We start from the raw sequence: 113,661 nt of genomic DNA, 5'->3' as shown, positions 1-113,661 counted from the left end.
CTTCCTGACAAAGTAGAACGCTCTTGACCGTATCCCTCACCATCGATTCCATCTCCGCCCACTACGGCAGCACGCAGGTGCTCAAGGACCTGTCGATCTCAATCATGGCCGGGGAACTGGTCTCCTTGCTCGGCTCCAGCGGCTGCGGCAAGACGACGACATTGCGGCTCGTGGCCGGTTTTCTGCAACCGAGCAGCGGCAGCATCAAGCTCGGCGAGCGCGACCTGACCGGCCTTCCCGCACATGCGCGCGACATCGGCCTGGTCTTTCAGAACTACGCGCTTTTTCCTCACCTGAGCGTACAGGACAATGTCGCCTTCGGCCTGAGGCAGCGTCGTATTCCTCAGCCGGAACTGACGAAAAGAACGATGGCCATGCTGGAGCGTGTCGGCCTTTCCGCCCTCGCCGACCGCCTGCCGTCGGCTCTGTCAGGCGGTCAGAAACAGCGCGTGGCCCTCGCCCGGGCCTTGGTCATCGAGCCACCGCTTCTGATGTTCGACGAGCCGCTTTCCAATCTGGATGCAAAGCTCAGGATCGACATGCGCGTCGAGATCAGGCAGCTCCAGCGCGCCAATGGCACGACATCACTTTACGTCACCCACGACCAGGAGGAGGCATTCTCGATCTCCGACAGAGTGGCGATCATGAATGCCGGGCGCATCATGCAGCTCGACGCGCCGGAGGTGCTGTATCGTCAGCCGGCCAACGCCTTCGTCGCCCGTTTCGTCGGCTTCGAGAACCTGATCCGTATGAAGGTGACCGCGCGCAACGGCGCGCTTGTGACCACCGAAACGACGGGCGGAGCCAGCCTGCAGCTGTCACAGGACACATTCGGGCCGATCAAGGATGACTTCGTGCTGGCCTGCCGCGCAGACGGTCTTGCCGTCAGCCGTGACGGCGATGGCATCGCGGCCGTGCTCGGCACGCGCACCTATCTCGGCCGAGCCTATCAGTACAAATGCATGACATCAGCGGGAGAGATCACCGCCAATGGGGCGTTGTCCGATCCGATGGAACCAGGGGCGTCCGCGGTGCTGACGCCTCTAGCAGAGCAATGCTGCATTCTCGATCCGGAAGATTGAAACGCTGAGGAGAGACGATGAATAGTGCCATGGACCAAGATATCGATGCCGTTCTTGCCTATGTCGACAAAAGCCTCGATGGCAGCTTGGCGCGGCTTTTCGAGCTGATCCGCATTCCGAGCATCTCGACCGACCCGGCCTATCGCGATCACTGCCGCGCCGCTGCCGAGTGGCTGAGCCGGGATCTGGCTGCCATCGGCTTCGAAGCATCGGTGCGCAAAACGACCGGCCATCCAATGGTCGTCGCCCATGAAAAGGCGGCATCCGGACCGCATCTGCTGTTTTACGGCCATTACGATGTCCAGCCGGTCGATCCGCTGGCGCTGTGGACGAGCGATCCGTTCGAGCCGCGCATGGAAGCCTTGCCGAACGGCGATACCGCGATCGTGGCGCGCGGCGCGTCCGACGACAAGGGACAGTTGATGACTTTCGTCGAAGCCTGCCGCGCCTGGAAGAGGGGCACCGGAAAACTGCCGGTGCAGGTAAGCGTGCTGTTCGAAGGCGAGGAAGAGGCCGGCAGCCCGAGCCTTGCACCCTTTCTGGATGCCACGGCAGACGAGTTGAAGGCCGATGCGGTTTTCGTCTGCGACACGGATATGTGGGATCGCGAAACGCCTGCCGTCACGACGATGCTGCGCGGTATCTTTAGTACGGAAATCGAGGTCACCTGCGCCGATCAAGACCTGCATTCCGGCATGTTCGGCAATGCCGCGCGCAATCCGCTGCAGGTGCTGTCAGACGTGGTTTCGAGCCTGCGGCGCGCCGATGGCGGCGTCGCGGTCGAGGGTTTTTATGATGGCGTCAAAGAGCTCCCGGACGCCATCAAGGCGCTGTGGAAAAGGCTGCCCTTCGATGAGGCGGCCTTTCTCGGCGATATCGGCCTCAGAGATCCGGCCGGCGAGGCAGGCCGTTCCGTCCTCGAACAGATCTGGGCGCGGCCGAGCTGCGAGATCAACGGCATGAGCGGCGGCTATACGGGCGAAGGCTTCAAGACGGTCATTCCGGCCAAGGCGAGCGCCAAGATTTCGTTTCGCCTGGTGAAAGGACAGGATCCCCAGGCGATCCGCGATGCCTTCCAGCGGCACGTGCGCGCACGTATCCCCAGGGATTGTTCGGTCAGCTTCAGGGATTACGGGCTTTCGCCGGCAACGGTCATGCCGATCGACAGTCCGTTTCTCACCAGAACGCTTCAGGCGCTTTCGACGGAATGGCAATGCGAAGCGGCCCTTGCCGGCACGGGAGGCTCGATCCCCATCATCGGCGAATTCAGACGGCGGCTCGGATGCGATGCCCTGCTGGTCGGCTTCGCCCGCTTCGACAACCGCGTCCATAGCCCGAACGAGAAATACGATCTCTCCAGCTTTCATAAAGGCATACGATCCTGGGTCCGCATCCTGGCGGCCCTCGCCGACTGATGCGAGTGTACCGCGCCGCGCAGCTTTTCGGGAGCCGCAAAGGGCGCTGTAACACTTTGAATTGCTGCATTATGCACTAGGCAATGGTGCAGCAAGCGCCCTACATTACCATCGATCCCGAGGCAGTAGAGACCACCGATGACGATAACCGCTCCCCGCGATTTCCTGAAAGGCCTGTTTGACGCGGCGGTTCGCGCCGCCGATCCGCTGACCGGTATCAAGGCGCATCTGCCTGAAAGGCCGAAGGGAAGGACCGTGGTGATCGGCGCCGGCAAGGGCGCGGCGCAGATGGCGCGGGCACTCGAAAGCGTCTGGGACGGACCGCTCGAAGGTGTGGTGGTCACCCGTTACGGTTATGGCTGCGAGACACGCGGCATCGAGATCCTCGAGGCAGCGCATCCGGTGCCGGATGCGGCTGGCCTTGCCGCCGCAAAGCGGCTGATGGCGACGGTGAACGGGCTGACAGAAGACGATCTGGTGATCGCGCTGATCTGCGGCGGCGGCTCGGCGCTGCTGCCCGCCCCACCGGACGGGCTGACCCTTGAAGACGAGATCGCACTCAACGAAATGCTGCTTGCCTCGGGCGCGCCGATTTCGGCGATGAACGTCGTGCGCAAGCATCTCTCCACCATCAAGGGCGGAAGACTTGCGGCAGCGACCGAAGCGAGGGTCGTCAGTCTGATCGTCTCCGATATTCCCGGCGACAACCCGGCCCATGTCGCCTCAGGGCCGACAGTCCCTGACGGTTCGACACGACACGATGCGCTCGAGATCATCAGGCAATACGGATTACAGCTGCCGCAGGCAGCACTCGACCATCTGAACTCGCCGAAGGCCGATGCACCGCGGCCGGATGATCCGGTCTTCTTGCGCCACGCGCATCACATCATCGCCTCCGCCGGCGTTTCGCTGGCGGCGGCCGCTGCCCTGGCGACGTCGCAGGGGATCGAGCCGGCGATCCTTTCCGATGCGATCGAGGGAGAATCGCGCGACGTGGCGCTGGTGCATGCAGCCATCGCCCGCGAAGTGTCGGGCCGGAACAGGCCGTTTCCGAAGCCGGTCGTCATCCTTTCCGGCGGCGAGACGACGGTGACGCTGAGAACCAAGGGTGGCAAGGGCGGACGCAACGGCGAATTCGCGCTCGCCATGGCGCTTGCGATCGACGGACAGGAGGGCATTCATGTCCTCGCTGCCGACACCGACGGCATCGACGGCTCGCAGGATAATGCCGGCGCCTTTGCCGATGGCGGCACGGTGAGGCGCTTGCGCGCCGCCGGGCTCGATCCGCGCCGGCTGCTCGACGGCAATGACAGCTATTCGGGCTTTGCGGCCACCGGCGATCTCTTCGAAACCGGCCCGACCGGAACCAATGTCAATGATTTCAGGGCTATCCTGATCCGTTAGAGCAATTTCAGGAAAAGTGCGAAGCGGTTTTCCGTCCGGAATTGCGTAAAACAAAAACAGCCGACCGCTACGCGCGGCGCTGGCGGATCAGGTCTCGATCCGCCCCTGCCCGACCAGCCAACCTACGGATTCCTGCACCGCCTGCAGGGAGGTGTATCTCGGAGTGTAACCGAGCAGGCGTTTGGCTTTGGCGATCGAGCAATTCGGGCTGCGGGCAATATGTTCCCAGGTCGCCTTTGCATCCTCAGCCGTCTGACTTTCGGCCCAGGCGTCGAATGGGGCGAAGCTGAGCTTCGGCTCGTGCCCGAACCAGCGAGACATGGATTCGGCATAACCGCGAAGGGTCAATGCCTGCTCCGAAACCGCGTGGAAACTTTCGCCGGTCGACGCATTCCAGTTGGCGATCGCATCCATGAACATCGCCGCCACGTCGTCGGCATGGACGTGATGAACGGTCTCCAAGCCGAAATGGGGCAGCGCCAGGGTCTCTCCGCGGGCAAGGGTTGAAAAGGCCTGCAGGTTGAAATTGCCGGCCGGATTGAGCGGCGCCCAACCGGGACCGACAATGTGCCCGGGATGGATGATGGTTGCCGGAAATCCGCGAAGCCTTGCCTGCTGCAGCAGATAGGTTTCGATTGCCGCCTTCTGCGTCCCATAGTCGCCGAAGGGAAATTTCGGCGTCTCCTCCAGCGTGGGTACGACCGTCGAATGGCCATGCGTCCAGATCGTGCCGGTATGCAGGAAGTGACCGACATGCCCCGACAGCGCCGTCACCAGATGCTCGGCACTTTCCAGCGTGAAGCAAATCATGTCGATGACGATGTTGGCTTCCAATGTACGCACGGCCGGGCCGAAATCACCCGTCCGCTCCATGGCTGTCCAATCCATCTGACGCTGATCGACGGCAGCCCAGGCGTGGTTTGCCGTATAAGGCTTTGCCGTACCGCGGCTGATCGTGACAACGTCGTGACCGGCTTCCACCAGACGGGGAACGAGATAGGTTCCGACATGGCCCGTTGCTCCGATTACCAAAACCCGCATCATCGTTCCTCCCTTGGCATTTCCGTGTTGAATATGCTGCGCTTAGATGATCCTGCAAGCAGACTTTTCGTGATCAAGAGGCTGGACAGGCCCGCTATCGATTCTTGAAAACCAGACAGGTGCCGCCATGCTTGCGGATCTGGTTGCAGAGGTCGTTGGCTTCCATGCGCGTCTGCCGGCCGATGCGGACAGCATAACGCGGCCGAAAACCGAAGCCGCGATCGCGCTGGCGCAGGATCAGCGGCTGCTCCGCATTCAGAGGCGCAGGCAGATCCTGCACGGCATCGAGAAACATGCGCCGGGCTACCGCGACATTTGCATTCGCCGCAAGCTGGACGCCCCAGGGCGCCCATTCACCTTCCTGACGCCAGGGCGTGTCCTTCAACGTCCGTCTCTCCGCAAGCGCCACGCAGCCATCGAGGAAGGACTTGTCCTTGTCGAGCGGGGCGGCCGCATCTTCCGGTGGGTTATCCTTCCATTCCTCGACCGTATGCGCGGTGATTGCCATCACATAGCTGCGCGTCTCGTAAGGTAATCTGCCTGACGCAAGGTAAGTGGCAAGGCCGTTTTCCCCGGCATTATAGGCGGCGGCGGCAAGGCCGAGATTGCCGAAACGATTGCGCAATTCTTCGAGATACTGCGCCGATTTCCGCAGGGCTTCCAACACCTGGTAGCTGTCTTCGAGACCGCGCAGTTTGGCCGTTCCGGGCATGAACTGCGCAATCCCCTGGGCTCCCTTGAAGCTGACTGCATCGGGGCGAAAGGTGCTTTCTCGCCAGATGAGACGGGCGAAATAATCCGCCGGCAATTGGTTGGCGCTGGCGAAATGCTCGATCGCGACGCAAAGGTCGTAGTTGAAACTGTCTTTCCGGATGCAGAGCGTCTCACCCGATCCCGCCGCCGAAGGTCCCGAATACAAGCAGGCCGGCGACCCGGCGCTCCCTTCAGGCTGGGCCTTTATTGTGTCCACGGCGGGAAACAGAAGACAGAGCGAAAGCATGGCCTTCGTCGATCTCCTCGCAATGTCGGACTGACGCTTTCGACGTATCATCGGATCTCGGCGGGTTCGAACTTCCATCGCGACGCTGGATTCTAGATACCATTGATGAAGGCGCGACGCCTCCCCCATTTCCATACCTGCACCCGAATTGGTGCCGGGGACGGTCACAGGTTTCTAATTTCGCTACCGATTTTGGAACAAACATATTCGACCTGCCATGGTCGTAGCGTCGTCCTGTTTGCCAGGAAATCCCGAGCGAACGAGGATAAGCAGATGATTGATCCCCACTACTGGCCGACGCCGAACGGCAAGAAGGTTTCGATCTTCCTGGAGGAAACGGGCACGCCCTACCGGCTGGTGCCGGTTAATATCGGCCGTGGCGACCAGTTCAAGCCTGATTATCTCAAACTCAACCCCAATCACCGCATGCCTGCCATCGTCGATCACGCGCCTGCCGACGGCGGCGGTCCGTTGAGCGTCTTCGAATCCGGCGCGATCCTCTTCTACCTCGCCGAGAAGACCGGAAAATTCTGGCCGCAGGATCTGCGTGGCAAATACGAGGTCACGCAATGGGTGATCTGGCAGATGGCGAACCAAGGGCCGAAACTCGGCGAGGCCGGTCATTTCCGTCGCCTTGGCGATCGCGAAGGCGATCAGTCCTATGCGGTGCGGCGTTTCACCGACGAAGCCAACCGCCTCTACGGCGTTCTCAACATGCGGCTTCGCGACCGGCGCTACCTTGCCGGTGACGAATTCACCATCGCCGACATCGCCAGCTATCCCTGGACCGTCAGCTGGCAGGCACAGGGTCAGGACATCGACGAGTTCAAGCATTTCAAGCGATGGTTCGAGGAAGTCGGCGCAAGGCCCGGCGTCCAGCGCGGCCTTGCGGTCGGCGCCGATCTCGGCACCGACAACAGCAAGCTCTCCGAAGAGGAACAGGCGCGCATCCGCAAGATCCTCTACAACCAGCGCGCCCTTCCCGTTCCGGATTGAGCACCGGCCCAGATGCCTTGGCGGTCGCAAAAGCTCTTGCACCTGCATCGCGACCAAGGATAACCATATGGTGACAACCGAGCCGGCAGTCAGCCCGAGGCCGGTTCCGGTTTCGCGGCGTTGCAAATCACCTGCCCGAGGGCCAGGCGGCTTGGGCAGTAGCTGGCGTTGCGACTTGGGGTGTGACAAGCAATGGCAAGACCTGTAATCGGCATCATCGGGAACGCCCGCATCGTCGAAAGCCGCTTCTCGACCCAGCTTGTCGGAGAAAACAATTTGCGAGCCGTGGCCGATGTCGCCGAAGCGTTGCCGCTGATGTTTGCCGGCAATCCTAAACTGGCCGATATCGCGGATCTGCTGGCTGTCGTCGACGGCATTCTGCTGACGGGTGCCAGAGCCAATGTCCATCCCAGCCGATTCAACATGGTGCCGGATCCCAAGCATGAGCCATATGATGAGGATCGTGACGGGCTGGCGCTGCCATTGATCGAAGCCTGTGTTGCGCAAGGCGTTCCTGTTTTCGGCATATGCCGCGGTTTTCAGGAAATGAATGTCGCCGCCGGCGGCTCGCTGCATCCCGAAATCCGGGAATTGCCCGGACGCATGAACCACCGAATGCCGCGCCTGGAAACAGGTGAGATCCATCCCGACCCAGCCATCGTTTTCGGCGATCGACACGACGTTCAGCTCGTTGCGGATGGGATGTTTGCGCGTATCCTCGGCCGGGAGACGATCCGGGTGAATTCCCTGCATGGACAGGGCATCCTCGAACTCGGCGAGAGGGTCGTTGCCGAAGGCATTGCCGAGGACGGGACGATCGAGGCGATACGGTTCAAGGACGCGCCGGGATTTGCTCTGGGTGTGCAATGGCATGCCGAATACGATCCGCAAACCAACCCTGTTAATCGTGCGCTGTTTCAAGCATTCGGCGATGCGGTGAGAGCCCATCAAGCCATCGCCTAGTCTGATCAAGTCATGACCTCCACCAAAGGTGGAGGTTTGAAACGCTGCGCTTGAACCGCTAGAAACGGTTTTGCTATATGTTAGTAGCTGGCATTAAAGAGGTCGGCAAAGTCGGAAGCTTTGTCGACCTTTTCCTGATTACGAATATAACGTCTGACGACCTGATCATCATAGCCAGCCGTAGACACGAAGTACCCACGCGCCCAAAAGTGATAACCCTTGTAGCGTCGTTTGCGGGCATACTTGTTGGCAACGTAAATTGCCGTCTTGCCCTTCAAGAACCCAACAATGTGAGAAACTGAGTATTTTGGTGGGATCGATATCAGCATGTGCACATGGTCGGGCATCAAGTGCCCTTCCTTGATTTCGCACCCCTTTTGTCGAGCAAGAGTATGCAAAAGATCCCCCAACTCACGCCGTACGTCCCCGTAAAGGCGTTTCGTTCGGTACTTACTCGCGAAGACCACATGATATTTGCCGTCCCACGTCGCGTGTGATTGCGATCGTTCGTCCATAAAACCTCCGTTCTATGTCTCGGCCAATCTAACGGTCCAAGCTCGGAGGTCTCTCAACTATGATGTAGAACACGTCCAGTCCTCCACCGAAGGTGGAGGTTTATTTATTCCATAGTAAAAAGCCGCCGCGAAGTGCTTTCGCGGCGGTTTGGGGATGGCTTGAAAGCAGTCGTCAGGCCGTCGGCTGCTTCGTCTTTCTGAGATAGGGCAGAACCGTATCGAAGGAACCGAAACGCGTGATCGCGTCTTCGTTGGAAACCGCGGCAGTGATGATGACGTCCTCGCCCTGGTTCCAGTTCGCCGGTGTCGCCACCTGGTGCTTGGCCGTCAGCTGGATGGAATCGATGGCGCGCAGGATCTCATTGAAATTGCGGCCCGTCGTCATCGGATAGGTCAGGATCAGCTTGATCTTCTTATCGGGACCGATGATGAAGACCGAACGCACCGTCGCGTTGTCGGCAGGCGTGCGGCCTTCCGAGCTCTCGCCGGCACCGGCCGGCAGCATGTCGTAGAGCTTGGCGACCTTGAGGTCCTTGTCGCCGATCAAAGGATATTCGACGTCGAAGCCGGTGGCGGTCTTGATGTCGTTCTTCCACTTGGCATGGCTTTCCACAGGATCGACGGAGATGCCGATGATCTTGGCGCCGCGCTTGGAAAACTCCCCTGCAAGGCCGGCCATGGCGCCGAGTTCGGTCGTGCAAACTGGCGTGAAATTCTTTGGATGCGAGAACAATACGGCCCAGCCGTTGCCGATCCAATCATGGAAGCTGATCGGTCCCTGTGTGGTGTCGGCAGTGAAATCGGGGGCAATGTCGTTGATACGTAAACTCATGGTCGGCCCTCCAAAGCCTGATGTTGAATGTCATTAATGCAGATCGTCGTCATGGGAGCCGCCTACCGGATCATTCAAAAGTCCGGGTCGTGACGGCTGAGAACAGAAAGCCTCCCATCCCAAGATTTTCGTCGCATTTCTTTAAGCCATATACCACGAGAACCGAAGGCATGCTCTTTCGATTTTGCCTCCTGCTCCGGCATTATTTTTCCGGAAGGCCGGCGCGGTGAAAAGACCGATTTTTTGCCATCGGTTCCCGTCAACCTGCTGAAGTAACCGCCTGCCCTTGGCTCAGGCTGCCTGAACGGATTTGATCTTGTCGATGCCGCCGACGATTGGCGCGAAGTCGGCCCATACGCCCTGCGCGCCCTTCTGCCATTCGTCGAAGGCCTCCGGCTGCAAGAGCTTTCCGCCATGGCCAAGGGCCGTCTCGACGGATTTGGATTCGTCGTCGACGATCAACTGGTTGAAATAGGCAGCCCCTTCGCTGGAAGCCTGCTGGAATACCGCCTTCTGCTCGTCGTTAAGGCCGGCCCAGAAGGTCGAGGCATAATAGATGACGCCTGACGCCCAGATGTGGCCGGTCTCGGTCATGTCTGGCACGACCTCGTAGAGCTTGAAGCCGGCATAGGCCGATTTGGTCAGATCCATCGCGTCGGCGACACCGGTTGCGAGCGCATTATAAGTCTCGGTGATCGGAATGCCGATCGGAGTCGTGCCGAACGCGCTCCAGAGCTTGGTGTGCAGCGGGCTCTGGATGACACGGATGCGCTTGCCCTTGAGCTGCTCTGGCCGCGTCACCGGTTCCTTGGTCAGGAGATGGCGGGCGCCGTAATTGATGAAATCGCCGACGACGAAATTCTGCGCCTGCAGTTTTTGCTTGAGATCGGCGCCGACATCGCCGGCGACGGTTTTGCGGACATGGTTGGCATCGCGGAAGAGAAAGGGCAGATCGAGGATCTGCAGCTCGGGCGCCCAGCCGGAGAGCGACGAGACCGTGGAAAGGCTGGCCTGGATGGAACCGAGACGCACGCCTTCGGCCACCTCCTTCTCGCCGCCGAGCGCACCGTTCCTGACAATATTGAACTTGAACTGGCCGGGAAGCTTCGCTTCGACCAATTCGCCGATCTTCACCCAGATTTTCGTTTCCGGCTTGTCGTCGCCGAGCAGCGAAGCGATCGTGATCGTCGTCGTGCGGGCGGCAGCCGTGCGGACGAAGACGGGTGCCGTAAGCGCCGTTCCGGCGAGAGCTGTGGTCTTCAGGAAATTGCGTCGGGTGAGATTGTCCATGGGATTGTCCTGTTTACGAGAAGATAATGGCCCAGACGCAGAGGATTGCGAGCGAGACCAGGAGAGCGAGCAGATAGGGAATCACCGCCCGAAAGAGCTCCGAGGCGGGAACGCGCGTGACGCCGCTGACGACGAAGATCAGCATGCCAAGCGGCGGCGTCAGTCCGTGGATCATCAGGTTGACGACGATGATCACCCCGAACTGAATGGGATCGATGCCGGCGGCAACCGCTGCCGGCAGCAGGATCGGACCGAAGAGCAGGATCGCGGCGCCGATGTCGAGAATCAGGCCAGCGACCAGCAGGATGACGTTCGACAGCAGGATGACCGCTAGCGCGCTTCCGCCGAGCGCCGTCGTCAGATGCGAGATCAGCCCCGACACGTCGTCGACCGCCAGCAGGAAGGCAAAGGGGCCGGCTGTGCCGATGAGGAGACCGATCGCCGCCGCTTCAACGGCCGCCTGGCGAAAGGCGGCATAGAGCGAGAGAATGCCGAGCCGCGCACCGATGCCGAGCAGCAACGTGTAGAAAGCAGCAACAGCGGCGGCTTCGGTGGTGGTGACGATACCGATGCGGATGCCAACGACAACGATGACGCCGAGCCCGAAAGCCGGAATCGCCTGGACCGCCGATTGCCAGCGCTGTTTCGCATTTGCGCGCGGCAAAGGCACCCGCTCACGCACGGTCAGATGGATAGCGACCGCCAGGCATATGGCCATCAGGCCGCCGGCAAAGAAGCCGCCGACGAGCAGCGAGCCGACCGAAAGATTGGTGGCCGTCGCAAGAATGAGAAAGGCGATCGACGGCGGGATGACATTGTCGAGAACCGATGTCGAGGCAATGATCGCCGCTGCCTGCGCCTTGGGATAGCCGTGCTTGACCAGCTCGGGCTGGAAGGTCGATGCGCCGAAAGCGGCATTTGCAACCGACGAGCCGGAGGCGCCGGAAAAGAGAACGCTGGTCAAAAGTGTCGTCTGCGCCAGTCCGGCCCGGCGATGGCCGACCATGGCGGCGGCGAAGCGCACGAGCTGGTTGGCGACTCCGGAGGCCGTCAGCAGGCCGCCGGCGAGCAGGAAGAAGGGAATGGCAAGCAGCAGGAATTTCGAGATGCCGGTGACGGTCGCGGAAACGATCGCCGGCTCCGGCAGGCTGCTGCCGAAGGCGATGACGACATAGGCTGCGGCAAGAAAGGCGTGCGGCAGCGGCGCAGCAAGCACGAGGCCGACCGCGGCGATCAGTCCGAGAAAAATGCTCGGCGGCCAGTCGAGATCGAGCGCGACATGCGGAATGCCGGCATAGAGCGCGACGCCGACGGCAAGCGAGAGCAAAACCGCCAGGATCTTGCCTTCCGCGATGCGCTGCAGAAGCAGCACGACGAGGATCAGCGCGCCGCCGACGCCGAGGAAACCGAAGCGGATCCATTCCGGTACGCCGAGCGTCGGCGAGACGCCGCCAAGCATCGTCATGATCTCGCTGCCGCCGAAGCTCAGGATCAGCGCCGAAAGCACGGTGAACACATCGGCGCCGATCGGCGTGACCTTCTGCAGGCTCTCCGGCAGCATCTTGACGAAGACGTCGAGGCGCATGGCAAGCGCGCTGTTGAGGCTAAGCGGCGCGCCGAGCGCGATCAGGCCCACCTGCAGCCAGATGCCGAGATCCTCGGCGCCGATGAAGCCGGCGCTGAAGAAATAACGCAGGCAGACGGTGACCAGCACCATGAAGAGCAGCACCGCGAGAACGAGTGCCGCCGCAATGCCGAGAACCGCTTCGACCAGCCTCAGCGCGCGCGCCGCGATGCGGTCATCCGGAGTAGTCTGTTCAATCGGATGAACTTCGCCGGTAGCCACTCAACTTACCTTCCGCCCTGAGGATCAGGCGTCCTGACAATCAAAAGATCACGATCGACGAGTATCGACCGGGTGTCATTGCGAGCCTTCGAGACTCCCTGCCGAGACCAAACCGCGGCTGCACCTTTTCGCTGAAACAAAAGACTTCCTCAAGCAGCCGCATGCAGGAAAAGACAAAAGATCGACGTCAGCCATTGATCGGACTAGAATGCAGGCGGGACTACAACTGCGCCTAAAAGCGGCAGTTTGATTATTTTTTGTGCGCAGGCATTTATGCACACTTTTAAGGCGGGCGCGCTTGCCAAAATTGCTGCAGTGCGTCATGAATAGAACAATGACGCATCTCGATCTGACAATTCTGGTGATCGACGAAAATGCCATACGCGCCTCCATCATCGAAGAAGGACTGCGCGAGGCAGGGCATGTGCGCGTCACCGTGGTCCACGAGGTCAACGGCATCGCGCGAATCATCGAAACGCTGATGCCAGACGTGATCATCATCGATATCGAGAATCCCAACCGCGACATGATGGAGCATCTGTTCCAGCTGACGCGCACGGTCAGCCGCCCGATCGCCATGTTCGTCGATCGCTCCGACACAGCCTCGATCGAGGCAGCTGTCGATGCCGGCGTCTCGGCCTATATCGTCGACGGATTGAAGAAGGAACGCGTCAAACCGATCCTCGACATGGCCGTCAGCCGCTTCAATGCCTTCAACCGGCTACGGCGGGAGCTTGCCGATGCCCGCTCCGCGCTCGAGGAACGCAAGCTCATCGAGCGCGCCAAGGGCATATTGATGAAGATGCGCGGCCTGTCGGAGGAAGAGGCTTTCGCCCTGCTGCGCCAGACAGCGATGAACGAAAAGAAGAAGATGTCGGAAATCGCCCAGAGCGTCGTCACCGCCGCGGGGCTGTTGATGTAATGGCCGACCTGATGAATTTCCGGAGGAAACCGGAGTGGATATGATGACAACGACCTCCAACTCCGGCGGCGACATGCCCTCGCCCGTGCGGGTGAACAACGAAGGGCCGAAAGTACTGCGGGTCGGTTTCATTCCGCTCGTCGATGCATCGGTGCTGATTGCGGCGGCGGAATTCGGCTTCGCGCGGAAGGAAGGCCTGACGCTCGATCTCGTCAAGGACGTCTCCTGGGCGAATGTGCGCGACCGCCTGGCATTCCGCCAGTTCGACATTGCCCACATGCTGTCGCCGATGCCGGTGGCCTCTATGCTCGGTCTCGGCTCCAATCCCTCGCCGACGATCACGCCGTTTTCGCTGGGGCGCGGCGGCAATGCGATTACGCTGTCGACGCGGCTCTTCGACAGGATGCGCGATGACGCGGAATTGCAGGAAACGGCAAGCGCGCTGGACAATGCCCGCGCCCTGGCAAAAACATTGGCGGCAATGAGGGCGCGCGGCGAGCCGCTGCCGACTTTCGGGGTCACCTATCCCTTCTCCTCGCACAATTACGAATTCCGCTACTGGCTGGCAGCCGGCGGCATCGATCCCGACAAGGACGTCAAGCTCGTGGTCGTCCCGCCGCCCATGACTTCGGATGCACTGGCAGCCGGTGCGATCGACGGTTTCTGCGTCGGCGCGCCGTGGAACATGGTCGCTTCGGAGCGCGGCGTCGGCCGCATCGTCGCCGCCAAGCAGGACATCTGGCCGTCGGCGCCGGAAAAGGTAATCGGCATGCGGCCGGATTGGGCGGAAAGCCATCCGGAAACCGTTTCCAGGCTGATCGTGGCGCTCGACGCGGCAGCCCGCTGGTGCGACCGGCCGGAAAATCATGACGCGCTGGCGGCAGCTCTTGCCGACCCGCGCTATATCGCTGCCCCCGTCGAGATCATTCGGCGTGTACTCGCCGGCGAATTCAGCCTCGACGCAAAAGGTAACCGCCGCATCATCACCGATTATTTCATGTTCCATTCCGGCTTCGCCAATTATCCCCGACCAAGCCATGCGCTGTGGATTTACAGCCAGATGATCCGCTGGGGACAGGCCGAGGTCAGCCTTAACATGGCCAGGGCCGCAGCATCCGCCTACCGCCCGGATCTCTATCGCACGGCTCTCGGCGACGGCAACGCACCGCAAGATGCCGATATCCGCATCGAAGGCAGTGACGAGGGCGACCGTTTCATGGACGGCCACGTCTTCGACCCCGCGAGGCTGCCGGACTATGTCGCAGGTTTTGCCGTCAAAAGCGCCCTCCCCTTCGATTGTAGCGACGAGGTATAACCGATGCCGGCCTGCACAAAACGCCAGCACGCATCTGCCCGCCTCACGACAAGCGCACAAAATATTTGCATGATTGGGTGGCGGCCTGAAAAACAAGCAGCCGACACATTTCAGAAAACGTCATTTATATTCAGCAACTTGCATGAGGGACACCAAACTGGCACGCAGTTTGCATTGCCTCTATTGCACCGGTCAATGGCGATCAGCGCAGAATGAGCGTGCGATAGACGCTCACGGAAGACACAGAGATTACTCTTCAGATGAAGAGGTAGGTTTTAGCCTGAGCAATCTGGCGTAAGGATTGCGTCCAGGCAAATGGGCCAGAAGGCCACATATTCGGCGTCCAACGGCGGGCGCCACCAGCAAAGCCGCTGATCAGGATATTTCGCGCACCTCGTGTATGCGCGTCCTGACCAGCGGCTTTTTGTTTTAACCCTCAGCGATGGATCGGCACGACCTTGTCGGGCCCCGGAGAAGTTATGTCTGTCATCGAGAAAGCACAACCCATGTCGGCCGGCGAACCAGCCAAGGCATTGTGGATCTCCACTGTAGCCTTCACCCTCTGTTTTGCCGTGTGGACGATCTTCGCGATCATCGGCATTCGCATCAAGCAGGATCTCGGGCTGAACGAGGCCGAGTTCGGGTTGCTGGTCGGCACCCCCGTCCTTACCGGTTCGCTCGTGCGCATCGTTCTTGGCATCTGGACCGGGCGCTACGGCGGCCGTCTCGTTTACACGCTCACCATGCTGGCCGCCGCATTGGCGACCTTCCTGCTCTCCTACGCCCAGACCTATACGCAAATGTTGATCGCCGGGCTCGGCGTCGGCCTCGCCGGCGGCTCCTTTGCGGTCGGTGTCGCCTATGTCTCGCCTTTCTTCCCCGCGGAAAAGCAGGGAACCGCGCTCGGCATCTTCGGTGCCGGCAATGTCGGCGCGGCTGTGACCAAATTCGCCGCCCCCTTCGTGTTGCTCGCATGGGGCTGGCAGGCGGTTGCCGAGATCTGGGCCGTCTGTCTGGCACTGATGGCAATCGTCTTCTGGTTCACCACGACCGATGATCCGGCCTACCGTCTCCGCCGCGAACGCCGCGCCGCCAGCAAGAGTTTTGCCGAGGAATTCGCGCCGCTGCAGAACGTTCAGGTCTGGCGCTTTTCGCTCTACTATTTCTTCGCCTTCGGAGGCTTCGTCGCCCTATCGCTGTGGCTGCCGCGCTACCTGGTCGGCGTCTATGGCTTCAACCTGGAAACTGCCGGCATGATCGCGGCCGCCTACTCCATCCCGGGCAGCATCTTCCGCGCCTTCGGCGGCGTACTGTCGGACAAGAAAGGCGCCCGCAGCGTGATGTACACGATGCTTGCCGTGTCGGCCGTCGCCACCCTCATTCTTTCGCTGCCGGCTGCCTCTGGGACCGGGACGGGTCCCGCGTTCGGCATCACCCCCGTCATCTTCATCGTCGTCATCTTCGTGCTCGGATTCTTCATGAGCCTCGGCAAGGCTGCCGTCTACAAGCACATTCCGGCCTACTACTCCGAAAACGTCGGCGCCGTCGGCGGCATCGTCGGGATGATGGGCGGCCTTGGCGGCTTCATCCTTCCGATCGCCTTTGGCCTCCTCAAGGACATGACCGGCCTTTGGTCCAGCTGTTTCCTGCTGCTCTTTGCAATCGTTGTGATCTCTCTCATCTGGATGCACCTGTCCGTCAAGCAACTGTCGCGCCAAGGGCACTCGGCGCCCGTGGCTGCAACCTGATCCAAGGACCTGGAAATATGACCGAAAAACTTGTCATCATCGGCAATGGCATGGCGCCCGGGCGCATGCTGGAGCACCTCTTCGAGCAGGCGCCGGGTCGCTATGAAGTTACGATCTTCAATGCCGAGCCGCGCGTCAATTACGACCGCATCATGCTGTCGCCGGTTCTCTCAGGAGAAAAGGACTACGAGCAGATCATCATTCACGGCGACGGCTGGTACATCAAGCATGGCATCATGCTCTACAAGGGCCACAAGATCGTCAACATCGATCGCGCCGCAAAGACCGTGACCTCCGACCACGGCGTCACCGAAAGCTACGACAAGCTGGTGATCGCAACCGGTTCCGTGCCCTTCATCATTCCTGTTCCCGGCAAGGATCTGCCCGGCGTCATCACCTACCGCGATCTCGACGACGTGCAAGCGATGCTGCTTGCCGCTCAGTCGCGCGAAAAGGCTGTCGTCATCGGCGGCGGCCTGCTTGGCCTCGAAGCAGCGGCCGGCCTTGCCCAGCGCGGCATGGACGTCACCGTGCTGCATGTCATGCCGACACTGATGGAGCGCCAGCTCGACCCCGCCGCCGGCTATCTGCTGCAGAAGGCCGTCGAGGAGCGCGGCATCAAGGTCATCTGCAAGGCCAATACCAAGGCGATCGTCGGGAATGGCAAGGTCGAAGGCATCGAACTTGACGACGGCCGCATCATCCCGGCAACGCTGGTCGTGATGGCCGTCGGCATTCGCCCCAGCGTCGGTCTGGCGAAAGACGCCGGCCTTGCCGTCAACCGCGGCATCGTCGTCGATTCCGGCATGCAGACCTCGGATGGCGATATTCTTGCACTCGGCGAGTGCGCCGAAGTCGGCGGCATGGTCTATGGCCTCGTTGCGCCGCTCTATGAAATGGCCCGTATCGCCGCCTCGCATCTCTCCGGCGATCGCTCGCCTGCCTTCGTTCATGCGGATACGCCGACCAAGCTCAAGGTCACCGGCATCGAGCTTTATTCACTCGGCGATTTCGCCGACGGCGACGACCGCGAGGAGATCGTGCTGCGCGATGCCAGCGCCGGCGTCTACAAGCGCTTGGTGCTGAAAGACAACAAGATCATCGGCACCGTGCTTTACGGCGAGACCGCCGACGGCGCCTGGTTCAATGACCTGAAAAAGAAGGCAACCGATATTTCGGAGATGCGCGAGACGCTGATCTTCGGACAGGCCTATCAGGGAGGGTCGCCGCTGGACCCTATGGCGGCCGTTGCAGCCTTGCCGGATGACGCGGAGATCTGTGGCTGCAACGGCGTATGCAAGGGCAAAATTACCTCGACGATATCAGGCAAGGGGCTAACGTCGCTCGACGACGTGCGCGCCCACACGAAGGCGTCCGCCTCGTGCGGCTCCTGCACCGGCCTCGTCGAACAACTCATGGCGCTGACGCTCGGCGACAGCTACAATCCGGCTGCGGTCCAGCCGATGTGCACCTGCACCGAACTCGGCCATGACGATGTTCGCCGGCTGATCAAAGCCAAGGGGCTGAAGAGCATTCCTGCCGTCATGCAGGAGCTCGAATGGAAGACCTCCTGCGGCTGCGCCAAATGTCGGCCGGCGCTCAACTATTACCTCGTTTGCGACTGGCCGGATGAATATGCCGATGACTACCAGTCGCGGTTCATCAATGAGCGCGTGCACGCCAACATCCAGAAGGACGGCACCTACTCCGTCGTTCCGCGCATGTGGGGCGGCGTCACCAATTCGAACGAGCTGCGCGCCATCGCCGATGTCGTCGACAAGTTCGAGATCCCAATGGTGAAGGTCACCGGCGGCCAGCGCATCGACCTGCTCGGCATCGAAAAGGAAGACCTACCCGCCGTCTGGGCCGACCTCGGCAAAGCCGGCTTCGTCTCCGGCCAGGCCTATGCCAAGGGTCTGCGCACCGTGAAGACCTGTGTCGGCTCGGACTGGTGTCGCTTCGGCACGCAGGATTCCACCGGCCTCGGTATCCGGATCGAAAGGTTCATGTGGGGCTCCTGGACGCCGGCCAAGCTGAAAATGGCCGTCTCCGGCTGCCCGCGCAACTGCGCGGAAGCAACCTGCAAGGACATCGGCGTGATCTGCGTGGATTCCGGCTTCGAGATCCATTTCGCCGGTGCGGCCGGCCTCGACATCAAGGGCACGGAGGTCCTTGGGCTTGTCCGAACCGAGGACGAGGCACTGGAGCATATCGTGGCCCTGACGCAGATGTATCGCGAGCAGGCCCGTTATCTCGAGCGCATCTACAAATGGGCAAAGCGCATCGGCCTGGAGGAAATTCGCCGCCAGATCATGGGCGATGCCGAAAAGCGCAAAGCCTATTACGACCGCTTCGTCTTCTCCCAGAAATTTGCCCAGGTCGATCCCTGGTCGGAGCGTGTTTCCGGTAAGGACAAGCATGAGTTCAAGCCGATGGCGACAATCGGCTATCCCCAGGCTGCAGAATAAGGAGATGGACATGAACTGGCCCAATGAAAACTGGCATCCAATCGGTGACATCTCCGACATCCCGCTGCGCGGGGCGCGCTGCGTGAAGACGCCGCAGGGCAAGATCGCCGTCTTCCGCACGGCCGAAAACGAGGTCTTCGCCATCGAGGATCATTGCCCGCACAAGGGCGGCCCGCTCTCCCAGGGCATCGTCCATGCCAAGTCAGTTACCTGCCCGCTGCACAACTGGGTGATCTCACTGGAAACCGGCAAAGCGCTCGGCGCCGACGAAGGCGAAGTCCGGACGATACCGGTGCTGAACGAAGACGGCAGGCTGTTCATCGCCGTGGAAAGCCTGATGATGGCGGCGGAATAGATGGCGGTTGAGGTCAAGACCACCTGTCCCTATTGCGGTGTCGGCTGCGGCGTTCTCGCCTCGGTCGACGAGGCAGGCGCAGTCAGCGTCAAAGGAGATCCGGAGCATCCGTCGAATTTCGGCCGACTCTGCTCGAAGGGTTCAGCCCTTGCCGAAACCATCGATCTCGACGGCCGGCTTCTCCATCCCGAAATCGAAGGCGAACGGAGCGGCTGGGACGAGGCGCTTGATCTGGTCGCCCGCCGTTTTTCTGAAACGATCGCCGAACACGGGCCTGACGCCGTTGCCTTCTACGTCTCCGGCCAGTTGCTGACCGAGGATTACTATGTCGCCAACAAGCTGATGAAGGGCTACATCGGCTCCGGCAATATCGACACCAATTCAAGGCTCTGCATGTCGTCTTCCGTGGCGGGGCATCGCCGCGCCTTTGGCGCCGATACGGTGCCCGGGACCTATGAGGATGTCGAACTTGCGGATCTGGTGGTCCTGACCGGCTCCAATCTCGCCTGGTGTCATCCCGTCATCTATCAGCGGCTTGCCGCCGCAAAGACAGCGCGCCCAAACATGCGGATCGTCGTCATCGATCCGCGCCGGACGATGACCTGCGACATCGCCGACCTGCACCTCGCCATCCGTCCTGATGGCGACGTCGCGCTGTTCATGGGACTGCTTGCCCATCTCGCGACCAGTCCGGCAATCGACCAGAATTATATCGGCGCCCACACCGAAGGTTTCGGCGACGCTTTTGCGGCCGCCGCCGCGCTTGATATCAACGATCTTCTGGAACGGACCGGCCTGCCGGCCATGCAGATCAGGGAGTTCTTCCGCCTGTTCGAGACGACGCCGAAGGTCGTGACCTGCTACAGCCAGGGCGTCAACCAATCCTCCTCCGGCACAGACAAGGTCAATGCCATCCTCAACTGCCACCTGGCGACCGGCCGCATCGGCCGCCCCGGCATGGGACCGTTTTCGCTGACCGGCCAGCCGAACGCCATGGGCGGGCGCGAGGTCGGCGGTCTTGCCAATATGCTTGCCGCCCATATGGCGATCGAGAATGCCGAAGACCGGGATCGCGTGCAGCGCTTCTGGAACTCGCCCGTCATCGCCGCGAAGCCCGGCCTGAAGGCGGTCGACATGTTCCAAGCCGTGGCCGACGGACGCATCAAGGCGCTCTGGATCATGGCGACCAATCCCGTCGTCTCGATGCCGGATGCCGACAGCGTCGAAAGCGCGATCGCCACCTGTCCCTTCGTCGTCGTCTCCGACATCCTGAAAGAGACGGATACGACCCGGCACGCAGATGTGCGTCTGCCCTCACTCGGCTGGGGCGAGAAGGACGGCACCGTCACCAATTCCGAACGGCGCATTTCAAGGCAACGACCGTTTCTCGACATCCCCGGCGATGCAAGGGCCGACTGGTGGCAGCTTGCGGAAGTCGGACGCCGCATGGGATTTGCCGAGGCCTTCGATTTTGATGCGCCGGCCGCAATCTTCGACGAACACGCCGCGCTTTCCGCCTTCGAAAATAACGGCAACCGCGATTTCGACATCGGCGCGCGCGCCGGCATGAGCGGCGGCGCCTATGACGAACTGTCGCCCTTTCAGTGGCCACAGGCGGCAGGGACAGAACCAAGCATCACCCGCTTCTTCGCCGAAGGTGGTTTCTTCCACCCCGATCGCAAGGCGCGCTTCGTCGCGGTCAAACCGCCCGCAACGGATCGCACCAATGCCGAGTACCCCTTTACGCTGAATACCGGGCGCATCCGCGACCAGTGGCACACGATGACGCGAACCGGAAAGAGCGCGCGGCTTTCCGCCCATATCGCCGAACCCTTTGCCGAGATCCATCCGCGCGACGCGATCGAGACCGGTATATCAAGTGCGGGCCTCGTCGAAATCGACAGCCCGCACGGCAAGGTAATCGTCAGGGCGCTGGTCACCGATCGCCAGGCCCGTGGCGGCATCTTTGCGCCGATGCACTGGAACGACCAGTTCGCCGCAAGAGCACGGATCGACGCCGTGGTCGCGCCGGTAACGGACCCCATTTCCGGTCAACCGGCGTCGAAGAACGTTGCTGTCGCCGTCCGGCCGTTTCGCGCCACCCACTACGGTTTCGCCGTCTCCGCCACAAAACCTGCCACACCTGACGCCGCCTACTGGGCGCTGGCAAAAGCCGCCGGCGGCTGGCGGCTGGAGCTTGCCTTCGGCGAAAACGTCGAAGACTGGACGGCCTGGTGCCGCGCGGTTTTCGCCATTCCGGCCGAGATCGAACCGCTTGGTTATGCCGACCGGCAATCCGGCGACCTCAGGCTCGCCTTCTTCGATGGCGAGGTCCTGCTTGCGGCGCTATTTCTGGCACGCCAGCCCGTCGCCGTCGCGCGCAACTGGGCGATCTCGCAGCTCTCCGCCTCGCATGGCGACCTCAGGAAGCGCTTTGCGCTCGTTGCGGGTCGCCCCGGCGCAGGCAGGCCGGATCCAGGCGCCACCGTCTGCTCCTGCTTCAGTGTCGGGGTCAACCAGATCGCTGCTGCCGTGCGCGGCGGATGTCACAGCGTCGAGGCGGTCGGCAAGGAAACCAGCGCTGGAACCAATTGCGGCTCCTGCCGCAGCGAAATCGGCAGCATCATCGATCGCTGTCTTGCCGCAGCCGCGGAGTGAACCGCGCAAAAGCAAGCAGGACGCGATCGGGGCACCTTCAGGCCGCGTTCGGGACGATCAGCATCCTGTGATCGGAGGAGATGCGGACCGAGATCTCGTCATAGGATGAGAGGGTCGGGTGCGGCGTCTCCATTTTTTGGTGATGTGTTGCCGTGATGATCATGACATCGGCACCTGCCGCCTCGCCGGCGGTGATGCCGGCTGCGACATCCTCGAACACCAGGCAATCCTGCGTGCTGACGCCGAGGCGTTCGGCGCCGAGAATATAACATTGCGGGTCGGGTTTTCCGACCTTCACGTCCTCCGCCGTTACCATGAATCTCGGCACCGGCAGGCCTGCCGCCTCCAGCCGCCGGCGAGCAAGGCGCAACGGCGAGGAGGTGACGATCGCCCAGCGATCCGGGGGCAGCGAGCTCAGGAACGTCGCGGCGCCGGGAATGGCCACGACGTCGCTGACATCGGCGATTTCGGCCTCGGTCACCAGCTTCGATTCATGTTCGGGATCAACTCCCGGCAGGTTCAGCCGGGCGATCGTGTCAATGCCGCGCGATCCATGCATCTTCGGCAAAAAGGTGGCGACGTCGAGCCCATGACGCCTTGCCCAGTCGCTCCAAACGCGCTCGGCTGCAAGGATCGAATTGAGGATAGTGCCGTCCATATCGAACAGGAAGGCGGCATAGGGCTTCTCGAAGCCGCGGGGCATCGGCATAGACAAAAGGCTGAATCCTTCAGGGAAAGGGTCGGGCGGTGGTCGCTATCGCGATCAGACGGCAAATCATTGGGTTTTGCAAGCTTTCGGGAATGGCGATGACGCCTCCCGATCGCCTTTGCCTAGAAAGCCGCAGTACCGGAGGTGACGATCAAGTCGCAGGAAAGCCGGAGGCCGATCGGGTCGTTGCACAGGTCATCAGCACCATCGGCGAGTTCCAGTGCGGCCGAAGCATCGGAGCGCACGTAGGCCTGCGTAGCCGGATCGACGTGCATCGGAGCCGCGGTCCAGAGCGAGGGACGGCTGACGTCGAGCGCTGAAATTTTAGCCTTGTCATTCCTGACGGCGTAGGAGGAGACCACAATGCCACTCATCGTCAAGGTGAGTGCAAGTACGATCTGGAAACCGAGATCTGCGGCTTCGCGAAAGGAGATGAACATAGCGGCCTCATGCCACGGTTTTTTAGTATCTCCGCATGCAAGTAAGACATGCGCTGGCGCCGATCCAGCGACATCGCCCGTTAAGGTTTACGCATAACCATGCTGGTATGCCGCGAGGCTTGAATGCAGTTTTTTTCGGAACAATGATTCCATCAGGCAGTTACCCCTGGGTCATCCAAGATGAAAATCCAAGGAGGATATCCCATGTCTAAGTCCCTTATCGCCGCTTCGCTGCTTGCGATCGGCATGGCGTCGTCAGCCTTTGCCCAGTCGAACCCCGATCCAATCGGGCCGACGAATGGCGGCTCGACCGATCCGAGATCGGGTACCTATTCATCCGACTACACCAACGATGACAACGGCTTTCGTCCGGTACCTGTCTCGCCGGTCGATCCAACGACGACACAGAGCATTGGACGACCGCAGACGATGGAATGCCCCGGCATGCCGCAACAGATGTCCGGTGTCGACACGCGCGGCGGCCAGAGCGGCGCATCGATCAGCGAAGCCTGCCGCGAATACGACAACTAAGCGACAGACTGCTGCTCTCAGAAAAGGCCGGTTCACGCCGGCCTTTTTCATGTCGCCGACACCCGCCGGAGGAAACGAGGCCGGCCTCCGTGCCCGCAATGTCGATATGCGCCAGGTCGTATTCTCGCGCCGATCATTCCGCCGCATGCGGTGTCACCGGATGGCGACCCGCCAATGGCGGCCGCTCCCGCCAGCCGGTCACGCGGTTCACCAGCGTGAAATAAGCGCCATAGGGGAGCAGGCGCGCCAGCTTGAGCATGGTGGTGAAGCGCTTCGGAAACGTGATCTCGAAGGCCTGAGATTTCAACCCGGCGGCAATCTCCCGGGCGGCCTCCTCTACCGATATCAGAGCCGGCATCGGAAATGCATTCTTCCGCGTCGCCGGCGTGTCGACGAAGCCCGGACTGACGAGCTGGATGCGGATGCCCATCTTGTCGAGATCGAATTTCAGGCTTTCGGCCATATTGATCAGCGCCGCCTTGGTCGCGCCATAGGCGGCCCCCGTCGGCAAGCCGCCATAGCCGGTGACGGAGGAAACGATGGCGATCTGTCCCTGCCCTTTCGCCTTCATATGGCGGATCGCCGGCAGCAGGCAGTTGACGACGCCGGAGAGGTTGACGGCAAAGCTCTTCTCGAAATCGGCGCGGTTCAGATCCTCGGCATGAACAGGCAGGTAGACGTCGGCATTGAGGATCGCCATGGCGAGCGTGCCGTGCTCGTATTCGATCGAGGCCATGACATGTTCCATGTCCTCGGCATCGGTGACGTCGCCGTCGAGCACAATGATACTGCCCGAAAGGCCATTGGCCTCGGCTTGCAGTTCGACCAGCTTTTCGTGGCTTCTGGCGGTGACGGCGACTTTGTATCCTTCGCCGGCGAGCTTTAACGCAAGCGCCCTGCCGATGCCTGAACTTGCGCCCGAAAGCCAGACGATTCCATGTTCGGGATGGGCAATGAAATCACGCATGACATGTTCCTCCGGGCTGCCTGATCAATGCGAAAACAGGTCCGGAAGTTCCTCAACCCCTCCGGATTTACGGCTCTATCACATCATTGTGGCTGCTTTCAGCCGATCAGGTCGCCGATCATCTGACGAAAGGATCCGGTGAGCTTGACCGGTCCGTCCGAGACCGCAAAGGCGATGCACGGCCTGTCCTTTTCGGCAATCGGCCGGTGGTCGACCATCTCGTCGGCGATGGAGATGTCGCCGGGACCGAAATGGCCGCGTTCATCGTTGAAGGCGCCGTCGAGAATGAGGATCAGTTCCATGCCTTTATGGGTGTGCGCCGGCAAGGCGCGGCCAGGCCGGATCCACATCAGGCTGACCTCGCAGCCGTCCATGTAGAGCGAATATTCCTTAAAACCGGGCAACCGCCGGCGCCAGGGCACATCCTCGGCCTCGAAACCCAAGAGGGCGCGCAACGCTTGCGGAAACAGCGCGTTTTCCGGTCGCGCGGCCGTCCGTGGCGCCGGGATGGAAGACGCAGAGGAAAAGATCGCCGCAAGCCGCCCGTCGCGATCGGCAATGGCGGCTTCGGGCGCGTTTTCCAGAGCTTCGCCTGTCAGCAGCTCGAGGCTGTTCACCAGGCTGCGATTGTCCGGTTTCATTTCGAGATGAGCCTGGACCAGCACACGCGCCGGCTCGGGCAAGGAGCCGGCAACATAATGCGCCATCAATGCATCAATCGTGTCGATTTGCTCGTGAACCATGTCGGTTTCGGTCACGCCCTATTGCCGCGCTCCGTTTTCGCTTTGTCGTCATCCGTACGGGGAAAGTCAATCTTCGGATCACCCCTCACACGACGGGATTGCGGGCTGTGCGTCATTTCGGGGGAGGAAAGCAAATTTTATCGTGTCCGCCAGAGGCGTGGAATAGCATTTCTTGCCAACTCAGCCTTGTGAAGGGAAAAGACCGTTCCTAAAGTAAGAGTTCGAATAGAGGCAGATTCCATGACCTTCCACCCTTCCGTCCTCGAAGCCATCGGCAACACGCCCCTGATCAAACTCAAGGGCGCCTCAGAGATGACCGGCTGCACCATTCTCGGCAAGGCGGAGTTCCTGAACCCCGGCCAGTCGGTAAAGGATCGCGCCGCGCTCTACATCATTCGGGACGCAGAGCGGAAGGGATTGCTTCGCCCGGGCGGCGTCATCGTCGAGGGTACGGCCGGCAATACCGGCATCGGGCTGACGCTGGTCGCCAAGGCGCTCGGTTATCGCACCGTCATCGTCATCCCGGAAACGCAGAGCCAGGAAAAGAAAGACGCCCTGAAGCTGCTCGGCGCCGAACTCGTCGAGGTGCCCGCCGTTCCCTACAAGAACCCGAACAACTACGTGAAGGTATCCGGGCGGTTGGCAGAGCAGCTGGCGAAGACCGAGCCGAACGGGGCGATCTGGGCAAACCAGTTCGACAACGTCGCCAACCGTCAGGCGCATGTCGAAACGACCGCCAAGGAAATCTGGAAAGACACCGACGGCAAGGTCGACGGCTTCATCTGCTCCGTCGGCTCCGGCGGCACGCTGGCAGGAGTGGCTGCCGGCCTCAAGGCTTTCAAGGCAGACGTCAAAATCGGCATCGCCGATCCCGACGGCGCCGCACTCTACGAATTCTATCAGAACGGCGCGCTGAAATCCGAGGGATCCTCGATCACCGAGGGCATCGGCCAGGGTCGCATCACCGCCAATCTCGAGGGTTTCACGCCTGACTATGCCTACCGGATCCCGGATGCCGAAGCGCTTCCCTATCTCTTCGACCTCGTCGAGAACGAGGGCCTCTGCCTCGGCGGCTCGACAGCGATCAACATTGCCGGTGCGGTCAATCTCGCCCGGGATCTCGGACCTGGTCACACGGTGGTGACGATCCTCTGCGATTACGGCAACCGCTATCAGTCAAAACTCTTTAACCCGGATTTCCTGAGGTCTAAGGGACTGCCCGTTCCGGGCTGGATGGCCAAGTCGCCCGATATCCACGTTCCCTACGAGCCCGTGTGAGACCCCATGCCCGTCAATGCCCTCTACCGCGACGACTTCTATCTCTCGACGTGCGAGGCGATCGTCACCGCCGTTCACGAAGACGGGGGCATCGAACTGGACCAGACCTGCTTCTATGCGACATCGGGCGGCCAACCTGGCGATACCGGCCTGCTCGAACGGGCCGACGGCACCAAGATCGCGCTCGGCCAGACGAAGCATGGTCCAAGCAAAGATGTCATCATCCATGTGCCACTCGAAAACGAGCTGCGGCCCGTGGTCGGCGAGGCGCTGGTGCTGCACGTCGACTGGCCGCGCCGCTACAGGCTGATGCGCATGCACACGGCCTGCCACCTGCTTTCCGTCGTCTGCTCCTATCCGATCACCGGGGCTGCTGTCGGCGAGGAGGAAAGCCGCGTCGACTTCGACATGATCGAGACGATCGACAAGGACGCGGTGACGGCCAAGCTGATGGAACTGGTCGAGCAGAACCATCCGGTCACTCTGCAATGGATCACCGACGAGGAGCTTGTGGCCAATCCCGACATCGTCAAATCGAAGAACGTGCGCCCGCCGATAGGCCTTGGGCGCGTCAGCCTCGTCTGCATCGGCGAGAACTCCTCGATTGACAGCCAACCCTGCGGCGGCACACATGTTTCCGAGACTCAGGAAGTCGGCCAGATCCATATCGCCAAAATCGAGAAGAAGGGCAAAGAGAACCGGCGCTTCCGCATCCGCTTCGGCACGCCCGGCGACGAAGCCTGACCATCAAGGGAGACCATCATGAGTGAGACCAAGAGCCGTTTCGTCGTTTCGGCCGACTGGCTGCAGTCCGAGCTCGGCAAAGCCGACCTGCGCGTGCTGGACGCCTCCTTCTATCTGCCGGCGCAGAAGCGCGATGCCGATGCCGAATATGCGGCCGGCCATATTCCCGGCGCCATCCGCTTCGATCAGGACAAGATCGCCGACCAATCCACATCGCTGCCGCACACGATCCCCTCGCCCGATTATTTCGCCGCCGAAGTCGGCCGGCTCGGCATCAGCGAGAATGATCGGATCGTCGTCTATGACGGTATCGGCCTGTTCGCCTCGCCGCGCGTCTGGTGGCTGTTCCGGGTGATGGGCGCGAAAAACGTCTTCGTGCTCGATGGCGGTCTCGACGGATGGAAGGCCGAGGGCCGTCCGCTGGAAACCGCAGCACCCAATCTTGCATCGGCGACCTTTACGCCGAATTTCGACGAAAGCCGCGTGGTGACGCTCGATAGGATGCGCGATATCGTCTCCAGTGGCGCGATGCAGATCGCCGATGCCCGCAGCGCCGGCCGCTTCGCAGCCGTCGAACCCGAGCCGCGCGCCGGCATGCGTTCCGGCCATATGCCCGGCGCCCGCAGCCTGCCCTCCGGCGTCTTTGCCAGCCAGGGCCGTTTCAAGTCGCTGCCCGAACTCAAGCAGACGATCGAGGATGCCGGCATCGATCTTTCCAAGCCTGTCGTCACCTCCTGCGGCTCGGGAATCACCGCCGCGATCATTACGCTGGCGCTGGAATCGCTCGGCCATCGCGATAACAAGCTTTATGACGGCTCGTGGAGCGAATGGGGCAGCCATGACGATACGCCCATCGTCACCGGTCCGCCGACGCCGGTCAAAGCCTGATCGCCATGGGGAAGACACCCGCTTCGCTGAAAGCTCATATCACCCGGCTCGAAATGACGGCGCCGCCGAAGGCGAGCATGCCGGTGCCCGTCAATATCCAGACGGCGATCATGCGCGCTCCCGAGATCCCATTGCCCTTCTACCGGTATCTCTACCGGCAGGTGGGTGCGCGATGGCAATGGGTGGATCGGTTGCGCATGAGCGACGAGCAGCTTGCCGAGACACTGAACGACAAGCGCAACAATATCAGCGTTCTCTACGTGAACGGCGCGCCCGCCGGCTTCTACGAATATTTCTGCGAAGACGAAGATATGATCGAGCTCAGCCATTTCGGGCTGATCGAACACGCGCTCGGTCTCGGCATCGGCAAATGGTTCCTGCTGCAGGCGCTCTATGCCATCTGGTCGCTCAATCCGAAGCGGGTCACCACCACCACCAACAATCTCGACCATCCGCGCGCGCTGCAGCTCTACCAGATGTACGGCTTCTCCCCCGTCTCGACCGGCACCGGCATCGTCCGGCCTCTCAGCGACAAGGAGCTTCTGGAGATTGCGCGGAAAAGCTGACGGCTTTTTCCCGACGTAAGTGGAGACGACTAACGCTGCGTCAGGCTGTTCGGGCGGCGCGGGTCGTTGCGGCGCTCGAAATCGAGCGTGCGGCCCGACTGTTCCTTCAGTTCCGCCACTTCCCGCCGCAGAGCCCTGAGCTCTTCCAGTATTTCCGCATTCTGTTGCGCCAGCAGCGCGAGATCGACGTCGGCCAAGGGGCTTCTCCTTTCGCCTGCAGCGTTCGGACAGAAGATACTTGGATTTTCGCTCTTCGGCGATCTCATATCGAGAAGCAGGCAAGAATCGGGTGGCTCGCGCGCTCGTCCAGGTGCATTTCATGGCAATACAAAGGAAATCTATCATGACCGCCATTCGTTTTGTTGCCATGCCGACGACCGACGCCGAACACCTCTGGAGCGGCGGTCGCGACGCCTATGACAGGCTGCCCGAGACGATCGTCTCCGATGGTCCCGGTCATCCCTGCCGCCATTGCCTTCAGAATATCGATGCCGGCGAGGAGTTGCTGGTCTTCGCCTACCGGCCCTTCCCGGAGCTGCAGCCCTATGCCGAAACCGGCCCGGTCTTCCTGCACAAGCAGCGTTGCGCACGCTACGGCGCCGAAGAGATCATACCGCCGGTGTTGACGACGAGCCGCGACTTCATCGTCCGCGGCTATAGCGAGAACGACCGCATCGTCTACGGCACCGGCGCGGTGACTGAGATCGGCGATATTCCAGCCTATGGCGAGGAGCTGCTGGCCCGGCCTGATATCGCCTATGTGCATGTGCGCTCTGCACGCAACAACTGTTTCCAGTGCCGGATCGACAAGGAAAAGGCGCCGGCCCTAGCGGAGAACGGCGCCTTCTGACCTATAGCCAGGTACTTACGCTACGTTCAGCACGCTCTCCGGCGCGAAGGCCTCGTAGCCTAGCGCGTCGGCGACCGGCTTGCTGGTGATGCGGCCCCTATGGACGTTGAGGCCGTTCCTCAGATGCTTGTCTTCGGCGATGGCGCGCAGACCGCGATCGGCAAGCGCCAGGCCATGAACCAATGTGGCATTGTTCAGCGCGTGCGCCGAGGTGACCGGTACAGCACCCGGCATGTTGGCGACGCAATAATGCACGACGCCGTCGACTTCGTAAGTCGGATCGGAATGGGTCGTCGCATGCGAGGTCTCGAAGCAGCCGCCCTGGTCGATGGCGACGTCGACGATGACGGAGCCCTTCTTCATGCCGGAAAGCATCTCGCGGGTGACGAGCTTCGGAGCGGCAGCGCCTGGAATCAGCACGGCGCCGATAATGAGATCGGCCGAGAAGACTTCCTCCTCCAGCGCCTGGATGCTGGAATAACGCGTGTGGATGCGGCCTGCGAAGATATCGTCGAGCTGGCGCAGCCGCGGCAGCGACTTGTCGAGGATGCTGACATCGGCTCCGAGGCCGGCGGCCATCCTGGCCGCATGCAAGCCGACGACGCCGCCGCCGATGACCGCGACCTTGGCCGGCAACACGCCGGGTACGCCGCCGAGCAGGACGCCGAGGCCACCATTGGCCTTCTGCAGCGCGGTCGCTCCCGCCTGGATCGACAGGCGTCCGGCGACCTCCGACATCGGCGCCAGCAACGGCAGGCCGCCGCGCTCGTCAGTCACCGTCTCATAGGCGATCGCGGTGACGCCGGAGGCGATGAGACCCTTGGTCTGTTCGGGATCCGGCGCCAAATGCAGATAGGTGTAGAGAAGCTGGCCGTCACGGAGCTGCGCCCATTCGCCAGGCTGCGGCTCCTTCACCTTGACGATCATGTCGCACTTTTCGAAGATATCCTTGGCGGAGGCGGCGATCTTCGCGCCGGCCGCGGCATAGGCAGCATCATCAGCGCCGATACCGACGCCTGCCTTGGTCTCCACCCAGACCTCGTGGCCGTGGGCAACATATTCTCGCACCGAAGCCGGCGTCAGGCCGACGCGATATTCATGATTCTTGATTTCCTTCGGGCAACCGACACGCATGCGCGTTCCTCTCATTTTATCTCCGCGGCCGCGGATTTTTTCAGATGAGGAATCCAACCATCAAGACAGTGAAATGTCCTTGCAAAGACGATTTGCGAAGGCGCGATTTTTCGGCGATTATTGCATTCATCCTATCTTTTTTCGAAGGTTCTTCGAATGGCTGATCTCGACACCATCGATCTTGCGATTCTGCGGGCATTGCAGACCAATGCCCGCATCACCAATGCCGAGCTTGCCGAAAGGATCGGATTGTCACCTTCGGCCTGTTCGCGCCGGCTCGACATCTTGGAAAGAAGCGGCGTCATCGGCGGCTACCATGCGCGGCTTTCACACAAGGCGCTCGACTACAAGATGATCGCCATCGTGCATATCTCGCTCTCCGGCCAGTTCGCCAAGACGCTGGCGGAATTCGAGGCAGCAGTGAAGCTCTGCCCGAACGTGCTCGTCTGTTACCTGATGTCGGGCGAATACGACTATATCTTGCGCGTCGCCGCCCGCGACCTTGAGGACTATGAGCGGATCCACCGCGACTGGCTGTCGGCGCTGCCCCACGTCGTCAAGATCAATTCCAGCTTCGCGCTCAGAGAAATCATCGACAAGCCGAATGTCGGCCTTTGAGGCCTTGCATCTTTGCCGAAAGCCTGCCCAGACTTTCGGCGCGCGCAGGCGTTTCCCCACTACAGCGCCGCGCGTCTTTTCATACGCGAAGAGGACGCTGTAACACTTTGGACTTCTGTGTAATTTCACCCTTACATCGGAATCGATGTAGGGGTGAAATTATACAGTAATGGCAAATCATGACATCGAAGACCCAAGGCTATATTTTCGCGCTGCTGGCGATCACCATCTTCTCCCTGCAGGATGCCATCTCGAAACATCTGGCGACGGCCTATCCGCCGATCTTCGTGACGATGATCCGCTATTGGGCCTTTGCGTTTTTCACGATCATCCTCGCTTCGAAGATGCGCGGCGGTATCAGGGCGACGGCCCGCACCAAACGCCCCTTCCTGCAGGTGACGCGCGGCGTTCTGCTTGCAGTCCAGGTGGTTCTCGCCATCACCTGCTTTGCCGTAATCGGCCTTGCCCGTTCACAGGCGATCTTTTCCGCGACGCCGATCCTGATCGCGCTGCTGGCGATGCCGATCCTCGGCGAGCGGGTCGGCTGGCGGCGGTGGTCAGCGATCGGCGCCGGACTGTTCGGGGTGCTGCTGATCCTGAAGCCGGAAGGCGAATTTTTCGACGTGAAGCTGCTTCTCGCCGTCATTTCCTGCTTCAACTTCGCCTTCTACGTCATCGCCACCCGTCTGGTCAGCCGCGACGATTCGTCGATGACCAGCTTCTTCTATACCGGCGTCGTCGGCGGCGTCACGATGACGCTGGTCGGACCGTTCTACTGGAGCTGGATGGCGCCGGGCGACTGGGGCTGGATGGCGCTCGTCTGCATTACCAGCATTTCCAGCCATTATTTCCTGATCCGCGCCTACGATGTTCTCGATGCCGCCGCCGTCCAGCCGCTGACCTATCTGTCACTTGTCTACGCTTCTATCTTCGGCATGGTGATCTATGGCGAAACGCTCAGCTTCAACATGATCGTCGGCTCGGCGATCGTGGTCGCCGCCGGCATCTTTACGGTCTGGCGCGAACATGTGGTGGGACGCAGAGCCCCGGCTGCCAATTGACGTTTCACTGCAATTTTAGCCAAGCCCCTAAAACCATTTCAATTTTCCGGCGCTATGCTCCCCGGCAATACCAAGGGAGACAGTATGACCCGCAACTTGAAAATCACGGCCCGGAAGGCCGACCGGAAAAACTGCCGCGTGTTCGGCCAGGTCAAATACCTGAACAGCCAGGTGGATGCCCGCATCCTCAACCTATCGCCTACCGGTGCGGCCCTGGAGATGAAGGGGCCGCTCCACGCCGCTTCCGGCAGCAAGGTGCGCATCGAGGCCGACAACCTCGGGCTGCTCGAAGGCATCATCCGCTGGAAGCACAATGGCCGCGTCGGCATCCAGTTCGACGTGAATTCGAATGCGCGGGCGCAGATCTCCTCATATTTCCGCTTTTTCCATAAGGAGATGCGGCCGGTATTGGCAGTACGCCCGCTGGTTAGAACCGCCGTCAACGTCGAGCGGACGCCTCAGTCAACAACATCGACGCCAAACTCGTAAGGTTGCCCGGCCTTTGCGTCCAAGGAGCGGCTGAGATCGCTCCAGCGGCTGCGGTTGACACTGACGCCGAGGATGACCTCGCCTTGCGTTTGCGGCACCTGACGCCGGGTGACTGCACCATAAATTGCATTTTGGAGCCATGATGCTTTTCCGGCGGATTGTTTTGACGTCCTGTCATTTTCGCAGTGTACTCCTCGCCAAATCGTCCTAACTCTGACGGGCCGGACGATGCATCATCTTTAAAGGAGAGTTTCCATGTCTTCCATTTTCGATGTTGGCGTGATGAGCCGCCGTTCCCTGCTCGGCGGCCTCGCCGCCACTTCCGCCCTGGTGCTGCTGCACCCTTTCAGCGCCCGCGCCAGCGCCAACCAGGCGCATCTGAGGCTCATGGAAACGACCGACATTCACGTCAACGTCTTCCCCTATGACTATTATGCCGACAAGCCGAACGACACGATGGGCCTGTCGCGCACCGGGACGATCATCGACACGATCCGTGCAGAGGCCGTCAACTCGCTGCTGATCGACAATGGCGACGTGCTGCAGGGCAATCCAATGGGTGACTACATGGCCTATCAGCACGGCATGAAGGACGGCGACGTCCATCCGGTGATCAAGGCGATGAACACACTCGGCTATACTGTGGGCACGCTCGGCAATCATGAGTTCAACTACGGCCTCGACTTCATGTTCAAGGTCCTAGCAGGCGCGAGCTTCCCCTTCGTCTGCGCCAACCTGACCAAGGGTCAGCTCGCCTCGGACCCGAAGCAGGACGATCTCTTCTTCAAGCCCTACATCATTCTGGAAAAGCAGATCAAAGACGGCGCCGGCAATGAGAGCCCCGTCAAGATCGGCTTCATCGGCTTCGTACCGCCGCAGATCATGCTCTGGGACATCAAGAACCTCGAAGGCAAGGCGCAGACGCGTGATATCGTCGAGGCCGCCAAGGCCTGGGTTCCGGCCATGAAGGAAGCCGGCGCCGATATCGTCATTGCGCTCTCGCATTCCGGCATCGACGGCAGCGCACCGTCCGAAAGGATGGAGAACGCCTCGCTGCATCTCGCCGCCGTCGACGGGATCGACGCGATCTTCACCGGCCACCAGCATCTCGTCTTCCCCGGCCCGAAGAGCTGGGACGGCGTGGCCAATGCCGACCCCGTCAAGGGCACGCTGCACGGCAAGCCCGCCGTGATGGCCGGCTTCTGGGGCTCGCATCTCGGTCTTATTGACCTGCTGCTCGAAAAGGACGGCAACAGCTGGAAGATCGTCGATTTCACCTCGGAAGCACGGCCGATCTATCATCGCGACGACAAGAAGAAGGTGGTTGCCGACTACGCCGACAAGAAGGACGTGATCGAAGCCGCCAAGGCCGAGCACGAGGCGACACTTGCCTATGTCCGCACCCCGGTCGGCAAGACGTCCGCGCCGCTCTATTCCTATTTCGCGCTGGTTGCCGACGATCCCTCAGTGCAGGTCGTCAGCCAGGCCCAGACCTGGTACATCAAGCAAATGCTCGCCGATACCGAGTTCAAGGACCTGCCGGTGCTTTCGGCGGCGGCCCCCTTCAAGGCCGGCGGTCGCGGTGGCGCCGACTATTACACCGACGTTCCGGCCGGCGACATCGCCATCAAGAACGTCGCCGACCTCTATCTCTACCCGAACACGGTGCAGGCCGTTGCCGTCACCGGCGCCCAGGTGAAGAACTGGCTCGAAATGTCGGCCGGCATGTTCAATCACATCGAGGCCGGCTCGAAGGATGCGGCGCTTCTCAACACCGATTTCCCGTCCTACAATTTCGACGTGATCGACGGCGTCACCTACCAGATCGACCTGTCGCAGCCGCCGAAATATGATTCATCAGGCAAACCGATCCATCCGGACGCCAACCGCATCCAGAACCTCGCCTTCAACGGCAAGCCGATCGATCCGGCTCAGAAGTTCGTCGTCGTCTCGAACAACTACCGCGCCGCCGGCGGCGGCAATTTCCCTGAGATCAAGGCGGACAAGGTAATCTTCCAGGCGCCTGATACCAACCGCGACGTCATCGTCCGCTATATCCATGATCAGGGCACGATCAATCCGTCGGCCGACGCAAACTGGACCTTCAAGCCGCTCCCGGGTACGACCGCAACCTTCGAAAGCGGCCCGAAGGCGAAGCAGTTCCTCGCCGAGGTCAAAAGCGTGAAGATCGAGGATGCCGGCGAAGGGGCCGACGGTTTCTCGAAGTTCAGGCTGGTTCTTTAGAGCAATTTCCAGGAAAAGCGGAACCGCTCTAAATTGAAGACAATATCAGCGAAGGCGCGGCACCCGCGCCTTCGTCATTCTGCCGCAAGCGGCGTAGCGGGTTCAGACAGTTCCGCCATCCGAGCATGGAAATCGGCCTGGCTCGGGCAGGCGGAAAGCCGCGTGCGAAATGCGTCGATCATCCAGGTGGCGGCTGGTCCGGGCGGGTTGGCGAGTTGGCGCACCGAATATATCGGATACTCCCCCTGTTCGTAGGCATCCAGATCGAGATGGACGAGCGTGCCACTGACGAGATCGTCATGGATCACAGAAGCCGGAAGGCCGCCCCAGCCAAGGCCGGCCTTGATGAGCTGGTGCTTCGTTGCAATATCGCTGACGCGCCATGTCTTGTAGGACAGAACGTTGAAATCGCGCCCCTTCGTCCGGCCCGACGCATCGGTGACGACGAGTTGCACTTCCTCGCGCACGTCGCCCAGCGTCAGCGGCCGACCGATCCCGGCAAGCGGGTGGTTGCGCGCGGCAACGGGCAACATGAAGGAATGACCGATCCGTTCCGTGACGATCGAATCGTCCTGCTTGACGACCGCGCCACCAATTCCGACGGTCGCCTTGCCGCTCAGGACGAGATCCATGACCATTCCGAGCTCGCCGACGTTGAGGCTCAACGAAACGGATGGAAACATCTCGCGAAATTCGCGCAGAACCTCCACCAGGGCTCGCGAAGGCACCATGACGCTGATGGCGACGGAAACCTCCGCTTCGAGCCCTTCCCTCAGGCTTTTGACGCGCGCCCGCATAAGCTGCAGGTCGCCGAGAATGCGCCGCGCATCCTCCAGCATCGCCTTGCCCGCCTCCGTCAGCTTTGGCTGGCGTGCGCCGAAGCGCTCGAAAAGCGGCACTTCGAGCTGCGCTTCGAGATTGGCGATCGTATAGCTCACGACTGACTGTGCACGGTTCAGCGCCCGCGAGGCGGCCGAAAAGCTGCCGGTCTCGGCAACGGTCAAAAACACCTGCAATTGGTCCAGAGTCGGGTTCGGCAGCATCTTCTATCCATTCCATCGATAGTTTCGATCGACATTATCACCGTTTTTTCGATAGCAGGCCAGACCTATTTTCCTCATCGAGACTGCGGCTCACCTCCCAGCAAGGGGCCGTCAAATCCCATTCGAAAGGAAATGCACCATGTCGTCCATCCTTCTTCTGACGTCCAGCCCGCGTGCCGAATCGCTCTCGACGCCGATCGCCGTCGATCTCGCCGAAAAGCTGAAAAGCCAGAACCCGGGCAGCGTCGTCGTTCGCCGCGACCTTGCCGCCAACCCGCTGCCGCACATCGATGACCTCTTCACCGGCGCGATCCGCAAGCCAGCCGAGGCCCGCACCGCTGAGGAAGCCGCGGCCGTCAAGACCTCCGACGAGCTTGTCAACGAACTGCTCGCCGCCGACAAGATCGTCATCAGCACCGGCCTCATCAATTTCAACATCTATTCGTCGCTGAAGACCTGGATCGACAACGTCGCTCGCGCCGGCCTGACCTTCAAGTACACCGAAAGCGGCCCGGTCGGCCTCGCAACCGGCAAGAAGGTCTATGTGGTGCTCGCCTCGGGTGGCGTCTACTCGCAGGGCCCGGCCGCCGCCTTGAACCATGCCGTGCCGTACATGAAGTCGGTTCTCGGCTTCCTCGGCATCAGCGATATCGAGACCATCTATGTCGAAGGCCTGGCCTTCGGTCCGGAAGCTGCCGAAAAGGCCATCGACGCCGCCAAGTCGCGCGTCCAGGAAATCGCACTGGCCGCCTGATCGGCTCGTCGACGCTCGATGGAACGGCCGGCTTCTGCCGGCCGTTTTTCATTTGTTGATATCGGCGGCGAGACCTCGGACCTCGCCAGGATTCCGGCCGAGAGTTCTTCATCGGACGAAATCCCGGCAAGGCCGACGCCGCCGGCCATCATCGCGAAGGCCATGATCGCCTTGCGACGTCTTTCTCCTTCGTCCGCTCCCGCAGCCTTGCTCGCCAGTGACGCGAAATTACGCCTAAGCCCGTCGCTATTGTCTCCTACGGACGCTTTCTTTCGTTCTAACTGAGTTTCACCACGCCGGAGCGGCCGACGACGCAGTTGCGGCCGCTCTTCTTGGCTGCATAGAGCCGGCCGTCGGCAGCCGTCAGCACGGCCGTGAAATCGACGCCGTCCTCGTCGGCAGTGGCAACGCCGATGCTGACCGTGATCGGCCTGTCATCCGGCGTCTTGACGCTGGTTGCGATCGTCCAGCGCAGGCGCTCGGCAAGCAGCAGACCTTCTTCGTGATCGGTGCCTGGACAGACGGCCACGAATTCCTCGCCGCCGAAGCGGAAGACACGATCACTCGAGCGCAACGTCGTGCCCAATCGGGCGGCGATCGCCTTCAGCACCTCGTCGCCCTGGAGATGGCCGTAGCCGTCATTGACATCCTTGAAGTGATCGGCGTCGATAATGAGGACGGTGGCGAATGCCCCCTGCTTCAGTGCCTCGAGCAGCATCAGCGGCGCTTCCATTTCCATGCGCGTCCGATCATAGACGCCAGTGAGCATGTCGCGGCCGGTGCGCTCCAGAAGATCGTTGTAACGCTCGCGGAATGTCAGGTCGCCGAACACGTCGCTGATGGAGCGTGCGGCCCCGCCCGCACCGACGCGGCGAATACGATATTCATAGAATGCGAACATCGCCGCGTAGAGGCAAACGGCAAGCATTTTGGCCTTCCATCCGCCCCAGAACGCGGCGATCGGCACATCCAGGAAGTAATGCAGTGCGGCGAAGAAGCCGATCTGGTCGAAGGTCAGCAGCACGAAGCCCGAAATCAGGAAACGCAGGACGACGCGGCGGCGGAAGAAATCGCCGAGTTTTTCGTAAAGCAGGATGATGCCGAGCGAATCGACATAGAGCAGCGCCGTGCCCCAGACCATCAGCCAGCCCATCTCCTTGAGGAAATCGACGTCGGGTATGTGGTTGGTCGACATCTGCAGCGGCTGGTGCAACTGCAGCACCCAGGCAATAGCGACGGTGAGCAGGTTGCCGAGGAACAGGCCGTAGATCGGCTGGCGCACCGTCGCGGCATCTTCCTGCAGGTAAAGCATCAAGATCATCATCAGCTTACCGGAGAAGAAGATGGATGAGCCCGGCGACACATCTCCGAACGGCAGCGAGACGTAGAAGACCGCCGCCAGATAGGTCTCCATGAAATGCATGACGCCGAGCGCCGTCAGGAAAACTCCGAGACCAAGCCGATGACGGAAATGCAGAAGCGTCACCATCAGCACGAAATAGGCAATGGCTTCGACAACGAAGAGAAGGAGGTTGAGTGTCTCCATCATGAGACCTCGGCTCCGGACGCTCGGCCTCCTGCTGGCGCAGCGATCGCGACAGCGAATCTTCTGATCAATCGTCCGAAACAGTCAAACACGAGGGGTGTCCTGCAAATTCTGCAGGCGATACCTTTCACCGCAATCCTTTAAGATTGCGTGAGTGAGAACGCGCTCGCTAGAGCGCACCCCGGTCACACACAGGAATAATTGCAGCCGGTATCAAGGACCTATGCCCGGATCCCGATTCAGACCTGACGAAGCTTCTCGCCGTCGCCAAAGAGCGACGAACCATGCTGATCGATGATCTGCTGCGCCTTGCGCACCGTGCATTCGATAGCATCATCGGAGGAGGAAAACAGATCGGCGCGGATGAAATTGCGCACCAGCACCTCGTCGCCGACCTTCTTTTCGATGCGACCGGCAAGGCGATACTGGCCACCTTCCTTGCGCGGCTCGGCATAGATCGTGCAATCGCCGTAAAGCTGCGGCTCGCCCGAAGGACCTGCCGCCTCCGAAGCCGGTTTGCCGCCGCCGGAGAACATCGAAAAGATATTTGAGATGAACGAAGCCATGCTCCGCCTTTAGCACGGCGATATCGCTGTCGCCAAGTCAAATGATCAGGTTGGCGAGGATCTCGTTTTCGGTGATGTCCTCGTAACCCATGCCGGCTGCTTCGAAATTTCCGATCAGCCGGGCGAAATTCTCAGGCGCTTTGGTTTCAATGCCGATCAGGATGGAACCGAAGTTGCGCGCCGATTTCTTCAGATATTCGAAGCGGGCGATATCGTCGTCGGGGCCGAGCAGATTGAGGAAATCCCGGAGCGCACCAGGGCGCTGGGCGAGCCGCAGGATGAAGTATTTCTTCAGCCCTGCGTAGCGCATGGCTCTTTCCTTTACGTCAGGCAGACGCTCGAAATCGAAATTACCGCCGGAGACGACGGCAACGATGGTCTTGCCGCGGATCGCTTGGCCGTCCATCGCGGCGATCGCCGTCAGCGACAGGGCGCCGGCCGGCTCCAGTACGACGCCCTCGACATTCAGCATCTCCTGAATGGTGACGCAGATGGCGTTCTCCGGCATGAGTTGCACCTGGCTTGCCGGAAAATCGCGAAGAGCCGCGAAATTCAGGTCGCCGATGCGCGCCACTGCAGCGCCATCGACGAAATTGTCGACCTTGGGAAGCGTCGTCACCTTGCCCGCCTCGATGCTGCGCTTGAGACTCGGCGCACCGGCCGGCTCAGTGAAGACGAAAGCCGATTTCGGCACCGTGCCGTCGAGATAGCCGGTGATGCCGGCGGCCAGTCCGCCGCCGCCAACCGGCAGGACGACCATGTCCGGCACCGTTCCTTCCGGCAGCTGCTGCATGATTTCGGCGGCGACGGTCGCCTGCCCCTCGATGATGTCGGCGTGGTCGAAGGGCGGCACCATAACTCCACCGACCGCCTCCACGTGTTCGCGGGCGGCTTGGTAGCATTGGTCGAAGAAGTCGCCGAACAGCCGGATGGTGATGAATTCGGCGCCGAACATACGGGTCTTGTCGATCTTCTGCTGCGGTGTAGTCACCGGCATGAAGACGACGCCCGGCACGCCGAAATGGCGGCAGACGAAGGCAAAGCCCTGGGCGTGATTGCCAGCCGAGGCGCAGACGAAGGTCTTGCCGGCAGCACCCTGCCCGATCGCCTTGCGGAAGAAATTGAAGGCGCCGCGGATCTTGTAGGAGCGCACCGGCGACAGGTCCTCGCGCTTCAGCCAGATATCGGCCCCATAGCGGGCCGAAAGGTGATCATTGAGCTGCAGCGGCGTTGCCGGAAAAAGGCTGCGCATCGCCTCTTCGGCGCTTTCGACATCAAGTCTCGTCACGGGCGTGGTCCATTCTCTCAACTAGCCACCGCCGCTATTGCACAGGCCGGCCGGCAAAAGAAAGCCCGTTTCGGCCGTTTCCGGTTCGCTCCCATACCGGTTCGCTCCGAGGAAGGCTTTCTTAAGCCAATCGCGAAATTGGCGGCACATGAACTGATTTTAACTGTCAATGAAAAGGGCGGCCACTTATATGAAGTCATGATGATCTTTAAATTCGCAAAACCGCTCGCCTGGCTGCTGCTCGCCTTCATCATCTTCGTCACGGTTTCGCCGATCGGAGAGAGGCCGAATACAGTCACGATGGTCGATGTTGACCGCGCGGTTGCCTATCTACTTCTCGGCCTCGCCTTCGCGCTTGCCTATCCGAAACAATGGAAAACGGTGGCCGTGCTGCTGATCGTCGGCGCATTCGCCATCGAAGGGCTACAATATTTCGCGCCGACCCGCCATCCGCGCCTGCATGACGCGAGCGTCAAGGCGATGGGTACAGCCCTCGGGCTGCTTGCCGGCTGGGTGATCAACAAATGGCGCGATACGAAGGCGCCAAACGCCCTTCCGTTCGCAGAACGCTGATTATCTCGAATTAGAAATCGCCCAACTGCACGGCCCAGAAGAACAGTGGTATCGCGGCCATCGCAGTTGCGAGAACAAGCGCGAGACTGGTCTTGAAGACGCGGATGCGCCTAGTCCTTGCCCCACTCCAATCGTAAACCATCGTCTTACTCCCACAAGACAACACTTACTCAACCGCCGCGGCGCAATCCTTGCACCGAAAATGTCATATGCAAGCAATAGTGCGCTTTTATCCACAATATACACGCATAGTACAAGCATATTCGAACGGGATTATGAAGGTGGTGCGGGCGACGGGGGTCGAACCCGTACAGCCAAGGCCGAGGGATTTTAAGTCCCTTGCGTCTACCAGTTTCGCCACGCCCGCTTGCGGCGTTTTCAATATCTTGCGTCATGGGCGATGGGAAGAGCCGCAAGCCGTAAAAATCATGCTTGTTTGGCCAGTTGCACCGCCGAATGATCCGTCACACATTTTCCGCCCGAAAGCCTCGACCGATCAAGAGGCACTCCGTCTGTCGCGGGAGAAAACGGAAAAGGCGCGGCGAGCTCACGCGCCGCCGCGCCTTTATCATTCCAACGTCAAAGATCAGGCGAGCTTGGCGGCAAGCTTGGCGACGTGGGCGCCCTGGTATTTCGCACCTTCCAGCTCGATCTCGGAAGGCTGGCGCGAGCCGTCGCCATTGGTGATGGTGGAGGCGCCGTAAGGCGAGCCGCCCTTGACTTCCTCGGTGCCCATCTGGCCCTGGAAGGCGTAAGGCAGGCCGGCAACGACCATGCCCTGGTGCAGGAAGGTGGGGATGAAGCCGAGGATGGTCGTCTCCTGGCCGCCGTGCTGGGTTGCCGAAGAGGTGAAGACCGAACCGAGCTTGCCGACGAGTTTGCCGGCGAACCAGAGGCCACCCGTCTGATCCCAGAAATTGCGCATCTGCGAGGCGACCGTACCGAAGCGGGTGCCGGCGCCGACGATGATCGCATCATAATCGGCCAGCTCGTCGACGGTGGCGATCGGAGCCGCCTGGTCGACCTTGTAGTAGGAAGCTTTGGCGACATCTTCCGGAACCAGTTCCGGAACGCGCTTGACGGTGACGTCGGCACCGGCCGACTTCGCGCCTTCGGCAACGGCATAGGCCATGGTTTCGATATGGCCGTAAGCCGAGTAATAAAGGACGAGAACCTTCGCCATCTTCAATCTCCCTTGGAGCACTGGTTGAATTTCCTGAGGGAGTTCTATCAGCGCCGGTTTCGGAACACAGCCATGCCTTGAAGAACTCAGTGTTCAACATCCGTAGACGAAAATTCACTTGCGTTTTCATTTCAGCAAAAACGAACGTATGCGCCGAACAGCATTCAGATTTCAGGCTGGCTCGGCCTAAAATCCGAATGCTCTTCGCAATCAAGAGTGAGAGCATGATGTCGTCCGAAAACCGCTTGCACTTTTCGGCATCATGCTCTGGCTGTTTGCAAAGCGGCCGAACGGCACTACCTATTCACCAGCCTCAGATCACGGAACACCCCATGAGCCAAGACATCGTCGTCACCGCCGCCATGCTCGCCATCGGCGACGAACTTCTTTCCGGCCGCACCAAGGATAAAAATATCGGCCACCTCGCCGATTTGCTGACACTTTCCGGCATCGACCTCAAGGAGGTGCGCATCATCGCCGACGACGAAGAGGCGATCGTCGAGGCGCTGAACGCGCTTCGCGGCAAATATGATTACGTATTCACCTCGGGCGGTATCGGGCCGACGCATGACGACATCACTGCCGATGCCATCTCCAAGGCTTTCGGCGTGCCCTGCGAATATGACGAGACGGCAATGACACTGCTTGCCGATATGTACCGGCGCCGCGAGATGGAATTCACCGAGGCGCGCCAGCGCATGGCGCGCATGCCGCGCGGGGCCGTGCATATCGCCAATCCGGTCTCGACCGCGCCCGGCTTCATCATTGGCAACGTCCATGTCATGGCCGGCGTGCCGCAGGTCTTCCAGGCGATGGTCGACAATGTGCTGCCGACGCTTCGAACCGGCACGCCGGTGCTCTCGCTCGCCATCGCCTGCCCTTACGGCGAAGGCGAGATCGGCACGCCCTTGACCGCTATCCAGAAAGCACATCCGGAAACCAGCATCGGTTCCTACCCGCGCTATATCGGCCAGAAATTCTCGACGGAGATCGTCGTACGCGGCCGCTCGCAGGCGGCAATCGATGCAGCCGGCGCCGAGGTGCAGGCGATGATCGACGCCATCCGCCAAAAGAAGGACATCGCCGAAAACCATTCCGCGGAGGCTTGAAGGAACGCCGGAACTCAAAAGCCATCCTTGATCCCCATCAAGGAACAGGAGAACGGTCCGGTGCATTCCTTCCCTCGCGCACGCCATTTCAGCGCAAGGAGAATTGAAATGTCTTACAAAACCATTCTCGCCATTCTCGATACATCAGACAATAGTGCTGCGGTTGCCGATTTCGCCTTTGCCATTGCTGTGCAGAGCGGCGCCCATGTGATCGGTCTGCATGCCGAAATCATCTCCGCCGTACCGCTGGTGGCGCCGATGGAAATCCCCGATCCCGTCGCCGTGCAGGCGCTGCAGGACATGGCGCACAGCGAAACGATTGCGGTTGAGCGCATCTTCAGGGCGAAAGCGGAGGCATCAGGAGCCTCTTCTGAGTGGCGCAGCTTTGCCACATCCACCGGATACGGCTCCGCGCCGCTGATCGAAAGTGCCCGCAGCGCCGACCTGTTGATCGCCTCACAGGCCGACCCGGCCAGACCTTCCGACAGCCACGTCGACGTCGACAGCTTTCTCTTCGAAAGCGGCCGGCCGGTGCTGATGATCCCCTATATCATTCGCCAGCCGAAGCCGATCAAGCGCGTGCTGGTCGCCTGGAACGGCTCGAAGGAGGCGGCGCGCGCGACCTTCGACGCGCTACCGATCCTCAAAGCCGCCGACGAGGTGGAGATCTTTTCGGTCGATCCGGCCGACACGGCGCTGCAATCGCCGCTGGCCGCTGGCGCCGACATCGCCGCGACGCTTGCACGTCATGGCGTCAAGACGACGCTTTCGACGGCACAAAGTGTGGACAAAAGCGCATCGCATGTCATCGAGAACCGGCTTTCGGACAGCAGCATCGATCTTCTCGTCATGGGCGCCTATACACATTCCTGGCTCTGGCAGATGATCTTCGGCGGCACGACGAGAACCCTGCTGCAATCGATGACGGCACTGACCCTGTTATCGCGTTGATTGGCTGCTCTTGCCTTTTGCCGGCAAATCCCGCTAATTGCGGCGACCGATGACAGCTTCGAGCCTCGGCCCATCTCGCGCAGTTCCGGCTGCGCGATTTGCATTTTGCCGATCGCCGCTTCAAGCCCGTCCGGTCGCCGGCCAACGGCGTGTCGTTTTTTCATGCCGCGGAGCAGCCCGATGTCCCTTCCCGATAAAGCCTTTCCCGTTTCCTGGGATCAGTTCCACCGCGATGCGCGCGCCCTTGCCTGGCGGCTTGCCGGCCTTGATCAGACGTTCAAGGCGATCGTCTGCATCACCCGCGGCGGCCTGGTTCCGGCTGCGATCATTTCGCGCGAACTGAATATCCGGCTGATCGAGACCGTTTGCGTCGCATCCTATCATGACTATGTGAACCAGGGCGACATGGTGCTGCTCAAGGGAATAGCGCCCGAACTTATGGAAAATGGCGGCGAAGCCGTGCTGGTCGTCGACGATCTGACCGATACCGGCAAGACCGCCGCCCAGGTGCGCACCATGCTGCCGAAGGCACATTTCGCCTGCGTCTACGCCAAGCCGAAGGGCGTGCCGACGGTCGACACCTTCATTACCGAGGTGAGCCAGGATACCTGGATCTATTTCCCCTGGGACATGGGCTTCACCTATCAGGAGCCGATCGCCAAGGGCGCGGGCTGATTGCCACCGATCAAAACGCGCAACCATAGTATTTACCACTTGAAATTGTTCCAGATTTTGTCAGCGATGTCTTCGGAATCCGCTATCGGGATCTGCACATCTATTTTATCTTTTGCTCATAAACTCGACGGCTGCGAATCGTGTCGGGTTGCGCCCAAAGCGTGCAGCGAACAATGCGGTATAGGGAAGCACGATGGCTCGATGGGCGCATATAAGAGCGGTCGCGACCGTCGGGCTGGCGGCCTTTCTGTTGCCGCTGGCACCTGTCCGCGCTGAGCCTGGCTATATTCCCCTCGTGCGGGACTATGTCGAGAAGCGGATCCGGCCGATAGTGGATACCCCCTTGGTGCTGAAAGCCATCGCCGAGCAAAACGCGAAATTCGGCGATGTCAGTGAAATGGATCTGCGGGTGCTCGACGAGACCTACCGGTCGGAGGTCGATCAGCACCACCTGCAGATGGTCAAGCTGCTGCTCGATAAATCCATATCGCATTACCTGAAAGCCGAGCAGGACGCCTCGCAGGGCGCGATTCTCGAATTTTTCGTCACGGACTCGCATGGGCTGAATGTCGGGCAGAGCACCATCACCGCCGACTTCTGGCAGGGCGACGAGGAGAAATATCTCCAAACCTTCGCTAACGGCTCCCGCGAGATCTTCATCGACCGGGCGGAACGCAATGAATCCACCCAGAATCTCGAGACGCAGGCGAGCTTTGTCGTCATGGACGAAGAGAACAGGCCGATCGGCGTCGCCATCGTCACCATCGCCATCGATGCGCTTTAAAAACATGTCGCGCAAAACTGTGCAGCGGTTTGCGACAACGACATGCGTAAGAACAAGAGCGCTGATTTCACCGGCGAATCGGCATGCTCATTTGCGCCGGAAATGCCATCATAAGATTTGCCGCAGGACTGTTTTTTGCCATTCAGAGGGTTTCCTTAGCCGGCAACGCCTGCAAGCCATTGTAATATCAGCGCTCCCCGGCTTTCCCCAATCTCCACAGGCGCATCCACAACATGTTGTGGTTAGCAATCAATTAAAAGCCAGCCCTTGACGGAATCAGCTGTTTCAAACTTTACTGATCCTGATGTTGCGGCGGCGACAGGACCGGAGGTAACGAGCCCGGTTCCCTTTTGAAAATTAGGACGCGGAATCAGGGCGATGGACCGAAAACGGTTCAGGCCCGACAGGATTTTGCGCGGTTTTCAGCCTCCAAAAAAAGTGACATCGGGGCTGGCGATAATAAGCTGTTAATACTATATTTAGTGTTTGCAGCCACCATCACCACAAGATACAGGAAGATCATCTCCGGATGACACCCCTGTCACGATACGGAAACGAGACTGGCTGCACGACCAAAAAGTGCCGCCGGATAGAAATTTTGCGCCGAGGTCGCGGGGACCGGGCGCCAACACGAGGTCAAGACCATGCGCATCGAACGTCGTTTCACGAAGGCCGGCCAAGGCGCCTATGCGGATATCGAATTCCGCAAGGCGACGAGCGAGATCAAGAACCCCGACGGTTCGATCGTGTTCCGCCTCGAGAACATCGACGTTCCCGCGCAGTTCTCCCAGGTCGCGACCGACGTTCTGGCGCAGAAGTATTTCCGCAAGGCCGGCGTTCCCACCCGGCTGAAGAAGGTCGAGGAAAACGATGTTCCTTCCTTCCTGTGGCGCTCCGTTCCCGACGATGCTGCGCTGAAGACCCTGTCGAAGGATGAGCAGACCGGCTCCGAAATCGATGCGCGCCAGGTCTTCGACCGTCTGGCCGGCACCTGGACTTATTGGGGCTGGAAGGGCGGCTATTTCTCCTCCGAGGAAGATGCCTCGGCCTTCAAGGACGAGCTTGCCTATATGCTCGCCACCCAGCGCGTCGCCCCGAACTCGCCGCAGTGGTTCAACACCGGCCTGCACTGGGCCTATGGCATCGACGGTCCCGGCCAGGGCCATTTCTACGTCGACCCCTTCACCGGCAAGCTGACCAAGTCCAAGTCGGCCTACGAACACCCGCAGCCGCATGCCTGCTTCATCCAGTCCGTCGAGGACGATCTCGTCAACGAAGGCGGCATCATGGATCTCTGGGTGCGTGAGGCGCGCCTGTTCAAATACGGCTCCGGCACCGGCTCCAATTTCTCGATGCTGCGTGGCGAAGGCGAAAAGCTTTCCGGCGGCGGCCGCTCCTCCGGCCTGATGAGCTTCCTGAAGATCGGCGACCGCGCCGCCGGCGCCATCAAATCGGGCGGCACGACGCGCCGCGCCGCCAAGATGGTGGTCGTCGACATCGACCATCCCGATATCGAGGAATATATCAACTGGAAGGTCAAGGAAGAGCAGAAGGTCGCGGCTCTCGTCACCGGCTCCAAGGTCGTCGCCAAGCATCTGAAGGCGATCATGAAGGCCTGCTTCAACTGCGAAGGCGGCGATAACGGCGATTGCTACGACCCCAACAAGAACCCTGCCCTGAAGCGCGAAATCCGCGCCGCCAAGAAGGACCAGGTTCCCGAGAACTACGTCCAGCGCGTCATCCAGTTTGCCCGCCAGGGCTATAAGGATCTCCAATTCAAGACCTACGACACCGATTGGGATTCGGAAGCCTACCTCACGGTATCCGGCCAGAACTCCAACAACTCCGTCTCGATCAAGGACGACTTCCTGCGCGCCGTCGAGAATGATGGCGAATGGAACCTGACCGCCCGCAAGGACGGCCGAGTGATGAAGACGCTGAAGGCGCGCGACCTCTGGGAAACCATTTCCTACGCAGCCTGGGCCTCGGCCGATCCGGGCATCCACTTCAACACGACGATGAACGACTGGCACACTTCGCCGGCCGGCGGCCCGATCCGCGGCTCGAACCCGTGCTCGGAATACATGTTCCTCGACGACACCGCCTGCAACCTTGCCTCGCTGAACCTGCTGCAGTTCAAGGACAAGGCTACCAAGCGCATCAACATCGCCGATTACGAACACGCGGTTCGCCTGTGGACCGTCGTGCTCGAAGTCTCGGTGATGATGGCGCAGTTCCCGTCGAAGCGCATTGCCGAACTCTCCTACGAATACCGCACACTCGGCCTCGGCTACGCCAATATCGGCGGCCTGCTGATGTCGACTGGCATTCCCTATGACTCCGCTGAAGCCCGCGCCATTGCCGGTTCGCTGACCGCGATCATGACCGGCATCTGCTATGCGACCTCGGCCGAAATGGCTGCCGAGCTCGGCCCCTTCCCGAATTTCGCGCCGAACCGCGAGAGCATGCTCAAGGTCATTCGCAACCATCGCCGTGCGGCGCATGGCGAGAGCTCCGGCTATGAGGCGCTGTCGATCAACCCGGTCGCGCTGATCCATTCGGAAAACCCGGACCAGGATCTCGTCGCTCACGCCAAATCGGCCTGGGACAAGGCGCTCGAGCTCGGCGAACAGCATGGCTACCGCAATGCGCAGGTCTCGGTCATCGCGCCCACCGGCACGATCGGTCTCGTGATGGATTGCGACACCACCGGTATCGAGCCCGACTTCGCTCTCGTCAAGTTCAAGAAGCTCGCCGGCGGCGGCTACTTCAAGATCATCAACCGCGCCGTGCCCGACGCGTTGCGCACGCTCGGTTATTCGGAAAGCCAGATCGCCGAGATCGAGGCCTATGCCGTCGGCCACGGCAACCTGAACCAGGCGCCGGCTGTCAATCCGTCGACGCTGAAGACCAAGGGCTTCACCGACGAGAAGGTCGAAGCCGTCAACGCCGCGCTGAAGAGCGCCTTCGACATCAAGTTCGTCTTCAACCAGTGGACGCTCGGCGCCGACTTCCTGAAGGAGACGCTGAAGGTTTCCGACGAACAGCTCGGCGACATGAGCTTCAGCCTGCTTGACCATATCGGCTTCTCGAAGAAGGACATCGAAGCCGCCAACATCCATGTCTGCGGTGCGATGACGCTGGAAGGCGCGCCCTTCCTCAAGAATGAACATCTGCCGGTCTTCGATTGCGCCAATCCGTGCGGCAAGATCGGCAAGCGCTACCTCTCTGTGGAAAGCCATATCCGCATGATGGCGGCGGCCCAGCCGTTCATCTCGGGTGCGATTTCCAAGACGATCAACATGCCGAACGAGGCGACCGTCGAGGATTGCAAGAACGCCTACATGCTCTCCTGGAAGCTTGGCCTCAAGGCCAACGCGCTCTATCGCGACGGCTCGAAGCTGTCGCAGCCGCTCAACTCCTCGCTGATCGAGGACGAGGACGACGAGGATGCGCTGGAGGAACTGCTGCAGGCGCCGCTGGCCGCCCAGGCCGTCACCGTCACCGAGAAGATCATCGAGCGGGTGATCGAACGAGTTTCGCGCGAACGCGAGAAGCTGCCGAACCGCCGCCAGGGCTATACCCAGAAGGCCGCCGTCGGCGGACATAAGGTCTATCTGCGCACCGGCGAATTCGGCGACGGCCGCATCGGCGAAATCTTCATCGACATGCACAAGGAAGGCGCTGCCTTCCGTGCGATGATGAACAATTTCGCCATCGCCATCTCGCTTGGCCTGCAGTACGGCGTGCCGCTCGAGGAATATGTCGAGGCCTTCACCTTCACCAAGTTCGAGCCGGCCGGCATGGTCATCGGCAATGACGCGATCAAGAACGCCACCTCGATCCTCGACTATGTCTTCCGCGAGCTTGCTGTCTCCTATCTCGGCCGCCATGACCTGGCGCATGTCGATACGTCGGACTTCTCGAACACCGCGCTCGGCAAGGGCATCCAGGAAGGCAAGACCAACCTGCTCTCCACCGGCTGGACCCGCGGCTACAAGCCGACGCTGGTGTCCGGCACCGGCGGCGAACGCCAGGCAGGCGAACCCAAGGGTGCAGCCACCGCCGCCCCTGCCCGCGCCGCTTCCACCAGCACTGTGACCGCCTTTGCAGGCAGCGCTGCCCGCAAGCTGGAGCCGACGATTGCCGTCTCCACCTCCGAAATCGTCGCCTTCAAGCGCGACTATGAGGAGCGCGCCAAGGAACTGGCGGAAGAGATCGCCGAAGAGGTGACCGAGGAACTCACCAGCGACGCAACGGCCCTGTTCTCCGATAAGGCGGCGGCAGACGCGGCAACGGCGAAATCCGAAGCCAAGAAGCGGGAAGCCGAACGCCGCCAGCGCTCGATCATGCAGGGCTATACCGGCAACATGTGCTCGGAATGCCAGAACTTCACGATGGTGCGGAATGGGACCTGCGAGAAGTGCGACACGTGTGGGGCGACGAGCGGGTGCAGCTAAAGACTCTCTGAGTTCCATCGCATCGCACAGAGGGTCAATAGATCTCAAATAGATCGGCGTCGTGTCCAACCAAATGCGAGCGCCCGCTCAACTAAACTGGATTATCCAACCTAGTTGAGCGGGCGTTGTAGCGCGCCACTAGGTTTGCCAATGGCTGGACCAGGAGACGTGAAGCTTGGCCGCTAACGCCTAAGTTTATAAAATCCCAGAAAAGGGCCCGGCCGCCATTCGCTCGGGCCCTTTGGTTCAGGGCTCGCGCAGAAGGCGACCCTCCCATCGAAAGGCAGGCTGATGGCTATCCTTGGGTTTAATCTTCAGAAGGGCGAGTTGCACTTCTGCCTGATGGAAGGCACGAGAGCCGATCCGCGGTACGTCGTACACGACCGCCACCGATTCGACGTAGACCAGCCGAAGCCGGAGATGGCAAACTTCTTCAAACAGACGTTCAACGAGCTGATCGAGGCGCGGCAGCCGCAAGGCCTCGCATACCGCCTGTCGATGGACGGAAAGAAGGCCGATCAGATCGCCTACCTGACGTTCCCCTTCGGGATCCTTGCCCTGGTTGCGCACGAGCGGGGGCTGGCCGCTGACCAGTCGACCATCCACACCTTCACGAAGAAGGCGCTGGCGCATCCGGGTGACAAGTTCACGGCTTGCGACGAGCGCATTGTGGATCGCCCTGCGACTTGGCCGAACGCGGCCAAACTGGCTGCCCTTGCCGCTTGGATGAGCCTCTGATGTCGGCCGTCGCCCCCCTGACGTTCCAGCCCGGCGAGATCGTGCTGAACAAGTACGAGATCGTCCGGCCGCTCGGGAGCGGCCAGTTCGGCGACGTCTTCCACGTGATCAATCGGAACCTTGGTCGCGAGTCCGCCCTGAAGTTGATCCGCGTCGCCAATCCCGTCGAGCACCGCGCCGTCGTCGAGGCGCAGGCGCAGAGCCTTTGCGGCCACGACCACGTCGTGAAGGTGCTCACCGCCGACGTCTTCGACGGTGCCGTGCTCATTGAAATGGAGTACCTGGAAGGCGGCTCGCTGGCCGATCGGCTGCATCAGGAATTCGTGCCCGTCATCGAAACCATCGGCTACCTGAAGCAGATCCTGTTCGCCCTCGAGCACGCCCACAACCGCGGGATCGTTCACCGCGACGTCAAGCCAGGCAACATCATGCTGACGGGCGGGATCGCCAAGCTGTCGGACTTTGGCACTGTCATCCATCCGGAGAGCGGCGTGAGGGTCACGGACTTGTTCTACCGTCCGCACGCCTCGCCGGAGGCCATCAATAACAGGGAGTTCTCCGCCGCCAGCGACGTGTTCGCCGCAGGCATGACGCTGCTCCGTGCTGTGAACAACATGACGGGATGGGACGTAATATTGAGCAGCGCGGCGTGGCCTGCTCTCGTGAAGGAAGGCAAGCTCGTGAACCTGTTGGGCTTCGCCGATCACATGCCGCCGAAGCTGAAGCGCATCATCAAGAAGGCGATAAACCCCGTCGTTGCCGACAGGTACCCGACGGCTGCCGCCCTTCGGCAGGAGCTGGAGCGGCTGCGGCCGGCCCGGCGGTGGATCCGCTTGAACGACAACGAATGGACCTGCACCTTCGATGGAAGGGAGGAACGCGCCTTCTTCCAGTCCGGCATCAAACCGTCCGTCGAATACACGGTCGGAGGTCGTCGCCGTCGCCCGGATTGCCAGAGCTACCGAACGGAACGCGAAGCACGGACTCGTCTGGCGGAGCTGGTGGCACGTTCAACGTTGACGTGAGGGGTCAACCCGGCGCGAGCGGAGATCGAGCAGTCATGCCCACGCCCACGCGCTACCAATGCCTGATTTGCGGACGCCGTTTCAGGTGAGGTCCGCACCAGAAGGATGACACCGCACGGACGGCAGCCGCCAACATTTTCACGGCCGAAGCCGGAACTCGATGTTGTGCGGCATCATTCCAGGATCACTGAACACCTCCGTTATCTCGGAAAACCTCAATGGTTCACCGGCGCGGGCAGGCTCAAGAGCCTTGATGAGGAAGGCGTTCCCATCCAGATTACAGAACGGTTCCATCGGAATAGAGATATCTATTCTTCGCTAGTGAATCGGCTGTCGGTCGCCGTCGAAAACGGATCTCCCCAACTATCAGACTTCGAGCGAGGGTGCGGAGCGGACAATTGGGCGACTATCGCCTCACTTATTGAGACCTGTAGGATCAACGCTGTCGAACCGTTCGCATACCTGACCGCCACGCTCAGCTCCATCGTCAATGGTCACAAGCAGAGCCGGGTCGACGACCTAAATGCCTTGGAACTATTCGGAGCGAACGCACGGCTGATGTCGACCCGAAGCGGACCCATAGCGCTGGATTTCAAAACGGCTCAATGCGCGTGGTCAAGGTGCGATGCAAGCAGCGCTTACTGATAACCTATGTGTCCGACGCCCTGGAGAGCTATAGTCGGACGTGCGGCGCGGGTCCGGCTGCAAACTAGGCTGCGAGATTTTGAGGCACGAGTTCTGTGCACGGGAGGCGATTATGCGTCCTGCATTTCCGTTTCCGCCTCGGCCTCTTTCGGTGGCGGGATGATCCTGTCTTCAGGTTGCTTGTCCCGCTCGTAGTATCGAATGAGGCTGTTCATCGAATGCAGCGCCATCGCCCGGTGAGGTTCCGGCCACTGGGCAAGCTTTCCGACAACGGCAGCATAAACATCGCGGGCCCATTGCAGTTCCTCAAGCACAGGATCCCCGGGCATCGTTCGGTGATATCGATACGCAAGCAGCTTCGAACCTGCGGATAGCTCCGGGACGTCCCGGCTCATGAATTCCGCGACATGATCGACCGGAATGTCCAACAGTACCGGGGTCTGGGAAAGCTCTGGGTCGTCGGTTCGGATGAACTTGAACAGCGCCTCGAAATCACCTGCTTCCGCTTCGGCGAAGATCGAAACTGCTCGCTCATGGCGTTTCGCCGCAGCTTTTTCCAAGGACTTTGCGCGCAAGTAGGTAGCTATGTGCTGAAATTCCCCAGTCTCAGTGGAGCTGAAGCCGAGTCCGCCATGGCTATCGAATCCTGCGGGAAAATGGTCGAACTTCATCGCCTCCAAAAGTCCTGCCGCGGCAACCTCGTCGATGTACTTTTCGAAGTAGGCAACGACATCCTCTCCTGCGGTCAGGCGTTGGTCGTTCATTCCCCATTGCCGGATCGCAAGCCCCGCGGAATGAAGGATTGGCCCGTTATCCGTGTGAACCCGCTTGGCCAGTTCATCGGCAAGTATGGCAACAGCCTCGTCTGTGTCCTTCATCGGTCGCTCGTGGCTGAGCCACAATCTCCGCCATGACGGCTCGGCGTGCTCTTTGCCAAAGCCGAACTGGGTCTTTATCCAAGAATTGACTTGCAGCGGGTCCATAACCCCACTGCGTTCGAAGCCATTGATGAAACCGTAATCGATCGGTGGCGTGTCGAGGGAGAGCGAGCCGAACTTATCCGAAAACGTCTTGGCCTGCAGAAGCTGAGGATCCAACGGCGCGTGGTTGTTCCCAACTGACCGGAAGGCAAGCGTCGTCGCCAGCCCGGGAAGACGCTCGAGCGTTTCCGCATTGAGAAGGCCGCCGCGCATCCCCAGAGTCGTCGCGAGTACGACGCCCATCGTCAAGGCGACGTGTCGCTCCGGTATCTCGCCGTCTCCGATGAGGCAGTCCACGAAAGCGGAGGCGTTGTGCATGGCCCATGTCAGATTGCGGAGGTTCTGGATCTCCGAGGCCATCGCGATTTCGAGGAGGTCGTCGATACGGTCGCCCATGAACGACTTGGCAGAACCGTTCGGCATGTTCCCTATTGTGCTGTGGATCACACTCTCGTAGTCCGCTTCGATATGCGCACGTCGGCCGACGATCTTCTCGTTCTGGTCCTTCCACATGTCGCCTCCAACAAGTTCCTCCAGCTTGGTCTCGTCGGTGACGAGCAGGACTCGTCGTCCGTGTTCTGCAACGAGGGAGTTGACCAGTCCCATCACTTCCCCGAAAGCGGTCTTTTCCATCCGCTCGAGATCGTCGAAGACGAAGACAAAGTCGTTGAGACGCTTGATCGCCTTCTTTCCGAGCTTGTCCATCGCACCCTTGGTCGCATCCTTGACACGAAAGAACTCCCCGACCCCCAGTGCTATGGTGCCAGCGATCCCGGCCGCGATCGCCTCCCCGGGGCAGGCCGCCTTGTAGATGCGCATTTCGACGTCGGCGGCCGAGGTCGCGCCGAACAGGCTCACGAACAGAAACGGAGTGTGATGGAGACGCTTGGCATTCATCTCTCGCATCCGCGCGGGCTCGTAGACGTTTTGCAGGAAAAACGTTTTGCCGCTGCCCCAGCGGCCCTCTATCAGTACTGCATGCGGAACAGACAGCGTATCGGCATCGAGATATGCATCCAGGACTTTGACGGCATGCTCGTTCACTCGCAGCGGCTCCGGTGGTGAGTGGGACAGGAATGTATGCATCATCGGCGTACACGCCAAGGACCAGGCCGGTAGATAATCCGCCGTTCGCCGGTGACGCCGCTCGTCTCGCCATCCAGACTACACGGGCAAGCGCAAGCTTCTCCGCAGTGACAGTGTCCGCGGCAAGCACACGCTCGTCGCACCAAGTGCGTAACTGGCCGAGAAGACCCCTGTCATTCGTAGAGATATTCGCCTCCGCCCAGCCTCCAATCGCCGGCCCCTCGACAACGAGACCGTTGCTGGAGGCGTTCGACGAATCCAGAACGAGCTGCCTGTCCGTCAAATACACCTTGCCGTGAAGCTTGGGGTCGGAGAGAACCTCGACCTTGCCTCCCAGCTTTTTCAGCTCCTCGATCTCGTTTGGATTGCAGGCACCGGATTCAAGATTGCAGACTACTCGCTGCGACCGCCATTCTTTGCGCTGTAGACCGATGCGATGAATATCGACTATGTCGCCTGCATCGAAGCATTTGACCCGTGAGGCAGTTCGTGACTTTTGCCTATGACAATCACGCCCTCGACCTGAGGAGCGATGCCGATTTCTTCTTCCTCCTCACCGGAAGTTACCTGCGCGTCACCGGCCGTCGACTTGTCCAGGACGGGCAAGGGCCGGACTGGCTCTATAACGACGCGCCTTTCGTGGTCCTTGCCCACAATACCCTGCCCGACCCGCGCTTCATCTATGCCAACTGCACGGCGCAGACCTGCTTCGAATACAGCTGGGATGAATTCATCACGCTGCCGTCGCGGCTTTCGGCTGAACAGCCCGATCTCGCCGAGCGCCAGCGGCTGCTCGATGCCGTCACGCGTGATGGTTTTGTCGATAATGGCCGCGGTGTCAGGGTCGCGAAATCGGGCCGCCGTTTCTGGGTCGACAACTTCACCGTCTGGCAGCTGATCGATGACGCGGGCAAGCGGTTGGGCCAGGCTGCGATATTCTCTTCATGGCGGGATGCGTAGTTTCTACGGTTTCACGCGGCCGGGATGCGCCGCCTGGAAGGCGGGCAGTTCGGCGCATCTGGCGTCGATGTCGGTGATGCGCCTGAAAGCGGTCATATCTACTCCCCAGCGGCGAGCGTTGTAGACTTGGGGAACGAGACAGAGGTCCGCCATCGTCGGCGCATCTCCAAAGCTGAACGCGCCATCGGCTTCGCCGATCATCGCTTCCAGTTTGCCCAGCCCGTCGGAGATGAAATGTTTCATCCATTCCTCGCGAGCATCGGGCTTATCCGTCATGCTCATCAGATGCGACACGACATGCAGGTTGCAGATCGGATGGATGTCCATAGCGATCGCATAGGCAAGGGCGCGGACTTTCTGGCGATCGACAATATCCGGTGGCAGCAATCCGCATTCCGGCCGGGTCTCGGCGAGATATTCGATGATCGCCAGCGACTGCGTCAGTGTTTTCCCGTCGACCACCAGTGTCGGCACGAAGCCCTGCGGATTGAGCGCCAGATATTCCGGAGTCTTGTGTGCCCCTTCCAACAGGTTGATGGGCACGGTCTGATAATCGATACCCAAAAGATTGAGCGCGATGCGGACGCGATAGCTCGCCGATGATCGCCAGTAGTCGTAAAGGACGACCTCGCTCATTGCGGTTCGGCCCCTTGGTATTTCTCGACAGTCTGCTCGATCGCCCCGAAGATCGAATGGCCGGCCCTATTCTTCATCTCGATGCGAACCTGATCCCCGAACTTCATGAAGGGGGTCTTCGGTGATCCGGTCTCGATCGTCTCGATCATCCTGATTTCGGCAATGCAGGAGTAGCCGTTTCCGCCGCCTTCCACCGGCTTGCCCGGGCCGCCGTCGAGTTTGTTGGAAACCGTCCCCGAGCCGATGATCGTGCCGGCCGCGAGATTGCGGGTTTTGGCGGCGTGCGCGATCAACTGGCCAAAATCGAACGTCATGTCGATGCCGGCATTGGCCTTGCCGAACAGCTTGCCGTTCAAGCTCACCAGCAGCGGGAGATGCAGCTTACCGCCATCCCAGGCCTCTCCGAACTCGTCCGGCGTCACCGCGACCGGAGAAAATGCCGATGCCGGCTTCGACTGGAAAAAACCAAATCCCTTTGCCAGTTCGTCCGGGATTAGACCGCGCAGCGACACGTCGTTGACGAGCATCAGCAGGCGGATGGCGCCGCGCCCGGCCTCCGGGCTGCAACCCACGGCGACGTCGCCGGTAATGACCGCGACCTCGCCTTCCATGTCGATCCCGTAAGCCTCGTCAGCCATCACGATCGGGTCGCGCGGCGCAAGGAAAGCGTCCGACCCGCCCTGATAGATCAGCGGATCTGTCCAGAAGCTCGCCGGCATTTCGGCGCCGCGCGCCTTGCGCACCAGTTCGACATGGTTGACGTAAGCGGAACCATCGGCCCATTGATAGGCCCGCGGCAGAGGTGACGTTGCGTCATGTTCGTGAAACCGGATTGTTGGCTGGGCGCCGGTCTCGACGCCTTCGGCAATCAGCGCAAGCCTCGGAGCCACATGCGCCCAGTCATCGAGTGCTGCCTGCAGGGTTCGGGAAATGTGACCGACCTCGGAACAGCGGGTCAGGTCGCGAGAAACGACGACGAGCCGGCCGTCCCGCGTGGAGTCTTTTAATGTCGCAAGCTTCATGTCCGAAATCCCGTGCCGGAGGATGACTTCACTTGATACCGGGCGTTCCGTCGAACTTGCGTTCCAGGCCATCCCAGCATTCGAGGTAATCATCCTGCAGCGTTTCAAGCTCGGCTGCGTATCTCGTCAGTTGCTGCGGGTACCGGGTTTCGAACATGAAGGCCATGGTGTGATCGAGCTTCACGGGTTTGAGCTCGGTATTGGATGCCTTTTCGAAGGCGAGCGCATCCGGACCGTGGGGAAGCATCATGTTGTGCAGGCTCATGCCGCCCGGCACGAAGCCCTCCTCCTTCGCGTCATACTGGCCGTGGATCAGGCCCATGAATTCGCTCATGATGTTGCGGTGGTACCAGGGCGGACGAAACGTGTGCTCGGCGACCAGCCAGCGCGGCGGAAAGATCACGAAATCGACATTCGCCGTGCCCGCATCTTCGGTGGGCGCGGTCAGCACCGAAAAGATCGACGGATCGGGATGATCGAAGCGGATGGCGCCGACCGGAGAAAATGTCCGCAGGTCGTATTTGAACGGGGCGTAGTTGCCGTGCCAGGCCACCACATCCAGCGGCGAATGGCCGATCTCCGTGACATAGAACTTTCCGCACCACTTCACATGGACGCGGCACGGCGTTTCCTTGTCCTCGAATGCGGCGACAGGCGTCTTGAAATCGCGCGGGTTTGCCAGGCAGTTGGCGCCGATCGGCCCGCGGTCCGGCAGTGTGAATTTCGCGCCGTAGTTCTCGCAGATATAGCCACGCCAGACCGTCTGCCCGCCGCCCTTCATAATCTTGAACATCATGCCGCGGGGGATGAGGCATATTTCCAGGGGCTCGACATCCATGATGCCCATTTCGGTGAACACTCTGATGGCGCCGAGCTGCGGCACGATCAGCAATTCACCATCGGCATTGAAGAAGTAATCGTCGACCATGTCCTCATTGAAGACATAGGCATGGGCTGACATGCCCACCTGGGTGGTGGCATCGCCTGCCGACGTGATGGTCCGCACCCCCTCGAGGAATGTCAGTCTCTCCGCGGGTGCGGGAATGGGATCCCAGCGAAGCTGGCCGAGCGGGAGCGAATGTTCGTCGAGACACGGCGCGGTTTTCCAAAGCGGATAGGACGCGTTGGAGAAGCGGCGGGTGTGACGCACGCTCGGGCGGATGCGGTAGAGCCAGGACCTTTCGTTGGTCCCGCGTGGCGCGGTAAACGGCGAGCCGGAAAGCTGCTCCGCATAGAGACCGTAATTGCATTTCTGCGGGCTGTTCTGGCCTTGCGGCAAGGCGCCGGGAAGTGACTCGGTTTCGAAGTCATTGCCGAACCCCGGCATATATTTCAGCGTGTTTGCCGCCGCGGCTTCACCATCCGACGTCTGGATCGATGTCTGGTCCATGCTCACTCCTCCCCGACAACCCGCAGCGCTGCACGTCTGACAAGGCGCGCAACGCTTTAGAGTTTACTCCGCTGCGGTCCCGATGACACCACGCTTGATCTGATCGGCCTCGATCGACTCGAAAAGAGCCCGGAAATTGCCTTCACCGAATCCTTCGTCGCCCTTGCGCTGGATGAATTCGAAGAAGATCGGGCCGATGACCGTCTTGGAGAAAATCTGCAGCAGGATTTTCGTCATGCCGCCATTCACCACACCTTCGCCATCGATCAGGATGCCGTGCTTCTTCATGCGTTCGACCGGTTCGCTGTGGCCGTTCACGCGTTCATAGGACATGTCGTAATAGGTCTCCGGCGGACCCGGCATGAATCGCAGGCCGTTGTCGGCAAGCCTGTCGGTGGCGTCGTAAATATCCTCCGTTCCAACGGCGATATGCTGAATGCCCTCGCCCTTGTACTTCTTAAGATATTCCTCGATCTGGCTGGTGTCGTCCTTCGATTCATTCAGCGGAATGCGGATTTTGCCACAGGGCGAGGTGATGGCGCGGCTCACCAGACCGGTGATGCGGCCATCGATATCGAAGAAGTGGATCTGCTTGAAATTGAACAGGTTGCGGTAAAAATCCCACCACTTGTCCATGTTGCCGCGGAAGACGTTGTGCGTCAGATGGTCGAGATAATAGAAGCCGATGCCTTCAGGATGCGGGTTGCGCTCGCCGAGCCAATCGAACTCGGCCTCGTAAGCCGATCCCTTGGCACCATAGGTCTCGACGAAATAGAGCAGCGAGCCGCCGATGCCGACGATCGCCGGGACGTCGAGCGTCTTGTCGTGCCCTTCATAGGGAACGGCGCCCTTTGACACAGCATGGTCGAAAGCGTGCTTGGCGTCGACGACACGCCAGGCCATCGATGGGGCGCAGGGACCATGATTTGAGACGAAACGCGCGGCATGGCTGCGTGGTTCGGCGTTCAGGATATAGTTGATGTCACCCTGTCGCCAGACGGTGATGTCTTTCGTCTTGTGTTTGGCAACGGCAACGTAGCCCATGCGTGTGAAGAGCTCGCGCAGCGTCTCGGGCTCGGGATGGGCGAATTCGACAAATTCGAAGCCGTCGGTACCGGCCGGATTGTCGGCGGTGATTTCCGAGGGCGGCGCATCATGCGGGAAAGGACCCATTTTCTTTCCTCCAGAGGAGATGGCATTTGATATGCAAAGTGTGGCCCAAAACGCGTGCAAAGTTCTTGCATTCTTCATGCTCCAGGAAGATATTCTGCACGATCCGTGAGTGTTTTTGGGAATTCGCGCAATGGATGAACCGCTCGACAGATTGGACCTGCGCCTGCTTCAGGAACTTCAAAAGGACGGCAGGCTGACGAACAACGAGCTAGGAGAGCGGATTGCGCTTTCACCGTCGCAATGCTCGCGCCGGCGCACAAGATTGGAGGCTGAAGGATATATCCGCAGCTACCGCGCTTACCTTGATCGGCAGAGGCTGGGTCTCGATATGCTTGTGGTCATTTCCGTGACGCTTGCGACCCACAACAGAGACAATGCCCGCCGATTTTCGCAGCTGATCAATGGACTGCCGGAAGTTCTTGAGGCCTATGCGCTGACCGGTGAAATGGATTATCACCTGACGGTGGCGACCCGCGGCCTCTCCGACCTCTCGAAATTCGTCAACGACGTGCTGTTGCCGCACGAGTCGGTGCAGCACGTGAAGACATCGATCGTGCTCGACACGTTGAAGACATTCGAGGGCTTTCCGGTGCTGATGCCGGGACATTGATGGCGACAACACGACATTGATGTCGACGGCATCGCCCTGCGTAAATATCTAAATCAGAGCGGCAGTTCGGTCGAGAATTTCAGCTCGCGCAGCACGAAGCTCGAGACCACCGTGCGCACATGCGGGTTGCGCATGAGATAGCGGGTCATGAAGGCTTCGTAACTTTCCACGTCGCTTGCTCTTATCTTCAGCATGTAGTCGAAGGCCCCTGACAAGGCGTAGCACTCCATGATCTCCGGCCGCTCCAGCACCATCGAAGCGAAAGAGGCGACCGCCTCCTCGTGGTGATCCTCCAGCGTCACATGCGCGATCACACAGAGCTTGAGATCGAGTTTCCCAGGATCGAGCAGGGTTACCCGCTTGCGGATGACGCCGTCGGCTTCCAGTTCCTGGATCTTCCGCCAGGCCGAGCTCTGCGACATGCCGGCCTTTTCCGCCAGGTCGGCCAGCGAAAGGCTGCCGTCGGCCTGGACGAGTTGCAGAAGCTTGCGGCGAAAATTCCCAGGTTCTTTCATTTTCTGTATCTCGTTCGGGAATATTTTCCACGATTATGGCGACAGCCAGCATGAAAGGAAAGAAAATTCTCCAAATTCGGATCATAATGGCACCAATAGCGCCGTGCATGGGAGGATCAGCACATGACCAAGGAAAGCAGCTACACCGCCAAACTGCCCGGCCCGGATGGTTTGTATGACTACACTCCGGATGAAGATGCGATCTGGGGTGAACTCTACCGGCGTCAGATGACGCTGCTTTCCGACATGGCCTGCCGCGAGTATCTGGACGGCGTCAAAATGCTGGGGCTCAAGCCCGACAAGGTGCCTCAGCTTCTCGATGTGAACAGACGCCTGAACGAGACCACCGGCTTCGGCGTCGAAGGCGTGCCGGCGCTCATTCCGCCCTCGCGCTTTTACGAGCTTCTGTCGCAAGGCAAATTCCCGCTCGCAACCTTCCTGCGCCGTCGCGAGCATATCGACTATATAGAGGAACCGGACCTGTTCCACGAGGTTTTCGGCCATTGCCCCATGCTTACCAACCAGAGCTATGCTAATTTCGTCCGGCATTTCGGCGAAACGGCCGTTCGCCTCGGCAAGGGCTATTCATGGCATCTGTTCCGGATCTTCTGGTTCACCGTCGAATTCGGCCTGATCAACACGCCGCAGGGCCGCCGCTGCTTCGGCGCGGGCATAGTCTCATCGCCCAGCGAAGCGAAGGCGGCAATGGAAGGCAAGGCATGCGAATTCCGGCCGTTCGATCTGCTGAGCGTGCTCCGGACGCCCTACCGGATCGATATCCTCCAGCCGATCTATTATGTAATCGACGGCTTCGCCGATCTTGAAGCGATCGTGGAGCAGGATATCGAGGGCACGATCCTCAAGGCCAAGTCGCTGGGTGATTTCGCCCCCGCTTTCGAAGCCAAAGCGTCGTGAGTTCGGATGATAGGCCGGGATCCCTACATAAGAAGCGTTTCGTGGTCGCAAATCAAAGGGCTTGCGACCACGACCTGAATTTGTCAGCCTGGCCACCTCAGTCGTCACTCACGCAGCATTCGAACCGGCCGTAGACTGCTTGGCGAGTAGTTTGACCAGGGCCTGCGCCCCGGCAGTCGAAGAAGCCGGGTTCTGTCCGGTGATCAACCGGCCGTCCGTAATGGCGAAGCTCTGCCAGTTCGGCGCTTTTTCATAGAGTCCGCCGAGCCGCTTCAATTCATCTTCGACCAGGAACGGCACAACGTCGGTGAGTTGAACCTCTTCCTCTTCGCTGTTCGCAAACCCTGTGACGCGTTTACCTTTGACGATCGGCGCGCCGTTATATGTCACCCGATGCAGCACCCCAGGTGCATGGCAGACGGCGGCAACCGGCTTACCGGAATTATAGAAGGACTCGATCAGGGAGATCGAATCCGGGTTGTCGACCAGATCCCACATCGGTCCGTGGCCGCCCGGATAGAATACCGCGTCGAAGTCCTCCGAGCGCATGTCCGCCAGCTTCAAGGTGTTGGCGAAATCCTTCTGCGCCGCTGCGTCCTGCTTGAAGCGAGTCATCGCCTCCGTCTGGTTTTCCGGCAGATCGCTCTTCGGATCGACCGGCGGCTGACCGGCTTTGGGCGAGGCGAGGACGAGTTCAACGCCGGCATCGCGAAAGACATAGTAGGGTGCAGCTCCTTCTTCGAGCCAGAAGCCCGTCTTCCGGCCGGTGCTACCAAGAATGTCATGGGACGTAAACACCATCAGGATCTTCATCTGTCGACTCCTTCTTGTTCGACCGCAGTCAGAACCGGCTGCGTGAGGAGAAGTATGGCAAGTTTCCGCTCGTACAACAGTTACACCTTGGTATCGGCGATACCTTGGTATTGGCTTCCCTTCGCCCTGCCCCCAAAAATCAAGCGTTGGTAGTCGGCAAGCATCTTGGGGTCTTCGACCGAACCGTGGTGGTGGAGTTGCCGCCAGACGTCGTTCCTTCGAACGAACCAGCGTGTCGTGCGAAAGGCGACATCGAGCCTCTCCTCAGGTGTTTCGCATCGACCTCTTTCGCGGCCGACAAAGAGGTGCCAGTCTTCTCCGCCCTGGCTCGTGAAGTCGTGGAACGCCACCTGGACCTTCGCCTGACCTTCGAAAAGCCTGGAATACCCCTCGGCAATCGCGCCCCAACCGCGTCGGATTCCGCCGATGGGATTGTCCATGCTCGGAGCGTCGCCCTCGACCCATATAGCTTCCAGCGCCGTCATGTCGGCAGCGTTGAACGCCCTGTAGAACTCTATCAGCGCGTCTAGAGGACCGTCGCCGGTCTTCGCCTCGTTTCCCGTTATCTCTCGAAGATACCTCTGCATGTCAGAACCTCTTTCCGTTTGGTTTCAAAGGAGCGCCGGCCTGGGCTGGCTTGCTGAGGATGCGGAAAGAAAAAAGCGGATTCCATTAGACGATGGTGTCGTCAACGCGCGGAGTCGGTTTCCTCCGGTGATTAGCGCTCGGTCTCGCCATCCGACCCAAAGGTATCGGCGACACCTTCGTACAATAGGCGGCGACCGGTTTTGGCGAGATGTTCTTGCCAGAACGGTGACGGAATTTTCGAAACCGTTCCCGGCTGAAGGCCGGCATCAGCACACAACTCGCGATCGAGGCAGCGCCCGGCCATTGGTGGTGGGCGGCTGGTCGGTGCGTACCAATAACGGAGGCGGAAATGAGCCTGCACAAGACAGTGGTGATCACCGGCGCATCCCAAGGGATCGGCGCCGGCCTCGTGAAGACCTTCCTCGATAAGGGATACAATGTCGTCGGGACGTCGAGACGCATCAGCGAGACGACCGCGTTCGAGCGCGATAACAGGCTGGCGTTGATCGACGGCGATGTCGCCGATCCAGAGACCGCCGAGCGTGTGGCGCAGCGGGCCGTCGAGCGGTTCGGGTCGATCGACGCGCTGGTCAATAACGCCGGCATTTTCGTCACCAAGCCTTTCCTCGACTACACGATCGATGACTTTCGACGCCTCACAGCGACCAACGTCGAAGGCTTCCTTCACTTCACTAAGTCCGCTGTCAGGCAGATGCTTCGTCAGAAGTCGGGAGGAAGCGTCGTCACCATCACGTCGTCGCTGACAGATCATCCCATCGCCGGCGTGACGGCGTCCGTGCCGATGATCACGAAAGGCGGCCTCAATGCCATCACCAAGAGCCTGGCGCTGGAATTCGCCAGGGATAACATCCGGGTTAATGCAGTGTCGCCGGGTGTGGTCGATACGCCGCTGCATGCGACGAACCCAAAAGATTATCTCAAATCGCTTTCGCCGATGGGAACGATCACGGCCGTCCAGGAGATCGTCGACGGTGTCGTCTATCTGACCGAGTCAGCGAATATCACCGGGGAGGTGCTGCACGTCGACAACGGCGCACATTTGGGAAAATGGTAGGCCGCGACTCGGAGGGGCGCCTGCAGGAACTGGGGATCGTGCTGCCTCCCCCGCCGATGCCTTTCGGCGCCTATGTCGAGGCGATCCAGTCAGGGCCGCTGCTGTTCCTGAGCGGCATGCTTCCGGTGGTCGGCCACGATCCCGTCTACTTCGGGCGGGTCGGCGAGGAGCTTTCCACCCTTCAAGGCTATGATGCCGCGCGCACCGCCTGCCTCAGCGGCATCGCGGCCGCGAGGTCGCACCTGGGATCGTTGAACTCGGTTCGTCGTATTTCCAAGCTCGGCGTCTATATCGCGACATCCCACGCGTTCCGCGAACATCCGAAGGTGGCAGACGGCGCCTCCGAGCTTCTGCTCGACATCTTCGGAGCGGAAAGGATTCCGCCGCGTATCGTTCTCGGCGTCACCAGCATCCCGCTCGGAATGCCCGTCGAAATCGAACTCATTCTTGAAATTGAGCCCTAGCGGAGGAATTCGCTGACCAAGCCCAGACATGGAGACAATCATGACACTCACATCATCGAAAGGGTTGCGGCCCCGACGCGCTCTCGCCGTCGTCGCCGCGTCATCCACGTTTCTGACAGCCTCGGCGGTCCTGATGCTGCCGGCGCTTGCGCTCTCCGGCCAGTCGCCACTCAAGCCGGACAGCACGCTACAATCAAAGCCCGGGTCCGAAACACCACACAAATCCCAGATCAAAGTGGACAGGCGGACGCCTGCCTATTGGCGGGTGACATTCGACAACCCTCCGTTCAATATATTCGGTCCGGAGACCATTCCGCAGCTCGAGAAGGTTATCGCCGACATCGAGACCGATCCGAAACTCAGGGTCGTCGTGTTCGACAGCGACGTGCCGGGCTTTTTTCTGACCCATTACAATTTCACGCCGCCTCTGGAGGAGTCGACGAGCCTTCCCTCAGGGCGCACCGGCCTTCACCCGCTTCCCGACATGCTGGTGCGATTGAGCAAGGCGCCGGTCGTATCGATCGCTTTGATCCGTGGGCGCGCCACCGGGGTCGGAAGCGAGCTCGCCCTGGCAAGCGACATGCGCTTTGCGAGCCGGGAAAAGGCCATTCTATCACAATGGGAGGTCGGCGCCGGCTTCGTCCCGGGCGGCGGCCCCATGGCACGGCTTCCCAGGCTGATGGGCCGAGGGCGCGCGCTTGAAGTCCTGCTCGGATCCGACGACATCAACGGCGAACTGGCCGAGCAGTATGGTTACGTGAACCGCTCGTTCGCAGACGACAAGCTCGATCCCTTCGTCAACTCGCTTGCAGCGCGCATCTCTGGATTTGACCGGGGAGCCATCGCGGATACGAAACGGCTGGTCGATTTCGCCAGCCTGCCGACCGACCCGGAAATCGGTGCCGGCTGGGACGCCTTCATTTCTTCGGTCCAGCGCCCCATCGCGCAAAAGAACATCGGCAGGTTGATGGAGATGGGCCTGCAGACGAACCCCGACATCGAGTCCAGCCTCGGCCATTACACGCAGACTTTGGCCGACAAGTAGGCTGAAGAGACCGCAATATTCGGTAACGGTGTCCCTGTGATGCCACAGAATCCACTTCACGGGCATCGCAGGCCTTGGCTCGCGAGCCTGCACATCACCATGAACAACGGAGAAATGACATGCGCAGCGTTGAGAACCAGATCGTCGATTCAAGCTTTTCCGCCATCATCAATGCCCCGATCGAGAAGATCGACATTCCTCAATGGTGCTTCGCCTTATCCGAGAAGGACTATCAGGGTTGCTCTCCAGCCCACATCACGGCTGGCTTCACCACGACGCCGGACGGCAGACGGATGTCGATCAATGTCGAGACCATCGGCGGCAGTCTGATGGTCCAGCATTATGTCGAGACGCTCGGCGAGAGGGATCATCTGATCCTCGACTCCGACTCGGACGTGTTCACACCGTCGGGACGTACAACCATCCATGTGACCTGGGAACTAAGCGCCAAGAGGCTCGATGACGCGAAATGCGAGTTCACCAACCGCGTCAGGTCCTACGCTACTGACGAGATGCTTGCCTTCCTCGACCGCCAGGGGATTCCATTCGACATCTTCCGGACGCAACGCCAGCCGATGTCCATTGCCCATAACAAGGGCGAGACGCCGCTTTTCGCCGCAAGCATAGAGCGCGCCGCGCTTCGCAACGACTGATCACCTAAATCCAGTTGCCGCACGGAGAGCACCATGAAACCTCTATCATATGATCCAAATAATACCGGCCTCGTGGTCGTCGACCCCTACAATGACTTCATTCCCGAGGGCGGAAAGATCTGGCCTCGGATCAAGGACGTGGCGGAAGCGAACAACTGCGTGCCACACATGCAGCAGGTCCTGTCCGCAGCGCGTGCTGCGAAGCTTCGCATCTTTTTCGCCATGCATCACCGGTACCGGGAAGGCGATTATGAGAACTGGAAATTCGTGGCGCCGATCCAGCGCGCTGCGTGGCACCGTAAAAGTTTCGAGTTAGGGACCTGGGGCGGAGAATTCCGTGCCGAGTTCGTTCCGGCCAAAGGCGAGATCGTCGCCTCGGAGCACTGGTGTTCAAGCGGATTTGCCAACACCGATCTCGATTTGCAGCTGAAGCGACACGGCATCGAGAGGATCATCGTCATCGGGCTGGTCGCTCACACCTGCATCGAAGCCACGGTCCGCTTTGCCGCCGAACTCGGCTACGACGTCACGGTGGTAAGGGACGCCGTTGCCGACTACTCGCACGAGATGATGCACGCGGCGTTGGAAATCAACATGCCCAACTACGCCAGCGCCATCGTGAATACGAGCGATGTTGTCGGAGCGCTTGCAGCGTGACAGGCACGTCGCGCGGCGCCAAAGCGGCCCTCTGCGGACACACTCCGCCGAGGGCGAGCGCACGCCTTAAGTGTGAACAAAGGCGCTTGGTCTGTTCTGTCGGACAAACGAAGGCGTTTCTTGCGTGCGGACATCACAGGCGTTCGGCACGGCCTTCATCGACCATCGCCGATTATCGCAGCAACGATCGAACCGACACCATGGGACAACGGACGGCCGCACTGGGCTGACGCATCGTTCGCTGCGTCAAGGGCACTGCCCATCACGCTCATTACGGGAGAATTGAAAATGTCCATCCAGGAACCCAACAGGACTGCCGCAGAGAAGGTGCATGACGTCGACATGAAGCTCGAAGTCGTGGTTATTCCGGTTTCCGACGTCGATCGCGCAAAGGCCTTCTACACCGGGCTTGGCTGGAGGCTGGACGCCGACGTTTCCGGCGCGAGCGGGTTCCGGGTGGTTCAGGTGACGCCGCCTGGCTCGCCGTGCTCGGTGATCTTCGGCAGCGGCGTCACCTCCGCCAAGCCGGGTTCCGCGCAAGGCCTTCATCTGATCGTTTCCGACATCGAGATGGCTCACGCGGCGCTGGCCGCCCGAGGTGCCGCGATGAGCGGTGTCTTTCATGATGTCGGCGGCGTTTTCCATCATCAGGACGACGAGGGTCGTCTTGCTGGACCGCATCCAACTCGCGGGAGCTACTCATCTTTCGCATCGTTCAGCGATCCCGATGGAAACGGCTGGCTCTTCCAGGAGGTGACGGCCAGGCTGCCAGGGCGCATCGACGCCACCGGCGCGGCATTCTCATCGGAGAGCGACCTTGCAAGCGCCTTGCGCCGTGCCGCGGCTGCCCACGGCGAACACGAGAAGCGCACCGGCGGCAATCATGATGAGAACTGGCCGGACTGGTATGCGCAGTACATGATCGCCGAGCGCTCAGGACGGCCGTTGCCCGACTGATGGCTCATTTTGTACTGCCGACATGTGCCATGGGAGCCTTCGAAGAGTGCTTCCGGCTGCTGAGAGCAAGGCCGCAGCAACTGTTGCGATCGAAGCTGGATTGGGGCCGCCATCTGCGATGATGGCGGCCTTTTCTTTTGCCATGTTCGAACTCCCCGTTCCAATGGAACATCGGGCGCGGCCTCGCCCAGTTCGCTCGAATTTTAGCCGACCGGACGAGCGAGAGATGCCCGCTTTGATGACGACATCAACGAGCCTCGTTGCTCCCAATGTCGGCCTGTTCGACACGCTCCAAAGGCCCTTTTTGCCATCCGTATTCGGAACCGATCCAATGGTATCGGCAACACCTTGGTGCAATAGAACCTCACTTCCGCACATGAGAGCTTTGGCGCGTCGAAATTCTGAACCCAGGAGACCCCCATGTCATCCATCTCATCCCCAGTCACTCGCCGCACTTTTTTGGCAACCGCCGCGGCCGCGGGCGCGCTCAGCATCCTTCCAGCCTCAATCGCCCTAGCCAAAGCCGGTGGAGAGGAAATTCGTCCCTTCACATACAAGGCAACCGATGCCCAACTCGACGATCTCCGTCGCCGCATCGAAGCAACGCGCTTTCCGGAGCGCGAGATCGTCGATGACAATACCCAGGGCGTTCAGTCCGCGACCATCGAAAAGCTCGCCAGGTATTGGGCCAAGGACTATGACTGGCGAAAGGTCGAAGCCAGGCTGAACGCCCTGCCCCAGTTCACCACCAAGATCGACGGAGTGGACATCCACTTCATCCATGTGAAGGCCAAGCGCGACGGCACCTTGCCCATCATAGTGACACATGGATGGCCGGGGTCGATCATCGAGCAGATGAAGATCATCGAGCCCCTTACCAATCCGACTGCACACGGCGGCTCGGCGTCGGACGCTTTCGACGTCGTCATCCCTTCAATTCCGGGCTACGGCTTTTCCGGAAAGCCGACCGAAAGGGGCTGGGATCCCATCCGGATCGCGCATGCCTGGATCGAACTCATGAAACGCCTCGGCTACTCGAAATATGTCGCTCAAGGCGGCGACTGGGGCGACGCCGTGACTGAGCAGATGGCACTGATCGCCCCGCCGGAACTGGTCGGCATCCACGTTAATATGCCGGCCACCGTTCCGGAAGATATCGCCGCCGCGCTCCGGCCGGGAGGCACCAAGCCTGCAGGACTGTCGGCCGACGAGGAACACGCCTACAACCAGCTCGATGATTTCTACAAGCATGGGCTCGGCTACGCGATCGAAATGGCAAACCGTCCGCAGACCTTGGTCGGGATCGCGGATTCACCCGTCGGCCTTGCCGCGTGGATGATCGATCACGATATCCGGAGCTACGAGGTGATCGCCCGCGTCTTCGACGGCGAGACGGAAGGCCTGACACGAGAGGATATCCTTGACAACGTGACCCTCTACTGGCTCACGAACACGGCCGTCTCGTCGGCACGCCTTTACTGGGAGAACAAGCTTGAATTCTTCGCTGTGAAGAATGTCAAGATTCCAGTGGCGGTCAGCGTATTTCCTGACGAAATCTATGCGGCGCCCCGGAGCTGGACCGAGCGGGCCTACCCGAACCTGATACACTACAACAGGCTCGCGAAGGGCGGGCACTTCGCAGCTTGGGAGCAGACGGCGGTGTTCTGCCAAGAGCTTCGCACTGCGTTCCGTTCAGTCAGAACGTAAACCCATTTCAGACGCCTGCCTGGTCGCCGGTTTTCCGGCGGCCTTGCTCCATGTGTTGACATGGACGTGGGTCCATATCTGATTTCGGTTGCGACGCAGGGACTGTCGTGCAGCGATTTTCGGCTTTCGTTTCAGCCCAGACCGTCGATCAGCATCTTTGCTCGTGACAGTTTGACGCTGGAAAATCCTTCCGTGAACTGCTGGTAGATCGGAAGGAGGATATTGCGAGCCGATCCACCTCCACCATTGCGATCGAGGAACTCGACCAGGCTGGTTCCTGCTGAAATTTGCCAGTAAATTCCGCCTTGCGCAGAGGCCTGGTGCATTGCCTGTTGGTACAAGCTTTGGACATCAGAGGCGTTGCTGATATCCTGGGTGGCTAATATCTCGCCCTTCTTTCTCAAAATCTCGGGCACCATCCACCGATAGCCTTTTTGCTCTGAAAAATGCAGAGCATTTCCGATTTCCTGAAGCGCCTCATTGAAACGACCGGCTGCCTGCAACGCAGACGCCAGCTCGCATAAGAAAAAAGGATAAAAAAGCAGGTAGGCGGCTTCACGCATTTCACCAATGCCGGATCGAAGCGCGTCAATTCCATTCATAGGATCGCCCGATCGAGCCGCCAGACTTCCCTTCACGCATAGGCCAACCGCGTGAAAAGGGCGCAGGCCATGCTGCAACGCGTGGTCGAGCAACTCTTCGCCGTATTCCTTGGCTCGATGCACCTCGTCAAGGCTTAGTGAAACGAAGGCAGCCGACCACGCGAGAGCAACACATACGACGAATGGCTGCCTTGTTTCGCGTGCTTCCCGGATCGACTCCTCAGCCGTTCGAACCGCCGCGTCCAACTGACCGCGTGAGATCAGGTTCACCGTGTTGTGGGCCATGGCGGACGTCCGAACGTCGGCACCCAGCCTCAGCATATCTTTGCGGCGATTGTCGAAGGGGAAATGCCTCGCCGCCCAATCAAGCCGTTCGCCAGCTTCCTGGTGCTCCGCCTGATAAGTTTGAGGGATTCCCACCAGCCATGCGGCCGTAGCCCGGGACTGTATGTCTCGTCCCTTGACGACGTGCTCGTATTCACGCGCAAACACCAGCGCGTCTTCCAATTCCATCGATCGGGCGGAGAACAGCCAAAGTGCGCATGTCACGCGCTGCTGGTAATCAAAGTCATCGAATGCCTTTGCCAGCGACAAGGCACCGGTCAGCACGTCCCTGCCGCGATGGCTCATGCCCCGGGTGTAAATCAGCGCGAATCCGAGAGCGCATCGCAGGACCATCTCGGTGCGGCTTCCGCTCTCCTCGCCGATCTGTTCGAGCGCTTTTTCCGCCCAGTCGCCCGCCTCGGAAACGAGCGACATGGCAGTCCAGAAGTCGCTCGTGGTGGCGGCGAGCCTTGCGCCCAGAATTCCGTCCCCATCGGGCGAGAGAGCCCATCTCAGCGCGGCACGCAGATTGTCGATCTCCCGGCGATAGCGAGCAATATCTTCGATCGCAGCCTGAAGATGGCTTTCCTCTGAAAACGGCTGAAAGAACGACAGAAAGTACTTCGCCAGCCGACGCATGGCGCGTTGGTAGTGGTCGCGGACCCCGAGCTTTTCGCGCGCGTAGACTCGCACGGTTTCGAGGAGACGCCAGCGAGGACCTGTTTCCGCTCCTTCGAATGTCACCAGAGACTTCGAGACGAGATTAGAAATAGCCAGAGCCGTTTCCGCCTCGGTTTCCCCACTCACCGCCACGGCGGCATCCAGTGTAAAGCCGGCCGGGAAGATCGCCAGATTGCAAAGCAGCTGGCGTTCGGCTTCCGGCAGCAATTCATAGCTCCAGTCCAGCGCCGCGCGGAGTGTCTGATGGCGAGGCAGAGCGGTCCTACGTCCGCCGGTGAGAAGTACAAAGCGGTCATCCAACCGACCAGCGATCTGTTGGAGGCCCAAGGTCGCAGCGCGAGCTGCGGCAAATTCGATGGCAAGGGGAATTCCATCCAGATGCCGACATATCGACGCGATGGCAGACAGCCTTTCCTGGCTTGGCGAAAAATCCCATAGCAAGGCCCGGGTGCGAGCAATGAAGAGCTGGACCGCACTATGTTCCAGAGCGTTGCCGAGATCCTCGCTCGCCGGAACCTCGAGCGGGGGCACGCGATAAGCGAATTCGCCCTCGATACGGAGAAGCTCTCGGCTTGTCGCGAGCACCGATACGTTCTGGCAAGCACGCACGATCGCCTCGACCATAGCGGCGGCGGCGTCGATGACGTGTTCGCAATTGTCGATCACCAACAACATCTTCTTCGTGCCGATGGCGCGGGCCACCAGCTCTGCGGAAATGTCGTCTCCCTGAAGATGCAAATCGAGGGCTTGAGCCAGCGTTGTGGGAACGAGGCCCGGATCCGACAGGGATACAAGTTCGACGAAGAAGGCGTTGCCGTCCAGCGATGGCAGCAAACGACGGGCGATTTCCGATGCAAGTACGGTCTTTCCGATACCGCCGGGGCCGGTCAGCGTCACAACTCGGTAGGCAGAAGTCAGGTTCAGGACTTGGGTAATCGTCGTCTCGCGGCCTACCAGATCAGACGTCGAGGCCGGAATATTCGTAAAGAACGAATTCTCAGTCGACCGCGGTTGGATAGCCGGCGTCGGCATCGGCGCGTGTGCCGGTTTACGATGGCACGTCCACTCGCCAAGGATACGATAGCCTCGACCAGAAATGGTCTTCAGCAAATTCCTATCTTTTCCGAGCGCCTTGCGAATTGCCGATATGTGAACTTGAATCGTATTGTCTTCGACGATGAGTCCGGGCCAGACACGCTTCATAAGGTCGTCTTTGGATACAATATCGCCTTCCGAAACCACAAGTGTTTCCAGGATTTCGAAGGCCCGACTGCCAATGGGTACTGGCGCTCCCATGGCACGCAGCTCTCGCTTCGCGAGGTCAAGCTCCCAACCGCAGAACTCGAAAAGGCCTAGCTCGATCTGTCCCAAAGCGCTCTCTCATCCATCCAGGCAATGGTATTTAGGACCATAAAGCCACAGGAACGACCCCTATTCCAAGGGCACAGGGCCGCGCTCCAAAGCAGCGATTCAGATTTTTTCAGAAACTCTCATAGCACTTAAGTGCCATTTTGAATCGCTATCCGCTAAAAGAAATTCCAGCAGCGATCGCGACGATCAACACTCGGACGCGAGTACAATTCATTTCCAATATCTTTGCCCGCAGAATTCTCGACACGATTCAAAGGAGAATGGCAATGTACACTGGCAACGCGCATGCAACAACGCGCAGAGAGCAGAAACTCTCACCAGAAGACGCAATCGTCGTCATCTTGAGTGACGACGATACTATTTCCTCGGCGTTGAACGCAAACATCTGCTTACAGGGTTGGCGGCCGCACCTTTATAAATCCAGAACGGAATTTCTGACATGCCCCGAGGCGGATGTTCTCGGTTGCGTTGTTCTTGATGCGAGACTCCCCGATCTGACCGCGTCTGATCTGACACATCTGATATGTTCGCATGCAATCCGTTGCCCGGTGATCGTCCTCACCGGCCATGGCGGGCAAGCGATGACCGTGAACGCAACGAAATTTCATGTCAGCTTCATACCCCAGCCCTTCGACTTAAACGCTCTGATGGAGAAGATCCACGCGGCCATTCAGGCCACGATGGAGATAGGTCGCCTGGAGGGAAACTACCGGACGCTCACGCCGCGGGAACGAGAAGTCATGAAGTTCGTGGCAGAAGGGCTCCTAAACAAGCAGGTGGCGTTCAAACTGAAGATTAGCGAGATCACCGTGAAGGCTCATCGCGGTCAGGTCATGAGGAAGATGAACGCCCGAACGTTGCCGCATCTGGTGAATATGGCAGCGAAGCTCGATATCGGTGTGGGATCCCTGCATTAGTTTGCGGTCTGACAGATAGCCGGGATGCCGGGAAGCGCCCGACATCCTATCGGCAGCAAGCACGAGAAGGGATCGGAACAGAAATAATTCCGCCTCACTTCGGGGCGGCGGGGCTGCCTGTGACGAAGTCCACGAAGACCCCTGGCTTGACCATGCCAGCCAACTCTTCGGCATCCCAGTTCGTCAGCCGCACACAGCCATGCGATCCCACCTTATCGATGAGCTTCGGCTCCGGTGTTCCATGTATCCCATAAGTCGGCTCGGTCAGGTCGATCCAGACCGTGCCGACCGGACCATTTGGTCCCTTTGGAATTGTCAGGACCTTGTCGTTCTTTCCCTGCTTGAAGTTGCGCTTCGGGTCATATCTGTAGACCGGCATCCGGGCCACGCCCTTGACCTTGTGCTTGCCTGACGGCGCCGGATTGTCTTCGCTTCCGATCGTTGCAGGATAGACTGCAAGCAGCGATCCATCCGCGGCATAGGCGAGAACCTGTCCCGTCTTCCTGTCAGCCTCGATCCTCTTGACCTTTCCTTGCCTTGGAGGGCCGGGTTCCACGACCCACACCGTATCGCCAGGAGCAAACTGCGAAGCTGGGTTAAGCGCATGCACGAGATCGATCCCCATGTGGAACCGCTCGGATAACTTCTCGGCAACGCTCGTATATCCCAAGCTCTGCATCTTTGCCTTCTCGCCATAATCTTCGGGGATCTTATCAACGAGATCCGCGGCATCATCCGCCGAGACCACATGGCTTTCAACGATCGGGGCAACGATCGGGGCATTGCCTTCCAGGCGGGAGACGACTTCCGGATCCAGCCTCCCATCGACAGGCAGATTGTTCATTGCCTCGAAGCCGGCCACGGCCTTGTTGACGTTCTCCCCGTAGTGGCCATCGATCACGCCGGGAGACGAGCCCGCACGGTCGAGCAGGACCTGAAGGCGGACGATCGCCGGGTCTGGATCTCCCGGCGCAGGCTTCTCAGTCCCAATGGAGGCGATCGACGCCGTGTTGATTTCTTCAGGCCGGAATTCCCGCGCGGAGGCGCCGCCAACGGAAAGGGCCAGAGCGAGCAGCGACATCGGCAGGGCTGTTTTCATGGACGACAAATGGCCAAAGCGGGAACTTGTTCCACTGCGCGAGAGCGGCTGGAGAATTTCGGCGCCAGCTACGTCTTCAGCGGATCCGCCGGCTTCCGTTCACGATGATTTCAATGTCCAAGCTCAGCAAATTCAGTACAACCGCCATTTGATCCGAAGGAGCTGGTGAATGCCGCGCGAGAGCGTCAATGACCTCATGGCCTTTCTGGCGGTCGCCCGAGAGAAGAGTTTTACGCGGGCGGCGGCAAAGCTGGGCGTATCTCAATCGGCGCTCAGCCATATTGTCCGCCAGCTCGAGACGCGGCTCGGAATCCGGCTGCTGACCCGTACCACGCGAGCCGTTTCGCTCACCGACGCTGGAGAACGATTGTTCCAAGGCGTGGGGCCTCACTTCGATGAGATCGAGGCGCAACTCGAAACCCTCACCGAGTTCAGGGAAAAGCCAGCCGGGAACATCCGCATCACAGCATCAGACCACGCAATAAGGTGGATCATCTGGCCGAAGCTCCAACGTTTCCTACCGAACAACCCTGACATCAAGGTGGAGCTGATCCGCGAAAACGGGCTGTCCGACATCGTGACGGAGCGCTTCGACGGGGGCGTCCGGATGGGCGAGCAGGTGGCGAAAGACATGATCTCGACTCGCATCGGACCTGATTTCCGTTTTGCCGTCGTCGGCGCACCCTCATATTTCGATGGCAAAGAGATTCCCGAGCATCCACAGGACCTTGTCCGCCACAACTGCATCAATGAGCGCCTGCCCACCTATGGGGGCTTCTGGGCATGGGAGTTCGAAGACAACGGGAAAGAGATTAAAATCCGGGTCGAGGGACAGCTTGCCTTCAACAACTCCTATCAAGGCGTGGAAGGGGCTCTGGAAGGGCTTGGATTGGCTTACATACCGGAAGACGTTGCTCTTCCCTATATCGCGGAAGGCCGTCTGAGACGCGTCCTGGAAACCTTTTCGCCATACTGGGATGGCTACCATCTCTACTATGCCAGCAGAAGGCAGTCCTCTCCAGCTTTCGTGGCGTTGGTGGACGCGCTGCGCCACCGAGCCTGACGATCGGAATCCGGCATAGTCATCCTCTTTTCTACGGCAAGCAGCGGTCACGGCGTCTTCGCGTATCTCCTGGCCTCACGCGATCTTGCCGTGCGACGGGCCGGCCTCAGTTCTTCGATCGTCGGCAGCCACCACTCGGCGTTCTCAACCGGCAGCGTTTTCGCGGGCCAGGTGCGGACGAGTTCTTCAAGTGTGGGCACCCGCCAATATCCCCAGACGTGATCCTCAGTTACACCGGGATAGAAGTCCACAACGACGTCCGGGTCGACCAGTTCGCTTGAGATGTCGGTAAAGACGACGATTCCATAGATCGTGGCCACCGGACGCCCGATCGGCGGCAAGTCGTCGCTCTGAAGCGCGTAACGATGACGCTTTCGTTCCGCAGAGCGGAGCTTGTTGCGCAGATCCAGTTCGGTCCCCTTCCGCTCCTCGGCGCGACGTCGTCTCTCTTCCGGCTCGTTTCTGCGAGCCGCCGCCTCGATATCTGGCCATCTGCGTCGGAGTTCCTCATAGGACCGGAAGGGAACGTGCCATATCCTGAGATCGCCGTCCCAGCGTGAGAATGGCACCTCGTGCAATTCGTCGACGACGGTTTTCGAATATGGCGTGCGGATTCGAAAGCCTGCCTTGCCGAGTTCAAGATATGGACTGTCGATGGGATCGAAGGCGAAGGCGTCGCGTCCCTTCGCATCCGCATGGGCGTCGGCTTCGGCCTCGATCTCGGCAAGCCATCGCCCGATGCGACGGGACGCCGTCCGTCCGGGAACGAACCAGGCCTTGCGGGCATCGCTCCAGCGGGCACGGGGGAAGCGTCTTCGGAATTGCTCGACGGTCATCCTGTCGTAGGGGAAAGAAATGTCCGCGCCGGGCTTCGAACCGTCTTCACCGGGCGGCGTCGCATCCTGATCGGCGGAGGATTTCGTTTCGGTCATGGAAGGAAACGCTGACGCGCAGCGATCGGTTTCCGCTGAGGCGCTCATTTGGCTGCCCACTGGCGACCTTCTCAGTGAATTGTCTTCGAGGGGTTCTCCGCATGCGAAATGCCATCGAGCGTCGCGATAAGGTTTTCGAACTCGTTCAAGACACGATTGAACTCGGCGTCCTGCATGTTGATGATTTCGGATATCGTCGAGGACACGGACGCGATGAGCCTGTCGATCCAAACACAGCGCTCGGCGGGCACATTTGCGAAAACCTCCCGCCGATGCGTCTTCAGCTCGCGCAGGATGCGAACGACAAGGGCTCCCCGGTCCGCTCGGCTCAAGAGCGGAAGCCTCGTCTGCGCCTGCTGGATTTCCGTTATTAGCGTCGTTGCCATCCCCGATCTCCAAGCTCTGAATGCAACCAGGTATCACAACCGTAGCGTTTGCAACACGGACTTTAGTCCGTGGCCAGGTCGTGCAATTGGGGACGTAGCGTGCGACCACATCAGTAGCTTGTCGCAACGAGATGCGACACGTCGCAGCTGCGGCGCGGTCCTTCCCATGGTTGATACGTATTGTCTTCCGGTCGATACGACTTGTAGCGAGCGGCGCACCAGGCTGCCGCCTGTGCATTCACTTTCGTGCCGACGCCCTCATCGGCCTCGGCGACGATCCGTTGAAACGGCGAAATGCACTCGCGAGTCTCGCCGCCATAGGATCGATAGCTGTTGGTCGCGGGATCAAAGGAGCGGTAGCGGTCCGCACACCAAGCAAGATGCTCGGCCGAGACTCTTGGTTGTGGCGTCTGAACTTTGGTCGACGGGCGACCAGAATCCGGTGTCGCCTTTGACGTCGCGAGCGTCGGCGCTTCGGTCACATAGCTGGAGTAGAGAGGCGGAATTCGTTCATAGTGCTGCTGCCGAAGATCGACTTTCACGGGCGTCGTGGTCCAGAGATCGCGCGATGCAAGGTCATTGAAGGTATGAGACTTCGAATCCGCCACCACGTGGGAGGCGACAGATGCAGCCGCCACGCAAGCCCCGACCGAGCTTAAGATGCCAAAGGCAAGGGATGCGATGGCTTTCATTGCCCCGACTCCTGCTGGTAAGCCTGTGGAACCCAGACGCGGCCGGCAGTGCTGCTATCTCGGCCGCCGGTGGCGACAAGCACGGCGAGAATGCCGGCGATTGCCAGCAGGATGACGATCAGCGGCAAAGCCAGACCACCGGATTTCTCTTCGGAATAGATCATGTTCCTCTCCTCTGTCCCGACGGCGCCGAGCCGTCGGGGCGCCGGCTAGAGCCTTCAGCACGGCGAGTGTCTTGGTCTTCAATAACAATCTCTCTGCTTTTTCGGCCGCACGACGCTGTCGTCCGTCGTGCGGCGGTTCTCTGGTTTTAACGGTGATATTGGAGGGCAAGACGCGGCAGAGACCGCGTAGGATCAGGTCACTTGATAACCTGGATCACCTTGCGGGACGACGGCTCGACGATGACACGTTCATCATTGACCACCGCGTAAGCATAGGTCGGGTCATCCGGAACAGGCGTCACGACGACCGTCTCCGGCAGGGGTTGGCCGACGACAACCTTCTCCTTCACGACCACGCGCGCCGATGGTGCCGGAGCCTCGCGGACATAGGTGACGACCTTTTGCGGCGGCGGATCGATCGCCGTGCCAACGACTGCGCCGGCAACGCCGCCGACAGCAGCACCAACGGGGCCGCCGACAATCGCACCGGTCACAGCTCCGCCGGCTGCACCATTGACCGTCGAGGACTGGGCGAATGCGACGCCCGACATGAGGGTCGCGGCAGCTGCCGCACCGACGACAAGCTTGGAGATCATTTTCTACTCCTTCTCTTTTGAGGCGGCCTTCGTGACCGCTGCCAAACCAACTAGCTGGAGACGGGGTCGTTCCACGGCCCGGACCTCAGTCCGACAGACCCCGGCCTTTGGTCCCTAAAACCATGTTAATGTCCGTTGCCGGCGCTAGTTCACGATCAAAAGGCCCGGCACACACGGCCATAGGCAGGGAGACTGAAGGAGATGGCACGATCCAACCGTCGGGAAGCTGGACGCCGGCGCTTGGCGATGCGTTTACCGCATATGCGGAAGCTGATCATGGCAGCGTGCGACCCGTTGCAGCTTGAACTCTTCGAAGCCTACCAGATGGCAGTCGAAGCGCGCGATACTGTCCGAGGGCAGCCGTTCAATTCGAACCTGGTGCGGGAATACGACGAGACCTGCTTCGAGATCGAACAACACGTCATCCGCGCAATGCAGGAACCTTCCTTCGCGCAGCGCACTCGCTAAGTCTGCAAGCTGGTACATCTTGGCGGACAAAGCTTTTGGACATTCGATCCAGAGGAATCACGTGATTGCCACGACAGCCTACGCTAAAGGGCGCTATCAAACGCGACCGACGACGACGAACGCGCTCATGCCGCCGCACGGACGAACCCCGTGGCGTGATTCCAATTGCTCAGTCACGGCATCGACTACTTCTGAGATGCGCGCCGGCGCCCGCCTTTCGATCTCTTCCCTGAGCGGAGTGCCCTGGCAGAAGGCCACTGCGATGTCATGGGCGGCTGCAACGGAGGTCAACTCGATCCGATCGCAAGAAACTGCGTCGAATCCGGCCGAAGACACCTGTGCCTTGATCAAGGGTATATCAAAGTAGGAATATGGCAGGCGCCTGAGAAAATCCGGTGGATCGAACGGAAAAAGGTTTGCCAGACATTCGTCCACAGATCTTGCGAAGTCATTGGCCGAGAGTGAGTCCCACGTCGAAAACAAAAAGCGACCTCCGCTCCGCAACACTCTTGCAGCCTCGCTATAGGCCTTCGGCTTATCCGGAAAGAACATCACGCCGAATTGGCAGACGACGAGGTCGAACATCGAAGGCGCGAACGGCAGATTTTGCGCATCGGCGTGCATCCAGTGGGTCCGCGACAGCGTCAGCGACGGTGCGCCGACGTCGATCATCGCCTGGCTGAGGTCGGTGGCAACTAGTTCTGTTTCATGATCGAGTGTCGCCCGCAGAGCGCGTGTCAATGCGCCGGTCCCCGCAGCGACCTCGAGAACGCTGCCCGGCTTCAATCGCTCGGCGACGATGGCCATCTCCGAAGCATAGGGCTCGAAGAGGATCGGCACGAGAAGGCTGTCGTAAAATTCGGCGACGCCTTCCTCGAAGGGCGCGAGAGAAGAGGCCGATGCGGCGCGGACGCCGCTTTCGATATCCATGGAAATAGTCACTCACAAGCCTCCAAACCTGGGTTCGTCGGCCAGGAAATATGCCTGAATCTGCGGACGTCTACAGGGGTCAGACCTTGGTCCCAACCTTCTCCGACCGAAGTCCCCGGAGTGGAACGCGCGTCGCACTCCCGCCGTTTCGAAGGAGATTGAAGGAGATCCGAACATGCACCAGAGTCATAGATCCCGAGTGAATGACGCTTGCAACGCGTCCGTCTTCGCACTTGTTATCGTTCTGGCCGCCCTTCTCTACGTCTTCGGCGCAGCAATGTCCGGCGATACCGTCGGGTTAACCCAAAGCATAAGAGGCGCCGAGGTGTTCGACACCAGGAATGTGCCCTGATCCTGTTTGGAAATCGCTAAAGACGCGGTAGGTTATTCGGGCAGTCTCTTACGGTATCAAAAAATGAATTGGCTTCGCCGCTGGAATGCCCGCTCACTCGCCTCCCAGTTCTTTATCGCGGGTGGGCTCATTTCGATTGCTGCCATGTTCGTGGTGGGCTTGTTTGTAAGCCATCTCATAGACGAGACCGTCATCCACAATTCGGGCGCGGCGACGGCGCTTTATGTGGACAGCGTGATCGCGCCGCTGCTTCCCGATATGCAAACAGAGTCGCTGCTGGACGACGCGAGCACTCAGGCTCTGGACGAGACACTCGGGCAGGGTGCGCTTGGCAAGCGGCTTGTTTCGTTCAAGCTGTGGCGGAGCGACGGCACCATCCTCTATTCGAACGAGAAGGAGCTGGTGGGCAGGAAGTTTGCGGTCAACGACAAGCTGCAGAGAGCATTCGCAGGGTCTCTTGTCGCCCGCTACGAAATCGCCAGCGATCCGGAAAGCGACCAGGAGCGCGCGCTCGGCAAGCCGCTCATGGAGATCTATAACCCGGTGCTCCAGCCATGGTCCGGCCAGGCGGTCGCCGTCCTTGAGTTCTACGAGACAGCGGAAGGACTGGGCGATAGTCTGGCGCATGCAAGGCTCCGGAGCTGGGGCGCCGTCGCCGCCCTCACGGCGACTTTTTTCCTTGTTCTCTCCGTTCTGGTGTTCCGGGGTAGCCGCACGATCGAGGCGCAGCGGAGGGACCTCAAAGAACGGGTCACCGAACTGTCTGCGCTGCTGGCGGAAAACCGCGGTCTCCAGCGACGCCTGCAGCGCGCCTCCCAGCGTGCGGCAGCGCTGAACGAAACATATCTGCGCAGCATCGGCGCCGATCTTCACGACGGTCCGGCCCAGCACATTGCCTACGCCTCACTGCGACTGGACAGCGACCTGTTGATCAATGCGTCCACCCAGCCCGAAGCGCGCGAGAAGGAACTTGCCTGGATACGTTCGAGCCTGGCCGAAGCGATGACGGAGATCCGCAATATCTGCAGAGGACTGGTGCTGCCGCAGATCGAGAAGTCCTCGATCACGGAGATCGTCACGCGGGTTGTCGAAGCGCATCAGCACAAGACCGAAAGCCATGTCGAAACGATCGTCGACGAGGATGGACCGGATCTTGCCCCGGCCGTGAAGATCTGTATCTATCGCTTCATTCAAGAGGCGTTGAATAACGCTTACCGCCACGGCGGCGGCGTTCAGCAGGCCGTAAAGGCTGTCTCACGCGACGGCCATGTTCGTATCGAGGTCAGCGATCACGGCGACGGCTTCGATCCGACCGAGGTGAGGCCAACGAGCCTCGGCCTCGTGGGGTTGCGGGAGCGGATCGACAGCCTGGGAGGATCTTTCGACATCAAGACAGGCGAAGAAGGAACGGCCGTGACCATGATCTTCGAGCCAATGGAAGTGGGAGAGTAGGATGACAGCAATCACCATCGGCGTTGTGGACGATCATCCGCTTTTTCGCGAGGGCGTCACGCGCAGCCTATCGGAGATGAGCGACTTCGTCGTCGTCGGTGAAGGCGCCAGCAGCGACGACGCCGCCATGATCGCTGCGGACAATCGCCCCGACATCATGCTCCTCGATGTCTCGATGCCCGGCGGCGGACTGTCTGCGATCGAAGACGTCCTGGCGCGTAGCCCCGCAACAAAAGTGCTGATGTTGACGGTATCCGAGGAGGTGGACACTTTACTGGGAGCTCTGCAACGGGGCGCGATGGGTTATGTTCTAAAAGGCGTAGGTTCGCGTGGCCTCGCCGAAGCAATCCAAACCGTCCTGCGTGGCTCACGATATATCTCGCCGACCATGTCGGCGAAAGTCATGGAAAATTCCTTGAATGGCGGAACCTCCGACAAAAACAGTCTGACGCCACGGGAACGCGAGGTGATGGATCTTGTCGCTCAAGGCCTGTCAAACAAACATATCGGTCTGCGTCTCGACCTGCAGGAAAAGACCGTGAAGCACCATATGACCCAGATTCTGAGCAAGCTCGGCGCTTCGAATAGGACTGAAGCGGCTCTACAATGGCGCGAACGGCGCTGAAAGAGTTTATTGTCCCACTACCACTTCAACGAAGAAAGCGGCTCAGCCTGCGGGCATCGTTAGCCGTCGCCAGCCGATTTATGATCGTCCGACCCTTCGAGTCCTTCATAATGTAGCGACCGCGCTGCAGGACTTCAGTGATACCATTTGAATGACGGACGTCGATCGAGCCATCGGACGCTGCTGTCGCTTTCGTTCCAGATCCTACCGACGATCCTGTGCTCGAGGAAGAAGACCCTCCGCCGCCGGAGGAATTCCCACCGGAGGAATTCCCGGATCCGCTGCTGCCGTTGCCGCCACCGTTGCCATTCCCTCCCCCGTTGCCATTGCCATTACCGCCGCCGTTGCCATTCCCTCCACCATTCCCATTTCCTCCACCATTCCCGTTATTGCCGTCCTTTGCCTCCGCAAAGTCCACCGCCAGAACAGGAAGGGAACTGTCGAAATTCAAACTGGCTGGCAATGCGGCAGCGATGAGGGCGACGGCCACGCCGCCGCCCAATCTCAGAAAATCGCGTTTCCGGATACTCATACCGCAGCCTCGTTCGTCCGTTCCGCTTAACCATGCAATACGACCTACGAGACTTTTCGCTGTTCCGAGTAAAGAATGCAACCGACCTAGGTAGTAGGCGCGGCAAGACTTTGGTCCGCCCCACGCAAATTGCAATGCTTTTCATCGGAAAAACGTCGCATGGTGACCTCAAGCGCACTTCTGCGAGAGGCTGTTCGTGCATCGCTGCTAAGCGCGGAAGCATTCTATGGAACTTCTCCGCTTTTCGCCGCTTTGTTTGTTCAAGGTGCAACAGAGGAAACTTCCATGGCAGATCCAAACGAATCCCCAGCAGTCCAGTCCATGCGAAAAGAACAGGCAGAGCAGCGGAAGCAGGCGCGAAAAGGCGAACTCGACAAAGCAATCGAGGATACTTTTCCTGCGTCCGACCCCGTGTCTGCCACTCACACTTCTATTCCGGCCGGCCGCAGCGACGTCGAGGCGGCTGAACGTGTCAAGCGGGAGCCGGATCCCACTAGGCTTGACGAGCAATATCCGTTTGTCGATCAAGCTCTACGCTCGACCGGCGACACCGTCCGCTCCTCGGAAGCCTCCGATGTCGATCGCCAAGGAATGCGATCTCTTCAGAGAGAAGCAAGCCGCGTGGCCGAGTCCGCATCTGAACTGGCATCCGGATCGGCTCGCTTGGCAAAGGCGGAAGCCCGTACGTTCGTCCATGATCTCGAGGATCGCATACGCCGGCAGCCACTGACAGCCGTCGCGATCGTTGCCGGCCTCGCCTTCGTCTTCGGTGCGACGCGTTGAGGAGCCAGTTATGGCAGCGCGATGGACTGGCGGCTGTCTTTGCGGATCCTGCCGGTACGAAGTTGACAGTGATCCGCCGCATTCGGGGTACTGCCACTGCAACATGTGTAAGAAAGCGACCGGAGGCCCTTTCGCGGTTCTGGTCCAGGCCAGGATCGACGATCTTGCCTGGACGGCTGGCACTCCCACCTCATACCGATCGTCGCCGATCGCGACTCGCGGCTTCTGCGGCAAATGCGGGACGCCGCTCTATCTTCAATATGACGGCGACGAACTGATCCGCGTAACGGTCGGCTCGCTCGATCACCCCGAGAGGATCCGGCCGGCCGGGCATTATGGTGTGGAGAGCCGCCTTCATTGGGCCGATTGCGGTCGCGGGCTTCCGGAGGAAGAGACACAAGAGCGTTTCTAGGGCGCCAAGCCGCTGACAGTGCCTCGACTTTCGGGAGCCTCATGAAAATCGCAACCTACAACGTCAACGGGATCAATGGCCGGCTCGACATTCTGCTACGCTGGCTCAGGGAGGACGCGCCCGATGTGGTCTGCCTCCAGGAACTGAAGACAGACGATGCCAGGTTTCCGCGAACGGAGATCGAGCGGGCCGGCTACGGCGCGATCTGGCACGGACAGAGATCCTGGAACGGGGTGGCCATCCTGGCGAAGGGCAAGACACCGATCCTGACGCGTCGCGGTCTTCCGGGCGATCCCGATGATAACCATAGCCGGTATATCGAAGCAGCCGTCGACGGCATCCTGGTCGGATGCCTATACCTTCCGAACGGCAATCCGTTTCCGGGAGCAAAGTTCGATTACAAGCTGCGCTGGTTCCGCCGTCTGCAGGATTACGCCGCCGAACTCCTCGAACTCGAGGTGCCGTCGATCCTGGCCGGCGACTTCAACGTCATGCCGACGGAGATCGACGTATACAAGCCGGAACGCTGGCTGGACGACGCCCTCTTCAGACCGGAAGTGCGCGACGCCTATGCTCATCTCGTCGCTCAGGGCTGGACCGATGCCCTTAGGCATCTGCATCCGGGAGAGCGTATCTACACCTTCTGGAAATACTGGCGGAACAGCTTCGAACGTGATGCAGGGCTTCGGATCGACCACTTCCTGCTCAGTCCGGCAGTCGCCCCGTTGCTTCGATCGGCAACTGTGAGGAGAAAGCCGCGCAGCTGGGAGCATACGAGCGACCACGCGCCCGTCATGATAGAGCTCAACGTTTCCGAAGCTGGAGCAGATATGTAAGCTGCGATGCCGATCTCAGAGGCACCACGGAACCTGGAATGTCGGTCGGAGTTAGCTGGTAAAGGAGACTGTCCAATGCCTACAAATTCCATTCCCAATTCCGCAAAGCTTCCGCCGAAGTCACTGAATGAGGACACCCAGGACGACGAACTGCCCGAGACCAATGTCGATGACCAGCGCAAGCCGCCAATCAGCATGGGCAACAGCCGCGAGGCGGGCGACGGCGTCACCGATACCAATCCGGGAACAGGCCGCGCCGACCGGAAGGACCGCATCCCTGCCCCGCAATACTTCAATCGCAAGTGACTCCCATGAACGAGAGCAAGAATTACCTGAACACCGACGAGATCCAGGCCGACGACCAGTTGTCGCCGAAGCCGGTCGAGGGAAAGGACCCGCCGCGGCACGTGCGCAAAAGCGAGGAAGCCGTCGCCGAAGGTTCCGACGACACCGAACGCATCCGGGTTCCGCCGCCGGTGCCGAATCCCGATTGATCAACACACCCCGCGAAGGTGATGCACAACCTTATCCATCCGTGCCGCGGTCGTAGATGCGGCCGGTCAACCAGGCTGGCCAGTCCCGCTCGAAGAAGGATCTGGCGTTCTCGTCGAAGCTGCGGTTTGGACGTGTGGAAAGCCTGATCTCACTGCCATTCAGCCGGACGATAATCTGCTCTTCCCGGTGTGCCTGACGTTCCTTTCGGAAGCGATAGTCCTGTAACGGCCCTGAGCGCGCCAGCGGAAGAGATTCGCCTTCCCGATCGCATATCGCCCGAGCCCCGCGGCTGCCGCCGCCATTGCGAATGAAGAAATCGAGCGCGCTGAGCACCGCTTCCGAAGCAAGCGCCATATGCCGCCACTGCACGCCGCGAACCGCCTCCGCTGCTCGACCGTAGGCGACGCCGTTATCGCGAATTTCAGCATTCAGCTTGCGCGCTTCGATCAAGCCCCGGCCTACGCTTTCTTGATCACAGAGGATGCCAGCCTTGTCGCTCATTCGCGCCTGCACTTGCGAACGGATCGATTTGACGGTGAGCGGGCTCTCGGTCCGAAGGCCGGCAAGGATTTCGGCAATGCCTGCCTCTGCCATGGCGCCTATATCCTCGGTGGCGGCCCTCTTCGCCCGACCGCTCGCGCCGATGTGCTCGGCCGCTCGGGTGCCGAAGACCTGCCCGGCATTGAGCGCTGCTCCGCCTGGCCTCGTCACGCCATGTGTGCCCGCTGCTTCTCCGACCGCGTAGCAGCCCTTAAGATTGCTACGGCCCCAGATGTCAACCATGATGCCGCCGTTCATGTGCTGATTGTTGACGGCGAATTCCAGCGGCTCCTCGGCGATATCGATCTTGTAGCGGCGGTAGAGCTCGATCGCGAGCGGGTTCATATGCTTCAACCGATCGATCGGCATGTCCTGGCCGGCGCCGGCCTTGCCGAGATAGAGACGGACGTCGTCATCCAGTCTTTCCAGGCTGAACGAAAGGTCCCCCGGCACAGGCAGCGGATTGCGATTGAAGTCCATGAAGACGCGCCGTCCCTCGGCGGTCTCCCTGAAGATGGCCAGATCGACCAGGCTCGAGCCGAAATCGAGCATGCGCGTCGCGTGAAATGGCCACTGATAGCCCTTGCGAAAGACGTTCGAAGCCAGCTCCTGCGTGCTGCGGTAGTATTCTGCCAGGAAATGGTGCTCGGCGCCTTCGGAATCGAGTGAGTAGATATGCGGGATCGCCTGGACGTATGTGCCCGACAGATTCCATGGGAACCCTTCCCTGCGTGTTCCGATGCCAAACTGGCTTTCGGTCAGGTTGACGAGCTCGACGCCTGCTTCCAGCGCCAATCCGAGAGAGCCGAAGCAGCCGTTGGGATAAACGCTGTCGCGATAGAGTTCGCCCGGCCCGCCGGCGGCGAGCACGATCACCCCACTGACGAACAGCGCGATGCCCAGCGGGTTCTCCTCCCTGCGGTCACTGGCGCGCATCGCGACTATCCCGACGACGTGGCCGTCTGCGCCATCGCCCTCGGTGAGGATCTTTACCGCGATCGTCTGGTTGTAAAACGGCACTCCGAGCCGGATCGCCTCCTCGGCCAGCACCTTGACCATCAGGCGCGAGGTGCGCGGTCCGCAACTGGTGGCGCGGCCGACCTCGTCGTGATCGGTCTGATATCTAAGCGTCCCGCCGAGCGGATCCTGAGGCAGCGGCAGGCCTAAGAACTGGAGCGACGCCATCATCCGTGACGAGCCCACCGCCTCGACATAAGCCGTGTCCTCGTCCATGGCGCCGCCGCTGCGGATGGCGCGCGCCATCGCCTTGTAATTGTCGCCCTGATCGGCCGTGTTTGCCGTGTGCAGGGTCTGCTTGTCCGATCCAGAACAGGCCGAGGTTCCGCCCCAAGCGCTCTGGCTGATGATGACGACGTCATCACCGCGCCGCTTCAATTCCACTGCCGCCCGCAGACCCGCCGCGCCGGATCCGACGACGACGCAGCCGGATCGATAGATCGGCACCTCGACGCCGGCGAGCCCGATCACTTCCGAGGGGGCGGCCTCAGGTGGGAGCCGTGGCATGTCGATATCGGTCAGCGCGTCAAGAATTTCCTGGGGAACATCTATGGCCATCGGCGTTCAATCCAGCGGGATGTCGACCCAGCGCTTCTGGCGGGAGGACTCCATGCACGCGTCGACGATCTGGCAGATATGGTGGCCGGTATCGAATGTCGGCCACATCGGTCTGTTGGTAACGATCGAGCGGATCACCTCGGCTACCTCGATGATCTTGCTTTCATTGTAGCCCAGGCCGAAATTCGGCAGAGGAAGGAAAGCCCTGAAAGTGGGGTTCTCAGGACCCACGTCGATCTCGCGAAAGCCGCGCCGCCCCGACCGGTCGTCGTCGGAGTAGAAGCGCAGCCGGTTTATCTCGTCATAGGTATAGGCGATGCTGCCTTTCGTTCCATAGATTTCATAGGTCTGCATGAACTTGCGGCCGGTCGCGACACGGCTGAAATCGACGATCCCGCCGGCACCGTTCTCGAACCGGCACAGTAGGTTCGTCGCATCGGGGTTGGTGATATCAGCCCAGGACTCATTACCTGACAGTTTCACCTGCTCGCCATAGGCAAGGCCCTCGACGACAGGCCGGCGCGGCGTGACAATGAGATTGTCGGCGATCAGGGAGCTGACGCGGCCAACCAGGAAATCCATGAAGCTGAAGATGTGCGAGCCGGTATCACCGACGATCCCGGTCGGCGCAAGCTTTCCGTCGGCCCGCCACATGAAGGGCGCGTTCGGATCGCCATACATGTCGACGTGCTGGCAGCCGCGGAACAGCTTGATCTCGCCGATTTCGCCGGATTGAATGATGTCTTTCGCCAGATCATGGACGGGATTCCGGGGAAAGGCGTGTCCGACGCGGGTAATGACACCCTTTTCCCTGGCGATGTCGGCCAGTTCCCGCGCTTCGGCGGCGGTGTTTGCCAATGGCTTCTCACAGTAGACATGTTTGCCGGCCAGCAAGGCCGCCTTGGCCACGGGGTAGTGAAGATGGTCGGGCAGGCAGATATCGATCAGATCGACGCCAGGATCAGCGACCGCGAGGTTCCAGTCCTGAAGAATCCTGGCGCCCGGCGCTCTCTGGGAAAGATCCTCGGCTACCTTAGGGTTGCCTTCGACGAGAGCGACGATCCGCGCCGTTCCGTCCGACACTCCAAAGAAATGCGGAAAGGTCTGATAGGCCATCGTGTGGACCTTTCCCATCCAGCCCGAGGCGCCAAGCACTGCAACTCTGACTTCAGACATTGTCGTCCCTCCTCTCGATACGGTTTACCGGATTTCGGCGCGGGCCCTTGGCCTCGCATCGTTGCGTTCGTGGGCGAAGATGGTGGGGGCAAGTGCCGGCAAACCCCGGACGAGGTCCGAGCCTTTTTCGCCGACCATGATCGTCGGAGCGTTGGTATTGCATGACGGCACGCGCGGCATGACTGATGAATCGCAGACCCTAAGGCCTTCCAGGCCATGGACCTTGAGATCAAGCCCGACAACCGCGTTTGGCCCTGTCCCCATCTTGCAGGTGCCCACCGGATGATGGTCGGTCTTTGCGTTGGCGCAGCCGTAGTCGAAAAGCTGATCGTCGGTCATGACCTTCGGTCCGGGAAGCCTTTCGGCCATGACATAAGGCTTCAGTGCCGCCTGCTGCATGATCTCGCGCGCGATCTTCAGCCCTTCCAGGGACATCGTCCGGTCATGGGGATCGGACCAGTAGTTGGGATCGATCAATGGAGCGGCAGCCGAGTCGGAGGATGACAGACGCACTGTCCCCCGCGAGCGTGGATGCAGATAGGCGGAGTTAAGGGTCACGCCGGCATTCTTGAGCCGCTCGACACCCGCTTCGATGCCCGATCCGAGGCCGAGGTGGAACTGGATATCAGGAGAACGAGCCTCGGGATCGGCATACCAGAAGCCGCCGGTCTCGAAGAGCGACGAGGCGACCGGTCCTGTGCGGAACAGGACATATTGTATCCCGGCCCAAAGCGTGCGGTGGAGTTTTGCAACGCCGTCATAAGTGTGATCGCCGGTGCATTCGGCAATGACGAAAAGATCCAGATGATCCTGGAGGTTGCCGCCGACACCCGGCAGATCGTGGAGCACCTTGACGCCCACCGACTTGAGATGGTCAGCCGGTCCTATGCCGGACTGCAAAAGCAGCTTCGGCGATCCGATGGCGCCGGAGGAAACCAATACTTCGCGGTCGGCGCGGACGATCTCGGAACCGTGCGAGGTCACGATCTCGACGCCTGTCGCACGGCTTCCTTCCACGATGACACGCGCGACGCGCGCGCCGGTCCGCACCGTCAGGTTCTTCCGGTCTTTGATCGGCGAGAGATAAGCGAGCGATGCCGACGACCGGCGGCGGTTGCGCTGCGTCAGCTGATAAAATCCGACCCCCGCCTGCTGGCGTCCGTTGAAGTCGTGATTATAGGGAATGCCGAGCTCCTGCCCTGCACGGATATAGGCGTCGCAAATCGGTAACGGTGCAGCAGGCATCGAGACACCAAGCGGACCGCCATATGAGTGATAGTCGTCAGCGAAGCGCTGATTGTCCTCCGCGCGTTTGAAATAGGGAAGGATCGAACGGTAGTCCCAGCCCTCGCAACCGTCTTCACGCGCCCAAAGGTCATAATCCACCGCGTTTCCGCGCGTGTAGAGCTGCGCGTTGATGGACGAGCCGCCACCGATGACTTTCGCTTGTGTATAACGAAGCACCCGGCCTTTCATGTGTTTCTGGGGAACGGTTTCCCATCCCCAACTGGCGACGCCTTTGGTCATCTTGGCGAAGCCCGCGGGCATGTGAAAAAGCGGATTCCAGTCGCCTCCGCCCGCCTCAAGCAGGAGCACGCCGACGTCAGGATCTTCGCTCAGCCGATTTGCCAGCACGCATCCTGCAGGCCCGGCGCCGGTTATGATATAGTCGAAACCCATTTTTCTGTCCTATTTTGTCCGTTCGGTCCGCCAGCGCGCGCCTGATGCATGCAAATCCTTCGACGCGATGTGATCTGCCACTCTCAGCGCCTGGGCGGCGACGGTGAGCGCAGGATTGACCGCGGCCGATGTAGCGAGGAAACTGGCGTCGACGACGAAGAGGTTTTCGTGATCGTAGGAACGGCAGTACGGGTCCAACGGCGCAGTCGCGGGATCGTTTCCGATGCGGATCGTTCCGCACTGATGAGAAGGCGTGCGTTTGTCGAACGGCCTCGACAGCACAACCGGAAATCCAATCGATCGCAGGATAGTCTTCAGTCGGGCGACAAGTGCGAGATGAGCGTCCCAGTTGGTTCGCTGCCATTTGAGAACGATTCTATCGTCATCGACCATGACCCGGCTTTCGGGATTGGGAACGTCCTCGCTCATCGCGTAGAAGTCGATGGCATGGTCCGTCATGAAACGGAGAAGCCACTCCGGAGCCCGCGGCAGAGAGCCCTTGAGAACCTTTTCGGAGATGCGCCCCAGGAGCTGCACGTTGCCGAGGGGCGGCCCTCCCTCCCCGTCGGAGAGATAGAAATCGTTAAAGGCAAAGGTCTTCTGGTAGATGGAGGTGTTCCTGAATCGCGGCGAGACCCCGATGACGGCGGAAGCATTGTGGTTCATGAAGTTGCGGCCCACCTGGTCGGAAGAATTCGCCAGGCCCCTTGGGAAGCGGTCGTTTTTCGAACGCAGCAAAAGCACGGACGATTGGACCGCCCCGGCAGAAAGGATCACGATCTCAGGTGAAACAGTCACCGTCTGCCCATTCTTGACATAGGTCACCCGGTCGATCCGGCTCGCCGCTCCCGTGTCGAGCCTCGTCACGCGCGCATTGGTTTCGAGCCGCACGTTCTCGTGCTTCAGCGCCACCGCGAGCGCTGCGGTCTCGGCATCCATCTTGCCGTCCCGTGAATTCGGATGAGCATCCCAGGGCGTGCTCGCCTTGGAGAGCCAAGCGTCGAGATCCAGGCCGAGCGGCAGCGAAAAAGGATACAGGCCTTTCGCCTTGAGGCGTGCCTTGACTTCGGCGATCGGCGCCTCGTCGGGCACGGGCGGGAATTGGTAGGCAACCGAGTGATACGGTTCGGTCGGATCTTCGCCAAGACTGCCGCGGACTTGATACATCAGCTCCGCCTTCGAATACCATGGCTCCAGCTCTTCATAGGGAAAGGGCCAGGCCGGCGACACGCCTTCCCGATGTTCGATGACATCGAAATCTTCCTTGCGATAGCGCGACAAGACGGCGCCGTAGAATTTCGAATTGCCGCCGACATTGTAATAATTGCCGGGGTTGAAGGCCCTACCGTTCGCCTCGTACCAGATTTCTTTCGGTCGGAAATGTCCGCGCTGGAAGATGGCTCGCTGGTCGCGATTGACGGGGAGATCGGCGATATGATCGCCGGCTTCGAGGATCAATATCTGGGCGCCGGTCGCGGCCAGGCCGGCCGCGACCGTGGCGCCGCCGACGCCTGAACCGATGATGACGATGTCCGGTGAATTGCTCATCTTAGCGCCTGACCCTCACCCAATCCGGACCTGGCTCGCTGGATCGAAGAACACGGCCTTATCGAGATTGAAGGCAAGGCGGGTTTGTTGTCCTGGAGCGATGCCGGTATCGGCGCGCAGGCGGGCGACGACGGATTTGCCGCCGAGCTTGGTGACGGCGAAGGTGTCGGAGCCGGCCGGTTCGACCACCTCGATCAGGCAATCGCCCTCGGTCAGCGAGCGCGCCTTGCGGTCGGCGCCATCGGGATCGGTCAGCGCCTCGGGGCGGATGCCGAAGATCACCTGTCTGCCGGTATAGGCGGTCAGGCCGTGATTGCCTGAGATGACCGGCAATCGGAGCGGGGCGGCATTCGGCCGCTCCAGCGAGACTTCGAGACCGCCGGCGCCGTTTTCGACGGTGGCGGTCAAGAGGTTCATCGCCGGCGATCCCATGAAGTCGGCAACGAAGATGTTGGAGGGGCTGTTATAGATCTCGGACGGCGTGCCGAACTGCTGCAGCACGCCGTCCTTCAGCACGGCGATCTTGGTCGCCAGCGTCATCGCCTCGATCTGGTCATGGGTGACATAGACGAAGGTGGTGCCCATGCGCTGATGCAGCCGCTTGATCTCGGTGCGCATGTCGACGCGCAGCTTGGCGTCGAGATTGGAGAGCGGCTCGTCGAACAGGAAGACCTGCGGATTGCGCACCAGCGCCCTTCCCATGGCGACACGCTGGCGCTGGCCGCCGGAGAGCTGGCTCGGCTTGCGGTCGAGCAGATGGCCGATCTGCAGCATGTCGGAGACTTGGGCGATCGCCTTGGCGCGCTCCTCCTTCGGCACGCCGCGGATCTCCATGCCGAAGGCGATGTTGCCTGATACCGTCATGTTCGGATAGAGCGCATAGGACTGGAACACCATGGCGATGTCGCGCTTGGAAGGGTGCAGACCGCTGATGTCGCGCCCGTCGATCCTGATACCGCCGGAGGTGATCGTCTCCAGCCCGGCAATGGTGTTGAGCAGGGTCGACTTGCCGCAGCCGGACGGGCCGACCAGCACGAGAAAGCCGCCCTTTTCCAGTTCGAGGTCGATCCCCTTGAGAATGTCGACGGCGCCGAAGCGCTTTTTGAGACCGGAGATTTCGAGGAAGGCCATGGATTACCCTTTGACAGCGCCCGCCATCAGACCGCGCACGAAGTAGCGGCCGGCGAGGATATAGACGATGAGCGTCGGCACGGCGGCGATCATCGCCGCCGCCATGTTGACATTGTATTCGACGACGCCCGTCGAGGTGTTGACGACATTGTTCAGCGCCACCGTCATCGGCATGGATTCACCGGTGCCGGCATAGGCCGAGGCAAACAGGAAGTCGTTCCAGATATTGGTGAACTGGTAGATCACCGTGACGACGATGATCGGCAGCGAGTTCGGCAGCATGATGCGGCGGAAGATCTGGAAGAAGCTGGCGCCATCGACCTGGGCGGCCCTGACCAGCTCGGTCGGAAAGGCCTCGTAGAAATTGCGGAAGAACAGCGTCGTGAAGCCCAAGCCATAGACGACATGCACGAAGACCAGATTGACCGTCGGATTGCCGAAGCCGAAGCTCAAACCCGTGGCGTTCTGCAGCGTGGCGCCGAAGCGCCCGAGCGAGCCGAGGATCGTCGCCATCGGCAGCAGCACCGACTGGAACGGAATGAAGCAGGCAAACAGCATCAGCCCGAACACCAGCGTGTGGCCGGGAAAGCGCCATTTGGTCAGCACATAACCGTTCAGCGCCCCCATGATGGTGGAGATTGCGACCGCCGGCACGACCATCTTGATCGAGTTCCAGAAGTAGCCCTTGATGCCGGCGCAGGTCAGCCCGACACAGGTCTCGCCCCAGGCCTTGATCCAGGGATCGAAGGTCGGCGCTTGCGGCAGCGCCAGCATGTTGCCGTTCTGGATCTCGTCCATGGTCTTGAACGAGGTCGTCAGCATGACGAAGAGCGGCATCAGATAGAGGACGGCAAAGATCAGCAGCAGGCCGTAGATGACGGTGCGGCCGATCCAGCGAGTGTTGTCATTCCTGTTGTCGCGGGCCTGTGGCAGCGTTGCGGTCGGGGCGGTCACGCTGCTCATCGCGCCTTCTCCTTCAGTTCGGAATAGAGATAGGGAACGATGATTGCCGAGATCGTCATCAGCATGATGATGGCGCTGGCCGAGCCGACGGCCATCTCGTTGCGCTTGAAGGTGTATTCATACATGAAGTTGGACGGCAGCCAGGCCGAGCCGCCGGGGCCGCCCGAGGTCAGCGCCACCACCAGGTCGTAGGACTTGATCGCCATATGGGCGAGCACGATGAAGGCCGACAGAAAGATCGGCCGCAACAGTGGAATGACGATGCGTCGATAGAGCTGGAAGGCAGACGCGCCATCGATCTGGGCGGCCTTCATGATCTCGCCGTCGATACCGCGCAGGCCCGCCAGGAACATCGCCATGACGAAGCCCGACGCCTGCCAGACGCCGGCGATGACGACGGTATAGATGACGAAGTCCTTGTTCTTGATCCAGTCGAAGTGGAAGCTGGTCCAGCCGAAATGGTGCAGCGTCTGTTCCAGCCCGAGGCCGGGATCGAGGAACCATTTCCAGGCAACGCCGGTGACGATGAAGGACAGCGCCATCGGGTAGAGGAAGATCGGCCGGAGCAGACCCTCGCCGCGGATCTTCTGATCGAGCAGGATGGCGAGGAGCAGGCCGAGCGCCAGGCAGATGCCGATATAGAGGAAGCCGAAGATCGCCATGTTGGTGATCGATGTATACCAGGAAGACGGCGGATCGCTCTCGAAGGTCCAGCGCCACAGCCGCTGATAGGCGCGTGGCCCGGTCAGCGCATAGGAGGGAAAAGTCTTGGAATTGGTGAAGGAGAGATAGGCCGTCCAGACGATGAAGCCGTAGACGAAGATAATGGTGATGACGAAGCTCGGCGCCAAGACGATCTTCGGCAGCGCATCCTGCAGCCGGCCCCGCAACGAGATCGCCGTCGATTGCCGCGGCGTCAGAACCGGATCGGTGGTCGCAACAGTGCTCATGGAATGTCATCTCCTCCCTGCAATCGGCCCTGCATGATCATCCCGCATGATCGGTCACGATGTGATCGCCGTCATAGGATCGTTGGGGTCTGAAGCTTCCCCGCGAGATGCGGGGAAGCATTGTCATCACACCTGGTCTCAGCGGGCGTCGTCGATCGCCTGGACGAGCTGCTTGACGGCTTCGTCGGAGGTCTTGATCTGGCCGTGGACGAACTTCGAGACGACATCCTTGTAGGCATTGGCAATCGCCGGCGGGGCGCCGTAGCCTTGCGCCAGCGAGCCGAACAGCGTGCCGCCCTCGTTGGCTGCCTTCAGATCGGCGATGCCCTTCTTGCCGCAAGCGTCGAAGTCGGTATCGGGAACGTCGGTACGGGCCGGTACCGAACCCTTGACGACGTTGAAGGCCGACTGGAAGCTCTTCGACAGCGTTGCCTTCGCCAGCGCCACCTGCGCCGCCTTGCGGTCGTCGGGAACATTGAACATGCCGAACATGTCGGAGTTGTAGACCACGCTGCCTTCGGTGCCGGGGAAGCGGTAGCACAGGAAGTCGGTGTTAGGCGTCTTCTTGGCGGCGACGAATTCGCCCTTGGCCCAGTCGCCCATCACCTGCACCAGCGCATCGCCCTTGATGACCATGGCGGTCGCCAGGTTCCAGTCGCGGCCCGAGAAGTTCGGGTCGACATATTTGATGATCGTGGCGAGGTTATCGAACGACTTCTTCATCGTGTCGGACTTCAGCGATTCCTCGTCGAGGTCGTTGAAGGCCTTCTTGTAGAACTCAGGCCCGCCGGTCGACAGCACGATGGAATCGAACATCGTCGCCTCCTGCCAGTTCTGGCCGCCAAGCGCCAGCGGGATGACGCCGGCGGCTTTGGCCTTGTCGAGCAGGGCGATCAGCTCGTCGAAGGTCTTCGGCTGGGTGCCGCCGATCTTGTCCATGACAGCCTTGTTGATCCACAGCCAGTTGACCGAGTGGACGTTGACCGGGGCGGCAACCCACTTGCCGTCATAGACGGAGAACTTCTGCAGGGCTGCCGGCACCGACTTGTCCCACCCTTCCTTCTTGGCCGTCTCCGTCAGATCGCCCATGACGCCGGCCTGGGCATAATCGAGCACGGTATAGCCGAGCATCTGCGAGGCCGTCGGATAGGTGCCGGCCGCCACCATCGCCTTCAGCGCCGTCATCGCCGCATCGCCACCACCGCCGGCAACCGGAACGTCCTTCCAGGCAAACCCTTCCTTCGAAAGATCCTGCTTCAAGACGTTCAGCGCCGCTGCCTCGCCGCCCGACGTCCACCAGTGCAGCATCTGCACTTCCTTGACGTCGGCGGCGTGGGCGGACACACCAGCGCCGGCCAGAGCCAATGCGATTACGGCAGTCGTAGTCAGAAACCTATTCATCGAAGAACCTCCCAGTTCCATCTTGGAAGATGCGGGACCTATTCCCGCACCGATCACCCCGCCCTCCTCAGGCGTAGTTTGATTACCGGCTAAGCCGGCTTTCCGTCTGCGGCATCCACCAGCTGGTGCGCTTGCCGATATGCATGTTGAGTGTCTTGGTCTCGGTGTAATCCTCAACCGCATGGCGGCCGAGCTCGCGGCCGAGGCCGCTTTGCTTGTAACCGCCGAAGGGAAGTTCCGAGGCGCCGTCCATGAAGGTGTTCATCCAGACTGTTCCCGCCCGCACCGACCGGCCGATCGTCAGGCACGTGTCGAAATCGCGGCTCCAGACACCGGCCGACAGGCCGTAGTCGATGGAATTCGCAATCCTGATGGCTTCGGCAGATGTCTCGAATGTCAGGACCGAAAGCACCGGCCCAAAGACTTCCTCGCGCGCCACGGCCATATCGGGGGTGACCGCTTCGAGGATCGTCGGCGACATGAACTGCCCCATGCCGAGATCCAGCGTCTCGCCGCCATGCGCGACCCGGGCACCGCTGCTCCTCGCGCCGGCAACGTATCCTGATATTTTCTCCAGATGCTCAGGCGTGATGATCGCGCCGACCTGCGTGGAAGGATCGAGCGGGTCGCCGACCTTGACTGCCTTCGACAATTCGGCAATCCGCTTGACGACATCGGAAGCGATTGATTTGTGAAGGATCAACCGTGAGCCGGCATTGCAGCACTCGCCGGCATTGAAATATGCGCCGAAGACCGCGGCATCGATGAAGGCATCGAGATCGGCATCCGGGAACACGATCTGCGGGTTCTTCCCGCCCAGTTCCAACGAGACCTTCTTCAGCGTCTGTGCGGCATTCGACATCGTCAGCTTGCCGACGCCGGTCGAGCCGGTGAAGGACACCATGTCGACGTCGGGATGCGACGTCGTGATCGCGCCGACCTCTGGTCCCGTACCGGTGACAATGTTGACGACGCCATCCGGAATGCCTGCCTCCTGCAGGATCTCTCCCAGCACCAGCGTCGATCCTGAGGTCAGCTCCGAAGGCTTGACGACGGTCGTGCAACCGGCCGCCAAGGCGAATGGCAGCTTCTGGCCGACGATCAGGAACGGAAAATTCCAAGGCGTGATGATCGACACCACGCCGATCGCTTCGCGCAGCACGACGCCAAGCGTGCCGTCGCCGAGCGTGTTGTAGCTCTCTCCGTGGAGGTCACGGGCAAGCGCCGCCGCGTAGCGCCATATGTCAACGGAGCCTGCAATTTCTCCCCGCACCTGTGTGATCGGCTTTCCCGCCTCGATCGCATCGAGATATGCCAGCTCCTCTGCACGTGCCGCGATCAAATCGGCAGCCTTGAGCAGGATGGCGGAACGTTCGGAAGCGGTCATTCGGGGCCACGGCCCGAGGTCGAACGCCTTGCGTGCCGAAGCGATCGCACGCTCGGCGTCCCTCTTGCTGCCGGTCGGAAACCGGCTGACCACGACACCATGGCTTGGAGCGACACGCTCGATCGGATCGGAGGAACCAGCCTCCCATTTACCATCGATGAGCATCTTGAAATCACGCGCTTTGTGGTCGCTGAGCGCGGTGGGGTTGACGAGAACCGTCATTACCATTCTCCCTTGAACGTTGCCGGGCGCTTCTCGCTGAATGATGCGACGCCCTCCTTCAGATCGCCGGTCTTGGCGGCGAGGATCGAGCCCAGGGCTTCGACCGCGGTTCCATTGTCTTCGCCGTTTGCCGATGCGATCATCAACTTCGCGATCTCAATGGCAGCCGGCCCCCTTGCAGCAATCCGCCCAGCATATTCCCTGGCGGCGGCGAGCGCGTTCCCTGTGGGAACAACCGCGTCGACGATCCCGAGAAGGCGTGCCTCCTCGGCGGTGAATATCTCGCCGCCCAAGGCCATTCGCCGGACGGTCTGCGCCCCGAACCGGCGGACAAGACGCTGGGTTCCGGACCAGCCCGGCACCATTCCAAGGCCGGTTTCCGGCAGACCGATCTTAATCTGTTCCTCTGCGAGGCGAATGTCAGCGACCCCTGCAAGTTCAAGCCCTCCCCCGAGGGCATGGCCATTCAGAGCCGCGATCAGCGGCATCCGGAGCGTCGCCAATCTTTCGAAGATACGGTGGCCGTGGCGAACCCAGAGATGACCGAACTCCTGAGGCAACATTCCGCCCCAGGCCTTGATATCGCCGCCGGCGGAAAAGCCCTTTCCTTCGCCGGTGAGAATGGCAGCCCGCACATTGGCGTTCGCCTCCACCTCGTCGGCCGCATCTGCCAGCGCTTTCAGCATGTCCAGGTCGAGCGCGTTCAGCTTCTCCGGACGAGAAATCGTCAGCGTCGCAACATGTCCATCGACGTCAATTCCGACGGTTCCGCTAGCCATGGAAGCTGCCCTCCAGCGTCCGTGCCTTTTTTTCTGGAAGCGACAGGCCGATCGCTGCCTCCGCGAAGAGCGCCGTGTCCATGACCTTCAGGTCGGGCGCCACGATCAGCGGAAACTCCGACTGATCGAGGATGTGGGACTGGAGATCGACGCCTGGCGCAATCTCGGTGAGGACGACGCCATCAGGCGTCAGCTTCATCACGCACCGCTCGGTGACATAGGTGATCTCCTGCCCCTGCTCGATCGCGCGCCTGCCGCTGAAGGTGACGTGTTCGACCTCGTTCACGAGTTTCTTCAGCTTGCCTTCCTTCTCGATCAGAAGAGCTCCATCGGCGATCGAAAGCTTCGCTCCGGCATTGAACATGCCGGAGAAGACGATCTTCTTCGCGCGCGCCGTGATGTCGACGAAACCTCCGGCGCCAGCCGTCACATGCGGCCGGAAGGAAAGCTTGGAGACGTTGACCGAACCGTCTTTGCCGATCTCGAGGAAGGAGAGCAGCGACGCATCGAAGCCTGCACCCTGGAAATAGGTGAACTGATAGGGAGACGGCATGTAGGCGTCGGCGTTCGAGGCGCAGCCAAAGGCGAAGTCGAGTAGCGGCACGCCACCGACGGCGCCCTGCTCGATGACCCAGGTGACCGCGCCGTGAAGCCCTTCCTCCAGCAGGATGCGCGGAACGTTGGCCGATATGCCGAAGCCGAGATTGACGCAGCTTCCCGCTTGCAGTTCCTGCGCGACGCGACGCGCGATGACTTTTTGGACATTGAATTCCGGAACGCTGAAGCTATCGAGCGGGCGGAAGATCTCCCCGGAAATTGCCGGATCGTACCCCGTCTGCGTCGTCTGCTTCTGTTCCGGATCGACGACCACATAATCGACCAACATTCCAGGCACCCGGACGTCATGGGGCTTCAGCGAACCCTCCTTGGTGATCCGTTTGACCTGCGCGATGACAATGCCGCCGTTGTTGCGCGCCGCCAGCGCCTGATCGAGGCCGCCGAGATAGGCGCCTTCATGTTCGTATGTCAGGTTGCCGCGCTCGTCGGCGGTAGTAGCGCGGATGATGGCGACCTCAGGGACGATCGAGGGAAAGAACAGCCAGTCATCGCCCTCGAAGCGCACGCGCTTGACCACCGGATGCTCTGAAGCCAGGCCGTTCATCGCGCAACCCTGCCGCCCTGGATCGACGAATGTGTCGATGCCGATCTTGGTCAGAACGCCCGGCCGCTTCGCGGCGGCCTCGCGGTGAATATCGAAGAGGATGCCCGAGGGAATGTTGTAGGCCGGGATTTCGTTGTTGGTGATCATCTGCCAGATCAGCGGCGGCTCTGACGACGACGGCCCGGACGGATAGGAACCACCGACGATGCGCTTGAGCAGACCCTTCTTGGCGATGTAATCGACGCCCTTGATGCCGCTCATGTCGCCGGCGGCGATGGGATGAAGGGTCGTAATATCCCGGGGATGGCCGGTCGCATCGAAACGTTCGCCAATCGCCTTCAGCATGAGGTCCGGGCAACCGAGACCGCTCGAGGAAGACACCGTTACAACAGCGCGATCCGGGATCAGCGCGGCCGCTTCGGTGGGGGTAAGATGCTTCTTCATCAGCGCTACTCAGAGTCCTGTTTCAATTTTTACGCTCCTGCGGGCTCCGCAGCTCTCGCGAACAACCAGCCGAACCGCCGTCGTCACCGCCTCCGCCTCGGCCTTGCCCGCGTTGATCTGCTTGAGAAGCAGCTGCGCGCCGCGACGCCCGATGCCCTGCGGATCGACCGAGACCGTCGTGAGCGCGGGAACCGCCGCCTGAGCCTCGATGACATCGTCGAAGCCCACGACGGCGAAGTCGGAGCCGGGTTCCAGATGGCGCGCGCGCAATCCGTCGCAAACACCGAAGGCGACGGCATCGTTGAAGCAGACGGCTGCCGTGGGTTTGTCGGCAAGAACGAGTGCTTTTCCGATCGCCTCTACCCCGCCGGCTCGCGAAGGCGCGGACGAGATGACAAGCTCTTGGTGATAGCCGAGCCCGGCTGCCTCCATGCCGCTTCGGTAACCGGCAAGGCGGTCGTCGAAGACGGCGGTATCTGGGAAGCCGCCGAGAAAAGCGATGCGCTGGTGACCGAGCTCCGCCAGGTGCTTGACCGCGGACATCATGCCAGCCTGGTTGTCGGAGACGACGGACGAGACCTTGGCGCCAGGCAGGTTTCGCACGACGACCACCACCGGAATCCCTGCTGCGACAAGCGGCTTGAAGTCTGCGGCATCGGTGGCGCGCGCCGGCGACACGATGAGCCCCGAAATGCCATGTTCCCGCATCGACGCGACAACCTCGCGCTGCCTATCGATGCTCTCACTGGTGTTCGACAGGAACTGCACGAATCCGGCCGACTGAACGACCATATCGACGCCGACTGCCAGCTCCGCGAAGAAGCTGTTCGTCAGGTCGTTGACGACGACCCCGACGATCCGCGACTTGGCACTGGCCTGCCGAAGATTGGCGGCGCCGCGATTGTAGACATAGCCCAGCTCGCGCATCACCGCATTGACCTTGGAACGCGTCCCCTCATTGACCAGGGAGGAACCCTGAAGCACCAGCGAAACCGTCGATTTCGAGACGCCTGCGGCTTTCGCAATGTCGATGACGGTTACCCGCGCCTTTGTCATTTCCCCTCCCGACGCCAACGTCGACTGATCATTAAATATTTGGAACGTTCCAATTTTGTCAAGATAAATTTGTACGGATTGTTATTAACTAGCTATTCCTTTGCAAATTTCGGCCTTCTCCTACCGCCGGAATCCCATCGTAGAAATTGGAACGATCTAAATATTGACCTTGGCTGAGAAGCCTATGTCGATGTTTTTTGACTGGAAAATCGTAGGTGGCGCACGACCGACAGATGCGTTGGCTGCAAAAATCTGGAAAATTCGGGCTCGTCCGTTATTTCCGTCGAAGCGACAAGACCTTCTGAGAAAAGCAGGGGGGCTTCTATTCTGTGTTGATAAACTTTGCGACAAACCCAGTGGAGGACATGGCGACATGAAACTGCGCGCCGAGCTGACCGTTCTGCCACCACGCGAACAAGCACGGCGCTTGGCAGCCGTCGCCGCGTCCTTGGTCGCACAAATCGAGCGCACCGAACCCCACGCACCCGAAGCCGAAGCCGCCTTGGCGGCAATCCGCACTTGGGGTGATGGCGCACACCTGATGGGCCGATACTTCTCCGATCTTATCTACAGTGACGATGAGCGCGGGACGCTCCGTCGGCTCTCCGAGGCAGCCGGAAAACCCAGCGAAGACGGCTGGAACGCCCTGACGACGGCAACCATGTATATCGCCTGGCTTGTTTACCAGGAGACCGGCGAGCCCATGCCGAGTGACGTCAACGAGGTCGGAGAGGACAGCCTTGACCTTCTGGACAAGCGACTGGCCAAGCTCGGCTAAAACCAAGCGCGCGATCCCCTCTCGAAACACATCGGCTTTTACACGAATTCGTTGACATGTCGGGAGGGGGTCATCCCACGCCTCTCGATGCGAGCTCGAACATCCCGGAACGCTGGTTCGCCTATCGCAAAACGATAGGAGGGTCTCCAGGTTTCCGTCGAGGAATTCCCTACGATAGCCATTAGCGAAACTTTATCGTTTGTAACGAATGCTACGGATACGTGCAACGCGCCAGATCTGAAGCAGGGCCGGATGATGTCACACTCGTTTGAATCCATTCTGGAGAGCCTGCCTCAGGGCATAGTTCTGCTTGATCCTGCCGGTACAGTGACGGCTTTCAATTCACGCACGCTTGATATTCTCGGCCTTCCGCAAGGAGCTATCCGCGAAGGCATGAATATCGACGGATTGCCGGGCACTGCAGACTGCCGTGCAGTGGCATCCCGCCGGTCGATGGTCGCTGGACCGCCCACGTCTCAGTTTGCCCTTTCCGACGGAGGGATGGTCTCACTGACCTGTGCCCCGTCGAGGGATGGAGGCTGGATCCTCAGCTATGAAGACATCTCGACTCTCATTCGCGTCGAAGACAGCCTGACCGAGCAACATCGCCGGTTCGACGCAGCCTTCAGCAATATGCCGCATGGGCTGTGCATGTTCGATTCGACAAAGAATCTCATCCTGTGCAACGCCTCCTATGCACGGATGTACAATCTGCCGGACCTTCTCACGCAACCGGGAACGCCACTTGTGGATATCCTGGCCTATCGCAGCCGGGAGGGAAATGGCCCGGCCGATACCACGACCTATTTTGATGTAGTCTTCGAAGCGACAACCCGCGGTGCGCCGGCCAGCCAGAACATCGTCCTGGCCGATGGGCGCATTATCAAGATCACCCACAATCCGATGCAAAACGGTGGATACGTGGCCACCCATGAGGACGTCACCAAGACCGTCCGACTGGCGGAAGAGCTGCGCCGGCATCACGATCAGCTCGAAGCGACGGTGAAGAGCCGCACGGCGGAAGTCGAGCGGCAGGCGCGCGAACTCGAGCGAATGCTGGCGCAGGAGCGAAACATCAACGAACTGCAGCGGCAGTTCGTGGCGATGGCATCCCATGAATTCAGGACGCCGCTCGCAATCATCGACGCTGCTGCCCAGCGGCTGCTGCGAAAAAGAGGGGCGGTCGAGCCCGAATTTCTCAGCGACAAGGTCGATCAAATCCGCGCATCAGTGACCCGGATTGTCGATCTCATGGAGAGCATCCTGTCAGCCGGACGCCTCGATACCGGCAAGATCGATATCAATTACGACGCCTGCGCATTGAAATCATTGATAAACACCTGTTGCGAGCGGCAGTCGACGATTGCAAAGTCGCATAGGTTTGTGTTGGATATCGATGGGCTGCCGGAGTTCATCGATGCCGATCCTCGGACGTTGGCACAGGTCTTTACCAACCTGCTTTCCAATGCCGTCAAATACGCGCCCGGAACCTCCGAAATTCGCGTCACGGCATGGGCAGAGACGGGAAACGTCAAAGTTTCGATCAGCGATGATGGAGTGGGGATCGATGCCGAAGACGTGCCGCGGCTCTTCCAGCGCTATTTTCGGGCCCGGACTTCTACCGGGATTGCCGGAACCGGTATCGGCCTCAATCTGGTGAAGCAGATCATCGAAATGCACAACGGCTCGATAGAGGTTCGAAGCGCAAGAGGATGCGGATCGACATTCACCGTAACGCTTCCAATCAAGAGAAACGGCGACGCTTCCGCGGCCAATAACGCCGCCTGATGTTTCAGGATTGCTGTCCTGCATATCTACCCTATCCTTCTTACAATAGAGGAGGATCACACGATGGCTTTCATTCACACCCCCAATGCATCCGCCAGCGAAAAGACGACATCGATGTATGCGTCGGCCGAGGCGAATTATGGTTATCTGCCGAACATGTATCGAGCCTTCGGCCACCGGCCTGAGGTGATGGAGAGCTGGGCGGCGCTGCTTTCGAGCATTCGCGGCCATATGAGCCTGCGGCGCTACGAACTGGTGACGCTGGCCGCGGCCAAGGAGCTGAAATCCTCATATTGCATGCTGGCTCACGGCTCAGTGCTGTTGCGCGAGGGTTTCACCGGCGATGGGTTGACGGCTGTTGTCAACGAGACGGAGAAGGCGCCGATCGATGCCGGCGAACGCGCGATCATGGCTTTTGCCGCCAAGGTGACGCGCGATGCGACGTCGGTCACACAGCAGGATATAGACGGGCTGAAGAAACACGGGCTGAGCGATGCCGAGATCTTCGACGTCACGGCAGCGGCAGCGGCCCGGTGTTTCTTCTCGAAAATGCTGGATGCGCTGGGCGCTGCACCCGACCACGCCTATATCGAGCGGCTGGAGCCGAATGTGCGAAAGGCGCTCAGCGTCGGCCGGGAAGTCGAGCGGCCCTTGGCGCCGTCACCGTCCCCTGGCACACCACAATGATGTGATGACGGAGGATGTCCGGGGGCTGCTCTTACGACTTCTACTTCTCCGCCTCTACTCCTGCGGTTTGTCGGCAAAATGCCGGATCGCGAACTCGGCGATATTCTGGCTCGACCGATCGGCATCGTCGAGCAGCGACGGAAACAGCTGCCACTGATGGGGCATGCCCGGCCAGACCTCGGTGGTGACATCCACGCCCGCCTGGCGTGCCTTGTCGGCAAGCCGCAGCGCGTCGTCCAGCAGGACTTCGCCGGAGCCGACCTGCAGCAGCAGCGGCGGAAAGCCGGTCATGTCGGCATAAAGCGGCGATACCCGGGGATCGGCCGGAGACCGGCTGCCGAGATAGGTCTTGCGCAAGGTCTCGATCCAGGCCTTGTTGACCAGCGGATCGCTTTCGGCATTTGTTATCATCGATCCGCCCGTCGCGGCAAGATCGGTGATGGGGCTGAGAGCAATCACAGCTGCCGGCAACGGCTTTGCCGCCTGCATCTGCCGCAGAACCGTCTCGATCGCGATATTGCCGCCGGCGCCGTCTCCCGCGACGACCACGTTCTCGCTCCGATAGCCATTGTCGAGAAGCCAGCGATAGGCCGTCAGCGCGTCGTTGATCTGCGCGGGATAGCCATATTCGGGCATCAGCCGATAATTGATGAGAAAAACGTCGCTGGATGCGGCTTTGGCGAGCGAGCCGGCAAGTAGGCTGTGCGTGCGGATCGAGCCACTGGAAAAGCCGCCGCCATGAATATAGAGGATCACCCTTTGGCCGATCGGATGATGAAGACGAGCGGGCCACATCAACTCGGCATCGACGCCGTCGGCGTCGACCTGCCGAAGCTGGATGCGCGTCGGCCCCGGCGTCGCCTCCATCAGCGCCCTGAAAGCAGTCCGCCGCTCCTGCAGGCTATCGGCGCCGGCAAAGTGATCTTTCCAGAGGCCGACGAGTTTTTCGACCTGCTCGTGTGAGGCTGGGCTTTGCGGTCCAATGTCCCGCCCGACCGCCGCCGAGGGGAGCAGCATCAGCACAGCCAACGCGGAAAACAGACCGCTGGGGCGCTTTGGTCCTCTTCGATTGGCAGTTGGCAAAATCCGACGGTTCATCAACCTCTCCCGATGATGTTGGCTGTGGTGGCCATGGCGGCATCTTTGGCCAGTTCAGGCGTCGGAGTCAAAAGGGTCACGGATACGAATCCCGATTTTCCAAGCGATGCAACGGCCTTGGCCTGAGGGGCACTGCCCGCCGCATCCCATATCTCGGGATGCGGCGGCAGCGCCACTGTGACCGCAGGAAACCGCATGATGCGGCAAATTAGCATTCGCCTCACGCCTGGAATGACCTAGATCTAGGTTCGATCACCACCATGAAGAGGCGAGCATGTCCATCAAGTCCATCTGCATTTATGGCGCTGGCGCACTCGGCGGCGCTATCGCCGTCAAGCTTGCAAGCCAAGCCGCAAACGACGCCACCATCTCCGTCGTCGCGCGTGGAGCGCATCTCGACGCCATCCGCGACAACGGTCTCAGCCTGCGCGAAGCCGATGCAGAAAGGCCGCTCAATGTCCGCCTGACTGCGACCGACGATCCCAGCACATTGCCGCCGCAGGATCTCGTCATCACCGGCCTCAAGGGGCATCAGCTGGCACCCGCTGCCGAAGGCATTGCAAGCCTCCTCAAGGAAGGTACCCGCGTCGTCATGATCCTCAACGGCATTCCGTGGTGGTATTTTCACCGCGATACCCAGAGCCGGCATGCCGAGCTGCAGTTCGACGAGCTCGATCCCGGCGGCAGGCTCTGGCGGCTGATCGGGCCGGAACGCGTCATCGGCTGCGTCGCTTATCAGGGCGCAGAGGTGATCAATCCCGGCGAGATCCAGCTTGCCAACAACGGCCGCTTCGTGCTCGGCGAGCCCTCGGGCGACATCTCGCCCGATCTCGAGGCGATCGCCGCGGTGCTGACCGACGCCGGCCTCAACATCACGACGACGCCTGTTATTCGCGACGAGATCTGGAGCAAGCTGATGGGCAATACCGCCTTCAACCCGATCAGTGCGCTGACCAGGGCGCTGATGACCGACATCATGGTAGATCCAGCACTTTCGACCACAGTCGGCAAGGTGATGAACGAGGTCCGCGCCGTCGGCGAGGCCTTAGGCGCGCGTTTCAGCATGACCGTCGAACAGCGGCTGGAACAATCGCGCCATATCGGCGCCGTGCGCACCTCGATGCTGCAGGATCTGATCGGCGGCAAGGCGCTCGAAATCACGCCGCTGGTCGGCATGGTGGTGGCGCTCGGACGCCTGGCTGTTGTGCCGACCCCGGTCTCGCAAACGATCCTGGCGCTGGTGACGCAGCTGGATCGGGAAAACCAGCGCGGCAGCTGATCGCAGAGGGAAAGGCGGCCGGGAAAGCCCAGCCGCCTTCACTTACTTTCCGACCTGCTCGGCCCAGTTCGGCGCCTTGCCGCCGCCATCGAGGAAGGTCATTGCCATATTCGCCATCAGGGGAGAGGCGAAGGTCTCGTAATGGGTGAGATCGGGCAGGATCGCCAGCCGGTTCTTCGACATGTTTTCCCGCATCCAGCCCGCATCGCGCAGACCGCCGCCGAGCTTGTGGTAGAAGTCGATCATATGCTCGGGCCGGATCATGTCGGCATCGCCATAGATCAGCATAACCGGCATGGTGAGCTTGGCGACGGCATCGCTATAGTCGATAGGTTCGCGCATCAGTGCGCCCATGGCATCGAGCAGCTTCGGAAATTCGGAAACGTCAGGCGCTACCGCCTTGTAGGAGAGGAACATCGGCGTGTCCTTCATCATGTCGGCCATACCGGCGCCGACGGCCGCCTGCTGCGGCAGCATTTCCGGGAAGAAGCCGTTCTGTGCATAAGGCGCCGAGAGTATCACCAGCCGACGCACCTGGTCGGGCGCGTTCGCCGCCATGTTCAGCGCCACCCCACCTCCGAAGGAATAACCGAAGACGTCGACCCTGTCGTAGCCGAGCTGCTTCACCAGGATCGCGAGGTCGGCGCCGATGGCTGGAAGCTCGATGGTCCGCTTGCCAAGGGGCGTGCGGCCATGGCCCTGCAGATCGACGGCGATCACCTGCCGATGGTCCGTGAAGATAGGCATGACGGGCGCGAACATCTCGATCTGCCCGAGGCCGCCGTGAAGCAGCAGCAGTGGTTCGCCCTCTCCACGGATCTCGTAATAATAATCGATACCGTTGACCGGCACGCTTCCCTTCCTGACAATCGGCGCTGCAGCCTTCTTCTCCTCGCTCGCCGGCGCGGCACCTCCGGCGCCTGATATATCGGGCACGGCCAAGAATGCGGCAGTGGTTGCGATCATCGAAATCAGCGTCATCTTCGACATGTCCTTGCTCCATGTTTGCATCGATACCGCAAGGACGGCGGCGCTCATGTCTTTCCGACACCACGCTTCGAAATTTCTCGCATCGGCCTTTATGCCGTTCCTATATTTTCGTGCCCCGCTCCGAATGGATTTCCTATCGCGCCCAGCAGTAGGCTTTCGCCATCACTGCAAAGGTCGAATGCCATGCGAAATGTCAGGTCCTCCAGTTTTCGACCCCTTCGTCCATACAGGATCGCCCACGGCAGCCGGCAGATGCGCGAGAAGCGCACTGCCCAGGCGCTGATCGTCTTTGGCGTGGTGCTTGCCTGCGTCGAACTCTACGTCATTTTCGCCGCGCTCTGAGTCTGGGAGCACGAAGACGTGTGCTGAAGGGGCGAGTTCCAACTTTTCCTTAACCGACATACTGGTAAAATCGCGTCGCAGAGACTTCAGACGCCACGAGACCGATGAAACCGAATTTCCGCTTTACCCATTACGATCTCAAGGAACAACGCGCCGGAACGACTATCGAGGTGTCGTTGAATGCGGTGAACAATGTCCGCTTGATGACGGCGCCGAATTTCCAGCGGTTCACCGAGGTTCTTGATTTCAAATATATCGGCGGCGTGGCACGCAAATCGCCGATCAAGATCGCCGTTCCGGAAAGCGGTCACTGGCATGTCATCGTCGATATGGAGGGTCATCACGGGCTTGCGGAATCGTCCGTCAAGGTGATCGCCGCGCCGGCAAATCAGAAGACGCCACGCGCCTCCTGAAGGTTCGCCGGGTTTCAGCGCGGATTGCGCTCCTTGCGAAGCTTCGCCCACCATTCCAGCCGCTTGCGGATATCGCGCTCGAAGCCGCGTTCCGGCGGATCGTAGAAGATCTGGCGTCCCATCTTCTCCGGGAAATAATCCTGGCCGGAAAAGGCATCCGGCTCGTCGTGGTCGTAGCGGTAGCCGTCGCCGTAACCCTCGCCCTTCATCAGCTTGGTCGGCGCATTGAGGATATGCTTTGGCGGCAGCAGCGAGCCGTTCTGCTTGGCGGCCTGAGTGGCAGCCTTGAAGGCGGTATAGACGGCGTTCGATTTCGGCGCGGTGGCGAGATAGACGCAGGCTTGCGCCAGCGCCAGTTCGCCTTCCGGCGAGCCGAGATACTCATAGGCATCCTTGGCGGCGTTGCAGATCACCAGCGCCTGCGGATCGGCAAGACCGATATCCTCCACCGCCATGCGCACCAGCCGCCGGCCGAGATAGAGCGGGTCCTCGCCGGCATCGAACATACGGGCGAGATAATAGAGCGCGGCATCGGGATCCGAGCCGCGTACGGATTTATGCAGCGCCGAGATCAGATTGTAGTGGCCGTCCTGCGCCTTGTCGTAGACCGGGGCACGGCGCTGGACGATGCGTGTCAGGCCTTCGGTATCGAAGCTCTCGCCTTCGCGCGCCGCGCGCCAGACTTCTTCGGCGAGCGTCAGCACCGCGCGGCCGTCGCCGTCGGCCATGCGGATCAGACTGACGCGGGCATCCTCCGTCAGCGGCAGCGGCTTCTGCTCGATCGCCTCAGCACGCTTCAGCAGTTCCTCAAGGCTCTCCTCGTCATGCGACTTGAAGGTCAGCACACGGGCCCGCGACAGCAGAGCGGCGTTGAGCTCAAAGGATGGGTTCTCGGTGGTGGCGCCGACGAGGATGACGGTGCCATCCTCCATGACGGGCAGGAAACTGTCCTGCTGGGCGCGGTTGAAACGATGGATCTCATCGACGAAGAGCAGCGTCTGACGGCCGTCCATGCGGCGCAAACGGGCTGTCTCGAACACCTTCTTCAGGTCGGCGACGCCGGAGAAGATCGCCGATATCTGCTCGAAGGCCAGTCCCGCCTCGCCCGAAAGCAGCCGTGCCACCGTCGTCTTGCCGGTGCCGGGCGGCCCCCAGAAGATCATCGAGCCTAGCGAGCCGCTTTCGATCATTCTTTTCAGCACGCCATCCTCACCGGTCAGGTGTTCCTGACCGGTGACTTCGGCAATCGTCTTCGGCCGCAGCCGGTCGGCAAGCGGCCGCCTGGCAGCGACCTCTTCCGGAACACGCGGCGCGAAGAGATCGTTACTCATCGGAAGAATTGCCGGATGCGCTGGCCGTCGCGCTCTATCTCGACCCGCCAGAGGCCGGGGTCGCTATCGGCGATTTCAGACAATTCGCTGGTCGACTTCACATCCGTGCCATTGATCGAAACGATGATATCCTTCGGTTCGAAACCGAGACGGGCAGCAGGCGAATCGTCCTTCACCTCGGAGACGACGACGCCCGCCGATTCCGGCGGCATGCGCAGCTCGTCGGCGACCCGCGGCGACAGGTTCTCGACGACAGCGCCCGTGAAGGGTGTGTGCCCGCTGATCGTGCGCTGATCGCGCGGTGAGGTTTCGGGGGCGCGGTCGAGCGTCAGCGGCAGCTGTTCCTCGCGGCCGTTCTCGACGATGGTGAGGTTGACCGATTTGCCGAGGCCCGCCGTCGTCAGCCGATAGAGCAGCGCATCGGGATGTTCGACGGAAATTCCGTCGACGGCCGTGACGATTTCGCCGGCCTTCAGCCCAGCCTTGGCCGCCGGCCCACCTTCCGAGACCTTGACGACGAGTGCGCCGCGGGCCTTGTTTAGCCCCAGCGCCTCAGCCACCTCCGAGGTTACGGCATCGAAGCTCGCGCCGACATAGGGCCGTTCGAAGGATTTGACGCCGGCATCGGCAGACGTGAGGAAGACCTTGACCAGATTGGCAGGGATGGCGAAACCGATACCGTTCGAGCCGCCGCCGCGCGAGAAAATCGCCGTGTTGATGCCGATCAGTTCGCCCTTCATGTTCATTAAGGCGCCGCCGGAATTGCCGGGATTGATCGAGGCATCGGTCTGGATGAAGAAACCGAATTCGTTCCTGACCACCTGGTTGCGGGCAAGCGCTGAGACGATGCCGCTGGTCACCGTCTGGCCGACGCCGAAGGGGTTGCCGATCGCCATCACGAGATCGCCGACCTCAACCGCGTCGGAATTGCCGATCGGCAGCGTCGGGAAGCTTTCCTTGGTGTCGATCTTCAGCACGGCAAGATCGACACGGTCGTCGCGCAGCACCACCTTGCAGGGGAATTCGCGGCCATCCGACAGCGCTATCTTGATGTCGTCGGCGCCCTCGATGACGTGATTGTTGGTGACGACAGTGCCGTTCGCCTCGACGATGACGCCGGAACCGAGCGAAGACTGCTTTTCCGAACGGTTCGGCATCTGCTGGCCGAAAAACTGCTCGAAGAAGGGGTCGCCGGCAAAGGGCGACTGGCGCTGGACGGTCTTCTCCGCATAGACATTGACGACGGCGCCTGCCGTCTGTTTGACGAGCGGCGCGAAGGAGAGCTGCATCTGCATCCGGCTTTCGGGCACTGTCTTTGCCGTCTGCGCATGGGCGACAGCCGGCAGTACGAGCATCAGAGCGAACAGCGAGACGGAGGCGCGCTTAAAAAAGCCTTGCATGGGTATTCCTTTTGAATCCTCTTGAGGAACGTTGTAGCGCCCGACGCTAGAAAGGAAAGAGGGCGGAAGCATGGAAGAATAAGGCAACGGAACGTCGCGGAAGTGCCACTTAAAGCGATTGCGAATTTGATTCAGGAAGTACGGCCATGCAACTGATATCAAAAGCCAAAAACTGGGCGAAGTCACTGAAGCGTGACATCGTGGCCCTGTGGCTTGCCGCGCGCGATCCGCGCGTGCCATGGTATGCCAAAGCGGTGGCCGGCGGCGTTGCCGCCTACGCGCTGTCGCCTATCGATCTCATCCCCGATTTCATTCCCGTGCTCGGCTATCTCGACGATCTCCTGATCGTGCCGCTCGGCATCATGCTGGCGATCCGGCTCGTGCCAGTAGAGGTGATGAACGAGCTTCGTACGGAGGCGACAAGGCGCATCGAGCGCCCCTCCAGCCGGGTCGGACTGATCTTCATCCTTGCCGTCTGGCTGATCTGCATCATCTTCCTGGCTCTGGCACTGCGCAAGCTCGCCTGACCGGCGGCAACAGGAACATATGAATGATCACGACAAGAACGACGATAGCGGCCCTCGGCTTTGCGATCCTGCTCATTGCATCGGGCCTCGCACAGGCAGCAAGCTTCGATTGCGATGCGAAAGAATTGAAGCCGGATGAAAAAGCGATCTGCGACAACCGCGCGCTCAACGACGCCGACGTGAAGATGGTGACGACCTTCGAGCTGCTCTCCGGCCTGCTGGCGATGGGTTCGCGCGGAACATTGCAGGACGAACAGACGGCCTGGCTGAAGAAACGGCAGGAATGCGGGGCGGATGCGGCCTGCATCAAGGCTGCCTATGACGAACGGCTGAAGCAACTCGGCGAGACTTATAAAAACATCAACCGGCCGCTCTAGAACAGGATGATTTTAGGCCGGGTCGGCCTAAAATCTGGATCCTGTTCTACATTATATAGTTAGAGCATGATGTCGTCCGAAAACCGCGCACACTTTTCGGCATCATGCTCTGAAGCAACCGATTGGAAGAGCAGCTGACTCTTCATCAGCGGGTCGTAGGTGGATGACCTACCGCGCGTTCAGATCGCGCACGGCGCCGCGATCGGCGCTTGTTGCGAAGGCGGCGTAGGCCTTGAGAGCGGTCGTGACGTTGCGCTTGCGGACTTCTGTGGGATACCAGCCCTTGGCATCCTGCTCGGCGCGGCGGGCGGCGAGTTCGGTCTCGCTGACACGCAGGCTGATCGTGCGGTTGGGGATGTCGATGTCGATCATGTCGCCTTCGCGCACCAGGCCGATCGTGCCGCCATTTGCCGCTTCCGGCGAAGCGTGGCCGATCGAGAGGCCGGAGGTGCCGCCGGAGAAGCGGCCGTCGGTGATGAGCGCACAAGCCTTGCCGAGGCCCTTCGACTTCAGATAGCTCGTCGGATAGAGCATTTCCTGCATGCCGGGACCGCCCTTCGGGCCTTCGTAGCGGATGACGACGACGTCGCCGGCCTTGACTTCGTTGGCAAGGATCGCCTTGACCGAGGAATCCTGGCTTTCGAAGACGCGGGCGGGGCCGGAGAATTTCAGGATCGATTCATCGACGCCGGCCGTCTTGACGATGCAGCCGTCGATCGCAAGATTGCCCTTGAGCACGGCGAGACCACCATCCTTCGAGAAGGGATGCTCGACCGAGCGGATGACGCCGTTCTCGCGGTCGGTGTCGAGATCATCCCAACGGGCTTCCTGGCTGAAGGCGACCTGGGTCGGGATGCCACCGGGAGCGGCGCGATAAAAGTTGCGAACGGTTTCGCTGTTGGTGCGAGTGATATCCCAGCGGTCGATCGCGTCACCCAGCGTCTCGGCATGAACGGTCGGGCAATCGCGGTTCAAGAGAGCGCCCTTGTCGAGTTCGCCGAGGATCGACATGATGCCGCCGGCGCGATGGACGTCTTCCATGTGAACATCACTCTTGGCAGGTGCGACCTTCGACAGGCACGGCACGCGGCGCGACAGCGCATCGATATCAGCCATGGTGAAATCGATCTCGCCCTCATGGGCGGCAGCAAGGATGTGCAGGACCGTATTGGTCGAACCGCCCATGGCGATGTCGAGCGCCATGGCATTTTCGAAGGCCTGCTTGGA

111 protein-coding genes, 1 tRNA gene and 2 pseudogenes (2 of these 114 running past the window's edge) are annotated in these 113,661 nt (G+C 60.5%); 60 read left to right on the top strand and 54 right to left on the bottom strand.

Going from position 1 to position 113,661, the window contains the following annotated elements:
• From N2600_RS08910 to N2600_RS08895, 4 genes are all read left to right on the top strand, one after another.
• Positions 1-16, top strand: partial view of an ABC transporter permease gene (locus N2600_RS08910; protein WP_065279702.1) — the 3' portion only. Its footprint begins 776 nt before the window's first position; only the last 16 of its 792 coding nucleotides appear in the window; its start codon lies beyond the left edge, outside the window; it ends in the stop codon at positions 14-16.
• Positions 17-23: 7 nt separating this feature from the next.
• The gene (locus N2600_RS08905) at positions 24-1,082 is read left to right on the top strand and encodes an ABC transporter ATP-binding protein (protein ID WP_260298636.1); all 1,059 of its coding nucleotides are present in this window, start codon (positions 24-26) and stop codon (positions 1,080-1,082) included.
• A 17-nt stretch (positions 1,083-1,099) separates the two neighbouring features.
• Positions 1,100-2,497, top strand: coding sequence for a dipeptidase (locus N2600_RS08900; protein ID WP_260298635.1), 1,398 nt, complete (start codon positions 1,100-1,102; stop codon positions 2,495-2,497).
• Positions 2,498-2,635: 138 nt separating this feature from the next.
• Positions 2,636-3,901, top strand: coding sequence for a glycerate kinase type-2 family protein (locus N2600_RS08895; RefSeq protein WP_260298634.1), 1,266 nt, complete (start codon positions 2,636-2,638; stop codon positions 3,899-3,901).
• An 87-nt stretch (positions 3,902-3,988) separates the two neighbouring features.
• On the opposite strand, the gene N2600_RS08890 is transcribed toward N2600_RS08895, so the two are convergent.
• Positions 3,989-4,945 (bottom strand): NAD-dependent epimerase/dehydratase family protein, encoded by a 957-nt coding sequence (locus N2600_RS08890; protein WP_260298633.1) that lies wholly within the window; start codon positions 4,943-4,945, stop codon positions 3,989-3,991.
• A 91-nt stretch (positions 4,946-5,036) separates the two neighbouring features.
• A complete protein-coding gene (locus tag N2600_RS08885) occupies positions 5,037-6,020 on the bottom strand; it encodes a lytic transglycosylase domain-containing protein (protein WP_260298632.1) in 984 nt (327 codons plus the stop codon).
• Between the two features lie 195 nt (positions 6,021-6,215).
• Here N2600_RS08885 and N2600_RS08880 point away from each other — a divergent pair, with 195 nt between their 5' ends.
• Positions 6,216-6,938: a glutathione binding-like protein gene (locus N2600_RS08880; RefSeq protein WP_260298631.1), complete on the top strand. Its 723-nt coding sequence runs from the start codon at positions 6,216-6,218 to the stop codon at positions 6,936-6,938.
• Positions 6,939-7,130: 192 nt separating this feature from the next.
• Positions 7,131-7,901, top strand: a complete 771-nt coding sequence (locus tag N2600_RS08875) for a gamma-glutamyl-gamma-aminobutyrate hydrolase family protein (RefSeq protein WP_222252827.1) — start codon at positions 7,131-7,133, stop codon at positions 7,899-7,901.
• 80 nt (positions 7,902-7,981) lie between these two features.
• Here N2600_RS08875 and tnpA read toward each other — a convergent pair whose 3' ends face one another.
• The 4 genes from tnpA to N2600_RS08855 all read right to left on the bottom strand — a co-directional run bounded on the left by tnpA (position 7,982) and on the right by N2600_RS08855 (position 12,384).
• A complete protein-coding gene (gene tnpA / locus N2600_RS08870; RefSeq protein WP_260298630.1) occupies positions 7,982-8,416 on the bottom strand; it encodes an IS200/IS605 family transposase in 435 nt (144 codons plus the stop codon).
• A gap of 172 nt (positions 8,417-8,588) precedes the next feature.
• The gene (locus tag N2600_RS08865; protein WP_017964008.1) at positions 8,589-9,248 is read right to left on the bottom strand and encodes a peroxiredoxin; all 660 of its coding nucleotides are present in this window, start codon (positions 9,246-9,248) and stop codon (positions 8,589-8,591) included.
• Between the two features lie 291 nt (positions 9,249-9,539).
• Complete coding sequence (locus tag N2600_RS08860; RefSeq protein WP_260298629.1) at positions 9,540-10,538, bottom strand: TRAP transporter substrate-binding protein; 999 nt, start codon at positions 10,536-10,538, stop codon at positions 9,540-9,542.
• A 13-nt stretch (positions 10,539-10,551) separates the two neighbouring features.
• Complete coding sequence (locus tag N2600_RS08855; protein WP_260298628.1) at positions 10,552-12,384, bottom strand: TRAP transporter large permease; 1,833 nt, start codon at positions 12,382-12,384, stop codon at positions 10,552-10,554.
• A 334-nt stretch (positions 12,385-12,718) separates the two neighbouring features.
• Between N2600_RS08855 and N2600_RS08850 the strand changes: the two genes are divergently transcribed.
• The 6 genes from N2600_RS08850 to N2600_RS08825 all read left to right on the top strand — a co-directional run bounded on the left by N2600_RS08850 (position 12,719) and on the right by N2600_RS08825 (position 21,850).
• On the top strand, positions 12,719-13,306 hold the full coding sequence (locus tag N2600_RS08850; protein WP_032982374.1) for an ANTAR domain-containing response regulator: 588 nt from the start codon (positions 12,719-12,721) through the stop codon (positions 13,304-13,306).
• Between the two features lie 34 nt (positions 13,307-13,340).
• On the top strand, positions 13,341-14,621 hold the full coding sequence (locus tag N2600_RS08845) for a CmpA/NrtA family ABC transporter substrate-binding protein (protein WP_260298627.1): 1,281 nt from the start codon (positions 13,341-13,343) through the stop codon (positions 14,619-14,621).
• 479 nt (positions 14,622-15,100) lie between these two features.
• Positions 15,101-16,369: an MFS transporter gene (locus N2600_RS08840; RefSeq protein WP_260298626.1), complete on the top strand. Its 1,269-nt coding sequence runs from the start codon at positions 15,101-15,103 to the stop codon at positions 16,367-16,369.
• A 17-nt stretch (positions 16,370-16,386) separates the two neighbouring features.
• Positions 16,387-18,837, top strand: coding sequence for a nitrite reductase large subunit NirB (gene nirB / locus N2600_RS08835; RefSeq protein ID WP_170261353.1), 2,451 nt, complete (start codon positions 16,387-16,389; stop codon positions 18,835-18,837).
• A 4-nt stretch (positions 18,838-18,841) separates the two neighbouring features.
• Positions 18,842-19,192, top strand: coding sequence for a nitrite reductase small subunit NirD (nirD, locus tag N2600_RS08830; protein WP_026154121.1), 351 nt, complete (start codon positions 18,842-18,844; stop codon positions 19,190-19,192).
• Complete coding sequence (locus N2600_RS08825) at positions 19,193-21,850, top strand: nitrate reductase (protein ID WP_260298625.1); 2,658 nt, start codon at positions 19,193-19,195, stop codon at positions 21,848-21,850.
• A 37-nt stretch (positions 21,851-21,887) separates the two neighbouring features.
• On the opposite strand, the gene N2600_RS08820 is transcribed toward N2600_RS08825, so the two are convergent.
• Both N2600_RS08820 and N2600_RS08815 read right to left on the bottom strand, forming a co-directional pair.
• Positions 21,888-22,565 carry an HAD family hydrolase gene (locus N2600_RS08820; protein WP_260298624.1) on the bottom strand — a complete coding sequence of 226 codons (678 nt, stop codon included), beginning with the start codon at positions 22,563-22,565 and terminating at the stop codon, positions 21,888-21,890.
• A 116-nt stretch (positions 22,566-22,681) separates the two neighbouring features.
• Positions 22,682-22,999 (bottom strand): hypothetical protein, encoded by a 318-nt coding sequence (locus N2600_RS08815; RefSeq protein WP_260058237.1) that lies wholly within the window; start codon positions 22,997-22,999, stop codon positions 22,682-22,684.
• Positions 23,000-23,203: 204 nt separating this feature from the next.
• Here N2600_RS08815 and N2600_RS08810 point away from each other — a divergent pair, with 204 nt between their 5' ends.
• Positions 23,204-23,530, top strand: coding sequence for a hypothetical protein (locus N2600_RS08810; RefSeq protein WP_170261348.1), 327 nt, complete (start codon positions 23,204-23,206; stop codon positions 23,528-23,530).
• A gap of 133 nt (positions 23,531-23,663) precedes the next feature.
• On the opposite strand, the gene N2600_RS08805 is transcribed toward N2600_RS08810, so the two are convergent.
• Together N2600_RS08805 and N2600_RS08800 are read right to left on the bottom strand one after the other, a co-directional pair.
• On the bottom strand, positions 23,664-24,497 hold the full coding sequence (locus N2600_RS08805) for an SDR family NAD(P)-dependent oxidoreductase (protein ID WP_260298623.1): 834 nt from the start codon (positions 24,495-24,497) through the stop codon (positions 23,664-23,666).
• A gap of 98 nt (positions 24,498-24,595) precedes the next feature.
• On the bottom strand, positions 24,596-25,255 hold the full coding sequence (locus N2600_RS08800) for a ChrR family anti-sigma-E factor (RefSeq protein WP_260298622.1): 660 nt from the start codon (positions 25,253-25,255) through the stop codon (positions 24,596-24,598).
• Positions 25,256-25,480: 225 nt separating this feature from the next.
• Between N2600_RS08800 and N2600_RS08795 the strand changes: the two genes are divergently transcribed.
• Genes N2600_RS08795 through N2600_RS08780 form a run of 4 tightly spaced genes read left to right on the top strand, consistent with a single transcriptional unit; the run spans position 25,481 to position 28,716 of the window.
• Entirely contained in the window at positions 25,481-26,518 is a 1,038-nt protein-coding gene (locus N2600_RS08795; protein WP_222281114.1) for a cysteine synthase A, read from the top strand.
• Between the two features lie 6 nt (positions 26,519-26,524).
• Positions 26,525-27,262, top strand: coding sequence for an alanyl-tRNA editing protein (locus N2600_RS08790; RefSeq protein ID WP_260298621.1), 738 nt, complete (start codon positions 26,525-26,527; stop codon positions 27,260-27,262).
• 18 nt (positions 27,263-27,280) lie between these two features.
• A complete protein-coding gene (gene sseA, locus N2600_RS08785; RefSeq protein ID WP_260298620.1) occupies positions 27,281-28,150 on the top strand; it encodes a 3-mercaptopyruvate sulfurtransferase in 870 nt (289 codons plus the stop codon).
• 5 nt (positions 28,151-28,155) lie between these two features.
• The gene (locus N2600_RS08780) at positions 28,156-28,716 is read left to right on the top strand and encodes a GNAT family N-acetyltransferase (protein WP_017963991.1); all 561 of its coding nucleotides are present in this window, start codon (positions 28,156-28,158) and stop codon (positions 28,714-28,716) included.
• Between the two features lie 29 nt (positions 28,717-28,745).
• On the opposite strand, the gene N2600_RS08775 is transcribed toward N2600_RS08780, so the two are convergent.
• A complete protein-coding gene (locus N2600_RS08775; RefSeq protein ID WP_222383778.1) occupies positions 28,746-28,982 on the bottom strand; it encodes a hypothetical protein in 237 nt (78 codons plus the stop codon).
• Between the two features lie 77 nt (positions 28,983-29,059).
• Between N2600_RS08775 and N2600_RS08770 the strand changes: the two genes are divergently transcribed.
• A complete protein-coding gene (locus N2600_RS08770) occupies positions 29,060-29,566 on the top strand; it encodes a DUF1203 domain-containing protein (RefSeq protein ID WP_260298619.1) in 507 nt (168 codons plus the stop codon).
• 15 nt (positions 29,567-29,581) lie between these two features.
• Here N2600_RS08770 and ald read toward each other — a convergent pair whose 3' ends face one another.
• Positions 29,582-30,700 carry an alanine dehydrogenase gene (ald, locus tag N2600_RS08765; RefSeq protein ID WP_222383986.1) on the bottom strand — a complete coding sequence of 373 codons (1,119 nt, stop codon included), beginning with the start codon at positions 30,698-30,700 and terminating at the stop codon, positions 29,582-29,584.
• A 156-nt stretch (positions 30,701-30,856) separates the two neighbouring features.
• Here ald and N2600_RS08760 point away from each other — a divergent pair, with 156 nt between their 5' ends.
• The 4 genes from N2600_RS08760 to N2600_RS08745 all read left to right on the top strand — a co-directional run bounded on the left by N2600_RS08760 (position 30,857) and on the right by N2600_RS08745 (position 35,112).
• The gene (locus N2600_RS08760) at positions 30,857-31,318 is read left to right on the top strand and encodes an Lrp/AsnC family transcriptional regulator (protein WP_017963987.1); all 462 of its coding nucleotides are present in this window, start codon (positions 30,857-30,859) and stop codon (positions 31,316-31,318) included.
• Between the two features lie 179 nt (positions 31,319-31,497).
• Complete coding sequence (locus N2600_RS08755) at positions 31,498-32,379, top strand: DMT family transporter (protein ID WP_260298618.1); 882 nt, start codon at positions 31,498-31,500, stop codon at positions 32,377-32,379.
• Positions 32,380-32,463: 84 nt separating this feature from the next.
• The gene (locus tag N2600_RS08750; RefSeq protein WP_222383776.1) at positions 32,464-32,868 is read left to right on the top strand and encodes a PilZ domain-containing protein; all 405 of its coding nucleotides are present in this window, start codon (positions 32,464-32,466) and stop codon (positions 32,866-32,868) included.
• A gap of 255 nt (positions 32,869-33,123) precedes the next feature.
• Complete coding sequence (locus N2600_RS08745; RefSeq protein WP_260298617.1) at positions 33,124-35,112, top strand: bifunctional 2',3'-cyclic-nucleotide 2'-phosphodiesterase/3'-nucleotidase; 1,989 nt, start codon at positions 33,124-33,126, stop codon at positions 35,110-35,112.
• A gap of 74 nt (positions 35,113-35,186) precedes the next feature.
• On the opposite strand, the gene N2600_RS08740 is transcribed toward N2600_RS08745, so the two are convergent.
• Positions 35,187-36,155: a LysR family transcriptional regulator gene (locus N2600_RS08740; protein ID WP_170258141.1), complete on the bottom strand. Its 969-nt coding sequence runs from the start codon at positions 36,153-36,155 to the stop codon at positions 35,187-35,189.
• A gap of 139 nt (positions 36,156-36,294) precedes the next feature.
• Here N2600_RS08740 and N2600_RS08735 point away from each other — a divergent pair, with 139 nt between their 5' ends.
• Positions 36,295-36,909 carry an FMN-dependent NADH-azoreductase gene (locus N2600_RS08735; RefSeq protein WP_260298616.1) on the top strand — a complete coding sequence of 205 codons (615 nt, stop codon included), beginning with the start codon at positions 36,295-36,297 and terminating at the stop codon, positions 36,907-36,909.
• A 48-nt stretch (positions 36,910-36,957) separates the two neighbouring features.
• On the opposite strand, the pseudogene N2600_RS34445 reads toward N2600_RS08735, so the two are convergent.
• The 4 genes and pseudogenes from N2600_RS34445 to ilvA all read right to left on the bottom strand — a co-directional run.
• Positions 36,958-37,157, bottom strand: a pseudogene (locus tag N2600_RS34445) (TetR/AcrR family transcriptional regulator); the annotation flags it as partial.
• A 29-nt stretch (positions 37,158-37,186) separates the two neighbouring features.
• The gene (locus N2600_RS08730) at positions 37,187-38,458 is read right to left on the bottom strand and encodes a GGDEF domain-containing protein (RefSeq protein WP_260298615.1); all 1,272 of its coding nucleotides are present in this window, start codon (positions 38,456-38,458) and stop codon (positions 37,187-37,189) included.
• Positions 38,459-38,694: 236 nt separating this feature from the next.
• On the bottom strand, positions 38,695-39,021 hold the full coding sequence (locus N2600_RS08725) for an HlyU family transcriptional regulator (RefSeq protein WP_131640276.1): 327 nt from the start codon (positions 39,019-39,021) through the stop codon (positions 38,695-38,697).
• Positions 39,022-39,058: 37 nt separating this feature from the next.
• Entirely contained in the window at positions 39,059-40,309 is a 1,251-nt protein-coding gene (gene ilvA / locus N2600_RS08720) for a threonine ammonia-lyase (protein ID WP_017963979.1), read from the bottom strand.
• 138 nt (positions 40,310-40,447) lie between these two features.
• On the opposite strand from ilvA, the gene N2600_RS08715 reads away from it, so the two are divergent.
• A complete protein-coding gene (locus tag N2600_RS08715) occupies positions 40,448-40,882 on the top strand; it encodes a VanZ family protein (RefSeq protein ID WP_170261336.1) in 435 nt (144 codons plus the stop codon).
• A gap of 10 nt (positions 40,883-40,892) precedes the next feature.
• Here N2600_RS08715 and N2600_RS08710 read toward each other — a convergent pair whose 3' ends face one another.
• From N2600_RS08710 to wrbA, 3 genes are all read right to left on the bottom strand, one after another.
• Positions 40,893-41,024 carry a hypothetical protein gene (locus tag N2600_RS08710; protein WP_017963977.1) on the bottom strand — a complete coding sequence of 44 codons (132 nt, stop codon included), beginning with the start codon at positions 41,022-41,024 and terminating at the stop codon, positions 40,893-40,895.
• A gap of 140 nt (positions 41,025-41,164) precedes the next feature.
• A tRNA-Leu gene (locus N2600_RS08705) sits at positions 41,165-41,249 on the bottom strand.
• Positions 41,250-41,468: 219 nt separating this feature from the next.
• Positions 41,469-42,065, bottom strand: a complete 597-nt coding sequence (gene wrbA / locus N2600_RS08700) for an NAD(P)H:quinone oxidoreductase type IV (RefSeq protein ID WP_018073296.1) — start codon at positions 42,063-42,065, stop codon at positions 41,469-41,471.
• Between the two features lie 332 nt (positions 42,066-42,397).
• Between wrbA and N2600_RS08695 the strand changes: the two genes are divergently transcribed.
• The 8 genes and pseudogenes from N2600_RS08695 to N2600_RS08660 form a co-directional block, all read left to right on the top strand.
• Complete coding sequence (locus tag N2600_RS08695; RefSeq protein WP_260298614.1) at positions 42,398-43,174, top strand: competence/damage-inducible protein A; 777 nt, start codon at positions 42,398-42,400, stop codon at positions 43,172-43,174.
• Positions 43,175-43,282: 108 nt separating this feature from the next.
• Positions 43,283-44,125, top strand: coding sequence for a universal stress protein (locus N2600_RS08690; RefSeq protein ID WP_260298613.1), 843 nt, complete (start codon positions 43,283-43,285; stop codon positions 44,123-44,125).
• A gap of 180 nt (positions 44,126-44,305) precedes the next feature.
• Positions 44,306-44,800 (top strand): xanthine phosphoribosyltransferase, encoded by a 495-nt coding sequence (gpt, locus tag N2600_RS08685; RefSeq protein WP_170258135.1) that lies wholly within the window; start codon positions 44,306-44,308, stop codon positions 44,798-44,800.
• Between the two features lie 193 nt (positions 44,801-44,993).
• The gene (locus N2600_RS08680; RefSeq protein WP_260298612.1) at positions 44,994-45,584 is read left to right on the top strand and encodes a hypothetical protein; all 591 of its coding nucleotides are present in this window, start codon (positions 44,994-44,996) and stop codon (positions 45,582-45,584) included.
• A 644-nt stretch (positions 45,585-46,228) separates the two neighbouring features.
• Positions 46,229-50,044 carry a vitamin B12-dependent ribonucleotide reductase gene (locus N2600_RS08675; protein ID WP_260298611.1) on the top strand — a complete coding sequence of 1,272 codons (3,816 nt, stop codon included), beginning with the start codon at positions 46,229-46,231 and terminating at the stop codon, positions 50,042-50,044.
• 291 nt (positions 50,045-50,335) lie between these two features.
• Entirely contained in the window at positions 50,336-50,782 is a 447-nt protein-coding gene (locus N2600_RS08670) for a hypothetical protein (RefSeq protein ID WP_017960100.1), read from the top strand.
• Complete coding sequence (locus tag N2600_RS08665) at positions 50,782-51,807, top strand: serine/threonine-protein kinase (RefSeq protein ID WP_260298610.1); 1,026 nt, start codon at positions 50,782-50,784, stop codon at positions 51,805-51,807. The genes N2600_RS08670 and N2600_RS08665 overlap by 1 nt, the downstream gene beginning before the upstream one ends.
• A 387-nt stretch (positions 51,808-52,194) precedes the next feature.
• A pseudogene (locus N2600_RS08660) lies at positions 52,195-52,366 on the top strand (transposase domain-containing protein); the annotation flags it as partial.
• Between the two features lie 196 nt (positions 52,367-52,562).
• Here the strand turns inward: N2600_RS08660 and N2600_RS08655 are convergent.
• Entirely contained in the window at positions 52,563-54,476 is a 1,914-nt protein-coding gene (locus N2600_RS08655; protein ID WP_260298609.1) for a KAP family NTPase, read from the bottom strand.
• 531 nt (positions 54,477-55,007) lie between these two features.
• Between N2600_RS08655 and N2600_RS08650 the strand changes: the two genes are divergently transcribed.
• Positions 55,008-55,478, top strand: a complete 471-nt coding sequence (locus tag N2600_RS08650; RefSeq protein ID WP_222409805.1) for an MEKHLA domain-containing protein — start codon at positions 55,008-55,010, stop codon at positions 55,476-55,478.
• Positions 55,479-55,481: 3 nt separating this feature from the next.
• Here the strand turns inward: N2600_RS08650 and maiA are convergent, their stop codons facing one another.
• The 4 genes from maiA to hppD all read right to left on the bottom strand — a co-directional run bounded on the left by maiA (position 55,482) and on the right by hppD (position 59,699).
• On the bottom strand, positions 55,482-56,114 hold the full coding sequence (gene maiA / locus N2600_RS08645; RefSeq protein WP_260298608.1) for a maleylacetoacetate isomerase: 633 nt from the start codon (positions 56,112-56,114) through the stop codon (positions 55,482-55,484).
• Positions 56,111-57,136, bottom strand: a complete 1,026-nt coding sequence (locus N2600_RS08640; RefSeq protein WP_260298607.1) for a fumarylacetoacetate hydrolase family protein — start codon at positions 57,134-57,136, stop codon at positions 56,111-56,113. Before N2600_RS08640 ends, maiA begins: the two co-directional genes overlap by 4 nt.
• A 28-nt stretch (positions 57,137-57,164) precedes the next feature.
• Complete coding sequence (gene hmgA, locus N2600_RS08635) at positions 57,165-58,526, bottom strand: homogentisate 1,2-dioxygenase (protein ID WP_260298606.1); 1,362 nt, start codon at positions 58,524-58,526, stop codon at positions 57,165-57,167.
• Between the two features lie 63 nt (positions 58,527-58,589).
• Entirely contained in the window at positions 58,590-59,699 is a 1,110-nt protein-coding gene (gene hppD, locus N2600_RS08630) for a 4-hydroxyphenylpyruvate dioxygenase (protein ID WP_260298605.1), read from the bottom strand.
• Positions 59,700-59,829: 130 nt separating this feature from the next.
• Here hppD and N2600_RS08625 point away from each other — a divergent pair, with 130 nt between their 5' ends.
• Positions 59,830-60,309, top strand: coding sequence for an Lrp/AsnC family transcriptional regulator (locus N2600_RS08625; RefSeq protein WP_017963960.1), 480 nt, complete (start codon positions 59,830-59,832; stop codon positions 60,307-60,309).
• Positions 60,310-60,362: 53 nt separating this feature from the next.
• Here N2600_RS08625 and N2600_RS08620 read toward each other — a convergent pair whose 3' ends face one another.
• Entirely contained in the window at positions 60,363-60,824 is a 462-nt protein-coding gene (locus N2600_RS08620) for an Lrp/AsnC family transcriptional regulator (RefSeq protein WP_012757075.1), read from the bottom strand.
• A gap of 123 nt (positions 60,825-60,947) precedes the next feature.
• On the opposite strand from N2600_RS08620, the gene N2600_RS08615 reads away from it, so the two are divergent.
• On the top strand, positions 60,948-61,739 hold the full coding sequence (locus N2600_RS08615) for a phenylalanine 4-monooxygenase (protein WP_260298604.1): 792 nt from the start codon (positions 60,948-60,950) through the stop codon (positions 61,737-61,739).
• A 108-nt stretch (positions 61,740-61,847) separates the two neighbouring features.
• On the opposite strand, the gene N2600_RS08610 is transcribed toward N2600_RS08615, so the two are convergent.
• Positions 61,848-62,552, bottom strand: coding sequence for a type 1 glutamine amidotransferase domain-containing protein (locus tag N2600_RS08610; protein ID WP_162118404.1), 705 nt, complete (start codon positions 62,550-62,552; stop codon positions 61,848-61,850).
• An 80-nt stretch (positions 62,553-62,632) separates the two neighbouring features.
• Positions 62,633-63,139: a YybH family protein gene (locus N2600_RS08605; RefSeq protein WP_222383760.1), complete on the bottom strand. Its 507-nt coding sequence runs from the start codon at positions 63,137-63,139 to the stop codon at positions 62,633-62,635.
• 350 nt (positions 63,140-63,489) lie between these two features.
• Here N2600_RS08605 and N2600_RS08600 point away from each other — a divergent pair, with 350 nt between their 5' ends.
• The 7 genes from N2600_RS08600 (at position 63,490) to N2600_RS08570 (ending at position 69,698) form a co-directional block, all read left to right on the top strand.
• Complete coding sequence (locus tag N2600_RS08600) at positions 63,490-64,215, top strand: SDR family NAD(P)-dependent oxidoreductase (RefSeq protein ID WP_222383759.1); 726 nt, start codon at positions 63,490-63,492, stop codon at positions 64,213-64,215.
• Positions 64,209-64,679: a RidA family protein gene (locus N2600_RS08595; protein ID WP_222383758.1), complete on the top strand. Its 471-nt coding sequence runs from the start codon at positions 64,209-64,211 to the stop codon at positions 64,677-64,679. Before N2600_RS08600 ends, N2600_RS08595 begins: the two co-directional genes overlap by 7 nt.
• Before the next feature lie 40 nt (positions 64,680-64,719).
• Entirely contained in the window at positions 64,720-65,724 is a 1,005-nt protein-coding gene (locus tag N2600_RS08590; RefSeq protein WP_260298603.1) for an enoyl-CoA hydratase/isomerase family protein, read from the top strand.
• Between the two features lie 119 nt (positions 65,725-65,843).
• Positions 65,844-66,377, top strand: a complete 534-nt coding sequence (locus N2600_RS08585; protein ID WP_162118399.1) for a hypothetical protein — start codon at positions 65,844-65,846, stop codon at positions 66,375-66,377.
• A 33-nt stretch (positions 66,378-66,410) separates the two neighbouring features.
• Positions 66,411-67,034 carry an isochorismatase family cysteine hydrolase gene (locus N2600_RS08580; RefSeq protein ID WP_260298602.1) on the top strand — a complete coding sequence of 208 codons (624 nt, stop codon included), beginning with the start codon at positions 66,411-66,413 and terminating at the stop codon, positions 67,032-67,034.
• Positions 67,035-67,322: 288 nt separating this feature from the next.
• Positions 67,323-67,991: a VOC family protein gene (locus tag N2600_RS08575; RefSeq protein WP_222290471.1), complete on the top strand. Its 669-nt coding sequence runs from the start codon at positions 67,323-67,325 to the stop codon at positions 67,989-67,991.
• A gap of 420 nt (positions 67,992-68,411) precedes the next feature.
• Positions 68,412-69,698 (top strand): epoxide hydrolase family protein, encoded by a 1,287-nt coding sequence (locus N2600_RS08570; protein WP_260298601.1) that lies wholly within the window; start codon positions 68,412-68,414, stop codon positions 69,696-69,698.
• Between the two features lie 131 nt (positions 69,699-69,829).
• On the opposite strand, the gene N2600_RS08565 is transcribed toward N2600_RS08570, so the two are convergent.
• Positions 69,830-72,676, bottom strand: coding sequence for an ATP-binding protein (locus tag N2600_RS08565; RefSeq protein ID WP_222383753.1), 2,847 nt, complete (start codon positions 72,674-72,676; stop codon positions 69,830-69,832).
• A gap of 266 nt (positions 72,677-72,942) precedes the next feature.
• On the opposite strand from N2600_RS08565, the gene N2600_RS08560 reads away from it, so the two are divergent.
• The gene (locus N2600_RS08560; RefSeq protein WP_260110671.1) at positions 72,943-73,593 is read left to right on the top strand and encodes a response regulator transcription factor; all 651 of its coding nucleotides are present in this window, start codon (positions 72,943-72,945) and stop codon (positions 73,591-73,593) included.
• Positions 73,594-73,687: 94 nt separating this feature from the next.
• Here the strand turns inward: N2600_RS08560 and N2600_RS08555 are convergent, their stop codons facing one another.
• Positions 73,688-74,701 carry a L,D-transpeptidase family protein gene (locus N2600_RS08555; RefSeq protein WP_162118393.1) on the bottom strand — a complete coding sequence of 338 codons (1,014 nt, stop codon included), beginning with the start codon at positions 74,699-74,701 and terminating at the stop codon, positions 73,688-73,690.
• Between the two features lie 160 nt (positions 74,702-74,861).
• On the opposite strand from N2600_RS08555, the gene N2600_RS08550 reads away from it, so the two are divergent.
• A complete protein-coding gene (locus tag N2600_RS08550; protein ID WP_170262697.1) occupies positions 74,862-75,755 on the top strand; it encodes a LysR family transcriptional regulator in 894 nt (297 codons plus the stop codon).
• Positions 75,756-75,802: 47 nt separating this feature from the next.
• Here the strand turns inward: N2600_RS08550 and N2600_RS08545 are convergent, their stop codons facing one another.
• The 5 genes from N2600_RS08545 to N2600_RS08525 form a co-directional block, all read right to left on the bottom strand.
• Positions 75,803-76,687, bottom strand: a complete 885-nt coding sequence (locus tag N2600_RS08545; RefSeq protein ID WP_260110670.1) for a hypothetical protein — start codon at positions 76,685-76,687, stop codon at positions 75,803-75,805.
• Positions 76,688-76,758: 71 nt separating this feature from the next.
• The gene (locus N2600_RS08540) at positions 76,759-77,073 is read right to left on the bottom strand and encodes a hypothetical protein (RefSeq protein ID WP_260298600.1); all 315 of its coding nucleotides are present in this window, start codon (positions 77,071-77,073) and stop codon (positions 76,759-76,761) included.
• A 110-nt stretch (positions 77,074-77,183) separates the two neighbouring features.
• Positions 77,184-77,765, bottom strand: a complete 582-nt coding sequence (locus tag N2600_RS08535; RefSeq protein ID WP_260110669.1) for a BA14K family protein — start codon at positions 77,763-77,765, stop codon at positions 77,184-77,186.
• The gene (locus tag N2600_RS08530; protein WP_168724912.1) at positions 77,762-77,929 is read right to left on the bottom strand and encodes a hypothetical protein; all 168 of its coding nucleotides are present in this window, start codon (positions 77,927-77,929) and stop codon (positions 77,762-77,764) included. The genes N2600_RS08535 and N2600_RS08530 overlap by 4 nt, the downstream gene beginning before the upstream one ends.
• Before the next feature lie 197 nt (positions 77,930-78,126).
• Positions 78,127-78,525 carry a DUF1236 domain-containing protein gene (locus N2600_RS08525; protein ID WP_170280485.1) on the bottom strand — a complete coding sequence of 133 codons (399 nt, stop codon included), beginning with the start codon at positions 78,523-78,525 and terminating at the stop codon, positions 78,127-78,129.
• A gap of 201 nt (positions 78,526-78,726) precedes the next feature.
• On the opposite strand from N2600_RS08525, the gene N2600_RS08520 reads away from it, so the two are divergent.
• Positions 78,727-78,993: a hypothetical protein gene (locus N2600_RS08520; protein ID WP_017963950.1), complete on the top strand. Its 267-nt coding sequence runs from the start codon at positions 78,727-78,729 to the stop codon at positions 78,991-78,993.
• Positions 78,994-79,089: 96 nt separating this feature from the next.
• Here the strand turns inward: N2600_RS08520 and N2600_RS08515 are convergent, their stop codons facing one another.
• Positions 79,090-79,923: a class I SAM-dependent methyltransferase gene (locus N2600_RS08515; protein ID WP_170280624.1), complete on the bottom strand. Its 834-nt coding sequence runs from the start codon at positions 79,921-79,923 to the stop codon at positions 79,090-79,092.
• A gap of 175 nt (positions 79,924-80,098) precedes the next feature.
• On the opposite strand from N2600_RS08515, the gene N2600_RS08510 reads away from it, so the two are divergent.
• From N2600_RS08510 to N2600_RS08500, 3 genes are all read left to right on the top strand, one after another.
• The gene (locus tag N2600_RS08510) at positions 80,099-80,275 is read left to right on the top strand and encodes a hypothetical protein (RefSeq protein ID WP_017963948.1); all 177 of its coding nucleotides are present in this window, start codon (positions 80,099-80,101) and stop codon (positions 80,273-80,275) included.
• A 63-nt stretch (positions 80,276-80,338) separates the two neighbouring features.
• Complete coding sequence (locus tag N2600_RS08505) at positions 80,339-81,727, top strand: sensor histidine kinase (protein ID WP_260298599.1); 1,389 nt, start codon at positions 80,339-80,341, stop codon at positions 81,725-81,727.
• A 1-nt stretch (position 81,728) separates the two neighbouring features.
• Positions 81,729-82,352 (top strand): response regulator, encoded by a 624-nt coding sequence (locus tag N2600_RS08500; RefSeq protein WP_017963946.1) that lies wholly within the window; start codon positions 81,729-81,731, stop codon positions 82,350-82,352.
• A gap of 25 nt (positions 82,353-82,377) precedes the next feature.
• On the opposite strand, the gene N2600_RS08495 is transcribed toward N2600_RS08500, so the two are convergent.
• Entirely contained in the window at positions 82,378-82,884 is a 507-nt protein-coding gene (locus N2600_RS08495; protein ID WP_260298598.1) for a hypothetical protein, read from the bottom strand.
• Positions 82,885-83,169: 285 nt separating this feature from the next.
• Between N2600_RS08495 and N2600_RS08490 the strand changes: the two genes are divergently transcribed.
• The 5 genes from N2600_RS08490 to N2600_RS08470 all read left to right on the top strand — a co-directional run bounded on the left by N2600_RS08490 (position 83,170) and on the right by N2600_RS08470 (position 85,409).
• Positions 83,170-83,667, top strand: a complete 498-nt coding sequence (locus N2600_RS08490) for a hypothetical protein (RefSeq protein ID WP_017963944.1) — start codon at positions 83,170-83,172, stop codon at positions 83,665-83,667.
• A 10-nt stretch (positions 83,668-83,677) separates the two neighbouring features.
• The gene (locus N2600_RS08485) at positions 83,678-84,079 is read left to right on the top strand and encodes a GFA family protein (RefSeq protein WP_222383748.1); all 402 of its coding nucleotides are present in this window, start codon (positions 83,678-83,680) and stop codon (positions 84,077-84,079) included.
• A gap of 41 nt (positions 84,080-84,120) precedes the next feature.
• Positions 84,121-84,915, top strand: a complete 795-nt coding sequence (gene xth / locus N2600_RS08480) for an exodeoxyribonuclease III (protein ID WP_222383747.1) — start codon at positions 84,121-84,123, stop codon at positions 84,913-84,915.
• A gap of 75 nt (positions 84,916-84,990) precedes the next feature.
• Positions 84,991-85,221, top strand: coding sequence for a hypothetical protein (locus N2600_RS08475; protein WP_260298597.1), 231 nt, complete (start codon positions 84,991-84,993; stop codon positions 85,219-85,221).
• A 5-nt stretch (positions 85,222-85,226) separates the two neighbouring features.
• Positions 85,227-85,409, top strand: coding sequence for a hypothetical protein (locus tag N2600_RS08470; protein WP_017963940.1), 183 nt, complete (start codon positions 85,227-85,229; stop codon positions 85,407-85,409).
• Positions 85,410-85,440: 31 nt separating this feature from the next.
• Here the strand turns inward: N2600_RS08470 and N2600_RS08465 are convergent, their stop codons facing one another.
• The 12 genes from N2600_RS08465 to N2600_RS08410 form a co-directional block, all read right to left on the bottom strand.
• A complete protein-coding gene (locus tag N2600_RS08465; RefSeq protein ID WP_170277886.1) occupies positions 85,441-87,525 on the bottom strand; it encodes an FAD-dependent oxidoreductase in 2,085 nt (694 codons plus the stop codon).
• Positions 87,526-87,531: 6 nt separating this feature from the next.
• On the bottom strand, positions 87,532-88,701 hold the full coding sequence (locus N2600_RS08460) for a Gfo/Idh/MocA family protein (RefSeq protein ID WP_260298596.1): 1,170 nt from the start codon (positions 88,699-88,701) through the stop codon (positions 87,532-87,534).
• Positions 88,702-88,725: 24 nt separating this feature from the next.
• Positions 88,726-90,381: a GMC family oxidoreductase gene (locus N2600_RS08455; protein ID WP_260298595.1), complete on the bottom strand. Its 1,656-nt coding sequence runs from the start codon at positions 90,379-90,381 to the stop codon at positions 88,726-88,728.
• A gap of 9 nt (positions 90,382-90,390) precedes the next feature.
• Positions 90,391-91,929: a GMC oxidoreductase gene (locus N2600_RS08450; protein WP_260298594.1), complete on the bottom strand. Its 1,539-nt coding sequence runs from the start codon at positions 91,927-91,929 to the stop codon at positions 90,391-90,393.
• A 15-nt stretch (positions 91,930-91,944) separates the two neighbouring features.
• Positions 91,945-93,060 carry an ABC transporter ATP-binding protein gene (locus N2600_RS08445; RefSeq protein WP_260298593.1) on the bottom strand — a complete coding sequence of 372 codons (1,116 nt, stop codon included), beginning with the start codon at positions 93,058-93,060 and terminating at the stop codon, positions 91,945-91,947.
• A 3-nt stretch (positions 93,061-93,063) separates the two neighbouring features.
• Positions 93,064-94,023, bottom strand: a complete 960-nt coding sequence (locus N2600_RS08440) for a carbohydrate ABC transporter permease (RefSeq protein ID WP_260298592.1) — start codon at positions 94,021-94,023, stop codon at positions 93,064-93,066.
• The gene (locus tag N2600_RS08435) at positions 94,020-94,973 is read right to left on the bottom strand and encodes a carbohydrate ABC transporter permease (RefSeq protein WP_260298591.1); all 954 of its coding nucleotides are present in this window, start codon (positions 94,971-94,973) and stop codon (positions 94,020-94,022) included. The genes N2600_RS08440 and N2600_RS08435 overlap by 4 nt, the downstream gene beginning before the upstream one ends.
• Before the next feature lie 138 nt (positions 94,974-95,111).
• Positions 95,112-96,374 (bottom strand): ABC transporter substrate-binding protein, encoded by a 1,263-nt coding sequence (locus N2600_RS08430; protein ID WP_260298590.1) that lies wholly within the window; start codon positions 96,372-96,374, stop codon positions 95,112-95,114.
• Between the two features lie 82 nt (positions 96,375-96,456).
• Entirely contained in the window at positions 96,457-97,983 is a 1,527-nt protein-coding gene (locus tag N2600_RS08425) for an aldehyde dehydrogenase family protein (protein ID WP_222384807.1), read from the bottom strand.
• Positions 97,983-98,762, bottom strand: coding sequence for an enoyl-CoA hydratase/isomerase family protein (locus N2600_RS08420; RefSeq protein ID WP_260298589.1), 780 nt, complete (start codon positions 98,760-98,762; stop codon positions 97,983-97,985). Before N2600_RS08420 ends, N2600_RS08425 begins: the two co-directional genes overlap by 1 nt.
• The gene (locus N2600_RS08415) at positions 98,755-100,368 is read right to left on the bottom strand and encodes an acyl CoA:acetate/3-ketoacid CoA transferase (RefSeq protein ID WP_260298588.1); all 1,614 of its coding nucleotides are present in this window, start codon (positions 100,366-100,368) and stop codon (positions 98,755-98,757) included. The genes N2600_RS08420 and N2600_RS08415 overlap by 8 nt, the downstream gene beginning before the upstream one ends.
• 9 nt (positions 100,369-100,377) lie before the next feature.
• Positions 100,378-101,424: a LacI family DNA-binding transcriptional regulator gene (locus N2600_RS08410; protein WP_260298587.1), complete on the bottom strand. Its 1,047-nt coding sequence runs from the start codon at positions 101,422-101,424 to the stop codon at positions 100,378-100,380.
• 373 nt (positions 101,425-101,797) lie between these two features.
• Here N2600_RS08410 and N2600_RS08405 point away from each other — a divergent pair, with 373 nt between their 5' ends.
• The 3 genes from N2600_RS08405 (at position 101,798) to N2600_RS08395 (ending at position 104,677) form a co-directional block, all read left to right on the top strand.
• Positions 101,798-102,202, top strand: coding sequence for an Imm6 family immunity protein (locus N2600_RS08405; protein ID WP_311319302.1), 405 nt, complete (start codon positions 101,798-101,800; stop codon positions 102,200-102,202).
• A 252-nt stretch (positions 102,203-102,454) separates the two neighbouring features.
• Complete coding sequence (locus N2600_RS08400; protein ID WP_260298585.1) at positions 102,455-103,990, top strand: sensor histidine kinase; 1,536 nt, start codon at positions 102,455-102,457, stop codon at positions 103,988-103,990.
• A gap of 63 nt (positions 103,991-104,053) precedes the next feature.
• Positions 104,054-104,677 carry a carboxymuconolactone decarboxylase family protein gene (locus tag N2600_RS08395; protein ID WP_260298584.1) on the top strand — a complete coding sequence of 208 codons (624 nt, stop codon included), beginning with the start codon at positions 104,054-104,056 and terminating at the stop codon, positions 104,675-104,677.
• A 54-nt stretch (positions 104,678-104,731) separates the two neighbouring features.
• Here N2600_RS08395 and N2600_RS08390 read toward each other — a convergent pair whose 3' ends face one another.
• A complete protein-coding gene (locus N2600_RS08390) occupies positions 104,732-105,706 on the bottom strand; it encodes an alpha/beta hydrolase (RefSeq protein WP_260298891.1) in 975 nt (324 codons plus the stop codon).
• 343 nt (positions 105,707-106,049) lie between these two features.
• On the opposite strand from N2600_RS08390, the gene N2600_RS08385 reads away from it, so the two are divergent.
• The gene (locus N2600_RS08385; protein WP_260298583.1) at positions 106,050-107,054 is read left to right on the top strand and encodes a ketopantoate reductase family protein; all 1,005 of its coding nucleotides are present in this window, start codon (positions 106,050-106,052) and stop codon (positions 107,052-107,054) included.
• 42 nt (positions 107,055-107,096) lie between these two features.
• Here N2600_RS08385 and N2600_RS08380 read toward each other — a convergent pair whose 3' ends face one another.
• Positions 107,097-108,092 (bottom strand): alpha/beta fold hydrolase, encoded by a 996-nt coding sequence (locus N2600_RS08380; protein WP_222362343.1) that lies wholly within the window; start codon positions 108,090-108,092, stop codon positions 107,097-107,099.
• 398 nt (positions 108,093-108,490) lie between these two features.
• Here N2600_RS08380 and N2600_RS08375 point away from each other — a divergent pair, with 398 nt between their 5' ends.
• Entirely contained in the window at positions 108,491-108,799 is a 309-nt protein-coding gene (locus N2600_RS08375; protein WP_260298582.1) for a DUF1883 domain-containing protein, read from the top strand.
• 14 nt (positions 108,800-108,813) lie between these two features.
• Here N2600_RS08375 and N2600_RS08370 read toward each other — a convergent pair whose 3' ends face one another.
• Both N2600_RS08370 and N2600_RS08365 read right to left on the bottom strand, forming a co-directional pair.
• On the bottom strand, positions 108,814-110,130 hold the full coding sequence (locus N2600_RS08370) for a replication-associated recombination protein A (protein WP_222307885.1): 1,317 nt from the start codon (positions 110,128-110,130) through the stop codon (positions 108,814-108,816).
• Entirely contained in the window at positions 110,127-111,530 is a 1,404-nt protein-coding gene (locus N2600_RS08365) for a DegQ family serine endoprotease (protein WP_260298581.1), read from the bottom strand. Before N2600_RS08365 ends, N2600_RS08370 begins: the two co-directional genes overlap by 4 nt.
• Positions 111,531-111,676: 146 nt before the next feature.
• Between N2600_RS08365 and N2600_RS08360 the strand changes: the two genes are divergently transcribed.
• Positions 111,677-112,057, top strand: a complete 381-nt coding sequence (locus N2600_RS08360) for a YkvA family protein (protein ID WP_222307880.1) — start codon at positions 111,677-111,679, stop codon at positions 112,055-112,057.
• A 23-nt stretch (positions 112,058-112,080) separates the two neighbouring features.
• The gene (locus N2600_RS08355) at positions 112,081-112,434 is read left to right on the top strand and encodes a lysozyme inhibitor LprI family protein (protein ID WP_260298580.1); all 354 of its coding nucleotides are present in this window, start codon (positions 112,081-112,083) and stop codon (positions 112,432-112,434) included.
• Positions 112,435-112,602: 168 nt separating this feature from the next.
• On the opposite strand, the gene ilvD is transcribed toward N2600_RS08355, so the two are convergent.
• Positions 112,603-113,661, bottom strand: partial view of a dihydroxy-acid dehydratase gene (ilvD, locus tag N2600_RS08350; RefSeq protein WP_260298579.1) — the 3' portion only. The gene runs 780 nt beyond the window's last position; the window shows 1,059 of its 1,839 coding nt (coding positions 781-1,839); the start codon falls outside the window, past its right edge; the stop codon is at positions 112,603-112,605.

Origin of the sequence: Rhizobium sp. WSM1274 (assembly GCF_025200775.1) — a bacterium.
Classification (GTDB): Bacteria; Pseudomonadota; Alphaproteobacteria; order Rhizobiales; family Rhizobiaceae; genus Rhizobium; species Rhizobium leguminosarum_I.
This window is presented reverse-complemented; position numbering and strand designations above follow the sequence as displayed.

Coding starts and splice junctions, on each gene's coding strand:
- N2600_RS08900 (WP_260298635.1), top strand. CDS start 1,100: ATGAATAGTGCCATGGACCAAGATATCGATGCCGTTCTTGCCTATGTC.
- N2600_RS08895 (WP_260298634.1), top strand. CDS start 2,636: ATGACGATAACCGCTCCCCGCGATTTCCTGAAAGGCCTGTTTGACGCG.
- N2600_RS08890 (WP_260298633.1), bottom strand. CDS start 4,945: ATGATGCGGGTTTTGGTAATCGGAGCAACGGGCCATGTCGGAACCTAT.
- N2600_RS08885 (WP_260298632.1), bottom strand. CDS start 6,020: ATGGAAGTTCGAACCCGCCGAGATCCGATGATACGTCGAAAGCGTCAG.
- N2600_RS08880 (WP_260298631.1), top strand. CDS start 6,216: ATGATTGATCCCCACTACTGGCCGACGCCGAACGGCAAGAAGGTTTCG.
- N2600_RS08875 (WP_222252827.1), top strand. CDS start 7,131: ATGGCAAGACCTGTAATCGGCATCATCGGGAACGCCCGCATCGTCGAA.
- tnpA (WP_260298630.1), bottom strand. CDS start 8,416: ATGGACGAACGATCGCAATCACACGCGACGTGGGACGGCAAATATCAT.
- N2600_RS08865 (WP_017964008.1), bottom strand. CDS start 9,248: ATGAGTTTACGTATCAACGACATTGCCCCCGATTTCACTGCCGACACC.
- N2600_RS08860 (WP_260298629.1), bottom strand. CDS start 10,538: ATGGACAATCTCACCCGACGCAATTTCCTGAAGACCACAGCTCTCGCC.
- N2600_RS08850 (WP_032982374.1), top strand. CDS start 12,719: ATGACGCATCTCGATCTGACAATTCTGGTGATCGACGAAAATGCCATA.
- N2600_RS08840 (WP_260298626.1), top strand. CDS start 15,101: ATGTCTGTCATCGAGAAAGCACAACCCATGTCGGCCGGCGAACCAGCC.
- nirB (WP_170261353.1), top strand. CDS start 16,387: ATGACCGAAAAACTTGTCATCATCGGCAATGGCATGGCGCCCGGGCGC.
- nirD (WP_026154121.1), top strand. CDS start 18,842: ATGGACATGAACTGGCCCAATGAAAACTGGCATCCAATCGGTGACATC.
- N2600_RS08825 (WP_260298625.1), top strand. CDS start 19,193: ATGGCGGTTGAGGTCAAGACCACCTGTCCCTATTGCGGTGTCGGCTGC.
- N2600_RS08815 (WP_260058237.1), bottom strand. CDS start 22,999: ATGTTCATCTCCTTTCGCGAAGCCGCAGATCTCGGTTTCCAGATCGTA.
- N2600_RS08810 (WP_170261348.1), top strand. CDS start 23,204: ATGTCTAAGTCCCTTATCGCCGCTTCGCTGCTTGCGATCGGCATGGCG.
- N2600_RS08805 (WP_260298623.1), bottom strand. CDS start 24,497: ATGCGTGATTTCATTGCCCATCCCGAACATGGAATCGTCTGGCTTTCG.
- N2600_RS08795 (WP_222281114.1), top strand. CDS start 25,481: ATGACCTTCCACCCTTCCGTCCTCGAAGCCATCGGCAACACGCCCCTG.
- N2600_RS08790 (WP_260298621.1), top strand. CDS start 26,525: ATGCCCGTCAATGCCCTCTACCGCGACGACTTCTATCTCTCGACGTGC.
- sseA (WP_260298620.1), top strand. CDS start 27,281: ATGAGTGAGACCAAGAGCCGTTTCGTCGTTTCGGCCGACTGGCTGCAG.
- N2600_RS08780 (WP_017963991.1), top strand. CDS start 28,156: ATGGGGAAGACACCCGCTTCGCTGAAAGCTCATATCACCCGGCTCGAA.
- N2600_RS08775 (WP_222383778.1), bottom strand. CDS start 28,982: ATGAGATCGCCGAAGAGCGAAAATCCAAGTATCTTCTGTCCGAACGCT.
- N2600_RS08770 (WP_260298619.1), top strand. CDS start 29,060: ATGACCGCCATTCGTTTTGTTGCCATGCCGACGACCGACGCCGAACAC.
- ald (WP_222383986.1), bottom strand. CDS start 30,700: ATGCGTGTCGGTTGCCCGAAGGAAATCAAGAATCATGAATATCGCGTC.
- N2600_RS08760 (WP_017963987.1), top strand. CDS start 30,857: ATGGCTGATCTCGACACCATCGATCTTGCGATTCTGCGGGCATTGCAG.
- N2600_RS08755 (WP_260298618.1), top strand. CDS start 31,498: ATGACATCGAAGACCCAAGGCTATATTTTCGCGCTGCTGGCGATCACC.
- N2600_RS08750 (WP_222383776.1), top strand. CDS start 32,464: ATGACCCGCAACTTGAAAATCACGGCCCGGAAGGCCGACCGGAAAAAC.
- N2600_RS08745 (WP_260298617.1), top strand. CDS start 33,124: ATGTCTTCCATTTTCGATGTTGGCGTGATGAGCCGCCGTTCCCTGCTC.
- N2600_RS08740 (WP_170258141.1), bottom strand. CDS start 36,155: ATGCTGCCGAACCCGACTCTGGACCAATTGCAGGTGTTTTTGACCGTT.
- N2600_RS08735 (WP_260298616.1), top strand. CDS start 36,295: ATGTCGTCCATCCTTCTTCTGACGTCCAGCCCGCGTGCCGAATCGCTC.
- N2600_RS08730 (WP_260298615.1), bottom strand. CDS start 38,458: ATGATGGAGACACTCAACCTCCTTCTCTTCGTTGTCGAAGCCATTGCC.
- N2600_RS08725 (WP_131640276.1), bottom strand. CDS start 39,021: ATGGCTTCGTTCATCTCAAATATCTTTTCGATGTTCTCCGGCGGCGGC.
- N2600_RS08710 (WP_017963977.1), bottom strand. CDS start 41,024: ATGGTTTACGATTGGAGTGGGGCAAGGACTAGGCGCATCCGCGTCTTC.
- wrbA (WP_018073296.1), bottom strand. CDS start 42,065: ATGGCGAAGGTTCTCGTCCTTTATTACTCGGCTTACGGCCATATCGAA.
- N2600_RS08695 (WP_260298614.1), top strand. CDS start 42,398: ATGAGCCAAGACATCGTCGTCACCGCCGCCATGCTCGCCATCGGCGAC.
- N2600_RS08690 (WP_260298613.1), top strand. CDS start 43,283: ATGTCTTACAAAACCATTCTCGCCATTCTCGATACATCAGACAATAGT.
- gpt (WP_170258135.1), top strand. CDS start 44,306: ATGTCCCTTCCCGATAAAGCCTTTCCCGTTTCCTGGGATCAGTTCCAC.
- N2600_RS08680 (WP_260298612.1), top strand. CDS start 44,994: ATGGCTCGATGGGCGCATATAAGAGCGGTCGCGACCGTCGGGCTGGCG.
- N2600_RS08675 (WP_260298611.1), top strand. CDS start 46,229: ATGCGCATCGAACGTCGTTTCACGAAGGCCGGCCAAGGCGCCTATGCG.
- N2600_RS08670 (WP_017960100.1), top strand. CDS start 50,336: ATGGCTATCCTTGGGTTTAATCTTCAGAAGGGCGAGTTGCACTTCTGC.
- N2600_RS08665 (WP_260298610.1), top strand. CDS start 50,782: ATGTCGGCCGTCGCCCCCCTGACGTTCCAGCCCGGCGAGATCGTGCTG.
- maiA (WP_260298608.1), bottom strand. CDS start 56,114: ATGAGCGAGGTCGTCCTTTACGACTACTGGCGATCATCGGCGAGCTAT.
- N2600_RS08640 (WP_260298607.1), bottom strand. CDS start 57,136: ATGAAGCTTGCGACATTAAAAGACTCCACGCGGGACGGCCGGCTCGTC.
- hmgA (WP_260298606.1), bottom strand. CDS start 58,526: ATGGACCAGACATCGATCCAGACGTCGGATGGTGAAGCCGCGGCGGCA.
- hppD (WP_260298605.1), bottom strand. CDS start 59,699: ATGGGTCCTTTCCCGCATGATGCGCCGCCCTCGGAAATCACCGCCGAC.
- N2600_RS08625 (WP_017963960.1), top strand. CDS start 59,830: ATGGATGAACCGCTCGACAGATTGGACCTGCGCCTGCTTCAGGAACTT.
- N2600_RS08620 (WP_012757075.1), bottom strand. CDS start 60,824: ATGAAAGAACCTGGGAATTTTCGCCGCAAGCTTCTGCAACTCGTCCAG.
- N2600_RS08615 (WP_260298604.1), top strand. CDS start 60,948: ATGACCAAGGAAAGCAGCTACACCGCCAAACTGCCCGGCCCGGATGGT.
- N2600_RS08610 (WP_162118404.1), bottom strand. CDS start 62,552: ATGAAGATCCTGATGGTGTTTACGTCCCATGACATTCTTGGTAGCACC.
- N2600_RS08605 (WP_222383760.1), bottom strand. CDS start 63,139: ATGCAGAGGTATCTTCGAGAGATAACGGGAAACGAGGCGAAGACCGGC.
- N2600_RS08600 (WP_222383759.1), top strand. CDS start 63,490: ATGAGCCTGCACAAGACAGTGGTGATCACCGGCGCATCCCAAGGGATC.
- N2600_RS08595 (WP_222383758.1), top strand. CDS start 64,209: ATGGTAGGCCGCGACTCGGAGGGGCGCCTGCAGGAACTGGGGATCGTG.
- N2600_RS08590 (WP_260298603.1), top strand. CDS start 64,720: ATGACACTCACATCATCGAAAGGGTTGCGGCCCCGACGCGCTCTCGCC.
- N2600_RS08585 (WP_162118399.1), top strand. CDS start 65,844: ATGCGCAGCGTTGAGAACCAGATCGTCGATTCAAGCTTTTCCGCCATC.
- N2600_RS08580 (WP_260298602.1), top strand. CDS start 66,411: ATGAAACCTCTATCATATGATCCAAATAATACCGGCCTCGTGGTCGTC.
- N2600_RS08575 (WP_222290471.1), top strand. CDS start 67,323: ATGTCCATCCAGGAACCCAACAGGACTGCCGCAGAGAAGGTGCATGAC.
- N2600_RS08570 (WP_260298601.1), top strand. CDS start 68,412: ATGTCATCCATCTCATCCCCAGTCACTCGCCGCACTTTTTTGGCAACC.
- N2600_RS08560 (WP_260110671.1), top strand. CDS start 72,943: ATGTACACTGGCAACGCGCATGCAACAACGCGCAGAGAGCAGAAACTC.
- N2600_RS08550 (WP_170262697.1), top strand. CDS start 74,862: ATGCCGCGCGAGAGCGTCAATGACCTCATGGCCTTTCTGGCGGTCGCC.
- N2600_RS08545 (WP_260110670.1), bottom strand. CDS start 76,687: ATGACCGAAACGAAATCCTCCGCCGATCAGGATGCGACGCCGCCCGGT.
- N2600_RS08540 (WP_260298600.1), bottom strand. CDS start 77,073: ATGGCAACGACGCTAATAACGGAAATCCAGCAGGCGCAGACGAGGCTT.
- N2600_RS08535 (WP_260110669.1), bottom strand. CDS start 77,765: ATGAAAGCCATCGCATCCCTTGCCTTTGGCATCTTAAGCTCGGTCGGG.
- N2600_RS08530 (WP_168724912.1), bottom strand. CDS start 77,929: ATGATCTATTCCGAAGAGAAATCCGGTGGTCTGGCTTTGCCGCTGATC.
- N2600_RS08525 (WP_170280485.1), bottom strand. CDS start 78,525: ATGATCTCCAAGCTTGTCGTCGGTGCGGCAGCTGCCGCGACCCTCATG.
- N2600_RS08520 (WP_017963950.1), top strand. CDS start 78,727: ATGGCACGATCCAACCGTCGGGAAGCTGGACGCCGGCGCTTGGCGATG.
- N2600_RS08515 (WP_170280624.1), bottom strand. CDS start 79,923: ATGGATATCGAAAGCGGCGTCCGCGCCGCATCGGCCTCTTCTCTCGCG.
- N2600_RS08510 (WP_017963948.1), top strand. CDS start 80,099: ATGCACCAGAGTCATAGATCCCGAGTGAATGACGCTTGCAACGCGTCC.
- N2600_RS08505 (WP_260298599.1), top strand. CDS start 80,339: ATGAATTGGCTTCGCCGCTGGAATGCCCGCTCACTCGCCTCCCAGTTC.
- N2600_RS08500 (WP_017963946.1), top strand. CDS start 81,729: ATGACAGCAATCACCATCGGCGTTGTGGACGATCATCCGCTTTTTCGC.
- N2600_RS08495 (WP_260298598.1), bottom strand. CDS start 82,884: ATGAGTATCCGGAAACGCGATTTTCTGAGATTGGGCGGCGGCGTGGCC.
- N2600_RS08490 (WP_017963944.1), top strand. CDS start 83,170: ATGGCAGATCCAAACGAATCCCCAGCAGTCCAGTCCATGCGAAAAGAA.
- N2600_RS08485 (WP_222383748.1), top strand. CDS start 83,678: ATGGCAGCGCGATGGACTGGCGGCTGTCTTTGCGGATCCTGCCGGTAC.
- xth (WP_222383747.1), top strand. CDS start 84,121: ATGAAAATCGCAACCTACAACGTCAACGGGATCAATGGCCGGCTCGAC.
- N2600_RS08475 (WP_260298597.1), top strand. CDS start 84,991: ATGCCTACAAATTCCATTCCCAATTCCGCAAAGCTTCCGCCGAAGTCA.
- N2600_RS08470 (WP_017963940.1), top strand. CDS start 85,227: ATGAACGAGAGCAAGAATTACCTGAACACCGACGAGATCCAGGCCGAC.
- N2600_RS08465 (WP_170277886.1), bottom strand. CDS start 87,525: ATGGCCATAGATGTTCCCCAGGAAATTCTTGACGCGCTGACCGATATC.
- N2600_RS08460 (WP_260298596.1), bottom strand. CDS start 88,701: ATGTCTGAAGTCAGAGTTGCAGTGCTTGGCGCCTCGGGCTGGATGGGA.
- N2600_RS08455 (WP_260298595.1), bottom strand. CDS start 90,381: ATGGGTTTCGACTATATCATAACCGGCGCCGGGCCTGCAGGATGCGTG.
- N2600_RS08450 (WP_260298594.1), bottom strand. CDS start 91,929: ATGAGCAATTCACCGGACATCGTCATCATCGGTTCAGGCGTCGGCGGC.
- N2600_RS08445 (WP_260298593.1), bottom strand. CDS start 93,060: ATGGCCTTCCTCGAAATCTCCGGTCTCAAAAAGCGCTTCGGCGCCGTC.
- N2600_RS08440 (WP_260298592.1), bottom strand. CDS start 94,023: ATGAGCAGCGTGACCGCCCCGACCGCAACGCTGCCACAGGCCCGCGAC.
- N2600_RS08435 (WP_260298591.1), bottom strand. CDS start 94,973: ATGAGCACTGTTGCGACCACCGATCCGGTTCTGACGCCGCGGCAATCG.
- N2600_RS08430 (WP_260298590.1), bottom strand. CDS start 96,374: ATGAATAGGTTTCTGACTACGACTGCCGTAATCGCATTGGCTCTGGCC.
- N2600_RS08425 (WP_222384807.1), bottom strand. CDS start 97,983: ATGACGGTTCTCGTCAACCCCACCGCGCTCAGCGACCACAAAGCGCGT.
- N2600_RS08420 (WP_260298589.1), bottom strand. CDS start 98,762: ATGGCTAGCGGAACCGTCGGAATTGACGTCGATGGACATGTTGCGACG.
- N2600_RS08415 (WP_260298588.1), bottom strand. CDS start 100,368: ATGAAGAAGCATCTTACCCCCACCGAAGCGGCCGCGCTGATCCCGGAT.
- N2600_RS08410 (WP_260298587.1), bottom strand. CDS start 101,424: ATGACAAAGGCGCGGGTAACCGTCATCGACATTGCGAAAGCCGCAGGC.
- N2600_RS08405 (WP_311319302.1), top strand. CDS start 101,798: ATGAAACTGCGCGCCGAGCTGACCGTTCTGCCACCACGCGAACAAGCA.
- N2600_RS08400 (WP_260298585.1), top strand. CDS start 102,455: ATGATGTCACACTCGTTTGAATCCATTCTGGAGAGCCTGCCTCAGGGC.
- N2600_RS08395 (WP_260298584.1), top strand. CDS start 104,054: ATGGCTTTCATTCACACCCCCAATGCATCCGCCAGCGAAAAGACGACA.
- N2600_RS08385 (WP_260298583.1), top strand. CDS start 106,050: ATGTCCATCAAGTCCATCTGCATTTATGGCGCTGGCGCACTCGGCGGC.
- N2600_RS08380 (WP_222362343.1), bottom strand. CDS start 108,092: ATGAGCGCCGCCGTCCTTGCGGTATCGATGCAAACATGGAGCAAGGAC.
- N2600_RS08375 (WP_260298582.1), top strand. CDS start 108,491: ATGAAACCGAATTTCCGCTTTACCCATTACGATCTCAAGGAACAACGC.
- N2600_RS08370 (WP_222307885.1), bottom strand. CDS start 110,130: ATGAGTAACGATCTCTTCGCGCCGCGTGTTCCGGAAGAGGTCGCTGCC.
- N2600_RS08365 (WP_260298581.1), bottom strand. CDS start 111,530: ATGCAAGGCTTTTTTAAGCGCGCCTCCGTCTCGCTGTTCGCTCTGATG.
- N2600_RS08360 (WP_222307880.1), top strand. CDS start 111,677: ATGCAACTGATATCAAAAGCCAAAAACTGGGCGAAGTCACTGAAGCGT.
- N2600_RS08355 (WP_260298580.1), top strand. CDS start 112,081: ATGATCACGACAAGAACGACGATAGCGGCCCTCGGCTTTGCGATCCTG.